Source organism: Aerococcus sp. 150760013-2 (assembly GCF_053627715.1).
On record NZ_JBSEYI010000008.1, the window covers coordinates 1 to 111,374 of the forward strand.

The window sequence follows — 111,374 nt, forward strand, 5'->3', positions numbered from 1 at the left end:
TTTATAGTAGTTCTCACTACTTTTAATTGTTGGAATCAAATGATTCCATACACAATTTTTGGTTTGTCTTCTTTGTTCAGTTTTCAAAGGTCTATTTCGTCGCCCTTGTGACAACTATTTAATAGTATCACGAGTTTAACTGGAAGTCAACAACTCTTTAAAAGTTATTTAAAATGTTGTTTTCTCGGTTGTTGTTACGTTGTAACGCAACTATTAGATATTACCATGTTCAGCTGGTTGAAGTCAACAATTTTTTCAAAATATTTTCTTCAATGTTTCAACAGAAACAATAATAACATCTGAAAAATATAGTATCATCTTTCACAATTCTTGTAAACCTATTTTTCGTATTTCTTCAAAAAATAAAAGACCCTAGATAATATACCCAGGATCTTCTTATTTCGATTAGTAGGAATCAGCGATTAAGCTTCTTCCCAACTATCTTTGATGAATGTTTTACGACCAGATAATTCACTATAACGTTTATAGTGGGCTGGATTCTTTTTGTAGAATTGTTGATGGTAATCTTCCGCTGGCCAGAAAGTTGTTGCTTTCGTGATTTGTGTTAGAACTGGTTTGTTAAAACGACCACTCGCATCTAAAGCTGCTTTAGATGCCATTGCTGCTTTAGCCTGTTCTTCGCTGTTCACAAAGATTTCAGGTCGATAAGAATCACCACGATCAACAAATTGCCCCATTGCATCTGTTGGGTCTGTTTGTTGCCAATAAATATCTAGTAATTCTGAATAGCTTATTTTTTCATTATCAAATTCAATCTCAACTGCTTCTGTATGACCGGTTGTGCCCGAGCAAACTTCTTCATATGTAGGATTTTCTTTGTGGCCGCCAGTGTATCCTGATGTAACTTTTTCAATACCATCCATTTCTTCGAATGGTTGAACCATACACCAAAAACATCCGCCGGCAAATACTGCTGTTTCTTTAGACATCCTAATTGCTCCTTTCGTTAAATTTAAAAAATTAATCCACCTCTATTGTATTACATTATTTTAATTTTGAAACGCCAGAAGCATTTTCTTTTGTGATTTCTGTAATACCACCCATGTAAGGTACTAACGCTTCAGGGATTGTTACTGAACCATCTGCGTTTTGATAGTTTTCTAAAATAGCTGTTACTGTACGCCCAACAGCTAAACCAGAACCATTTAATGTATGCACATATTCAGGTTTACCGTTTGCGTTACGGAAACGGATTAAAGCACGACGCGCTTGGAAGGCTTCAGTGTTTGAACATGAAGAAATTTCACGGTATGTTTCTTGCGCTGGTACCCATACTTCTAAGTCATAAGTTTTAGCAGCTGAGAACCCCATATCACCAGTAGATAATGTCATTACACGATATGGTAAGTTTAATTTTTGTAGGATATTTTCGGCATTATTCACCATTTTTTCTAATTCGTCATATGAATCTTCAGGTCGGGCAAACTTCACCATCTCTACTTTTTGGAATTGGTGTAGACGAATTAAACCACGTGTATCGCGACCAGCAGATCCTGCTTCTGAACGGAAACTTGGTGACATGGCGGTGAAATAGATAGGTAAATCTTCTCCAGGAATAATTTCATTTGCAAAATAATTGGTTAATGGTACTTCTGCTGTTGGGATTAATGTTAGGTGGCGATCTTCATTCGTTGTAGAGAAAACATCTTCAGTAAATTTAGGGAATTGACCAGTACCATACATAGCTTTGTCGTTCACTAAGTAAGGAGGAATGATTTCCTCGTAACCTTCTTCTTGGTGTTGATCCAACATAAAGTTATAAACAGCACGCTCTAAACGGGCACCTAAACCACGATAGTATAAGAATCTCGCACCTGAAACTTTAGCCCCACGTTCAAAGTCTAAAATACCTAATTCTTCACCAATTTCGTAGTGCGCTTTTGGTTCAAAATCAAACTCAGGGGCTTGGCTCCATCGTCGCACTTCAACGTTGTCATCTTCATCGGCACCAACTGGTACTGAATCATGTGGTAAGTTTGGTAAACGGTCCATAATGTAAGTCACTTGCTCATCCAATTTAGCAAGTTTTTTGTCTAAAACAAGGATTTCTTCGCCTACTTCTTTCATGCGGGCAATTTTATCATCCGCATTTTCTTTGTTGCGGCGTAATAAGCCAATTTCATCAGAAACGGCATTACGTTCCGCTTTTAAAGTTTCTGTTTGAGAAATCACCTCACGGCGTTGGCCGTCTAAATCAATTAATTTCTCTAATTCATCTTTTGCAACCCCACGGCTAGCGTATTTTTCCGCAGTCGCATCAAAGTTGTCTCTTAATAATTTAATATCAATCATTTCGTTTTCCTCCTATATATAAATAAGTAAATAAAAAAGCTATTCCGGTCTTCCAAAAAATTGGAAGGGACGAAATAGCTTGAAGCTCATATATTATTGCGCGGTGCCACCCTACTTTAAGACACAGAAATACCATGTCTTACGCTTATTAGATAACGGCTAACCCGGCTCTACTTAATTAGGATTAAATCCTCATATTCGTAGTCAGTGATTGTGTGGATTCATATCGCTTAATTACCTGCTTTCACCTACCGCAAGCTCTCTAGAAATCAGCCTATATTACTATTCACAATCGATACTTTTCTTATATTGCCTCCATTATATATTTGAGGCAATTAAAAGTCAATTGCGCCAAATTAGGTGCTCATAAATTCGTTTAGACTTGTGCAGAGCTAGAAAAAAAGCCATTTATAGATAGTTGGAACTTTCCCCTGTGCTTACCACTTCACCTATGCAAAATTAAGCAACAATCAAATCTACGTTGCTTGGCACAACACACCCCTATAAAGTCACAAATACGCTTCTACAGACACGTATAAAAGCCATGACAAGACATCATGACTTTAGCGAAAAAATATTTATAAAACTTGTATTTATCTTAATCAACATATCAGAAGCATCATTATATTAGCATTCCAACCCCTAACAGTCACACATTCAAAACATCGTACTCATGAGATTTGTTTAGTTTTGTAATACCAGTACTTTTAGACTACAAATCAGATCGTTATCTTACCTAAATACAAACGATAGTTTTGTTAATTACGGCACTCGCAAACGTGTATCTTGTCTAGAGCTTTTACAAACAGTGTTGTTCAAGCCTGTATAAAAAACGAAGTGTGTCCGTCTCTAGATAAATTTATAAATCATTTGAGCAATACGATGTATTTCATTTCTTGAAAATCTATACGGTTGTTAACTAAAAACGCCTTGGATATCTTCCATCCAGCCTTTAAACAGATCTTCCATGATGCGTGCCACTTGTACAACAATGCTGACCTTGTCGACATCTTCTGCTGGTACAATGGCATTTGACATATCCAATTGGTTAAAGAGACTTTCATCAAAGTTCACCGTCGTATTGAAAGTATTAATTGATTGGTCCACTGACAATGGCGCTGTCAGCGCTAAGTTCCCTACAGCGTCATATTGGAAGGCTGCATCATAAGTTGTAGTCGAATTATTTTCTAAATCATAATTATAAGGTAAGAACAGGGCATTCGTTTCGGCATAGTTCAGATCTACGCCACTAACGACACCTTGGTAAATAGCTACGTTATCAGCAGGCAACCAAGGGGCACCTTCTTCATAAAGGGTAGTATAAGCAAGGTTTTCTTGTAGGGCAGTCAGTAATGTGCCTGTATTTACATACCGTTCATCTTCTGTTTCAGCACCTAAGGTCACAAGCACGATGTCGCGGCCATCGATTTGACTCATGATGATGATACAACGACCGGCAATAGATTCAGTTCCAGTTTTAAGACCAGACACGTCGTCACGTTCGTAGGCATTGCCTGGTAAAAACAGGTTGGTGCTCTCTAAAGTATAAGTCTCCGTATCCGATACTTGGAATTCTTTTGAAGTGACATTAGACCGTTCTAAAACATCCGGATATTCATTGACGATTTCACGGGCCACGAACAAGATATCTCGGGCCTGCATCATATTTTCTTGGTCAATTGAGTACGGTGACGCTGAACCATCAGTTGTGGTTAACCATGAACCGGCTAAACCTGAAGCGGTATATAATTCGAAGTCTTTGATGCCTAATTCGGTTAATTTGTCATCCATCATTTCAACAAAAGATTGCTCTGAGCCGGCAATATATTCTGCCAAGGCAACTACGGCTGCATTCCCTGACCCAATCACAGCAGCATCAATTAAAGCATCCACTGTATAATAATCAGTTGATTCTTCTAATGGTACATTAGATAAACCAGCCGCTACGGAAAGCTCTGAAACTGCCTCTGAGACAGGCACTTTAGTGTCAAAAGACAAATTTCCTGCTGCAATTTCATCATAGACAACAAACAAGGCAATTAACTTAGTCAATGAAGCAATCCCGTGTAAATCGGCCCCATTTTGGTCATATAAAATTTGGCCAGATTCACTATCAATGACCATCGCGGCATCGATATTCAACCCGTAATTTGTCGCAATTTCTTCTGAAAATTCTGCTACCGTACCACTTGTTGCCTCACTCGCTTGACTAGTGTCTACAGTCGTATTTTCAGTTGCTAACACAGCCATCGGCACTTGGGCCAAATTGAGACCTAACAAGGCAACCAATGCTGTGGTCAAAACTTTTGTCAACTTATTCTTCACTTATATTCCCTCCATTTCTACATGATCCTCTAAATCTTCAAAGCGATTAGGAATAGTGAAAATGAACCGTGTCCCTCTATGGTCCGACTCCGCGTGAATTTCACCACGGTGCAGTTCAATAATCGATTGCGTAATCGCTAACCCCAAACCACTACCCGTCTGCGGCTCAGTTCGAGATTTATCCCCCCGATAAAATCTCTGGAATAGGTCCTTCAGTTGCCCCTTAGGAATCTTAGCGCCGTCATTTTCAACGACAAACTTGGTCTTTTCTTGGTCTTGATAGATTGAAATCCTGATATACTTACCCTTTCCACCATATTTAAAGGCATTGGTAAATAAATTGGAAAAAATACGTACAAATTTTTCTGGGTCAATATCGACTAGGATATTGTCATCCGGTTCGGCCACAATTTGAAATTCACGGCCGACTTTATTGGCCTCTAATTCAAACTCTACCGTAATTTGTTCTACCATACGTACCACATTGATCCGGTTAATAGCCAACTTAGTATCCACTTGTTTGACCTTAGTATATTCAAACAAATCTTCAGTCATCCGTTGCATTTGAACGGCCTTATCGTAAGCAATATTGATATACTTCATAGCCTTTTCTGGGTCTTTCAACCCTTCCTGCTTCAATAAGGTCAAGTAACCAATCACGGAAGTAAGCGGCGTCCGAATGTCATGACTCATATTGGTTATCAAGTCATCCTTAGACTGTTCAATCCGCCGCTCTTCTTCCCGCGCTTTAACAGTGGAGTCGACCAAACGATTAATCGAATCTACAACCGGCTGCATCCCATTCAACTCGGAAGTAGAAATCTTATGATGGTAGTTTCCTTGCGAAATATAGTGCAGTTCTTCAAGCACATAGCCCAATTGAACCGCCCGTAGCCGCCGATAAATCCGCCAGCCAACAAAGGAAACACTCATCACCAAGTAAACCACGGTTAGAGACAGAAAGAAATTTTGTTGAAATTGTGGGTGGACAAAAAAAGAGCCAGGATATGTCCGTAACAAGACTGAATAATTGGTTTCATAGACCGTGATCAACACGAACATTAACCCAAAATACAGTATGACCAATATCGCTAGCCACACAATCGCTTCAAAAAAAAGCTCTGTATGCATTCTACTTTTCTTTTTTTGCAAGAGCGCACCTTCTAACTATTACTGTCATTGAACTATTAACTACCTAACCGACTAACTGGCTACTATAAAAATGTAAAAAAGACTAGGTGCGTTGATACCAATATCGCATTCCCCAGTCTTACAGAACATTCGCCGTGATACCAGACGCTTTCTATACTTAGCGCTTAGGCTGTAATTTTATAACCTACACCCCAAACAGTTGAGATTACCTTGTCCCCACCTGTAGCTTCACCGATCTTATCACGCAAATGGCTCACGTGGACCATAACAGTCTTCGCTGATACCACAGACTCTTGCTGCCATACACGTTCAAAAATCTCGTCAGCAGAGAATACGTTATTTGGATTACTAGCTAGTAAGTATAATATACCAAATTCTAGCGCAGTTAGTTGAATTTGTTGACCATCTGTTGTCTTTACCTCATGAGAATTTTTGTTAATTACAAGCGGGCCAACTTCAATCGTTGCTGAATCATCGCCAGCTGTAGAAGCACGACGCAATAAAGACTTGATACGAGCCATCACTTCAAGCGGGTTAAAGGGTTTTGTCACATAATCATCCGCACCAGTCGTTAAACCAGAAATCTTGTCCATATCAGACGATTTAGCAGATAATAGTAAAATTGGCATATCCACATCACGTTTCCGTAACTCCTTAATCACCGTAATCCCATCCTTACCAGGCATCATAATATCCAACACCATCATCGCAATATCAGGATTCTCAGCAATTTTCTTCAAGGCCTCATCCCCATCAAAAGCCTGGATTACCTCGTAGTCTTCATTTGTAGCATATATAGTTAATAATTCAACGATTTCCTTATCGTCATCAGTAATTAAAATTTTCATTAGGTTATCCTCCGAACTCTATAATCTCTCTATCTTATTTTAACAAACCCCAACCACATAAGTCCTATATTTCTATTTAAAAGTAGTTAAGAATGCCTTAAGACTTGATATCACAAGCTTTTCCGACCTATATTAAAGATTTTTCCATTGAAAAAGGACAAGCGCAGTCATGCTGACCCACTTGCCCTCGGAATATTTTCGTCTTTAATCGATTAGCCTCTTGAATAGTTTGGCGCTTCTTTAGTGATTTGTACATCATGCGGATGCGATTCAATTAAACCAGCACCTGTCATGCGAATAAATTGTGCATGTTGACGTAAGTCTTCAACTGTTGCAGCACCGCAATAGCCCATACCTGATTCAATACCACCAAGTAATTGGAAGATAATACCTGAAACAGAGCCCTTATAAGCAACGCGTCCTTCGATTCCTTCAGGCACTAATTTGTTGGCTTCGTTGACTTCACCTTGGAAGTAACGGTCCGCAGAACCTTTTTTCATAGCCCCTAAAGAACCCATACCACGGTAAGTTTTAAATTGACGCCCTTGGAAGATTTCTAATTCCCCTGGTGCTTCGTCAGTACCCGCTAACATTGAACCTAACATGACTGCATGGCCACCAGCCGCTAAAGCTTTGACAATATCACCTGAGAATTTGATCCCACCATCCGCAATAATGGTCTTGCCGTATTCGTTGGCTACACTAGCTGCGTCATACACCGCTGTAATTTGTGGTACCCCAACACCAGCAACCACACGTGTTGTACAAATTGATCCAGGTCCAATCCCTACTTTAACCACGTCAACACCTGCTTCATATAAAGCACGTGTACCTTCAGCTGTCGCTACATTTCCAGCGATTAAAGTAGCTTCTGGGAACTCTTGGCGAATTTGTGTAATTTTACGTAAAACCCCTGCAGAGTGACCATGTGCAGTATCGATTACAATCGCATCTGCACCTGCTTCAAGTAAAGCACCCACACGCTCAAATGTATCTGAAGTAACGCCAACTGCAGCACCCGCAATTAAACGACCTTTTGCGTCTTTAGCAGAATTTGGATAGTCTGTAACGCGTTCAATATCTTTAATAGTAACTAAACCTGTTAAACGACCTTCATCATCAACTAATAATAATTTTTCAATACGATTCTCATATAAAATGTGACTCGCTTCTTCTAAAGAAGTTCCTTGTGGTGCAACAACTAAGTTGTCTTTGGTCATCACATTTTCAATCGGTTGGTCATGGTTTTCTAAGAAACGGATATCACGGTTTGTTAGGATACCCACTAATTTATGGTCTGCTTCATTGTCGATGATCGGTACACCAGAAATACGGTAACGATCCATCAAGGATTCTGCTTCGTGAACTGGTGAGTCTGGGAATAGATAGAATGGGTCTGAAATGACACCTGACTCTGAACGTTTAACCTTACGGACTTCATCCGCTTGTTGGGCAATCGTCATATTTTTATGAATAATACCAAGTCCACCTTGGCGTGCCATAGCGATGGCCATGCTTGCATCCGTTACAGTATCCATTGAAGCTGAAAGGATTGGAATATTTAATTTCAAGTTGGGCGCCAACTCTACGCCTAAATCTACCTCATTTGGCAACACCTCTGAATGTGCTGGCAATAGTAAGACGTCATCGAATGTTAATCCCTCTTTAGCGAATTTGTTTTCCCATGCAGTAGTCATTTTTCATTCATTCCCCTTTTCTGTATAAAATTGATTTTTACTATCCTACCACCATACACCAACAAGGTCAACCTTATATTTCGTAAATAAATGGATTATTTTTATATATTAAAGATATTGTTCGTTTTTTATTTGTTTGAAAAAGATATATACGCTTTTGGAAACTTGGATCAAATGTTATAGTTCGGAAATTGGTTAAAGAAATCATCTCTTCTTTTACCTATATATATTTACCTTATGCCTATAGCAAAATCCAGTCTTAACAAGGCCCACATAAAAATAAGACTAAACGACATACTTTTCAAATTACAAATCCAAAATTTATACGACACAAAAAGCCGTGACATTAAGCCACGACCTTTGAGTGATTATTCGTATAAGTTTGCCGAGAAAAATCCAAATACTTAGATTCTTTCCATTATGGCTTGTTTGAAGGCTTCTGGGTCTACTGTTTCAACGAAGGCTTGGTCTTCGATGAAAACCGTTGGCACCGCGCCGACACCAACTGCTTGTGCTTCTCCAAATACGCGGGCTGCTAGTTCGCTATTGTCTTGTTGCACACGTCCTTGTTGGGTTAAATAGGCTTCAACTTTGTCTAGATCTAAACGCGCCCAGTCATTTTGTGACCGAAGGTATTGGTCTGCCACAGTATAGGCCGCTTCTTGGTTGTCGTAATCGATGTAATCATGGACAAGGTTACCTTTTTGTAGGCGCGGACTGGTTTTATCATAATGCTTCAAAATCCGTTGCACCTGCCCAGTTTGAATTAAAGGATCTAGGAAGAAGGCGAATTGCTCCTGGTAATTTAAGGCATCCGGACAAGCAAGGTTGTAGTATTCAACTACTTTAACCTTGGCTGTATCTTTTCCAAGTTTAATCGCATCTTGATAGGTGATTTTATCTGTTTGAAAGGTCATCTAAATGCCTCCTTATTATTTTTTCCTTACTGGGCAATTTGTTCGTCTAAGTAATCGATTAAGTCAGCTGCTGCATTTGGCCCCACAAAAGCTTTGTCATTATTTACGACGATTGTTGGGGTTGCTGTACCGCCAAGCGCTTCAAATTCAGCTTTAACGACATCGTTTTGCAGGCGGTTGCCTTGGTATTGATAAGATAGCGTTTCAATAGCAAAGTCTACGATGCCACCAAAGTCTGTCGTTATCCATTCACCATGACGGGCGAAGATTTCTTTGAATTGTTTGTAGGCTTTTTCTTGGTCCTTGTAGTCTACAAAGCGGTTAATAACTTCCCCTTTAGCTAAGCCAGCCTTATCGATATCAACGTGTTTAATAATCCGTTGAATCTTCCCTTCATCCGCTAGGCTCTCTAATTTTTCAGACACAGCGTCTTCAAAGTTTTTAGACCCTTGGCAACGGAAGTTGATGTATTCAGTCACCTTAATCGGTGCATCATCTTGGCCGTATTTAATAGCCCGTTTATCCGTAACCTTGTCTAAATCTAATTTGTCGGCCCCGAAATCATAGTCTTCTGTTGCAGTAGCTGTTTGGTAAGCAGCGTTAAACCATTCGCGGATAGTCTTGTTGTCTTCGTGCTCGTCAAAGGCTTGGCCAAATACATAGGCAGTTGGCACTGTTTTAGCGCCTACTTCAACCGCTTCAGCTTTAATGGCTTCTTGGATATCATCGTTGTCTTGTTTAGCGTAACCTAATTGGTTTTCAGCATATGCTGCTACACCCGCTTCGTCTAATTCCGTCCATTCTTGACGAGTCGCAAACATCTCTGTTAGCTGTTTGAAGGCATTTTCCGGGTCATCGTAAGTCAGGTAACTATGCATCACATTCCCTTTACGCAAATGACCAGTTGGGCGGTTTATGGGCTTCACAATATATTGTACTTTGCCCGCTTCAACGAATTCTTGAATAATCGCCGTATTCTGTTGTTCGAATTTCCTTGAAAAAGGACATTCTACGTTTAAGTAGGCATATAGTTTTACCGGTGCGTCTGCTTTCCCGTAACGAAATCCTAGGTCATCTGAAACTGTTGAGAAATCAATATTTGTTGCATCCATTTTATTACACGTCCTTTGTACTTTTAATACCCTTATCTTAACGAAGTTTTCTCGTCATGCCAAAAATAACAACTCGAAGCTATCAAAAAAGCCTGCCAGAATAACTGACAGACTCATGTTTTTAGAACAAGGTATTTTGTACTTTAAATTCGCGTTTAAACCACCATCTGGCAGCTAAACCTAGGACTGCTAGAGCTAGGTAAGCGAATAATGGTAATTCTGGGTTTATACTTGTTGGTAGGAATTCTGTTAGAGAAATGAGTAGGATCCAAGCTAATAAAACAGCTACTGAAATCAAGATGTAGCGCATAGTGCCACGTTCTTTCTTCGGTTTAGACATATCAGGTTGGTTAGTCGTCAACACAGCCATAGCTAATCCCCCAATAATAAAGTTTAAGATTAGCGTGAATAAACCAGCTGGGCCTGAGCTCGCATTTTCAGAACCAATTAATAAGGTCAATCCAGAAATACCCGCGAATACACCACCAATCAATAAGCCACCTTCAACCCAGTAGTGCCAGAACGGGCTGTCGCCTGCTTGAACTGCCCCATTACCGTCGTTAGGGTTTTGGTGTAGTTCTTGGGCGTAAGTTGTTGGTGTACCGTATAATTGTTTGGCAGTAACCCCTTTGTCTTGCTCTTCAATAAGGGTATGTAACATTTGATTTTCTTTTAAGTCGATATCGCCATCGTAACCTAAAGCATTGATTTCATTCATAAATTTGATCATAAATTCTTGGTTACGTTTGGTTAAACCTGCGTATAGGCCTTCGCGTTCGTCTTTGATGCGTTGGTGGGCTGCTTTTTCAGCCGCTTCACGTTCAGCTTGAATTTCAGCTCTCGATTTTTTCTCATTTCCTAATGCCATTGTTGGTCAAATCTCCTTTTTCCTGAATGATCTTAAACGTTAAATCTAAATAGTAAGATATCGCCGTCTTTCACAACGTAGTCCTTACCTTCAGAACGGTAGCGACCTGCTTCTTTGGCAGCTTTTTCACTACCATAAGTCAGTAAATCTTCATAAGATAAAGTTTCTGCACGGATAAAGCCTTTTTCAAAGTCTGAGTGAATTACACCCGCTGCTTGTGGGGCTTTCATGCCCTTCTTGAAGGTCCAAGCACGTACTTCTTGTTCACCAGCAGTAAAGTAAGTTTCAAGACCTAATAGAGTGTAAGCGCGTTGGATTAAACGATCTAATCCAGACACTTCCATCCCCAAGTCTTCCATGAACATTTCACGGTCTTCATCGTCCAATGATGCCAACTCTTCTTCGATTTGCGCTGAAACAATTACCACTTCAGCATCCTCTTCATTAGCAATGCCGCGTACGATTTCAACATAGTCATTACCAGTTGCTGCATCATCCTCGCTTACGTTCGCTACGTATAAGATTGGTTTTGTTGTCAAAAGGAACATGCGGTCAATAAATGGCTGTTCTTCTTCAGTAAAAGTCACTGTTCGAGCTGATTTACCAGCTTCAAGCACTTCTTTTACCTTAGCTAAAGCGTTGGCTTCAACGATTGCATCATGGTCTTTTGATTTAGCCATTTTAACTGCTTTTTCGTAGCGTTTATTGACTGTTTCTAAGTCAGATAAGATTAACTCTAGGTTAATTGTTTCAATATCGTCAGCTGGATCTACTTTTCCAGAAACGTGGGTGATATTCCCATCTTCAAAGCAACGAACCACGTGGACAATCGCATCTACTTCACGAATGTTGGCTAAGAATTTGTTTCCTAAACCTTCACCCTTACTTGCCCCTTTAACAATTCCGGCAATATCCGTAAATTCAAAAGTTGTTGGGACAGTTTTCTTTGGTACGTAGAATTCAGTAAGTGTTTGTAGACGGCTATCTGGTACTTCTACAACTCCCACATTCGGGTCGATCGTTGCAAAGGGATAGTTTGCAGCTTCTACTTGAGATTTTGTGATTGCATTAAATAAGGTAGATTTTCCAACATTTGGTAATCCTACGATTCCGGCAGTTAAGGCCATTTCTTCACGCTACTTTCTTTATTAAGGATATTTTTTCTTTATTTCTATCATTTAAGTCATTTTGATGATTGAAAACTCGAACACATTAGACCAATATCGGCAAAACGGGTATTAACCCCTAGTTATTGTCTGCTGGTTTAATGATTTTCTTCATTTTCTTTTCAAATTCACGGCGTGGCATCATGACTGATTGGCCACAACCTTGGCATTTGATGCGGATATCCGCACCTAAACGAATGATTTTCCAAGCATTTTCACCACACGGGTGTTGTTTTTTCATTTGCACGATATCGTGCATGCCATATTCTTTGTCTCCCAAGACATACACCTCTAATCCTCAAATTTAATATTCAAAAGATCTAGAATACGGGTTAAATCTTCTTCAGAAAGGTATTCGATTTCGATTTTACCGCGTTTTCCGCGACTATTGATTTGAACATTCGTCCCAAATTTATCCATTAACCGGTCTTCGCTTTCGCGGATATAAGGTGGCACGACTTCTTTCTTGCCGTCGTCTTTTTTAATATCCTTGTCCGCCGGCTCGTTTAAGGCTTGTACCATTTTCTCCAATTGGCGAACGGTAATGCCTTCTGCAACAACCTTCTTAGCTAGACTTGATTGGTCTTTTTTCGATTTTAAACCTAAAATAGTCCGGGCCTGACCTGCGGATAAGGCACCTGATTGCACTAGGGCTTTGATATCGTCACTCAAACCTAGTAAACGTAAATGGTTGGTGATATAAGTTCTGGATTTCCCCAGGCGTTTAGCTGCTTCATCTTGCGTAATTGCTAAAACATCAATCAATTGTTGATAAGCCATAGCTTCTTCTAGGGCTGTTAGGTCTTCACGTTGTAAATTTTCGATGATAGACGCTTCGATCATCTGTTCATCAGAAAATTCACGTACAATGGCTGGGACAGTCGTTAAACCGGCGATTTTAGACGCACGAAAACGTCGTTCACCAGCAATAATTTCATACCCTTTCACCGAAGATTTACGTAGGGTGATCGGCTGAAAAATGCCTTGCTCTTGAATAGATTTAGCCAAGTCGTTCAAGGCATCTTCATCGAATTGGTGCCGGGGTTGGTAAGGGTTTGGACGAATATCTTCAACACTGATTTCCTGCACCATTTTGTCAGTCGCAGGGGCTTCAACAGTCGCTTCGTTTGCAGTTTGCTTACTTGTTTCAGCTGTATCTTTTACGTCAACTTGCTCTTGGTCTGTCTCATCTTGGGTAAAAAGTGCTTCGCCACCAAAAAAGGCATCAATCCCACGGCCAAGTCCCTTATTATGCTTATTTGTTTGTTTCGCCATTATTTTCTAGCACTTCCTTTGCCAATTCCAGATACACTTCAGCGCCACGAGAACGAATATCATAATCAATGATGGATTGTCCATATGATGGTGCTTCAGACAAGCGCACATTTCGCGGAATCAAGGTCGTATACACTGCTTGACCAAAGTACTTCCGGACTTCTTCTACAACTTCATTCGATAAGTTTGTTCTTGCATCATACATTGTCATTAAAACACCTTCAATTTTTAGCCCTGCATTGAAGTGTTTTTGAACTAATTGGATTGTGTTCAATAATTGACTTAATCCTTCTAGGGCATAGTATTCACTTTGTACTGGAATCAGTACGGAATCTGCACTAGTGAAGGCATTGATTGTCAAGTGACCTAGTGAAGGCGGACAGTCAATGAAGATATAGTCATAGTCATTTCTAATCGGTTGAATGGCTTCTTTCATCTTTTGTTCACGGTGGGCGATACTGGTAAGTTCGACCTCAGCCCCTGCCAATGAAATTGTTGCCGGTACAACAGAAAGGTTCTCGCGTGATGAAGATACTACCGCATCTTTTACGGCAACTTCGTTGATCAACACGTCATAGATGCTATTTTCAACAGAACCCTTAGCAATACCTAATCCACTCGTCGCATTCCCTTGCGCATCACTATCGATTAATAAAATTTTCTTTCCTTGATAGGCAAGTGCGGATGCTAAGTTGACAGTTGTTGTTGTCTTCCCGACACCACCTTTTTGATTGGCGACTGCGATTACTTTACCCATTTTCTAACCCCCTGCGTTGTATACATCATTTTCAATAAAAAAGGAACGGAATGCGTTTCCGTTCCTTTCGCATTCATTCAAAATAGTTTGGCCTATTTTTCGCAATATTATGCTTCTCATGTCATTTATTCTTTACCATTGTACCAAAAAAGCCTATATATTGTTTAAATAATTCTATTATCACATAAAATACTTTTAATCACTTTATTTATAGCGGACTTTTCGCTGGCTTTCCTGGTTTACGCGGATACTTATTTGGTGTTTCTTTTGGCTTTTCAATCCGTAAAATATGACGCTCCCCAGCTTCAGCTGGTAAGTCAAATTGAATGTCTTCGGCAAATTTACCACCTAAGACAGCAATAGCATGTTTTGCTTCCTCAATTTCATCATCAGATTGCTGTGCTTTCATCGCTAAGAATTGGCCATCTTTTTTCACTAGGGGTAAACAAAATTCTGCTAATAAGTTTAATCTAGCCACCGCTCTAGCAGTAGCAAAATCAAACTGACCACGGAATTGTGGGTTTTGACCAAAAGTTTCAGCGCGATCGTGGTAGGCATGCACTCCTTCTAAACCAAGTTCATTCACCACTTCATTGATAAAGTTGATACGTTTATTCAATGAGTCAACAATAGTGATGTCTAAGTTTGGAAAGGCAATTTTTAGTGGAATGCTGGGGAACCCAGCGCCTGAACCCACATCTACCAAGCGATATCCCTGGTCAGCCATCTCTACATGCATTGCTACAGTCAGTGAATCATAGAAGTGTTTCAAATACACTTCTTCAAGTTCTGTAATGGCGGTTAAATTAATTTTTTCATTCCATTCAACCAATAATTCGAAATAACGGTTGAATTGTGTCATTTGTTGGTCATTTAAGTGGATACCTGCATCCGCTAAGCTATTTTTAAATAATTCTGGATTCATGATTGTCTACTTTCTATATTAGATTCTGGTTGGATTGATAAAGTAAAGTCATTAATTAAGCACGAATATAGGCGTAACCATCATGTTGGCGGTTAATTAATTCGGCAATGCCTGATACAACCGAGGTAAATAAGCGACTATTCACCATTTCTGGATCAAATCCTTGCGCTTGTAGCGAATGTTGGCATAACTCAACCGTCACACCTTGTTTCACGAGTTTTTCTAAGCTTTGGTGATATTCTTCACGCACAGCAACCCGGACAGCACGACCATTGGCTAGGACAATCACTTGTAAATCTTCCACATCATTTAGCGCATTTTGAATAGTTGGTAAGATGGTTTCCCAATCTTTCATCTCATGTACATGAAAAATAACACGTTTTAACATTAGATTACTCCTTTTTATTCATTTACCTTGGCATTTGTTTTCGTATAGCTTACAAATTTACTAGGACCATACAGCTATTATCTTGCTTTAAACGATCTTGTAATCAATCGTTTCATTCCCTTAAATTATAGCATATGCCTTAAGTCTATTATAGCCGTTTACGATTAGATTCATCATACGTTAAAAAGCTATCCCAGAATTGTAGGATAGCTTTTCATATCTTCTGACTTAAACACGTGCGACGTGACCACCTTGCAGGTAAACCATGATAATGGATACATCTGCAGGGTTTACACCTGATACACGACTAGCTTGTGCTAAGGTGCGTGGGCCGATTTCTTTCAAGCGCTGGCGCGCTTCAGTGGCTAAACTGTCGATGGCATCCCAATCGATGTCAGCTGGAATCTCTTTTTGCTCTAAACGGTGTAATTTTTCTACTTTACGTTGTTCTTTAACAATATAACCAGCATATTTGATTTGGATTTCAACTTGTTCTGTTACTTGACGTGATAAATCCTTGTCGCTTGGGGCGAATTTAAGGATATCGTCAATTTTAAGCTCTGGACGACGTAGTAAGTCGCTCGCCATAATCCCATCTTTTAAGGCTGCGGAATTTTTCTCTGCTAGGTAGTCTTGTAATTCTTGAGTTGGTTTCAAGCGAACATTGGCTAAACGGTCTAATTCTTCAGCAACCTCTGCTTGGTTTGATTTGTATAAGCTGTATTGTTCTCCAGATACTAAACCAAATTCATAACCTTTTTCAGTTAAACGAGTATCAGCGTTGTCATGACGTAATAATAAACGGTATTCAGCGCGTGATGTTAATAATCGATACGGTTCAGTTGTCCCTTTTGTGACTAAGTCATCAATCATTACCCCAATATAGCCTTGGTCACGGCCGATAACAAATGGCTCTTCGCCACGGATTTTAAGGACGGCGTTGATCCCTGCGTATAAACCTTGACCAGCAGCTTCTTCATAACCAGAAGTACCGTTTGTTTGACCGGCTGTAAATAAGTTGGCCACTTGTTTAGTTTCTAAGTTTACTTTCAATTGGTTTGGTTTCACCACATCATACTCAATGGCGTATCCGTTACGCATGATACGTGCGTTTTCCAAGCCTTTAACTGAATGAATCATGTCATTTTGAACGTCTTCTGGTAGTGAAGTTGAAAGTCCTTGGACATAGATTTCTTCGTTATCTAACCCTTCAGGCTCAAGGAAGATTTGGTGTTTTGGTTTATCTGCAAAACGCACAATCTTATCTTCAATTGACGGACAGTAACGGGCACCTACACCCTCAACGATACCTGTAAACATTGGTGCACGATGTAAGTTTTCACGAATCGTTTCATGGGTTGCTTCATTGGTATAAGTCAAGAAACATGGGACTTGGTCTACTAATGGTAAGTAATCCGCGTCTTTAGACATGAATGAAAAATGATTTGGTGCATCATCACCCGGTTGGATTTCCGTTGCATCATAGTTGATCGTACGTTTGTCCACGCGTGGCGGTGTACCAGTTTTAAAGCGGGCAATATCAAAGCCGTATTTTTCCGCCATATTCCCAGTCAATTTCTCAGCTGGTTGCGAGTTGTTTGGACCTGAAGAATATTTTAATTCCCCAATAATAATTTCACCACGGGCTGCCGTACCAGTTGTCAAAATAACAGCATCTGCACGGTAAATAGCACCTGTGTTGGTGATAATCCCTTTAACCGTATCATCTTCAATAATTAAGTCGTCTACTAACCCTTGACGTAGGGTTAAGTGGTCTTGGTTTTCGATAGTTCTACGCATTTCTTTGGCGTATTCATCTTTATCTGCTTGCGCACGTAAGGCACGGACAGCTGGTCCCTTACCTGTATTCAGCATACGCATTTGGATATATGTTTTATCAATATTGCGGCCCATTTCACCACCAAGGGCATCGATCTCTCTTACAACTACCCCTTTAGCTGGTCCCCCAATTGACGGGTTACATGGCATAAAGGCAACCATATCAATATTAATCGTGATCAACATGGTTTCAGCGCCCATACGCGCTGCGGCTAAAGCTGCTTCACTACCTGCATGCCCAGCACCAACTACAATGACATCATATTTGCCTGCTTCATAAGTTTGCATCATCTCATCCTTTCTACGCTTCTTTTATTTACCTAAACAGAATTGACTGAATAGTTGTGTTAATAGTTCATCCGGCGCATTTTCACCAATAATTTCACCTAAAATTTCCCAAGCACGGGTAAAGTCGATTTGAATCAAGTCAACTGGCATGCCCATATCAATCCCGTTTTTCACTTCGTCTAATGATTGACTCGCTTTTTGTAAAAGGTCTATATGACGGGCGTTAGAAACATAAGTCGCGTCTTTTTCCCCTGATTGACCTGAGAAGAAGTAGTCTGCAATTTTCTCCTCTAAAGCGTCAATACCTTCTTGAGTCATCATAGACGTGGCAATGATTTCGTCCTCTTCAACCCACTCTAATAGGGATTCTTTTAAAAGTTGGTTTGGTAAATCAATTTTATTCATGATAATAATTCGTTTATGGTCTTGGGTTAAGGCTAAAAGCTCACGGTCACCAGCTGTTAAGGCTTCAGATTGGTTGAGTAATAATAACACCAATTCTGCTTCCTTTAGGGCCTTCTTCGACCGTTCCACACCGATACGTTCCACCACATCTTCTGTGTCACGAATACCCGCTGTATCCACTAATTTCAAGGGTACCCCGCGGATATTGATATATTCTTCAACCGTGTCACGCGTTGTGCCTTCAATATCCGTTACAATGGCCTTTTCTTCTCTTAATAAGGCATTCAGTAAGGAAGATTTCCCTACATTTGGACGACCCACAATGGCAGTTGAAATCCCGTCACGCAAGATTTTTCCTTGTTTAGCGGTCGATAATAAGCCATCGATTCGGTTCTTGATAATAGTTGTTTTCTCGCCCAATAATTTAAGGGTCATTTCTTCCACATCATCGTATTCCGGGTAGTCAATGTTTACTTCAACTTGCGCCAAGGTATTTAAAATGTCTTGACGTAAATTTTCGATTAAATTGGATAATTTTCCGTCCAACTGCTTAACAGCTAAATCCATTGACCGGTCCGTTTTAGCACGGATTAAATCCATCACAGCTTCTGCTTGGGTTAAGTCAATTCGTCCGTTGATAAAGGCACGTTTGGTGAATTCACCTGGTTCTGCTAGGGTAGCCCCTTCACGCAAAACGAGTTCCAGCACGCGATTTGTCGCCACAATCCCACCATGGGTATTAATCTCAACAATATCTTCACGCGTAAATGTTTTTGGTTCACGCATAACAGACACCATCACTTCGTCAATCTCTTGCCCATCTTTTGGATCTACAATATGTCCATAATGAATGGTATGACTATCTTGCGTACTCAATTTTTTCTGACCTAAATTATAAACCTTATCTGCAATCGCTAGTGCGTCATCACCTGAAAGACGGACAATCCCAATCGCACCCTCGCCCGGTGCCGATGAAATAGCTGCAATTGTATCAAAACCACGAGTAATCATGAATATGTTCCTTTCTATCTAAATTTATCTACTATAGTTTATATTTGTGCAAATAAAAAAGCGCCCAATCTACCCCTCCCATGGCCTGGTCGGACTAGAAAGACACTTTGACTGTCAAACTACTTTTTTATACATTCGGTATTATACGCAATCTCAATTTAAAAGTAAACAATTTCAATTCAGAAATTGCGACTTTTTCATCCTAGTTTACTACTGTTTGGAAAAAGGGCAAGCAGCTTTTGTTGGGCACCCATTATAAAGCGCCCAACTAGATTCAGGCTGAGCGTTCATTTTGTCATCTTTATCTGTCGATTTACCTGTCATTTAAGGCTGAATATTTTCAGGGACTTCGTATAATGGATAAGCTGGGGTTAATTCAACAACACCATCAATGACCATATAGTCGCCTTCAATAGTAGGTTGAATGTAGTCGGCATTATAATACTGGACCATCGTTGCCATCATGGCATCCAACTTAGCCTTCCCTTGTGGATCATCCGCCAATTCACTGATATTTTCGCTAAAGTCAACATAGACATTCTTGCCCGCCCTTGGGTCCTGACCGTCAACACTGATGCTATTGATATCAACACTTTTAGTCATCATTTGTTGGTCCGCGCTGTTGCCTCCCTGGAAAATCTGCGTGAATTTCAGCGCCATATCATCATTAGTCGTCATCGCCACCGTTTCATTTGCTTGTTCAAATTCACCTTCGCCATTTGGATAGTAGAAAGTAACCTCCTCACCCCAACCTTCAAAAGATAACTGACTCAAAATTTGAGTGACGGAATAATACGCTTCAGGGTCAGTACTTTCATCTTCTGCGTAAACCAATCCCACATCTGGGGCATAATACTCTCTGCGAACACTATTTTCACTGTATTCACTGACCTCTAGAGTCTCGTAACTGCCAGTCTTCGTTTCAACAGGCACATCGATACCAGTAATTTCACGTCGCCGTCCGTCACTATCCCAAGTATGACCCACTTCAATCGGCCCCTCAATCAAGACTCTCGTTGGCTCATCTATTTGGGTAATCATATCGCGGGTCAATTCTTCATGGCTATAAGTTTCTGGCTTGGTCACGATCACTTCAGCCTTATCTGCTGTAATCGCCATTAACTCTAGTGTTGTTGTTCCTGCAGTTGCCGTCCGCATAGTTAAAAACTCATCATTAATAAAATCATAGGTCCGGGTAAAGCCCGCAAACTCATTCCCATCACCCTCAAAAACTGCCTGATACCCTTCAATCATTGGAAAATAGTCAGTCACTGTTAAAGCTGGCGCCACTTCTGAGGAAGAACTTTCACTTGCTTCATCATCTGTGTCACTTTCTGCTGTTGAACTCAACTGACTGGATTGTGAATCTTCTGATGTTTCATCACTAGCACTTGAGGACACTTGTTCAGACGAGGATGTCTCACTTTCATCATAAATATCTTCTGCATTATTAAACCAAGAACATGAACCTAACAGTAATGACGTACTCAATAGTAAAAACCAAGTTGCTTTCTGTTTCATTTTTGACACCTCCCAGAATCAATCATGAATACTTTTATCACTTTTATTGTATCTGTTTTCATAATATAGTTAAAGCGTTACGGTAAAGCCTAAGCCGTCTTAAAGACTTCATGCAGTTGAATAGCACAAAGAAAAACCCCCAGCAAACAGCCAGGGGTAAGATCTTATCTTTCATTGATGATTAGAATTGGTCGTTTTTGTAGTTTTGACCAGATTCTTCTTCAATTTTTTTGTCTAATTTTTCTAGTTGTTTTTTCGCGAAGTCGCGTCCACCTAAACCAAATGATAAGGCAAAGGCAACTGATAAACCACCAATGATAAATAGGAAGGCCATGTTCACAATATTGTTAGCAAAGTTCAATTGATCTAATGCCATAAATACTGAGAAGACTACGAATACGCCTTTAATGATTGCACCAACCCATTTGCTTTGAGTTGCTTTATTCACTAAGTCGCCAACGAAACGGCCACCAAAGATACCAAGCCCTAAGATAATTAAGGCAATTAATACGTTCGGTAGGTAAGCAATGATTGCTGCACCAACAGTGTTTAAGATCGCTAAGTTTAATACGTTTAAGGCTTCAACCGTAAAGAATAAACCAATGACTACTGCAACTACTTGACCAATGATTTCTGAAACATTGATGTTTTTAGTTGTTGCACCAGTTTCACGGTTGAATAAGTTGTTTAAACCAGTACCCGCAAGTAAGTTTTGTACTAACTCACCAATGACTTTAGCAATCGCAAATCCAACACCTAATAAGATTACTGCTACTAAGATATTTGGAATTGCAGCAGCTACGCTATTTAACACACCGATGATTGGTGTTACAATTGAAGAAATCCCTAATGTTTCAAGGGCTACAACTGCAATTGGAATGAAAACAACAATGTAAGCTACATAAGAAAGTACGTTAGCAATTGTATCTACTGTTTGTCCGTCTGCTGTTTTGTTACCAGTAAATTTAGCCACATACTTGTCGATGTTAACTGTTTTAACTAGTGAGTAAACTAATTGTTTCACTAAACGCGCTACCACTTCCGCTACAATCATAATAATGATTGCACCAACGATTGATGGTAAGAAGCCTAAAGCATTTGCTGTCATATCATGAATTGGTGTCGCAATAGAAGCTAAACCAAATGTATCGAAGATGCCTGGTAAGAATAGCACCCAAACAATGTAGTATAGAATTTGCGCGATAGTATCAATCGTTGTTTCCGCTTGATCCTCAGTCTCTGCAATATTCCATTTCACGAAGCGACCTGGTAATCCCACCGCTCGTAAACCTTTTGAAACTGCCTTTTTAACTAATACTGCCACGATCCACGCAATAAGAATTAATAATATACCACCAATGATGGCTGGTATGCTAGCAGCTAAGCTAGCCCATAAACCTGCTAAATCCATTTTTTCCATCTCCTTTTATCTAAAAATTTATTTGGAAAACTTCAAAAATAAAGAATTCCTTAAGACTATTTCTAGTTTACCATATTTATAAGTGATATTCACGCGATATACTTTGGGTTGTTTTATAACCTTTAGCATAATGGGTTTTTGCATTTTTTATTTATATATAAAATACATTATGAATACAATTTTAGAGATTTTTGTATTTTTACCCCTTGAAAAATGATTATTTCAACCACACACTAAATAAAAAAAGAGCTAACTTTACCCCTAAAGATAAGCTAACTCCTTATATATTCATTTAATTTTCTATATTAGGCTGCTTCAACGCTATCCAATAAAGTTATAATTTCTGCTTCATTTTCAGCATTTACCAATTTCACCACGTTATCAAGGATTGAACAGAAAATAGCGATTTTAGACAGTAAATCCAGGTGTTCATTGTTAACCCCGGCAATCCCAAAGACAACCATGGCCATCTTTTCTTCATTGGGGTCGTCAGAAAAATCTACCCCAAACGGGATTTGTAGAACCGAAATGCCTATAGAGAGGGTCTGAAGAGATATTACCTAGTGTAGATGGCAAATTTGAAGCCAATAGAGACTTCAATAAGGCTTGTGTGATTGAACGTCACGGTCATTCGGGTGGTATCGGTGTGAGCGCGATTAAGGGCTATAATATTGAAAATGGCGCGATTGCGACTAGTGTGTCCCATGATGCGCATAATATTACGGCTGTGGGCGATAATGACGCTGATATTCTACTGGCTGTGAAAGAATTGGACCGTATTCAAGGGGGCTATGTGATTGCTTCTAAAGGGGAAATTGTTGCAGCCCTACCACTAGAATTGGCTGGTATTATCAGTATCCAGTCAGGCAAAACGGTACAAGCGCAATTAAATAAGATGGTGGCGCATGCTAAAGCACTCGGTGTACCTGAATCTATCGATCCGTTTATGACCCTATCTTTCATTGCATTAACGGTCATTCCAGAATTACGGCTAACAGATAATGGTCTACATGATGTGAATCTGGGGCAATTTGTATAAGAAAATGTAATATTATAAAGCGATAATAACCAGAAAAAACGACCCTCAATATCCAGTGATAATGGGGGTCGTTTGCTGTTAATATTTTTATTATTTTTAGTCTTTGTAAGATACAACTAGATATCTATGCGGTTCTTTCCCTTCAGAATGGGTCGCAATATATGAATATCTAGCCAATTGCGCGTGGATAATTTTACGTTCCGCAGCAGGTAGTGGGTCCAAGAAAACAGGTTGTTTTGAATTGGCCACTTGGTCCGCTGTTTTACGTGCTAATCTCGCTAAGGTTTCTTGACGTCTTTCCCGATAATTGCCAACATTTACAATCACTTTGACATGTGGGCGCACATATTGGTGGGTCATCACTTGGGCAAGTGTTTCTAATGAATTAATGATTTTCCCGTGTTTACCAATAACCAACCCTTTTTTCTCAGTTTGGATATTGTAAATAATAGTACGACCACGGTCTTCAACCTCAATATTGGCGTCTACTAGGTAGGATGCCAACACGTCTATCAGGTATTCAGCAACATGTTCCACATCTTTGAAGTCTTCATCTACCAATTCCAAGTCCTGGTCCGCTTGAACAGGCTTTTCAGCCTCTTCAGCTGCCACTTCTTCTGATTGAACTTCTACTTCAGTAATAGTTGCTTCTTTAGTAAAAGTTTCTTCATTAATTGATGATTCAGACTTTTCAGTAGTCACTTCATCAGAGGCAGGTTCTTCTTCAACGTCTTGCTCCGATTCAAACTCAGTGCCTTGGGCCTCTGGCTCTTCCTCAGAACTTGTTGATTCAACAACGTCTTCTTCGGTTTCATCTGTTACTGAATTGATTGCTGTATCTGTATTTTCAGACGGTTGATCCTCTAAATCCTTAGATGGCACCACTGCTGATGTGTTTTCTTGACCTAAATCAGAGAAGGAAAATAAGTCATCTGTTGTAGCATCAATTTCGGACACTTCTCGTTCAGGGTAATGGATGGCTATAATCGCATCCTTTGCCCCTAAACCGAGAAATCCTTTTTTGGCTTCTTGAATTACTTGAACTTCAACATCTTCTCGCGCCAACCGAAGTTGTTGCAAGCCTTTGGCAATAGCAGCATCGACTGAAGTCGCTTCAAATCTTTCAGTTTTCAATACAAGAACCTCCTGTTATTTCTTCTTACCATTAGGATTACGTTTTGCTTTTTCTAAACGACGTTCTAGCTCTTTCTCTTTACGAATTTGATCTTCGCGTGCATCACGCTTCTTAAAAGGATTATTCATCACTAATGTTTGAAGAATTGTAAATCCAGTGGACGCCACCCAGTAAAGTGAAATTGCTGATGGTAAGGTTACACCCATGAATAAAATCATTACTGGCATTGTCCATTGCATCATCGCCATTGATGGATTGCTATTTGGTGTACCAATCGTTGTCAAACGTGTGTTATACCATGTTAGAATAGCTGCAATAATTGGGATTACAAATAGTTGGTCAGGAACTCCTAATTCTAACCATAAGAAGTGACCTTGGCTTAGAATTTCTGTTCTGGAAATAGATTGGTATAAGGCCATCAAGATTGGCAATTGAATTAACATTGGTAAACAACCAGACCACATGCTATAGTCATATTTTTCATTTAACTTGGCTGTTTCTTCTTGTAATTTTTGCTGAGTCTCTGGATCCTTAGATGCATATTTTTCTTGCAAGGCTTTTAGCTCAGGCTGCATCATTTGCATTTTTTCAGTACTTTGTGTTTGGTACTTGGTTAATGGAATCAAGATGATACGAATGATCAAGGTAAAGGCAATAATCCCTACACCATAGTTACCAAAGATATCTGATAACCACACAATAATACGTGAAAAGTTATAGACGATGTAACGGTCCCACAAACCTGTCGAATTCTCATCGATTGGACTTGTCCCACAAGCCGCTAGAAAGATAACAGCCATCATGGTGATTGCTAAAATCTTCCACATTTTTTTACTTCGAATATTCAATTTTTACAAATCCTCCACGAATTCTACTATTCATGTGGTAATGACTTTGCTTTTGTATCCTCTTTTATCGGATGATAAATTTTTGCCAAAGATAGCACATGAATCAAACTTTTTTTCACTTCAGCTGTTGTCATATCTGCAGCTGGCTTACGAGCAATCACGATAAAATCATTAGACGGATCAATGCCTGCCTTAAGTTCGGTAATGCTTTGACGAATTTTTCGCTTCACTGCATTACGGGTAACAGCGTTTCCAATTTTCTTACCGACAGAGATACCAATCCGGAAATGGGGTTGGTCCTTCTCCAATCGATAAATAACAAATTGGCGATTCGCAGTACTATGACCGTGATGAAATACCTGGCCAAAATCTTTCTCAGATTTGACTCTATAAGATTTCCGCACGTAAGTTCGCCTCCTTAATAAAAAAAGACCACATATTAATGTGATCTTATGCAGAAATAACTTTTCTTCCTTTTCTACGACGAGCTGCTAAAACGTGACGACCGTTTTTAGTACTCATACGTTTACGGAAACCGTGAACTTTTTGACGATGACGTTTTTTAGGTTGGTATGTTCTTTTCATTACTTGCACCTCCTGTTGCGATTAAGTCTTTCGTTTTTTATTAATATAAAACGACTGTAATATTATATACAATAAAAAGTCGAAATTCAATTTCAGGTGCGAAATTTCGCACTCGTAATCAAGATTTTACCACATCATACCCCATATCACAATACTTTTTGTACAAATATTGGTTTTTTTCAAGGTTTTCGACCGGTAAAACTCGTCTATATTATAACAGATATTTCTAAAAAAAAGAAAAATCCTCCCTAAATTGACGCCCTCTTTTTCACAAACTCGCTTTTAAAATTTCACAAACTATGTGAAGAAAAAAATGGTAAACTCTTATTCACAAAGTGTGTACGAAATTTGCACAAGCCTGTGGTTAGTTGTTGCAAGTTTTGATTTATCCCAAAAGTTTTTAAAAGACTTTTCAACAAATCCACAGTTTTGCAAAACTTTTCCCCACCTGTTGATAACTCACCAAAATCCCTTATAAATTGACCTTTAAACAAGCATAATTATACACAAGACTTTAAATTTGGTAAATAGCTAACAGGTTTATGCACATCCTGTGGAAAACGTTTATCAAAAGTTGGGATTATTTTTATTCACATCCAAATTTTTCTGTGGAAAACTGTTTTTTTTCATGATATTATGAATGAGCTTAACGAATTTAAAGTTTCGTCGTACTAACATATTTCAATATGTTTGATATAAAAATTTTGTACACTAAGGAGCTAGGAAATATATGAGTGAATTAAACCGATTATGGGATTACGTCACCCAATACTTCAAAGAAGAGTTGCCTAAAACAAGTTTCGATACTTGGATTAAAGACCTAGATCCTGTTGCCTTTGAGAATGATACCTTGTATTTAAAAGCCATTTCAGTGCTACACAAGGACCATATTGAGAAACATTATTCGATACAGATTCGACAAGTTTTATTTGAATACTTGAACCATGACGTGAATCTAGTCGTGAGTTTAAAAGATGATCGGTCACAATCAGCCAATCAAATTCAAGTAAACAACTATAATGACAATATTGAAGACAACGGATCAGATCTATTAAATCCAAAATATACCTTTGATAACTTCGTCGTCGGTGAAGGTAATAAAATGGCTCACGCTGCAGCTTTAGCTGTTGCAGAGGGCCCCGGCCGCGACTACAATCCCCTATTCTTCTTCGGTGGTGTAGGGTTAGGTAAAACCCACTTGATGCAAGCAATTGGTCATGAAGTATTACGGACAAACCCTAATGCCAAAATAAAATACGTCTCTAGTGAAACCTTTACGAATGACTTTATTAATGCCATTCGTAAGAACACTACAGACGCCTTCCACCAAGAGTACCGAACAGTCGATATGTTATTAGTGGATGATATTCAATTTATTGGGAATAAACAGTCTACCCAGGAAGAATTCTTCCATACATTTAACGTGCTCTATAATAATAATAAACACATCGTATTAACCAGTGACCGTGACGCCAGTCAGATCCCAGAGTTAGAAGACCGGTTAGTTTCCCGCTTTAAGCAAGGCTTATCAACGGATATTACACCGCCAGATTTAGAGACACGGATTGCCATTTTGCGTAATAAGGCCAACGTCAATGGCTTACAAATTCCTGACGATACCCTTTCATATATTGCTGGACAAATTGACTCCAACATTCGTGAATTGGAAGGTGCTTTAACTAGTGTACAGGCCTTTGCGGTCATGAACCAAGAGGACTTAACGCCAAATACTGCAGCTAAAGCGCTCAGAAATTACAAGAGCAATGTGAAAAGTAATTCACCGACCATTCCAAATATCCTTGAGACAGTGGCCCAATACTTTAATTTGCAGGTTTCTGATCTTAAAGGGAAGAAACGGGTACGCCAAATCGTGGTTCCACGCCAAATTGCCATGTATTTAAGTAGAGAATTAACAGATGCTTCCCTACCAAAAATTGGGCAGGAATTCGGCGGTAAAGACCATACGACAGTTCTTCACGCTTATGACAAGATTAAAAAGGATATCGATGAAAAAAGTGAGTTAGAACGTGATGTTGACAGTATTCGTCGTTTATTAGAAAAATAATGACTTATCTACATCATCTGAGTCTGAGTTTGAAATGACTTATGCTAAAATATAGGTAAGAAAAGGAGGTTGTGGATAATTGTTCATAACCTCTCTGTTTTTTTCACAAGTTATACACATGTGGAAAAGTGTATTTTGACAAGCTTTCTAAAAGTTATCAACAAGATTAACAGGGCCTATTACTATTACTATCTTTTTATCTATAATTAAAATATATATACAAGGAGTGCACACATGAAATTTTCTATTAATCAGTCTGTTTTTATTCAAAATTTGACGGACGTTCAAAGAGCAATTAGTTCAAGAACAACGATACCTGTTTTGACAGGTGTTAAAATCTCAGTTAAAGAAGAAGGACTTTATTTAACTGGATCTGATGCAACAATTTCCATTGAAGCGTTTATTGATGCTAAAGATGATGACAATAAATTAAAAATTGAAGCCACTGGTGATATTGTCTTACCATCTCGTTTCTTAGGTGAAATAGTGAAGAAATTACCATCAGATATGATGAATTTAGAAGTTGTTGAAAACTTCCAAACAGAAATCACTTCTGACCGTGCATCATTTACATTAAATGGGATTAATGGTAGTGAATACCCACGTTTACCTGAAATCGATGCAAAACAAACTTACGCATTACCAACAGATACCTTTAAACAAGTGGTCAACCAAACCATTATTTCTGTATCTAACCAAGAAATTCGCCCTATTTTCACTGGGATTCATTTTGAAATTGGGAATGGTGAGTTAAAAGCAGTTGCAACTGACTCTCATCGTTTAAGTCAACGCATTATGCCGTTAACAATGCCAGAAGTAGCTGGTGATACAGTGTTAGATATCAATATTCCAGGTCGTTCATTACAAGAATTAATCCGTATTGTGGATAGTAATGAAGACATTGAGATGATGGTGACAGACAATCAAGTATTGTTTAAAGCTCGTAATATTTACCTATACTCTCGTTTACTAGAAGGTAACTACCCGAATACAGACCGTTTATTACCTAATGACCACTCAACAATTATTGAAGTGGCAGCGAGTGAATTAGTGAATGCTGTTGAACGTGCTTTGATTTTAAGTCACGAAGGTAAAAATAATGTGGTTCGTTTGAATATTTCAGACCAAGATATTATTTTATCTAGTCAATCTGCTGAAGTTGGGAATGTAGAAGAAGAAATCAATGTAGTGAAAGCTGAAGGGGAAGCTTTAGAAATTTCCTTCAACCCTGATTACTTACGTGAAGCATTGAAATCATTTGGTCAACAAAATGTACAAATTGGCTTCCAGTCATCTTCACACCCCTTCACCCTATTACCAAGTGACCAAACTGATAACTTCAATTTCGTTCAATTGATTACCCCAATTCGTACACCAAGAGGTTAATTGAAGCTAATTGGAGAAATGACAAAAGCCGCTAAAAATTGATGTCGAAGGTCAAATCATTTTCATATGGTTAGCCAAATGGATAAGGATCAAAATCATTTACTGGTTTTGGTCCTTTTTTTCGGTCTACATATAAAAATGTGCCAATTTTTGACTTTTAAGCCCTTTAAGTAAGATTCTAGGTATTTCCCTATCTAAAATGCCAACTTTTAATACAGGGCCTTTATTTGCTAAATACGGTAAATTAGCGTATAATTAAGGGTGTATAAATAAAAGCGAAATCGTTGAATCTGCTAAGGACCACTAGCTGTGTCCGGTGATGGCAAGAAGAGACGATTTATTTTATGTGAAGAGCGAATTTGGAAGATGAATGTGGGGTGAAATGATGGCTGAAATCGTAAAAATTAAAACAGCATATATTACATTGAGTCAGTTATTAAAAATGTCTGGTGCGATAGGTACTGGCGGAGAAGCGAAATGGTATCTACAAGAAAATGATGTCGTTGTAGACGGTGAAATTGATAACCGACGTGGACGTAAATTGTATCCAGGTATGGTTATTGCAATACCGAATGAAGGTGAATTTATCATCGAAAGCCATGAAGCGCATGGTGATGGACATGCAGCTGAATAACATTAAGTTAAAGGACTTCAGAAATTATGAAGATCTAACAGTCACATTTTCTCCTGGGGTGAACGTCTTTATTGGCGAGAATGCCCAGGGGAAAACATCTTTATTAGAGGCTATTTATATGATGTCACTGGCAAGAAGTCACCGTACGGCCAATGAAAAAGATACCATCCGTTGGCAACAAGACTTTGCGCGTATTGAAGGTAGTATATCAACGAGAACGAATCCAGATTTACCACTAGCGCTAACCATCACGAAATCGGGTAAACGCGCAAAAGTGAACCATTTAAACCAAAACCGGATGAGTGATTATATTGGCAAATTGAATGTGGTCCTTTTTGCCCCGGAAGATTTAGAACTGATTAAAGGTGCCCCGCAACTTAGACGAAAGTTTATTGATATGGAGCTTGGGCAAATGAGCCCGAAATACCTGTATGAGTCGGTTCAATATAATCGATTATTAAAACAACGAAATGCCTACCTCAAGCAATTATTATATAAAGAAACCCAAGATCAAATTTATTTAGATATTCTCACTGAACAGTTAGCGGCGTCTGCTACCCATGTTATTTACCAACGGCTACGTTTTGTAGACCAACTGGAATCATGGGCTAAACCCATCCATTCAACCATTTCACATGGGCTTGAAGAGTTGACTTTAGCTTATCGTGGTCCAATTGAGTTGACTTTAGATATGACTGAAGATGCCATTTACCAGCAGTTGATGACGAAATTTAAAGAGAAGAAAGACCATGAATTTGCCAGAGGGGTTACTTTGGTTGGTCCACATCGGGATGATTTGACCTTTAAGGTGAATGGCCGTGATGTGCAGAAATTTGGTTCCCAAGGACAGCAACGGACGACTGTATTGAGTATGAAATTAGCAGAAATCGAATGCATGCATGAAGTTTTAGGGGAATACCCTATTTTACTATTGGATGACGTACTCAGTGAATTAGATGATGAGCGGCAAACCCACTTATTGAAGTCTATACAGTCGAAAGTCCAAACCTTTTTAACAACAACAAGTTTAGATGGTATTCAAAGAGAATTAATTGAAGAACCAAGGGTTTTCAATATTGATGCAGGCGCGATAGCGGAATAAGTAAGCGTGCGGGTTAGGCGTGGCCTAAAATCCCATGGCGCTATTGAGATTGAATAATTCACGTAATAGGAGTGGGAAAATGGCAAACAATGCTAATGAAAACAACAACAATGAAAATGAAATGTTGACCAATGAAGAAGCACTCGTCCAACCAGAGGACCTTGTTTCTGAAGAAGAAAAAATGGCCAAGAAACGCGAATTGGCGAAAGACTATGATGCTAGCCAAATTCAAGTATTGGAAGGTCTAGAAGCTGTACGTAAGCGTCCAGGGATGTATATCGGGTCAACTTCAGCTAGTGGTTTACACCATTTAGTATGGGAGATTGTCGATAACTCAATTGATGAGGCCCTAGCAGGATTTGCGGGTCACATCCAAGTCACCATTGAAAAAGATAATTCTATAACAGTTGTCGATGATGGTCGCGGGATTCCCGTTGATATCCAGTCAAATACCGGTCGTCCAGCGGTAGAAACAGTCTTTACTGTCCTACATGCCGGTGGTAAATTCGGCGGTGGCGGGTATAAAGTATCCGGTGGTCTTCACGGGGTTGGGGCCTCTGTTGTAAACGCCCTTTCTGAATGGTTGCATGTATATGTCCATAAAAATGGCCGCATCTACCACCAAGAATTCCGCCAAGGCGCTATTGTGTCGGATGTTGAACAAACTGGTGATACAGATACCCATGGTACGGTTGTGCATTTTAAACCGGATGCAGAGATTTTTACCGATACAACCACCTTTGAATTTGAAGTTTTAAACCGACGTGTCCGTGAGTTAGCCTTCTTGAATAAGGGCTTACGGATTTCTTTAATGGATGCTAGATCAGAAAACCAAGAAACAGCTTCTTACCACTATGAAGGTGGGATTAAAGAATATATTGAGTACATGAATAAAGATAAAGATGTTCTATTTGAACAACCGATTTATCTTGAAGATGAGCAAGATGGGATTGAAGTAGAGGTAGCTTTACAATACACGGATGGCTTCCACTCAAATATCTTAAGCTTTGCGAATAATATCCATACTTTTGAAGGTGGTATGCATGAATCAGGAGCAAAGACTGCTCTTACACGTGTGATTAACAACTATGCTCGCTCGCAAAAGTTAATTAAAGAAAATGAAGATAATTTAACTGGGGAAGATGTGCGTGAAGGGATCACCTTAATTGTATCTATTCGCCATCCGGATCCTCAATTTGAAGGTCAAACCAAAATGAAATTAGGGAACTCGGAAGTTCGAACGATTACCGATAATTTATTTGCGACGCATTTTGAAAAGTTCCTACTAGAGAATCCGCAAATTGCCCGTCGTATTGTCGATAAAGGTACTGTAGCCTCTAAAGCCCGTTTAGCAGCTAAGCGAGCTCGTGAAATGACCCGTAAAAAATCAGGCCTAGAGATTTCCAACCTACCTGGTAAATTAGCCGACTGCTCAAGCCGTAATCCAGAAGAATCTGAATTATTCATCGTTGAGGGGAACTCGGCCGGTGGATCAGCGAAACAAGGCCGTTCACGTCACTTCCAAGCTATTTTGCCGATTCGAGGTAAAATCTTGAACGTTGAAAAAGCATCGATGGACAGAATTTTAGCCAACGAAGAAATCCGTTCATTATTTACCGCAATGGGTACAGGTTGGCAAAATGATTTCGACATCACCAAGGCACGTTACCACAAATTGGTTATTATGACCGATGCCGATGTCGATGGTGCCCACATCCGTGCCTTATTATTAACCTTAATTTACCGTTATATGCGCCCTATCTTGGACGCTGGCTATGTTTATATCGCAGTGCCACCTTTATACCAAGTCCGTCAAGGTAAAAAGATTGTCTACCTAGATACTGACAAGCAATTAGAAGAATACCTACAAACTATCCCAGCGACACCAAAACCAGCTATCCAACGTTATAAAGGTTTGGGTGAAATGGACGCTGAACAACTTTGGGAAACCACAATGGACCCAACCAACAGAACATTATTACAAGTAAACGTAGACGATGCAGTAGAAGCAGACAAAATCATCAATATGTTGATGGGTGACCACGTTGAACCAAGACGTGACTTCATCGAAGAGAATGCTACCTACGCCAACATCGATTTATAGTAAGGAGGGAAAAGTTTCATGAGTGAAGAAATTAAAGAACAATTCCCACAACGTGAGATATCGCAAGAAATGCGGACGTCATTTCTTGACTACGCCATGTCAGTTATTGTGGCTCGTGCCCTGCCGGATGTCCGTGATGGCTTAAAACCCGTTCACCGTCGTATCCTTTATGGAATGAATGAATTAGGGGTTACCTCAGATAAACCCTATAAAAAATCCGCCCGTATCGTTGGGGACGTAATGGGTAAATACCATCCGCATGGGGATTCAGCTATCTATGAATCAATGGTGCGTATGGCCCAAGACTTCTCTTACCGCTATATGCTAGTGGATGGTCACGGGAACTTCGGTTCAGTCGATGGCGACCAAGCCGCAGCTATGCGTTATACCGAAGCACGTATGAGTAAGATTGCCCACGAAATGGTTCGTGACATGAATAAAGATACCGTTGATTTTATCCCTAACTATGACGGTGAAGAGCGTGAGCCAGAAGTATTACCAGCTCGCTTTCCTAACCTATTAGTAAACGGGACAACCGGTATCGCAGTTGGGATGACCACCAATATCCCAACCCATAACCTAAGCGAAGTCATCGGCGCTATTAAAATTTTAATGCAGAACGCTGACGCAACAACCACCGAATTGATGGAGGCTTTACCAGGACCAGACTTCCCAACCGGTGGTATTGTCATCGGAAAATCAGGTATCCGTAAGGCTTATGAGACTGGAAAAGGGACAATCATTGTCCGTGCTAAATTAGACATTGAAACCTTGTCTTCAGGTAAAGAACGGATTATCGTTCATGAAATTCCTTACATGGTGAACAAGGCTAAATTAGTCGAACGTATCGCTGAACTAGCTCGCGACAAACGGGTAGAAGGGATCACCGCTGTACGTGACGAATCTGGTCGTGAAGGTATGCGTGTCGTTATTGAATGCCGTAAAGATGCCAGCGCATCTGTAATCGTCAATAACCTTTACAAATACACGCAATTACAAACAAACTTTGGTATTAACATGGTAGCGATTGTAAATGGTGTACCACGTACCCTAAGCTTGAAAGAAATCCTACAAAACTACCTACTTCACCAAGAAGAAGTTATCCGTCGTCGTTCGATTTTCGAGAAAAACAAGGCTGAAGCGCGTGCCCACATCCTAGAAGGGTTGCAAATTGCCTTAGACCATATCGACGAAATTGTGAATATCTTACGTACATCACGTTCAGGTGACGAAGCGAAAGCCCGTTTTATCGAGGACTACAAGCTATCAGATAAACAATCGCAAGCTATCTTAGACATGCGTCTAGTTCGTCTAACTGGTTTAGAACGTGAGAAAATTGATAAAGAACACGCCGAATTAATGGCGCAAATCGACTACTTAAACCAAGTATTAGGATCTGAAACAATGCGTTACCAAATCATTTACGATGAATTAATTGAAATCGAAAGTAAATTCGGTGATGACCGTCGTACAGAGTTAATGGTTGGTGAAATCCACAATATCGATGATGAAGACCTGATTGAAGAAAGTAACGTGATTGTTACCTTAACGCAAAATGGGTATATCAAACGTATTGATGATGTAGAGTTTAGAGCTCAAAATCGTGGAGGTACGGGTGTTAAGGGGATGAGTATGAACGACGATGACTTCGTTGAAACCATGTTATCTACCTCAACCCACGACTCAGTCCTATTCTTCACCAACACTGGTCGCGTATTCCACTCTAAAGGTTATGAAATTCCAGAGTTTGGTCGTGCTGCAAAAGGGATCCCAGTTGTTAACCTGCTAAATCTACAACAAGACGAAACTGTTCAAGCAATGATCAACGTGACCCCAATTGAAGACGCAGAAGTAAAAGAACACTTATTATTCGTAACGAAAAACGGTACTGTAAAACGTACCAATGCAAGTGACTACTTCAATATCCGTAACAATGGGTTAATCGCCTTGAAACTAGCTGAAGGCGATGAATTAGTGAAAGTTGTCTTAACTAGTGGTGATGACAACATTATTATCGCGTCCCAAGATGGTTATGCCGTAAGTTTCCAAGAAACAAACGTCCGTAGCATGGGGCGTACCGCTACAGGTGTTCGCGGTATTCGTTTAAATGACGGCGATCAAGTGGTTGGTATGTCCGTACTTGGACCAGATGATAATGTACTAGTGGTTACTGAAAAAGGTTACGGTAAACAAACGCCAGCCAGCGAATATGGTATTAAAAACCGTGGCGGTAAAGGGGTTAAAACCATTAATGTTACCGAGAAAAATGGTATCTTAGTTGGTTTAACAACCGTTTCAGGAGAAGAAGACATCATGTTAATGACCAATCAAGGTATAGCTATTCGTTTCCATGCGAAAAATATTTCGCAAACTGGTCGTGCAACACAAGGTGTGCGTTTAATCCGTCTAGCTGAAGATTCATATGTATCAGCAATTGCTAAAGTAGAAGCAATTGAAGAAGCATTAGCAGCAACACCTCTAGAAAATAAAACTGCTATTGATGCCCAATTAGCAGATGAACCCTCTGATGAAATGATTTCTCGTATGCAAGAATTCGCAGATGATGCATTACCAGATTATGAAGAATCAGAAGAATAATATTGTAATAAACTATATATAAAAAATATCTATTTCAAATTATAGATATTACTTGATTTATATTGAATGTTTTGCTAAAATATTTTATTGTGAGTATTATATACTCTCCTTGCTCTCAGGGATGTTGAGAGCCAATAGACCAAAAGGAGGTGCAAAAGTCTGATGAGTGAAAACACTACTAAATACGAAGTTTTATACATTATTCGTCCTGATATGGAAGAAGCGTCTAAAAAAGCTTTGGTTGAACAATTCGATCAAATCTTAACTTCAAACGGTGTAACAATTAATGAATCTAAAGACTGGGCAAAACGTCGTCTTGCATACGAAATCAACGATTACAAAGAGGGTATCTACCACTTAGTTGATATGGAAGCTGACGATGCGGAAGGAATCAACGAATTCGACCGTCTTGCCAAAATCAATGACAATATTTTACGTCATATGATTACTAAAATCGAAGACTAATTAACAATACATATTTCGTGAGAGAGGAGTTATTTCATGATTAATAATGTTGTACTGGTCGGCCGTTTAACTCGTGACGTTGATGTGCGTTATACGCAAAGTGGCGTTGCTGTTGGATCTTTCAGCGTTGCCGTTGAAAGAAACTTTAAAAATGCCCAAGGTGAACGTGAGACAGATTTTATTAACTGTGTTATCTGGCGTAAAGCAGCAGAGAATTTTGCGCGTTTTACCCGTAAAGGTTCATTAGTAGGTGTTGAAGGCAGCATCCAAACTCGAAACTACGAGAATAACCAAGGACAACGTGTATACGTTACTGAGATTTTGGTTGATAACTTTAGTTTATTAGAATCAAAATCAGTTACTGAAAGCCGCCCTGCCTCTGATAATAATAACAGTGGTTTTGGTGGATTTAATAACAATAACGCAAACAACAACAGCTATAACAATCAAAATGCTGATCCATTTGATGGAAACAGCTTTAATCAAAACTCCTCTTCATTTAACAATGGTAACGATAACCCATTCCCATCATCTAATGATGGTTCTGGTTCAATCAATGTTACCGATGATGACTTACCATTCTAATGGTATAAGTAAGGGAGGTAAAAAATATGGCAGCACAACGCCGCGGTGGTCGTAGACGTAAAAAAGTATGTTTCTTCTGCGCTAACCACATTGATCATGTAGATTACAAAGACACAGATTTATTAAAACGTTATATTTCTGAAAAAGGTAAAATCTTACCTCGTCGTGTAACTGGTACATGTGCAAAACACCAACGTACTTTAACAGCTGGTATTAAACGCGCTCGTATTATGGCTTTAATTCCATTTACTACAGCAGACTAATACTAATCAAAAAACCATTTCGCCTTCTGGTGAAATGGTTTTTTTCTACGTTTAAACTAACTTAATTTGTCGTAATTTCGACCAGATTGCCCTCTGGGTCTTGGACTACAGATTCATAGTAACCATCACCGGTTGTTCGTGGACCAGATAAAAGTGGGAACCCATCTGCGACTAATTGGGCTGTTTTTGCGTCTACAGCCTCTTTATCACCTACTGCTAGGGCAATGTGTCCGTAACCTAAAGCATCGGCAATACGGGGGCTTAAATGCTTTTTATTCGTTAATTCTAGTCGACTGCCCTCATCAAAGTTTAAAAAGTATGATGAAAAACGCGTTTTAGGATTGTGGTAGCGGTCACCTGCCTTGGCTTCAAAGTATTTTTCATAAAATGCTTTGACAAGTTCTAAGTCAGTCACCCATAAAGCAACGTGTTCAATTTTCATATATAAACTCCCTTAGTGTGTAATTTAGAATACGCTTACATATTATATGATAAAGCAAAACGAGCTGTGACACTAGTCACAACTCGTTCTTAGGAGAATTCCTATGTTAAGTATGTTGATTACTTGTTTAATCTCATGTTCTAAGGAGGAAAATCTGATTAGTCTAAAGCTTCAACATCTCTAATTGCTTGTTCAAATTTTTCACGGGTAATGGTATATGGAGAGAATGTTAAATCGTCCATAGTCATCGCTTTATCAACTAATTTGTCGATATCTTCTTGCGTTGTTACCCCTTGAGCTGCCAATTTAGTTGGCAATTTAATTGATTCCATGAATGCTTTCATGCGATCACGGTATTCAAATTGTTGGTCCATTGTTAGTAATAACAAGATACCATATGATACTACCTCACCGTGTAAGTGTTCATGAGCTTGTGGCAGAACAGTATAGCCATAGTAGTAGGCATGTGCCATGTTTGAGTTGATGTCATTTTCCACTAATACAGACGCATAAGCTGATGCACCAATAATTTCAAGAACAACATCTTCTAAAGCCTGGTTTGCTTCTTGGTTACGTACAGCTTCTAAAGCTTCAGCACCAACAGCCATCAATTTATCATTCGTACCTTTGACAATATTTACACCTAAACGATTTTCAAAGCTTAGGTCTCTGCCACGTGAAGAAAAACTAGTCTCTACTTCTTTAGACATACAATCACCAATACCAGCCCATAAGTATTCAACAGGCGCCTCAGCGATGATTTGTGTATCGATGAAGGTATGGTCAGCTGGTGCTTTACGATAAGCTAAACCAGCCATCTCATGGTTATCATGGTACATAACACATACTGACGAAGTTGGCGCTGAAACTGAAGCTAGAGTTGGGAAAGTGAATAATGGTTTGTCTAAGTCACGAGCTACTACCTTAATTGTATCAATCGCGCGTCCCCCACCAACTGCAAAGATCATATCCGCATCTTGCACTTCTTTGATCGCTTTCATTTTCTCAACGTTGGTATATGAAGCTTCCTTACCGTAGACTTGTACGGTTGCCACTTCTAATGATGATTTTTCTAGGGCAGCAGTTAAACGTTCCTTACTGGCTGCCAAGGCTTTTTCACCACCTAGAATCGCGACGGTTGTACCAAATTGACTACAATATTCATCAATTGCATCAAAGGCATCAACACCAATTGTTAAATTTGGTAGGTTTACTGATAGAGACATATTTATCTTCCTTCTTTCTTCATAATCAGCCTTTTAAACTAATTTATGCCTGGTTTAAAAGGCATTTGGCAAAATGATTAATCTTCATCAACGTCTACGATCCATCCTTCAGGTGCTTCTAATTCACCAAATTGGATACCCGTTAATTCTTTGTATAATTTTTGTGATACTGGACCAACCTCAGTTTCTGAGAAGAATACGTGACGGTTGTCTTTGTATGTTACAGAACCAGCTGGAGAAATAACAGCCGCGTTACCCATAGCTCCTGCTTCAGAATATTTGTCAAAGTCATCTACTTTAATATCGCCCTCTTCAACTTCTAAGCCCAAACGATGTTCCGCTAACCATAACAATGATTTTTTAGTGATTGAAGGTAATACCGTGTCTGATTTAGGTGTTACAAATTTGTTTGTATCTTTCTCGATAGCAAAGAAGTTTGCTGATGAGAATTCATCTACTTTAGTATGTGTTGCTGGGTCTAAGTATAATACGTCATCGTAACCAGATTCTTGGATACGTTTAGCTGTTGCTAATGTTGATGCGTAGTTAGCTGTTGCTTTGATGTTACCAGTACCATCAGCTGCTACACGGTCATGTTCGTGGTCGATGATGTAGTTATGTGGTGCTAATCCACCTTTATATAAAGGACCAACTGGTGTTACGTAGATTGTAAATAAGTATTCTTCGGCTGCTGATACTTGTACGTGGTCACCGATACCTAATAACATAGGACGGATGAACATTGCAGCACCATTGTGGCCATATGGTGGCACATAGTCACGGTTAGCTTTAATAACTTCCTTACAGGCACGGACAAATTCTTCAACTGGTACTTCTGGCATCGCCATACGACGAGCACCACGGTTTAAACGTTCACCAAATTCATCTGGACGGAATAAAACGATCTTGCCATCTTTTGTACCATAAGCTTTATTACCTTCGAATACCCCTTGGCCGTAGTTGACGATTGGAGCAGCTTCACGAATTGGTAATTGAGGATCTGTTTCTAATCCTGCTTTATACCATTCGCCATCTTTCCAGTATGCACGCCAGCGGTATGGTACTTCCGTATAAGAAAAATCTAATTCATCCCAGTTTAATTTGTCAGTCATATTGAGCAACTCCTTTAAGTTTAATTTCTAAGTAACAATATCAGCAATTTATTAGCAAAAGAAAAGGCCCCCCACGCGCTGGTGGGAGGCCTAAGTCCCATTCAGCGTCAACAAGCACGAATAGGACTTACGATTTGTTATTAGTGAAACTCACTAATTCGTAAAGTCCTGTTTATTAATAATAATGACCACTTGTGCTGTCTTTTTCATGAGACTACCTCTTTCGTTTTCTAATGTGAATTTAATATAACGCAAAATCATAATGATTGCAATAGGTAAAATGAAAAAAATCTAATAAATACGCAAATAAATTAAAATTATCTAATAAAAAGGCGTATATGGCCACGCCACATACGCCTAATCACTATCTAAAAATGGTTGTAATATCTAGTTTAAATCACTTTATTCTGATACTGGTGCATCAGCTGTTACTTCAACTGTGTGCCATCCAAAGTCATCCGCTGGGTTATTAGCATAGTCATAGTGTTTTACGCGGTTGTTAACAGGCATAACTTCTTGACGGAATAATGTTGGAATAACTGGTGCTTCTTCAGAGAAGTATTTTTGCCATTCAACAAAGGTGTTACGTTGGAATTCTTCGTCAAAGGCTTCTGCACTTATAAAGTCAGCCATGAATTGATCATTTTCTTCAGTCGCCCAACGCGTAAAGTTAAAGGCAGAATTACGCGCGTATAAGCCATTTGGTGCTGGGTCAGTACCAGTACCCCAAGCTGCTTGATAGATATCGATATTTTCATCATCTGCTTCAATACGGTCATAGAAACTATTGAATTCTAGTAAACGACCATCTGTTAATTGAACATCCAAACCAACTTCATTCCAAGCTTGGATATAGTATTGTGCAATTGGCTCAGCCGTTTCTCCACCTTCCATAGAGGCGAAGTTAATTTGTAATGGTTCACCATCTGGATCTTCACGAATACCATCGTTATCAGTATCTACATAGCCAGCATCATCTAATAATTGGTTGGCTTTATCTGCATCATAGTAGTAACCAGGTACTTCTTCGGTTGTTGCCCCAAAACTACCAAATACTGGTGGGATAACGGTGTTGGCATTTGAACGTAAGCCGTTGTAGAAACGTTGTGCTACAGCGTCGTTATCAATGGCATATCCCATAGCTTGACGAAGGGATTTATCCGCCATTTTGGCATCTTCATCATAAACAACTTCACCGGCTTCAGCGTCCCATTTACCCAACTTAAATCCAATATATGTATAAGATAATTCTTCACGACCGAGTAATGTATAGCCAGGCAGTTCAGCGTAACTTGCATATAAATCAGTTGGCATACTTAAAGCAACATCATATTTACCATTTTCTAAGGCAGGGACAATTGAACTTGAAGGCACTACTTCAACGACAACGTTATCTAACTTAGGTTCACCTTGCCAGTAGTATTCATTGGCTTCATATTCAACGGACTCTCCTGGTGTTACTTTAGTAATACGGAAAGGACCGTCACCAACTGGTGTTGAACGGATTTTCTCAGATGAAGCTAATTCAGCTACTGGAACATCTTCTAAATAATGTTTAGGCATTGCGTATGACCAAACACCCCCACCTGCTTGAAGCATTGAAGGGCTTACTTCTTGGAATTCGATTTCAACAGTGACATCATCAACTTGTGTGATACCAGAAATCGTATCAGCTTCCCCACTATGGTATTCTTCCATACCGACTACGTTTTGGAAGGTACCATCATAACGAATACCAGTGTAGTCTGGGTGACCGATTACCTCGTAAGGATAGATAACATCTTCAGCCGTTAATGGTTCACCATCAGACCATTTCAAACCTTCTTTTAAGGTAATTGTTGCTTTATTATTTTCTTGATCTAATGCCAACGTGGCTTTACCGGAGTCGTCAATTTTGAAGTCATCGTCAGTGCCAAATAATGAATCGAACCCAAACTGCATAATTTTTGCATCATAAGCATCTTCATAAAACTCCCAAGAGAAAATACCTTGGAAAGGTGAGTCCGTTACTAAACCAACTTGTAAAGTACCACCATCAATTGCATCACCCTCGTTATCAACTGTAGTCGCTAGTTCAGGTGCAACTACCTCACCACTTTCGCTACTAGAAGATGAATCTGCAGTTTCACTGTCACTATCACTGTTACCACACGCCACTAAAGCCAAGCTGGCTGCAGCTGTTAAACCCAATAACTTATACCATTTCTTCATACACTTTCCTCCTAAACTAAATTGTGATGTTGTAATTTTTAAAAATATAATTACCCTAAACGTTGTTTTGCATCTGCAGATCGTTTTAATGCTTGACCCACATAGTTAATGCAAAGCATCAATACTAAAATCAGTAGTGATGCAGGTAGCCATACCCAAGTCTTATTTTCCAGAATATCTGGTGACTGAGCGTAGCTGACCAATGTCCCTAAACTAGGTGTGGAAGTAGGTAACCCAAATCCTAAATAACTTAACCCAGTTTCAATACCGATATTTGCGGCAAAGCTCAAAGTGACATTTACGATGATCAGAGAGCTTAAATTTGGGAGAATTTCCCTAAATAATATCTTGTAAGTTGGTGTCCCCATCGTTCTTGATGCTGAGATATAATCTCTTCGACTCTCAGATAAGGCTTTACTGCGGATTAACCGCGCTTGCCCTACCCAATAGAAGGCACTCATGATGAGGATGAATGTCCACACATTATAGTCTGAAACCAGTGTGATAAATACGATGATCAACATGGTGGTTGGAAGTAACATGATAAAATCAATGATCCGCATCAAGAAATTATCAATAATACCGCCATAGTAACCAGCAACCAAACCAATCGTAATCCCAACGATACTGGTCAGTGCCGTAATGGTAAAACCAATCGTAATGGAGTTTCTAGCACCTATAATTAGTTGGCCAAAAATAGAACGACCACCGGAATCAGTTCCTAAGATAAAATCATCATTAGGTGGCATATAGGAATCTAATAGAGAAATTCGCAATACTTCATCTTGGTCGATGACAATTGCCCCAATGAATACCCCAAGAATAATAAGGATAAAGAAGATTAAGCTAAATAGTGCTAGTTTATCTTTTAAAAATTCACGCCAAATTACGCGCAAACCAGTTGGCGGTGCACTAGCTAATTCTTGTGCAATCGCATCTTGGTCAGTTGTTTTTTTATAATTTTCCATTCGTCATCACCCCTTCCCTAATCAATCCGAATACGAGGATCTACAATCGTCATAATAATGTCAGAAAGTAGCGTACCTAGAATTGTTGAGATACCAAATATCAATACCAGGGCAGTAATGACCGAATAGTCACGACTATTAATCGATTGAATGAATAGTTGACCCATACCAGGATAAGCGAAGATTTGTTCAATAAATACTGAACCCCCGATTAAACCCGTAATTTCATAACCAAATGTTGAAGCCACTGGTAATAGCGAGTTTCTAAAAATGTGACGGTTGTACACCACATTCTCAGGTACCCCTTTAGACCGAGCCGTCTTCACATAGTCTTGCTGTTTTGCATCAATTACCTCACTCCGCAAATACTGGATGATTCCTGTTGTACCAAGCAAGGCGAAGGTAATTGCTGGTAGTAACATATGGTAGAATCGGTCCCAATAATAAGCAGGTGTGCCAGCACTTAATCCAGTAGATACCGACCCATTTGTTGGGAACCACTGCAACTCATACCCGAACAGCCAAACCATTAGTAAGGCAAGTACGAAAGTTGGAATTGCATAGGAAATGAAGTTGTATAATACGACCCCTTTATCAAAAGAAGAATTATTATAACGACCTGATAAAATCCCAAGTGGTAAGGCTATTAAGTAGGTAAAAATCAAAGTGAGCAGTGACAGGAAGATCGTGTTAACCGCCCGTCCACCAATTAAAGTGGATACTGGCACTTTATAGGTATAAGACATCCCAAAGTCACCCTGGAAAGCATTCTTCAACCAATTAAAATACTGGACGATAATCGGTTCATTCAAACCAGCCCGTTCACGCAAGGCTTCAATCGTTGAAGGATCAGTTTCTGGTGTGATAAGCCCTGTAAAAGGGTCACCAGGCATCAATCTAGCTACCGCGAATACTAAGATACTCAAAATTAAAATTTGCGGGAGCATCAGCAGAACTCTTCTAAATATTGTCTTCCACATATTAATTGCCCCCTTTCAATGATTGATCAAAGGCAACATCATGATTGTCTGAGAATGGATATAGATTATAAACACGATTATTTTCATCATAATAAATGTTAGACGTCTTTTGATACTCAGCATCAATTTGCTGACGTCGTGCTTTAATCTCAGCACGTTTATTCGGATCCATTTCAGGAATTGCAGCCAATAACCGTTTGGTATAAATATGTTGCGGGTTATTGAAAATTTCTTTCTTGGAACCACGCTCAACAAATCGTCCTTTATGCATAATGGCAATTTCATCTGCCATGTGTTCCACAACCCCTAAGTCATGGGAAATGAACAAGTAACTCAAGTTATATTCACTTTGAATTTGCTTCATAAAGTTTAAAACCTGCGCTTGAACCGATAAATCCAAGGCTGAAGTAGGTTCATCGGCAATAATCAGTTTAGGGTTACTGGCTACAGCCCGCGCAACCCCTAAACGTTGCCGTTGACCACCCGAGAATTCATGCGGATACTTATAGATTGTATCTTCATTCAAACCAACAATCTCTAACAGCTCGATTACCCGATGCTTCACTTCTTTTTCGGAATATTGATAATAATTGCGAATTGGTTCAGCGATCACATCTAAAATCCGTTTCTTCGGATTTAAGGACATAGTCGAATCTTGAAAGATCATCTGAACATTACGGTTATACTCGCCGTATTTACCAGACCGCTTCCGCGCTTTATTGGTGACATCGGTTCCTTCATATAAAATCTGTCCAGCAGTCGCCTTCTCCAAACCGATAATGGCACGGCCGATAGTCGTCTTGCCAGAACCTGATTCACCAACTAGGCCGTAAGTTTTACCACTTTCAATTTCTAAATCAACACCATCCACGGCAAATACATTGTCTTGTACCGTATTAAAGAATCCGCCGCGAATAGGATAATGTACTTTCAAATCTTTTACTTCAATAAATCCCATTACTCGACCCCTTCCTTCAAGTCCGCAACATCCGCTTCCTCAGGGAAATGGAAATGCTGCCAACAAGTACATTTCACGAAATGATTTGGGGCCAGCTCATGCATGGTCGGATTTTCTTCATGCTCACTATCATCAATCCATGGAATACGACTAGCAAAACGGCAACCCCTTCTTGGCAGGTTTTGCAGTGAAGGCACAGTCCCTTGAATAACATGAAGCTCATCTTCCTCACTCTCAAGCTCGTGTGGCACTGAATTCAGTAGTGATCGCGTATAAGGATGTTTTGGATTATTAAATAGTTCAAACACATCAGCAATTTCAACTACCTCACCGGCATACATCACGGCTACCTTATCTGCCGTTTGTGCAACTACCCCTAAATCATGGGTAATTAATAGGATGCCAGATCCCGTCTCATCTTGAATATCATTCATTAAATCTAAGATTTGCGCCTGCACAGTCACATCTAAGGCAGTAGTCGGCTCATCAGCAATAATAATGGCTGGCTTGTTTGCTAAAGCAATTGCAATCACTACACGTTGGCGCATACCACCAGATAATTCATGCGGATATTGTTTCATCACACGTTTTGGATGAGGGATTTGAACCTGTGTTAATAGTTCCTCCACCCTTGCAAGACGTTGAGATTTGGATAAACCAGAATGATACAATAAAGTTTCTTCAATTTGATCTTGTATTGTCATTAAGGGGTTTAAAGAACCTAAAGGATCCTGGAAAATCATCCCAATATCATTTCCCCTAATTTTGTTAAACTGCGCTTCACTATTTTCTAACAGATTATTCCCTCTATAGAGAATTTCTCCTTGAATTTGCGTATTATTTCGATTATGTAAACCAACAATCGAGGTAGCTAAAGTACTTTTACCAGACCCTGACTCCCCTACAATGGCAAGGACCTCATTCTCATTCAAAGTCAAAGTAACATCATCGACAGCATTAAAGTACTCATCGCCAAAACGAAATCCTGTATGTAAATGATTAATTTCTAATAATACCTGGTTAGAGGACATGGTTTCAGCTCCTTTAAAAATGATATTCCAATAAATTTTATAATTTAATTCTAATCATTTAGATTTTAAGATACTTTACATGAACTAGAATAAAATTTCAAGGAAAAATAGCATTTTCTTCATAATTTATTAATATTTCTCTTAATCGTTTTTAATACTATCTCTTATTGTTTTAATAATAGGAAGAGAAATGAATTAAGCAGCTTGAAAATCATAATCAAAATAGGAAACATGTGTTTGTGGATAAGCCTGTGACTAAGTCGAAACTTCATTCGGATTCCCCTGTTGCTGTAGGCAATTGCCTTGTGGATAGAAACAAAAATTTTGAGTAGATTCCTGTGTATAGATGATTTATTCACATGTGGAAACTAGATTCTAAGCGACTATTTTTAATGAAGTGCATGTTTCACATGAAACCTGTTATCAAAAATAGCTGCATGATGATGTGGATAAATTGACGGTATATTAGTGTTTGAAAATTAAATAAAAAGCAAAAATAGTCTATATCATGTAAGGATATATAACATATACGAAAACTAATTGTTGTAGTACAGTGAAGGGGATTTAGATGAAAAGATTGCAATTTTTAAAAAGAGGCTGTGGGTTGAAAGCGGCTTTAAGTAAAAAAATAGGGTAAGAGAGGTAAAATTAGATAAAAGATAAGCAATTAAAAGATGGTGATTATTCGTATAATAGTAAAGAGATATATTCATTTGGCAGCAAAAGTAGAAAAGAATGGGTGGAGTATCTCTCTTCAAGTGAATATAGATGTGAAATTTCACAAGCAAATGAGGTTGCATAAAGGAGAAGAAAGTAAAGTATTGATATATTTTAAGCATGAATATAACAATCTAATAGGGGAAGTTAAGTAGAATTTAGAATGGGTACAATATTAGTTACACTTGAAATAAGTGAATAACGGAGAGAAGTATAAATATAACCTAGAAAAGTAGAATAAGAAGAATTATCTGTTGCTTGGTTTTAATGACATTTCACGTGGAACTATATTAATAAGCGCGCCCTTCTTACTTGCTTATCTTATTCCAATCCTTACTTAATGGGTAATTTTTAGTAGCAGGCAAGAGTTAATAAGGATCTATTTATTGAATTTCTCTTATATATTATGATTGACCAAGGTCTTGTTCAATAAAGGGTTAATGCATGTGTTTTTCACTGTATTTTTTGGCTAATATCATATTAATAAGGCTTATTTTAGACAGTTTGTAGGGTACAGGTTTCTAAAATCAATCACCATTCACCATTTCCTTCACCTGTTAAAAGTAAAATCGATGCTTTACTACAATTAGTTACAAAAGTTTCTGTGATTATAGAATGACTTATGTTTTTTTAGATGCTGACACCTTTAATTAGGATTTTTCATAAATATAGAGAAATGTTTCACGTGAAACGTTCAAAAATCCCTCTATGTGTGTTAACTGTTAAATGCCTAAGGTTTATAAAACCCTTATACAATCTGATTAACTCTGGGTGATCTTTCCAAATCAATATTTAAAGAGAGAAAAGCAATAGACACCCGCCACATTTGGATAACATTCGATATATTAGGAATAATTATTAGCCGCTCATGGTTGCTGCTATATAGATGGATGTCTTAGTTACTAACTTACATTGATAAAAAATTTTTTACTTTCTTTCTTTTACAAAAAAAATTTTTTATAAACATAGAAAAAAAGCGTGATTAATTATGTTTCACGTGAAACAAACCTCTCCATAAAAGAAGACCCGGTTAGTATTACTCTGGTGTAAATAGAAGGTTGTAAGATTAATAGGATTTATATGTTGCAGGTAAAGGCAAAATACTAGTGGTAAGAGATTTTAATGGCGTATATTGAGTTTTCCGTGACATAAATATTTATTTTTAGCACACTGTGCACTCACTATGATATGACTTACACTAAAATATTTTATAGCAGTAAACCAAAAAACTCCCTTAAAGTCTAAGTGTAGTAGATAATGTGATGTATTGATGTATTGATGTATTGATGTATTGATGTATTGATGTATTGATGTATTGATGTATTGATGTATTGATGTATTGATGTATTGATGTATTTGTAGCTATTCAATAGGTGGTAAGTTAAATTTCTAATTAATATAGATAAGACTAACCGTATGAGTTCTGCTGATTTAAGATTATACAGGAGCTACTTCATAACTCCAATAAACCGGAAGTCAATTTGATCTTCGATGATGTTTCACGTGAAACATTATTAATTGTCGACTTATTTTCAATATCGACTCGTGGTAAGGAGAGAGGTAATGTAGCATTCCATTCTATTGTCATTAAGGCTGTTAGTTAATCATAGCTAGTTCATTGTATCGGTGGTTATCATATAAAGATATGTGACTAATGATTAAACAATTACGACGGTACTAATTAAGCTATCGGCAAAATTCTTGGGATTATCAATCAGAGATTTACGGAAGTTGTATCCATTCTTATCCTAATAAAAATCATAGTTGGTATAGAGCTAGTAATGATAAAAAGAAATTTTGGACAAAATCCATTCTAATTGTAGCTAGCAGCTAGCTATTGGATAATTGCTTTCATTCATCAATTTGAGGTACGGTGAATAAATAGCTTCTAGTGGATATTGATATTGATAGGCCTGTTTAATAATCAGTTGCTTTTAGGATTAACTTGCTAGATGGATAAGATTAATACAAAGGTTAATTGATAGAATGAAATATGACTTCGTTAGAAGCATTTGTTAGTGAGTGGACTGTGGGAATATTCCTGTATCGGAGAGTATACACTTTATAAAACTTGTAATCTTGAAGACCCGCTATCATTAATACGAATGTTTCACGTGAAACATTGATATCAGATATTTCTTAAAGAAGTTTTTGACTTTGATATTTTTGATAAGAAATGAACGATACCGATTTAAAGAATCCTATATCTATTTTCTGCTTACTTAAAAACGTTTAAAAATATTTATATTTCCTTCCCAAAGGCAAAGATAAGGCTATAGCAACTGTAGGAGCTTATCTATTTTTTAAAATGCTTATATAATAATAAGGTTTTAATTATTTTTACAATAGATATACGTTTTATGTCTAGAAATCAACAGTCCCATTACGATTAGATACTATTAGATTGTTTCACGTGAAACAATCTAATAAGAACATTTGTTCGATAAAATCTTAAATTGTATAAAAATGATTGTTTTTTAAGATTGTGTTAAAATGGTATATGTTAAAGTGTCGAATTTTGACCTAGAGGAGATTATTATGAAAAGAGAGAATTGGCAGTCTAAAATTCCTTCTTTCTTATTGAAGTCGGCAATTATATGGCCACTTATTATTGCGCTATTATTATTAATTATCGTGATTGGTATTAGTGCAACAGTTAGTATACAAATGGGTTTTGTAATTGTTGGTTTGATTGTTGTTGTAATAGGTTTACTTGGTTTTGCTTTGGTCCAGATGTTAACCGCCTTGAGTGAATATATCTTAGGATTAGGTAACCAGATTAAATCTGTACAAAGTGAAATTCTATTGAAGATGCCTATTGGTATTATTGTCTTCGATGAAGATGACCCAACAATTGAATGGGTAAACCCCTTTTTACAAAAGTACTTCTACCAGAAGGAAATCATTGGATTAGATATTAATGATTTAGATGAAGAAATTTTTGAATTGTACAAGGAATTCCGTGAAGACCCGTCACTGAAAGCTAAACGATTCCAGTGGAAGAATGCGCATTTCGAGGTAACTTATTTAAGAGATGAGCATGCTATGTACTTTATTGATGCAACCAAGTACGGCATTATTGCTAAGAATGCTGACCTTGGCCGTATTGTAATTGGTCATATTGTGATCGATAATTATGATGAAACGGTATCTTCAATGAATGATAGAAGAAAATCTATGATTGACAACTTGGTAACGAGTGATTTATCTAAGTGGGCTAAGAACTATGATTCTTATATTAAACGTTTGGATGATGACCATTTCTTGCTGGTATCAACCTATGGCCAGTTGTCTCGAATGGAAGAGAACAAGTTTGGGGTCGTTGACAGCCTTCGTGAGAAAACATCAAAGGCCAATACACCATTAACGATTTCTATGGGGATTTCATACCAGGAGAAAGATGACGTTATTGATGTGGATGATATTTCTGAACAAGGACAGTCTAACTTAGATCTTGCGCAAAGTCGTGGTGGTGACCAAGTCGTTGTCCGTACTAAAAATCAAAAAGCGCGTTATTATGGTGGTAAGACAAACCCCATGGAAAAACGTACACGTGTACGTTCACGTCAAATCGCCAATACTATTTCAACAATGATTCAAAACACGTCTTCAGTATTCGTTATGGGGCATGATTACCCAGATATGGATGCTGTTGGTGCTTGCTTGGGTATTCGTCGTATTGCTCAAATGAATAACCAAATTTGTTATGTGATTATTGATGAAAGTCGTATTAATGATGATATTGAACGTTTATTGGTGGAGTTACGTAAGGATGAATCAATTGCGGAATCAATTATCTCGCCTGAACAAGCAGAAGAGTTGATGGCACAGGATTCACTATTATTCTTGGTGGACGTGCATCGTCCGTCAATTACCATTGCACCAGACTTGATTACACCGAATAGACCTGTTATTATTATTGACCACCACCGTAAGGGGGAAGAAGTGCCGGATAATGTATTGTTAGAATATATTGAGCCTTATGCTTCTTCTGCAAGTGAGTTAATTACAGAGTTCTTCGAGTATCAAAATCAAGAAAGTGAACCAATCAAACGAATTGAAGCAACTGCTATGTTAGCGGGTATGATTGTGGATACACGTAATTTCTCTCTACGTACAGGGTCAAGAACCTTTGATGCGGCTAGTTACTTAAAATCTGTAGGTGCTGATTCATTTATGATTCAAAACCTACTGAAAGAGGACTTAACGGACTATATTAAACGTAATCAATTAATTGAAAATGTGGAATTGATTTCTGGCAATCTGGGTATTGCTAGTGGTGGAGATAAGGATGTCTATGACTCAGTTACGGCTGCCCAAGCAGCGGATACTTTGCTATCTATGCGTAACGTGGATGCTTCTTTTGTGGTTTATTTAAGAGAAGACGGTCGTGTGGGTATTTCTGCACGTAGTCTTGGAACGATTAATGTTCAACGTACAATGGAAGAGTTAGGTGGCGGTGGTCATTTATCGAATGCTGCTACACAAATTTCAGGTGTGACTGTCTCTGAAGCAGTAGAAATGTTAAAATCTGTTATTATGGATAAAGATGAGGAGGATGAATAATCATGAAGGTTATTTTTCTACAAGATGTTAAAAATCAAGGTAAAAAGGGTCAAGTAAAAGAAGTCCCTAATGGCTATGCACAAAACTTCTTATTGAAAAAGGGTTTAGCCAAAGAAGCTACATCAAGTGCTGTTTCTGCGCAACGTGGTAAAGAAAAAGCCAACGAGAAACAAGCGCAAGAAGAATTACAAGAAGCAAAAGACTTAAAAGCTAAAATCGAAGACGAGAAAACAGTCGTAACGATTAAAGCTAAGGGTGGAGAAGACGGCCGTTTGTTTGGTTCAGTCCCATCTAAACAAATTGCTACTGGTATGTTGAAACAATACGGTATTAAATTAGATAAACGTAAAATGGACTTGGACGAACCAATCCGTTCATTTGGTTACACAAATGTACCTGTAAAATTACATCATGAGGTTGAAGCTACTATTCGCGTACATATCGTCGAAGAATAGGGCTAGTCTATCTATATATTGGAGGCTAGGATGTATTCCTGGCCTCCTATTTTATTCAATTTTTATATCAATGTGCTTATGTTTTTTAGTATAATAGTTAGGTGATGGAGGTGCTGACTTGGCAGAGAATTTAGATCATACAACACCGCCTCAAAGTATAGAGGCTGAGCAAGCTGTGCTCGGTGCCATCTTACTTGATTCCGATGTGTTCATTTCAGTGCTGGAGTATGTTTCTGCCGATGATTTTTATAGTCGTGCAAACCAACTTATTTTTGAAGCGATGGAAGAACTGAACCGGGATGATGAGGCAATTGATGCGTTAACGGTTCAACAAAAATTAAATAACATGCATATGCTTGAAAATGTTGGTGGCTATGAGTACATTTTCCAATTGGCAAATGATACGCCGACTGCAGCGAATGCGGAATACTATGCCCGCATAGTTGAAGAGAAATCTTTATTGAGAAAGCTGATTCAAGCTTCTAATAAGATTGCCCGCGAGAGTTTTGAGCAAGAAGAGTCAGTATCTGTCATTTTAGATGAGGCTGAGAAGTCTATTTTAAATGTAGCAGAGAATCGAAATCGAAATGGGTTTATCCATATTCGAGATGTCGTGTTCGAGTCTATGCAAAATTTAGATGATTTATCTAAAAATGGTCAGGACGTAACAGGGATTCCAACTGGTTATCCTGATCTAGATGCGATGACAGCCGGGCTGCAACCAGAAGAGTTGATTATTCTGGCAGCACGTCCAGCCGTTGGTAAGACAGCCTTTGCTTTGAATATCGCACAGAATGTGGCTACTAAGCAAGATGGTGTTGTCGCGGTCTTTTCTTTGGAGATGGGGGCTGGTTCTCTGGTAAATCGTATGATTTGTGCGGAAGGTAGTATAAATGCTGGTCATTTAAGGACTGGACAGTTAACAGAAGATGAATGGTCAGATTTGATCGTTGCTTCAGGGGCGCTATCGGAAGCAGATATTTATATCGATGATACACCAGGTATCAGAGTAACCGAAATTCGTTCTAAGAGTAGACGCCTACTTAAAGAGCGTGGGCGGCTGGACTTAATTGTGATAGACTACCTTCAATTAATTGAAGGGTCTGGTAAACGAAATGAAAACAGACAACAAGAAGTGTCTGATATTTCGCGACAATTAAAGAAAATTGCCAAAGAATTACACGTGCCTGTAATCGCGTTATCTCAGTTATCACGTGGTGTGGAACAGCGACAGGATAAACGTCCCGTTCTTTCTGACATTCGTGAGTCGGGATCAATCGAGCAGGATGCGGATATCGTTGCCTTCCTATATCGTGATGATTATTACGAACGTGGCGAGGGCGAAGAAGATGATGGTGGTGGCGAACCGAGATTGGAAGATAATATCGTAGAGGTTATTATCGAGAAAAACCGGTCCGGTGCGCGTGGAACAGTAAAACTTATTTTTACAAAAGAATTTAACAAATTTTCATCAGTGAGCTTTAGAACTGATGATGAAATGTTTGCATAACAGAGAGGAAAATCATTTATGTCAGGGATTGTCGTAGTAGGTACACAGTGGGGAGACGAAGGTAAAGGTAAAATTACCGATTTTCTAGCGAAAGATGCATCTGTGATCGTACGTTACCAAGGTGGGGACAACGCAGGTCACACGATTCAATTTGACGGCACAAAGTACGCATTACACTTAATTCCATCAGGTATCTTTTCATCTGAGAAGTTATCTGTCATCGGAAACGGCGTTGTTGTAAATCCGAAAGCATTGATTAAAGAATTGAACTACCTAAAGGACCATGGCATTGATGTGAGCGGCTTGCGTATTTCAGACCGTGCCCATGTGATTTTACCTTATCATATTGAGTTGGACCGTCTTCAAGAAGAAGCTAAGGGCGACGACAAAATTGGTACAACAATTAAAGGTATTGGCCCAGCTTATACTGACAAAGCTAGCCGTAGCGGTATTCGTGTGTGTGACTTATTGGAAAAAGATACTTTCGCTGCTAAGCTAAAGGCGAATCTAGAATTCAATAACCAAATCATTACGAAAATCTATGGTGGTCAAGCCTTGAACTTTGAAGAAGTTTATGAAGAATACTACGCTTATGGCCAAGAAATCAAAGGCTATGTTGCGGACACTTCAGTGATTATTAATGACTTCTTAGACCGTGGCGAAAATGTCTTATTTGAAGGTGCTCAAGGAAACATGTTGGATATTGACCAAGGAACATATCCTTACGTGACTTCATCTAACCCAGTTTCTGGAGGTGCAACAGTAGGTACTGGTGTAGGTCCAACCCGCTTTAATAAAGTAGTAGGGGTTGCTAAAGCATATACTTCTCGTGTTGGTGAAGGTGCCTTCCCAACTGAATTGTTTGATGCAGTAGGAGATCAAATTAGAGAAGTTGGTCGTGAATACGGAACAACTACAGGCCGTCCGCGTCGTGTGGGTTGGTTCGACTCTGTTGTAATGCGTCATTCTAAACGTATTTCTGGATTAACTGATTTATCATTGAATTCAATTGATGTATTGTCAGGATTAGAAACAGTAAAAATTTGCGTAGCCTATGAAACAGCAGATGGTACACGTATTGAACATTATCCAGCTAGTCTGCAACAATTAGCTGAATGTACACCAGTTTATGAAGAGTTACCAGGTTGGTCTGAAGATATTACTGCTTGTAAGACTTTAGAAGAATTACCAGCAAATGCACGCCAATACGTTGAACGTGTATCGGAATTAGTTGGCGTGAACATCGCAACATTCTCTGTAGGTCCAGACCGTACGCAAACAAACATTTTAGAAGATATTTGGAATAGCTAATTAGATACAAGATTTATAAGATATTTATAAGCGGGACTTCGATAGTCCTGCTTTTTTTGATTCAAGAAATGAATATTGGGATTTCTAGTGTGTTAACGGACTATAGTACGTTATTAAAAAAGGCCTCTGAATTAACACAAGACGGTAGTTTAAACCAGATTAGTCAGGACATTACTGAATACAAAGTCATCTATATTTATGGAATTGGTCATTCAGGTCTAATTGCAAAGGAAATAGAACTACGATTTAACCGGATAGGTATTCCTTGTCGTGTGTAACGGATAGGGAACAAATTCTAGTGAATAATCCTATTATGGACAATGATAGTGAATCCAGTTATTGATGAGGATGAATTCACCATATGAGCTATTTAGCCTTCATTTTTTAGGAAATTGAAAAAATGGCGACTTTATCGTTGACAAGTGTAATCAGTCAAGGTATATTAAGTTTATTAAGATTACAAATGTAAACAGTATAAAAACACATACATAAATAAGGAGCGATTTAATATGAATACGAAAACTTACTTAATCCCAGATATGTCGTGTGCCCACTGCAAGGCGCATATTGAAAAGGAAGTAACTGGCTTAAATGGCGTTGAAGCAGCGGATGTACCGGTTGAAAGTAAAGTTTTAACGGTCCGATTTGATGATCAAGTAGTAGATAGTGTGGCCATTGTGGCTGCTGTTGCGGAAGCGGGCTATACAGCCAATCCGCAATAATTTTCGTCTAAAGGAGAATGTATAATGAAAGATACTTATACAATTGAAGGCATGACCTGCGCATCCTGTGCGCAAGCGGTCGAGAAATCGGTCGCCAAGTTAACGGGCATGGATGCTGCGAATGTGAACTTGGCAACTGAAAAGTTAACGGTTACTTATGATAACAAACAAGTTTCAGAGGCTGATATCACTCAGGCAGTTGAGAATGCAGGTTATAAGGCGGTGAAGAATTTATCGGCGACTAGCTTTGAAATTGAAGGGATGACCTGCGCGTCTTGTGCCCAAGCGATTGAGAAATCGGTAGGTAAATTAGCCACTGTTTCATCGGTGAATGTGAATTTAGCCACTGAAAAAATGACAGTGACCTTTGATGAGGCGGCCTTAAATGTTTCTGATATTGTCCGTACAGTTGAAGATACGGGCTACCAAGCCAAATTAGAAACCAGTGAACAGGAAGGGCCTAGTCAAGCTGATCGTCAAAGTGCCCATATCCAATCTTTATGGCGCCGCTTTTTGTGGTCTACTATTTATACTGTGCCTTTACTTTATATAGCCATGGGTCCCATGCTACCTTTTGGCGGTTTACCCTTACCTGAATTCTTGAATCCAATGACCAATGCCATGAATTTTGCGGTCATCCAGTTGTTGCTGACCTTACCAGTTGTCTATTTGGGACGCGACTTCTACAAAGTGGGTTTTAAAGCCCTCTTTAAAGGACATCCCAATATGGACTCTTTGATTGCTATTGGGACAGGGGCAGCGCTTGTTCAAGGGATTGTGATGACAGGTCTATTGGTATCTGGCCAGCTGCATGTAGGCCACGGTCATCCTGACTTATACTTTGAGTCAGCGGCGGTTATTTTGTCATTAATTACTTTAGGGAAATATTTGGAGGTTGTGTCTAAAGGCAAGACGTCTGAAGCCATTAAAAAATTGATGGGCTTGGCACCGAAAACGGCTCGAGTAATGCGCAACGGTCAAGAGGTTGAAGTGGCAATTGACCAGGTGGTGGCGGGCGATATTTTGGTCGTTCGCCCTGGCGAGAAAATTCCAGTTGATGGCGAGATCGTTGAGGGCAGCTCAGCGGTTGACGAAGCCATGATTACTGGGGAGAGTATCCCAATTGAAAAAAGGGTAGGCGACCAGGTTGTTGGCGCGTCTATCAACAAGAACGGGTCATTCCAATTCAAGGCCACAAAGGTCGGCAAGGACACAACCCTTGCGCAAATTATCCAACTTGTTGAAGAAGCACAAGGGTCTAAAGCGCCAATAGCCAAGTTAGCGGACAAGGTATCCGGTATTTTCGTCCCCATTGTGATGGGCTTAGCAGCGATTTCTGGACTTGCCTGGTATTTCCTAGGGCAAGAATCATGGATATTTGCCTTGTCAATTACCATTTCCGTTCTAGTGATTGCTTGTCCATGTGCCTTAGGTTTGGCGACGCCAACAGCGATTATGGTGGGGACTGGTAAGGGTGCTGAGAATGGCGTCTTGATTAAGAGTGGCGATGCCTTAGAGGAAACCCATAAAGTTCAAACTATTGTTTTTGACAAAACAGGTACCATTACCGAAGGCAAACCGGTGGTGACAGATATTAAAGCTTTCAATGGCGCGGATGCGGATGATATCTTGCAAGTTGCAGCGTCTGCAGAAGTGGGGTCAGAACACCCACTAGGTGAAGCGATTGTAGCTGAAGCCAAGGACCGCAAGTTGACTTTAACGGCCAGCCAAGATTTCCAAGCGATTCCTGGACACGGATTACAAGTTAGCTTGAATGACCAAATCGTTTTGCTAGGCAATAGTAAATTAATGGCTAATCACAATATAGATTTATCGGATGCAAGAGCTGAGGCTGACCAATTGGCTACTGAGGGTAAAACACCCATGTTTGTTGGGATTGACGGCCAATTATTAGGGATTATTGCAGTAGCGGATACGGTCAAAGAAAACTCTGTAGCAGCTATCCAAAAATTACACCGAATGGGCATTGAAGTGGCCATGATCACGGGTGACAACAAGGGGACTGCTGAGGCGATTGCCAAGCAAGTGGGCATCGACCGGGTCTTTAGTGAGGTCTTGCCGGAAGACAAGGCCAATGAAGTGAAGAAATTACAAGATGAAGGCTTACACGTGGCCATGGTTGGTGACGGGATCAATGATGCGCCAGCGCTTGCCCAAGCCAATATCGGAATTGCCATTGGTTCAGGGACTGATGTAGCCATTGAATCAGCGGATATTGTCTTGATGCGTAGCGACTTAATGGACGTGCCAACAGCGGTTGAATTGAGTCGGGCAACCATTACTAATATTAAGCAAAACCTATTTTGGGCTTTCGCCTATAATACGGTTGGGATCCCAGTTGCCATGGGTATCCTCTACCCATTTGGTGGCCCATTATTAAGTCCTATGTTTGCTGGTGCAGCCATGAGTTTATCGTCTGTTTCAGTATTACTGAATGCGCTGAGATTGAAGGGCTTTAAAGCTAAAGCTTAAGTGACGATTATAATAGATAAATTATAACCATCTTATTTTTTGGGGCCAGGGGGATATCTTAGGATGAACCTTGGTCTTTTTATTATATAAAAAAACCAAATGCGATTTTTGAGTTCAAACCCTTGATTTTTCCCAAAAATGGGCGTAAACTTTCACTATTGCAGATAAAATTTACATTTGGATTGGTAGCTCAGTTGGTAGAGCAACTGACTCTTAATCAGTGGGTCCAGGGTTCGAGCCCCTGCCAGTCCATTAAAAAAAGGCACTAAATCAATGTTTTGATAATATTGATTTAGCGCCTTTTTGGATTGAATTTGAAAAGTAGCGAAAATACTTTATATAAAGTTTGAGAAATATTGAGTAATTTAAAATCTAAACACATATCCTGAATGATTCATAGTTTTTCCATCAATAGCAGCAAACAATGATTTTACAACCTTTGGTTTCAGTCCCTTCATCACCCATTGGGTGATGAAAAAAGAACCCCTTTCTGATATGGTTAATTCACTACAACCAACCAAAAGAAAGGGGCTCTCAATGGTTACTTTACAAGAAAATGTAGCGAAATTCAATAATAATTTAATTGTTACTTATGACGGTGGTCAATTATCGAGTGATTCTGGCTTAGTGCTGGTTGATGAACTGATGGATGCTCTTCAATTTACGCAACTCTCTGAAAAAGTCGTGAAATTTAAGGATAACCGCAAATATTGGACACACACGAACCCCAAGGTTCTAAAGCAATTGATCCTTCAGATTATAGCGGGTTATCCTACGGATTCTTCTGCAAACATTTTGCGCCATGATCCAGTTTTACAGACACTTTCACCCGACGAGCCATTGGCTTCTCTGTCGTCTATTTCACGTTTCTTTGATCGCGTCACCTTAGACACAATCAGTACATTGCAGTGACTCAATCAATCTTTAATCGACAAAGCTCGTCTGGTGCGAAACGATACGAACTTGATTATTGATTTGGATTCCACTCATTCAGATACATTCGGCAGTCAAGAACAAACCGCCTACAACGCTCATTATGGAACGAATGGCTATCATCCTTTAGTCGCCTTCGATGGGCTAACCGGTGATTTTTTAAAAGCAAAACTTCGTTCAGGTAATCAATACACCTCCAACGGAGTGAAGGGATTTCTTGAACCATTATGGGAACATTATAACCAAGCCATTCCAACCACCGATATTTTTGTCCGTGGAGACAGTGGATTCGCAACACCAGCTATTTATGACTTATGTGATACCTTCAAAAATCATTACGTCATCCGGCTTAAAGCCAATCGAAACTTATACCGCTTAGCGGAAGAATTTGTATATTATGATAATAATCATCCATGGGATGAGAAAGAAGTCTATTATCATTCGGTTTCCTATCAAGCAAACTCTTGGACGAAGCCTCGGCGCGTCTGCATACGTTCAACGCGAGAGGTAGACGAGTTACTGTTTAATCACGCTTTCATTGTCACAAATTTCTCTGAAAATATCTCAGCGAAGAGAGTGTTTGAAACGTACAATAAAAGAGGGACCATGGAAAACTATATAAAAGAAGCCAAAAACAACTTCTTTTTCGATAAAACGGACAGTCCCCACTTCCTTGAAAACGAAGCAGGCATGATGATTAGTTTACTGGCGTATAATCTGGTGAACTTCTTGCGGACCATCTGCTTTGATTCAAAATGGAAAGGACTCCAAGTGAATACGATCCGGCTTCGGTTATTCAAAATGGCGGGGGAGCTCGTCCGTACGGCGAGACAACTGTACTTGAAACTTTCCAGTTCCCATGTTTACCAAGCCGAGTTCTATCATACATTCAGGCGAATCCAATGGATTCGACAATATATCTAATCAGTCATCATTTTTAAAAATCTGAATTGTGCCCAGGGGGAAGTGTGTCCAAATTCCAGTTTATAGACTGGAAAAGCTCAAAATTTCGTTTGGAATCTAAAAAATTAAAACGAACAATATGTAAAATAGAAAAAACTACGAAAATTATAGAACTTAAAAACTAAAAATCGCCTCAAAAATTAGAGGTATGAATTATTCAGGAGTGATATAATAGTTTAATTGTTTCAAATGATATTGATGTTCTTCACTTTTTAAAGTGATGGAATAGGTTTTTTCTTTCGCGTTGTTGTAACAGCCGTTTCGTAAGGGGCATTGTTTACATTTTTCTACATCAAAGTAATAAGTCATGCTCTGATTCCTGTCTTTATTTTTCTTTTTATCAAATTAAGCTAGATATAATTTCATCCAAAATAGCTAATAAATAAAAGGATTATTACTATAAGCATGCTCTTAATAATATCCTTTTTAGAAGTCCTATCAATTGACAGCGCTTTCATATTACATTAAAATATGAATAGTGGAAGGAAGTGCTTTAACACTTTCTATTGGTTAAAAGATAAGAGGAGGAAGTTAAAATGGAAAGAGATTCATATACGGTTATAGGTAAGTACCGTGATCCGGCAGAAGTAAGAGTGACATTAAAAAGATTAGAACGTGAAGGCTATGCTAGAAATGACATTGCACTCTATTCTAATCGTGCGAATTTTAATCAATTCGAAGATACATTGGGCGTAGATATGCGAACTGCAGATGAAGTTTCCTCAACAAGAGGTGATGAAGACCGTTCATTCTGGGATGAAATAAAAGATATGTTTACAATGGACGATGATTATGGTGTAGAGACGACACAAGACGACTTTATAACTCCTTATAGAGAAGACATTCAAGATGGTTATACTGTAATTGCTGTTCGTAACTATCGTGGAGATACTGAAATACACAGTGAAATGGCCGATACGAATGTTACACCATTAGAGAGTGATTTACCTGAAGTGGACACCACCGTTGGAATGGATCGAGAAGTTCAAGACACCACTGAGATGACAGAAAACGAAACGATTCAATTAAAAGAAGAACGTCTACATGTCGGTAAAGAGGAAGTCCAAACCGGTGAAGTACATGTGACGAAAAAGACCGTCCATGATACGGAAACAATTGAAGTGCCTGTCGAGCGTGAAGAAGTGGTGATTGAAAGAAGAGCTGTTCACGATGGTGAAGTAGACATAACGGATACAACTTTTGACGATGAAACAGAATCTATCACTATCCCAGTTCATGAGGAAAAAGTAGTCGTCGATAAAGACACGGTTGTAACAGAAGAAATTGAAATCAAAAAAGAACATGAAGAAGATGTCGAACATGTCTCTGAAGATATTCGTAGAGAAGAAATTGATATTGAATCAAGTGGCAATGTACGAAGAACAGATACCACTTTGGACGATGAGACAATCGATTTGGAAGATCCAGATAGACCAGATCGTATCTAATAAATGTGCTGTAATTAAGAAACACACCCTTTCAACTTCTTAAAGTTGAGAGGGTGTGTTTCTTTAGCACCATCACCAAAACATTCTTAGCTTTTAATTTCAATACTTTATTTTATGGTCTACGCACGTATTTCTTCTGCAGAATGTTTCGTTAATCTAGCACCCATCCGGCCACCCAGTGATGAAACAATCGCCATGGGAATATGAGCAATGAATAATCCAAAACATATCTAAATACATTTTAAATGCTATCTACGTTCCAAACGAAGTGAATATCATTCCCAGCTAATGGCTTACAGGCTAATGGCTTTTAGTTTGGGTAAAATAAACATCTTCTAAACATAGTAGGTATTTATTTTAAATTAATTTTTTTAGAAGCTTTCTAGGATCATCAACAATTGTAAAGTTACCACCTTTAGAGGAACCATCCAAAGGTCTAGGATTATTGAAATCATAAATATAATCTTCTTCGCTAGCATCTACTATCGTTAGCGTGCCAAACTCATCTCTAACAACATTATATTTTTGACCTTTTGTAAGTGAATCTACACCAAATGATTCACCGGTGTACAGAACTCGACCAATATACTCTAAGGGAATAGTCTTATTGAGTTCGCTCTGAAATAAATCAATCTTCTTAATCTCTTTCGCTCCTTCGTCATACTGTATCTAAGTTCTATTATATCCAAATTGATAGACGGATATATCCGCTACTTTTACTTCCTTGATATTTCTAATAAAGTAAGAAAATCATAAAAAATGATGCATGGTTATATGCATTATACTGCTATTTTCTGTTGTAATTGAAAAACATTATATAAATTGCCACTTTCATTTTCTAGATCGATGTGTTAGTATCGGAGATACATTCATATAGTAGTGACATTTGGGGTGCCGAAAGCTGAGATTATACCCATTGAACCTGACACAGTTAATACTGGCGAAGGGAAATGTAAAAATGTTTATGATACGGAAACTATCGGACCAAGTGTGTCTGGATAGTTTATTAAAGTGTTTAAAACAAGAAGCGAATTCGCCTTTGCTCACCCCTTATGCCTCTATTTTTAAAAATATAGGAAAAGGGGTTTTTTTGATGGAAAAATTTAAATGGGCATTGCCCGACGTCATCTTTTTAGCATTTCTAGCTTTCTTATTTGGAGCTGTATTTATGGGGGCAGGTGTCCTATATGCCGTTTTAGTGTCCCTATTAACACCGTTTGGTTTAACGCCATTTGCCAATGAAATCTTATTTGGTATGTGGACGATTGCGGCGCCAGTGGCGGGTATGTTGATTCCGAAAGTAGGCAGTGCCTTGTTAGGTGAGGTCTTTGCCGCCCTTGCCGAGATGCTATATGGGTCATATTTTGGGGCTGGTGTTTTACTTTCTGGCTTAATTCAAGGACTGGGTACTGAAGCGGGCTTCCTTGTTACCAAATACGAACGCTATGATACGACTACTTTAGTTTATGGTGCCATTGGGACAACGGTATTTAGTTTTGCCTTTGAATTCTTCAAATTTGGCTACGCGACTTATGGCCTTGGTTTGGTCGTGGCTTTATTCTTAGTTCGTCTGATTTCAGTGACATTTTTCGGTGTCTTTCTAACAAAACAAATCGTTAGCTTATTCAACAGAGTACAAGCCAAAGGAATTGCCCAATGAGCGCCTTAGTACAAATCAGTGACTTGACCGTCCGGAAAAATGAGACCGTCATCCTAGACAGGATTTCTTGTGATTGGCAGCTAGGCGATTTTATCTTACTGACAGGTGATAGTGGTAGCGGGAAAAGCACCTTCATCCATACCATAGCTGGCTTCAATGGTGCAAGTTTTCAAGGGAATGTTGTAATGGATGGCCAGCGGATGTCAGACTATACTATTCCAGAAAAAGCTCAGAAAATCGGGTTGATGTTTCAAAATCCGGGTCAACAATTTACCATGCGAACCCTGGAACGAGAATGCTTCTTTGCCTTAGAAAATTGCGGTCTACCTTATGATCAGGCCAAAGTACGCTTAAATCAAGCGGTTGACGATTTGGGTATCAGACATTTATTAGAGCAAGACTTGATGACCCTGTCAGGTGGGGAGAAGCAGCGGGCGGCCTTGGCCATCTTGATTGCAGTCAATCCACCAGTTTTCTTTTTAGACGAACCCTTTGCATCAATTGACCCAGCCTCTAGACTTTTCTTGATTAACATGTTGGCGAAATTAAGACAGCAAGGCAAGTTGATTATGGTGGTAGACCATGAGTTGACTGACTATAAGGGGCTAATCAACCGATTCTTTATCATGCGAGACGGCCAACTTTCTGAAGCAGATGTAGCCACCTTGCCGGAAAAAGCGCCTATTCCATTGTTGACTAGTGGTCAAGCTAGCAGGGAATCAGCTTTCACCCTGGATAATATTGCTATCAAACAAGGCGATAGAACCTTGCTTCACCAAGAAAAATTTACTTTTCAAAAGGGTGTATCCACCCTAACTGGCGATAATGGGGCGGGGAAATCGACTTTATTAAAGGCCATGGCGCAGTTACACCCTTACAAGGGCAAGATGCGGTTTCAGGACCGGATACTTTCAAGGTTTTGGGGCAAGAAAAGCTTATACGAATCACTCACCTTGGCTGTTCAAGATGCAGCCCAACAATTTGTGACGTTGGAAGTAGCGAGTGAGTTACGGTTTCCAAATGAAGATGCTGGTGAAATTCGTGACCGACAGATGCAGGCACTTGAAGACTTGCATATCAGCCACGTTTTAGACCGAAGTTTATATCATTTAAGCGAGGGGCAGAAGAAGATGGTGCAATTAATCGCCTTGTTGAGTCTAGACCACCAGTTTTTAATGCTGGATGAGCCTTTTGCGGGTTTGGACCTGAAAGCCAGTGATTACTTTGCGGATTGGATTGAAGACAAGAAAAGAGATACGGATTTCTTGATTGTGTCTCATCGCCTTGGTCCGCTGGAAAGTGTAAGTGATCATCATATTCACTTGTCCAATCAAGTGCTGAAGGAGGTTTGATAATTGATGGAAGAGAAGAAAACAGCGATTCCAGCTATTCTGGCCTTGGTATTCTTGTTCACGATTGAAATATCTTTTACCTATTCGGTTTGGCTGAATATTTATGTCTTATTGATGGTTGTGACCTACTTAGCTGTTAAAAAACGGTTTGGCGTACTGGTATTTTTGTTAGCCCTACCTTTTATTCCTGCCATCACCACTTTTTGGTCGGTCTATATCCAAGGAAGTGGCCTAGATGACGCTTGGGTATTATTCACTAGAACCTATGCCTTTGCGGCTTTAGGAATAGGATTTATGGTTGCCGTTGATTTACAAGACTGCTTACTAATTTTTGAACAGTATAAAGTACCGGCTATTTTTATCTATGGATTGTTGGTTGTGATACATGCTGTGCCTGAAATTCAAAGGGAAATCAAGAGTATGCATGATGCCAGTTTATTAAGGGGGAAGAAATTATATCCATGGTCATCTCTCTATTATGTGAAAGTGATCTTTCTAGCCCTCAATTGGCGGGATCGGTACGCAGAAGCCATGTATTCTAGAGGTTTCTCTGAAGACCAGCCTCGCCACCAGTACCGTCATTGGAAAATGTCTACACCAGCTATTGTTTTATGCATGAGTTTAATTATCGTCGGCAATATGATTATGAGATTGGAGAATATGATTTAATGGAAAAAACTTTTACAGAAATCGCCCGCAGTCAAACGAGACCCTTTTGGGAGGGGAGTTTCAACCATCCTTTTATTTTGCAGCTACAAGATGGGACGTTACCTATTGAAAACTTCCGTTACTATTTGATCCAAGATGCTTATTATTTGCGTCACTTTTCAGCACTGTATAAGAAAGTCGCGGAAATTACTGAAGAGCCTGCATTAAAGACGCAGATGCTTGAAAATGCCGGCCATTTAGCGGAAGGTGAATTAGCGATTCGTGCCAACTTTTTTGAAGAATTGGCGGTAACGGATGACGAATTAAAAGGAACAGGCGTTGCGCCAACTGCTTACCACTATGTGTCACATATGTACCGGCAGTTAGTGGAAAATAATGATGCGATTGCGGCGGCTAGTTTATTGCCATGTTCTTGGCTGTATTTTGAAATTGGTCAACGGTTAAGACAATTAAATGTGACGTCACCTGTCCCAATCTACCAAAGATGGATTGAGACATACGGTGGGGAAGAAGCAAGTGAGGCTATCGAAAAGGAATGTGCCCTATTGAACCGTCTGTACGCTGAGTCTAGTCAGGAAGAAAAGGATAGTATGGTTTCCGCATTTGTCATAAGTGCTAGAATGGAATTTAATTTCTGGGAAATGGCTTTTAATTTTGAAACTTGGCCGGAGGGTATCCAACATGATGACAAATAATAAAGTACAAAAAATGACGATCTTAGCCATGATGATAGCCATGGATGTTGTCCTTTCACCACTATTTCGGGTGGAAGGGATTGCCCCAATGTCTAGTGTCATGAATGTGATTGCTGCTGTGTTGATGGGTCCCATATATGGGACAGTGATGGCACTCGCATGTGGGATTCTCCGGATGATCTTGTTTGGGATTCCACCGCTAGCACTTACTGGTGCCGTATTTGGGGCCTTTTTGGCTGGTGTGGGTTATAAATGGATGAATACATATCTTGGTGCCATAATAGGCGAATTTATTGGAACAGGCTTGATTGGGTCCTTACTCTCTTACCCAATCATGGTCTGGTTTACAGGGTCTGCCCAAGGTATGTATTGGTTTGTCTATACACCGCGGTTTATCTTAGGGGCATTATCAGGGTCATTAATTGCCTACCTAGTCCTGGTCAGAATAGACAAAGTGCCTTATATTCAACGGGTCAAGAAAACATTTGACTAATAAGTTGAAGGCACAAAAAACTACCTTTAGCGAGGTAGTTTTTTTCTATAAAAAGTGTTATAAAAAAAGCGCTACACCTGTTCAGATGTAACGCTTGCTTTTAGCTATTTTAGAATTTATTTCAATGCATCGACAATTGCTTGATTAAATGCAGGTAAGTCTTCAGGCGTACGGCTTGAAATTAATTTACCAGCTTCATCGATTACAACTTCTTTGTCATAGAAATTGGCACCAGCATTTTTTACATCAATTGCCACTTGTTTGACTGCGGTAATGTCTTTACCTTTTAAGGTTTCGGCATTGACCAATAATTGAGGACCATGACAGATGGTGAAGATCCATTTGTTATCATTATCGAAATGACGCACAAAGTCTAACATACGCTCATCTGCGCGCAATTCATCAGGAGAGTAACCACCTGGAATGAACAGTGCATCATATTCTTCAGCTTTCACTTCATCAATAGCTTTTTCAATGGTTACTTCTGTTCCATCTGTTTTACCTTGAACAGTTTCGCCAGCCTTAATACCAATAGTTACTACATCATGTCCTGCTGCTTCTAAAGCTTTCTTTGGTTGAATATATTCAGAGTCTTCAAATAAGTTTGCTAATACAGTTGCAATTTTTGCCATAATTTATAGCCTCCTTAAAGTTTTGATAAATATATCATAAAGGATATATTTATTGCATGCAAAGGATATGCATTATATGATATTTAACTGATCAATATTAAAGAACAATTTCCATTATATTGGTTAACAAGCTAATATTGGCATGTTAACCATATATTCTAAGGTAAGTTCATATATTATTTACCGCACCACAACTCCCGTGGCTATTAGAATTTATATGGAAGTGATTTAACAAAGTAAAAAAAGCTCAAGTGGTAATAATTATAATGATCAATTCTTTTGGAGTGTTGCCCACTTATCTTGAATTTTTTTCGCAACGATTTCTTGATCCTTATTTGATAAAATGTCAAATTTGCTAACATCAATGGCCATTTTAGCTGAATGGTCATAGTTTGCGTACCATTCATCATATAGGGTGTGTAGTTGCTTATAGTAGGCTAGTAAATCTGGTCGACCTTCTACTTGTTCGTATGGGCGCCCACGACGCTTGATTTTCTCAAGGACTAAATCGAAAGGTGCATGTAAGTAGACAAGTAATTCTGGTGATTGGTTGGTTGATTCTGAAATAATACGAACATCGTCCATCATATTAGCCAATAAATCTTGGTACAATTGCCACTCTACATCTGATATATTGCCGTTAATATTATTTACCTGAGTGAATAAAGCATCTTCATAAATTGACCGATCTAATATTGCACGGTCAAATTTCATCCCGCGTTTAATGCTTTTAACGCGTTGGTTTAGAAAGTAAATTTGCAGTGAAAAAGCATATTTCGTTGGTTCGCTGTAGTATGCATCCAAAATTGGATTTTCTGATACCTCTTCAAAAAGTGGTTCTGCTTGAAACATGTTTGCCATATGTTGGGTATAAGTAGTCTTACCAACACCGATCATGCCTGCCATGGTAATCATAATTAATTGCTCCTTCATCTAATTAGTCGGGGCAATTATAGCATAAATATGACCTGACTTGGGTTAGAAGACAGGTTGAAATAGGATACATTTACATGGAAGGTAGCATCTTTATTCTTTGATGACCTATGGTACAATAGCCGTGGATTATGAGAAAGGGTGGGTCAAAATGGTAGATTTAAATAAGAAAATTTTAGAAACTGCCCTGTTAGCCGGGCAAATAATGACAGAAAGCAACGCAGAATCATATCGTGTTGAAGATACGATGAACCGTATTTTAACAACATCAAATGCAGCATATGCAGTGGCAATCTCTCTTTCAACAGGTCTTTATATGACCCTTGATGACCCATCTTTTGAAGGTTCTGGGTTTACTGGTATTAAGAGAATTACACGCCGTTCTAACAATTTAAATAAAATTACCCAAGTGAATCATATTTCACGTGAATTGACTTCAGGTAATATTTCAATTGACGAAGCTTATGAGCGGTTACAGGTTATTCGGTTCCAGAAGCCTCAATATTCAAAATTGCAAGTATCAATCGGGGTAGTTGGTTTAGCTGTAGCCTTCTCTTTCCTTTTTGGGGGAGGTATTAACGAGTTGATCATGTCTTCAGTTAATGGTTTAATTTTAGCCTTATTATACCGTCTAATGGATAAATACTATATTAGTGAAGGTTTTTCAAATATTATTCAAGCACTTGTTGTAACAGTTACTGCTTATTTAATGCAAGCCTACGTATTATCGAACACAGATATCAATATTGTAATTATTTCTACATTGATGCCAATGGTTCCAGGAACGGCCTTAACTAACTCCTTACGTGATATTTTCCATGAGGACTATATTGCGGGCGTTTCTAGAGCAACAGAAGCCTTTTTGAACGCCTTAATGATTGCCTTAGGCGCAGCACTGGGTCTTGCCTTGATTGGAGGTTTATATTAATGAAGGTAATGGATATAATTTTACAATTAATAGGTGCTTATGGGGTAGGTTTATTCGCAATTTTAACGATTGAAGGACCACGAAAAGTTCTATTTTGGACACCACTCATTAATATTGCTGGTTGGGGTAGTTATCTGATAAGTATACATCTTGGTGGTTTTTCAGAAATAATGGCTACTTATTTTGGTTCCTTGGTTATTGCCTTAATTTCCCAGATGTATGCGCGTATTTTTCGAGAGCCAGTAACAGTTTTCTTTATTCCAGCCTTCTTTCTCTTTGTGCCAGGAGGTGGCATGTACCGGACGGCATTAGCCTTTATTCAAGGGGACACGGCCCAAGGCTTTACTGAACTAGGAGGTACGCTATTTACTGCCTTGGCTATTGCGCTTGCGGTTTATACATCTGATACTTTTGTGCAAATTATTAATAAACAAAAATTTCCAAAATTTATCCGGAAAAACTACCGTGTTATACCTAAAGTAGCGAAGAAAACTGAAAAGAAAATCGAGAAAAAACTTAAATAGATTAGGCTCACTTCTCCTAATAACTAGAAAAAAGCTGATAATTGATTACTATTTCATTTTAAGGGCGTATGTGATTTGTCACTGCGTTTTTTTCTATATAATGATAGAAAAGAGGGGGAGATAGTATGAAAAACTGGCTTGTGTTGTTGGTAACCAGTGTTGTACTTACTGGTTGTGGGTTAAATTACCAGGATAAAAGTGTAGATTTGAATACGCTGAATGTGGATGAGGAGGTTGCTAGCTTGGATGAAGAACCATCCCTTTTCACGGAAGATTTTGAGGCTAATGGAGAAGAGGCATTGAGTCAATTTAATGCAAAACTGGCGGATTTGCCTGCAGTTGAGCTAAGAGATTCTGGCATTCAAGAGAGTCATTTTCTGCGTTTGAATGGCCTAGACCAGTATGTGTATGAGGTAGGTCAGGGTGAAGGCTTACCGGTGGCGATTTTCCTCCATGGGGGACCTGGCTTTTCTTATACAAACCAAGCAGATACTTTGGTTGGTTTATCTGATCAGGTGAATGTACTTTTTTGGGATCAGATTGGTGCGGGTCAAACTTATGAAGCCAATTCAAATGCAGAACCCAGTATGGGCGATTTACAGGCTTCCTTAACAGATTTAGTTGCATATACCAAGGTACGTTATGGGGTTGATCAAGTGGGCATTATTGGTCATTCATGGGGGTCGGCGTTAGGGGCCTCCTATGTGCTTGACCATCCGGATGATGTGGCTTTTTATGTGGGCATTGGGCAAGTGGTCACACCAGTTGAGGATGAGGCAGTGGCTCTAAGTCAGACGCGAGAATTGGCGACAAGTTTAGGGCATCAAGATTTACTTGATCAATTAAGTGAGATTTCAACTGATTATCCTAACACGGAAAATTTTTTGACTTTAGCTTATGAGGCGGCGATTTTACGGTCAGTTCAGCGTGAATTAGGGTTTGGAACAGCTGATTTTGTCCAATATTTGCCTTTATTGTTAACCAATCAGGTGGATAAATTATCGGCAGGTGACCGGGAAATGCTTGACCGTATGTTACTCAACCAGCGCTTGTATCGAGAGTTATTAGCGACAGACATATATGCAAGGGACCTCGAATTCAGTATGCCTGTTTACCTGATTTCTGGGGAAAATGATATCCAAGTACCAAGAAGTCAGTCAGAAAAAATGATTGAAAGAGTTCAAGCACCGACAAAAGAAATGATCATTATACCGGATGCTGGGCATACCCCAATGATTGATCAGGAAACTGATTTTATACAAACGCTAACAACCATTATAAACCGTACATTTTCGGCAAATGGATGATTATTTTTTGCCGATTTTTATGCTAAAATGAATACAGACAAATCTATTCAACAACAACATTTGATCTACAACAATATGCGGAGGATAAATATGACCAAGCAATTGATTCCAAACGGCGGTAATTGTTTAGCTTCGGTAGCACTACTTGAAGGTAAGCAACCATTATTATGGGCCTTCCGTGAAAAGAGCTTGATGCCAAGTGATAGTGGTTGGCGTTTTTTTGCTGCGACGGATACGCAAACTGAAATTATGGACGGAAAGAGCGTACTTCTTGTCGATATTAATAAAATTGCAGAATTGGAACCAACTGTAGCGGGTATTTATTGGTATCCAGAAGGAGCTGATTTTCAGCTAGCCAGTAAAGATGGCAGCAAGTATTTCGTGTACAACGATACTTTCGAAAGAGTAGTACCGGCAACCAACTATAAAGACTTACCACTTTCGTCAAAAGCCTTCGTACAACATTTTAATGAGGCCACGGCAACATTAACCCAGAATGCCATGGCTGAAAGCTTACAATTATCTGCTGAAAAAGTGGATATGCTAAAACTATTAGATTTAATGCATACAAGCGATGCAGAGGAGCTATCGGATACGGAAATCTTCCTCAATACAGGCTTATTACTTGGCTTCGTAGAAATGCGGAATAAAACCTTACATACGAAGTTATCTGATGGGCAATTGGATGATATCGTGGGAACTATGATGGATTACTTTGATCTAGGTAGGGAAAAAGCTAGTGCCTACGTTTACTATTACACTAACTTAAAGCATGATGGGACAGCGGTTGCTGAACAACAATTGACGATGTATGGTGGTAAAATGTATGAGTGGTTAAAAGTTGACGACTTTCATGCAATCAAAAATGAGTATGCTAACCTCGTGATGCATCATCGCAAAGCCAAAATGGTTTAACGAATTTTACCGAAACTAAACAGAATGGAGCGTTAAAAAAGTGAAGTATTTTAAGCAAGCCTTTATTATAATTGTGATTACTTTAATCGCTGAAGTATTATCACACGTATTACCTTTACCCTTGTCAGCCTCGATTTACGGCATGGTTATATTATTTATCTGCTTAATGACTGGTGTGATTGAGTTGGAACAAGTTGAAAATGTAGGTGAATGGTTAATTGCCGTGATGCCTGCTATGTTCGTAGTGCCTGGTGCTGGTTTTATTACTTCTTGGGCAAGTTTACAGCCGCATTTATTATCTTGGTCAGTGATTATTTCGGTGACAACTATCCTTGTAATGGCAGTTGCTGGTCTTATAGCGCAATCGCTACAAAAACGTCAGAATGCTAAGCATGGAGGAGAAAATAATGAATAGTTTATTTGATTTGTTCCCCTCATTTGGTTTATTTCTAACCTTAGGGGTATACATGATTGCCATGTGGATAAACAAGAAATTAAAAACACCTATTGCCAATCCATTGTTAATTGCAGTTATTTTAATTATTGCTATCTTAGTTGTTGGCAAGGTAAATGTCCCTGTTTACCAAGAGAGTGCCAGCTTTGTGTCTTATCTTTTAACACCAGCGACTATTTCTTTAGCCATTCCAGTATATAAACAACGCCATATTTTAAAAGAAAACTTCTGGACAATTATCATTACTGTTGTTTCAGCAATGATTACAGCAATTGTGAGTATTTTGATTGTCGCTGTTATCTTTAATATGGACGAAGAAATTTTACGTTCAGTATTAGCTAAATCAGTAACCACAGCGATTGCTATTGATATTACGAAGATTATTGGTGGTGTTACACCGATTATTGTTGGTTCAGTTGTTTTGACGGGTATCTTTGGTGTTGTGGTGAACGAATGGGTCTTCAAACTTCTAAAGATTGATTCATATTTTGCGCGTGGTTTAGCTATGGGTACTTCAAGTCACGCTATGGGTACTGCAGAATCGATGAAAACTAATGAGTTACAAGGGGCAATGTCAAGTATTGCCATGGTAGTATCTGGTATTGTGATTGCTATTTTAGTACCAATCGTTGCAGGTTTCCTATAAGAATTGTTAAGCGCTAGTTACTAAATATATTTCAAAAAGTGTTGTCTATTTTGGACAACACTTTTTATTTATAAAAAAGCAAAAAACAGTAAAATGAGATTTAATCTCATTTTTATTAGAAATAAACTACCCTTTTTCTAATAAATAGTGTTAAACTATAGTATATTAATGAATCGTGAGAGGCGTTTATTTGCTTAGATGGATGATATCCAAACCAACACGAAGTTCATATAAACACACGATTTGAAAGGATGAGTAGCATGACTGTAGATATCAATTGGGAAGAATTAGGTTTTGAATATATAAACTTACCATACCGTTGGCGTGCCTATTGGAAAGATGGCGAATGGTATAAGAGTGGTTTGGAAACTGAAAATACGATCCAGATTGAAGAAGGGGCACCAATTTTACATTACGGACAAGGTGCTTTTGAAGGATTGAAGGCATTTAAAACAAAAGAGGGCGATATCCAAATTTTTCGTCCTGACCAAAATGCGAAACGTTTAAGTGCATCAGCAGCTCGTTTAGTGATGCCTGAAGTACCAGAAGAAGACTTTATTCATGCGGTTAAAGAAGTGATTAAAGCAAATGCTGAATATGTGCCACCATATGGTACAGGTGCATCATTCTACCTACGTCCAACATTAATTGGCGTAGGGGATAATATTGGTGTGCATGCAGCAAAAGAATATATCTTCACAGTATTTGCCATGCCTGTGGGCCGTTACTTCAAAGGTGGCATGGTTCCAACAGCCTTTACAACATCTGAATTTGACCGTGCCGCACCTCATGGTACAGGAGCAGCAAAGGTTGGTGGAAACTATGCGGGTAGTTTACAGCCAGGAATTGAAGCCAAAAAACAAGGATACTCTGACGTTGTATATTTAGATCCGGCTACACATACGAAAATTGAAGAAGTAGGTTCCGCAAATTTCTTTGGTATTGAAAAAGATACCAATAAATTTGTGACTCCTAAGTCACCTTCAATCTTACCGTCAATCACTAAATACTCATTACTTTGGTTAGCTGAACATCGTTTAGGCTTAGAAGTTGAAGAGGGCGATGTGTATATTGATGATTTAGACCGCTTTAGTGAAGCAGGAGCATGTGGTACAGCGGCTGTTATTTCACCCGTATCATTTATTACCCACAATGACCATAAACATGTATTCTATTCAGAAACTGAAGTAGGCCCAATCACTAAAAAATTGTATGATGAGTTAGTGGGCATCCAAAATGGTGACGTTGAAGCACCGGAAGGCTGGATTGTTAAAGTTTAAAATAAAAACATAACGACCAAAAGTGATTAACCTGATAAAAAACGAATAGTTTGTTTGATCTTTGATGAAAATATTAAAAGCATGAAAGGGTAGTAAAATTCCTTTCATGCCTTTTTTTGGTATGCAAAAAGCACCAGGCTAACCTGATGCTTTTTCATTTTTTTTTTAGATAACATCCATGTCTGGAAGTGGGTTTGTTGGGAAGTGATTGAAGTCATAGGTTGCTAATTCATTGATATCAGTCATGAAGTAAGTACCACCACGCGCAATCATCAAGTTTAATTCTTTATTTTCTAAACCATTTTCACTTAATAAGACAACGATAGCTGGTTTGTGCATTGCGCGCATAAAACCTAACTCAAAGGCTGTACCGTCATCAACGTTTTCAACGTCATATAAGAAAACACCAGCGTCTGCAGTATTCATAGCAGATAGGTCGTTTTGGTAAGTCGCTACTTGCCATTCGAATGAACCAAAAATACCTTCTGGATCACGGTCAAAAGATGTGTCTTTGTATTGGTGATCAAATGGGAAATGAACAACACCAACAGTTGGGTTCGCGTTTAAGGCTTTTGTCGCTTCCTCTACACGGCGAACTTGGTCAGGATTGAAAAAAGGTGTTGCTAGATATAGCTTAGTGCTTGCTGAAGTATCTTTACGTTTATCCAATGATATAACCTCTTTCTTAAATTCAAAATGACTTGCTAATTATATTCTACAATAAATAATACGAATTGTTTAAATATTTCCTTGCCACTCAGCCATAAATTGGTCAAGAAATTGTCGCATAAAAAGTGTCCGCTCATGCGCAATCTCTTTGCCAGCTTCTGTATTCATAGAATGTTCTAGTTTAAGTAGCTTTTCATAAAAATGGTTAATTGCAGTTGAAGGATGGTTGCGGTAATCGTCCTTATTTTTCACATCAATCACAGGGATTTTTGGATTATAGATTTCGTTATTAGCGTGACCGCCGTAGGCAAAAGTGCGAGCAATACCAATTGCACCAAGGGCATCAATTCGGTCTGCATCCTGAACGTATTGGCCTTCAACAGACAAATCATATTGGGTGGTTAAGTTTTTTGAGTAGGACATATGTTGAATAGTATAAAGAATATTTTCTCGACTAGCTGGCGAAAGATATAACTCATCTAAAAGTTGTTCAACTTCCATTTGACTAAAAATAATATCCGAAACTAGCTTGTCATCAATTGTATCATGTAAATACGCAGCGGCTTCAATGATGATCAAAGCCTCAGTATTACTTTCACCATAATCTGCTATATACAGGGTTTTAGCAAGTTTAGCAACTCGATCTGCATGCCAGTAATCATGACCAGTGGGGTCAAACGCCATGCGTTCTCTTGCAAAATCTTGAATTTTTTTAAGTCGTATTACCATTTCCATTTGCCCATCTCCTTAACCAAACAGTATTTTATTCAAATGTGTCAGCAGTCACAATATCATTTTCAATCATAAAGTCTTTAATATCTTGAATTAAGACATTTTGATGGTGGGGGTACTTGACCAAGTCGTATTTTTCCATATCAATGAACATCACTTTGGATTGATTATAGTGATTTTCCACCCAATCATCATAACCAGACCATAAGAGGTGGTAATAGTTGGTGAGTTCCTCTCCTTGTTCAAAATCACGTCCACGGTTTTCGATGCGAGTCATCACTGTTTCAAAAGAGCCATGCAGATACAACATTAAATCAGGATGCTTGCGCGGGATTTCAGCTAATTCTTCCATCATATTATGGGATAAGTTTTCATAAATTGAAAACTCTTCTTCACTAATACGGCCAATGTCTGTATTCACTCTGGCAAAGTACCAGTCTTCAAAAATAGATCGGTCTAAAACTGACTTATCTTCTTTTGAAGCTTGTTTGATCGTTTTAAATCTTGAATTCAAAAAATCCAATTGTGTTAAAAATGGATAGCGCTTCAACAGTTGCTCTTCTGGACTAGCTTTATAAAAATAAGGCAACATAATGTTATCCTCTACCGATTCGTAGAAGGGTTTAAAGTCTAGTTCGTCTCTGATTAAATTTGTGATGGTGGTTTTACCTAAGCCAATCATCCCACCAACGGTTATCATTGTCATTGTGTAACTCCTAACTTTTTTAAAAATGGTAAATTTTTAAATGAAATGGTTTGTCTAAAAATTCATTCTATACCTATCTCAGAATAAAAGGTCATTTGATATTTGTAAACCGATAAAATGATTACTTATATGCAATCTATCATTATTTATCAAAAGTACAAGCTCAATTTTTTGAAACTTGCTGGTTTCCACTCCCTATAAACTTTAAAGTTAAATTCATTTGATTTTGTAGGAAACGGTCGTCAACTAATACATCGTTAAAGGTATCTTAATGTAATAGTTCATGAACTACTTTTACCAAGAATACTGCCTTATTACTATAACATGAAAAAATTCATTTAAACACAATATATAGTATTATTATAATAACAATATATCATATATAGTGGTTTGTACAAGAATAATCTAAATCTCGGTAGTTTTGAATATCTTAACCTAGAAAAAAGTATCCTGGATGTATGCATGATTATTTGCATTTTCAAAATAAGACAATTATACTTAAATCAAATATAGTTTACAAACGTAAACAAATATAATTATTATGCAGTAGGAGGCAGGAAATAATGAATAAAGAAAATAAGACAAGACATCATCAGGATATGCACCATGATCACGACCATGAACATATGAATCATGGAGAGCATAACCATGACCACCATGATCATAGTGGCCACGATGGTCATCATGGACATGACGGACACGGCGCGCATATGATGGCTGATTTTAAGCAACGTTTCTGGGTAGTTTTGGTATTATCTATCCCGTTAGCGATTATTGCACCTATGTTAATGCACTTGCTTGGTTATCATATTGATTTTCCGGGCCAAGGGCTTTTAGAGTTTGGTCTTGCTACTATTGTATTCTTTTACGGAGGTAAACCCTTCTTAAGTCATGCTTGGCATGAATTGAAATCAGGGGTTCCGGGTATGATGATGCTGATTTCTCTAGCGATTGTCGCAGCTTATGTCTATTCGGTTTTAACCACCTTCTTCATTAGTGGAATGAATTATTATTTTGAACTTGCTAGCTTGATATTGATTATGTTGGCGGGACATTATATTGAGATGAGGGCACAAATGTCAGCGGGTAATGCTGTTGAATCGCTAGCCAAACTCTTACCATCAGATGCTGAAGTGATTCATGAAGACGGATCAACAAGTGAAGTAAAAGTCGACCAATTAAAAATGGGTGACCGCATCTTCATTCGACCAGGTGCGAAGATTCCAATTGACGCTACAGTTTATGAAGGGCACTCTGAAGTAGATGAATCGATGTTAACTGGTGAATCTGTTCCCGTATTAAAAGAAGCGGATGCACAGATTGTTGGGGGTGCTATTAACGGTGACGGTATCCTAAAAGCTATTGTAACGAAAACGGGTACGGATACTTATTTAGCGCAGATTATTAACTTAGTTACTGACGCACAAGCACAAAAATCTAAGGCGCAATCCATTGCTGATGTCTGGGCTAAATACCTATTTTATATCGCTTTAGTTGTAGGGATTATCGCCTTTGTCGCTTGGACTGCTATCGACGGCTATCTAATGGGGCTACAGTTTATGGTAGCAACATTTGTTATCGCATGTCCGCATGCACTTGGGCTGGCAGTTCCCTTGGTAAATGCTGAATCTACTTCCTTAGCTGCTGAATCTGGCTTATTTATTCAAAACCGTATCGCATTTGAAGACGCTCATAAGATAGATAAAATCGTTTTTGATAAGACTGGAACCCTTACTCAAGGTGAGTTTGGGGTAGATGAGATTACAGTTATGGATGGCAAATTTAGTGAAACTTCTCTTTTACAAATCGTCTACGCAATTGAAAGTCAATCTGAGCATCCAATTGCTCGAGGTATTGTGAAAGAAGCTGAAAGTAGAAAGATTGAAAAATTACCGGTTGCTGATTATCACAATTTGACCGGTAAAGGACTTGAAGGGACTGTAAATGGGAAGAATATTCAAATACTAAGTCCAAAAGCTACTAGACAAGCAGGTTATACATTTGATGAAGAAGCTTTTAAGGCCTCTGCTTCTAAAGGGCGAACTGTTGTCTTTGTTATCTACAATCAGGTGTTAGTGGGTGCTATTGCAGTATCCGATATTGTTCGTGAAGAAGCTAAGGTAGTGGTAGCTGAACTGCAAAATAAAGGGATCCAAGTGCTGATGTTAACGGGTGATAACCAACAAGTGGCAGATTCAGTAGGTCAAGCGCTTCATTTAGATGGTGTCTTCGCAGAAGTTTTATCTGATGAAAAAGCCGACAAAATCAAATCACTACAAGCTGACGGTGGACGTGTTGCCATGGTTGGTGATGGGGTCAACGATGCGCCAGCTCTCGCGCAAGCTGATTTAGGAATTGCTATTGGTGCAGGGACAGATGTTGCGAGAGAAACAGGAGATATCATCTTGGTTGATTCAAATATCCATGATGTCTTAAATATTCTTAACCTATCGAAAGCAACCAAACAAAAGATCAATCAAAACCTCATGTGGGGTGCGGGTTATAATGTGGTGGCTATTCCACTAGCGGCTGGTGTTTTTGCTGGACTAGGTATTGTCCTTGGACCAGCTTTGTCAGCTATCATTATGTCCTTGTCTACCGTTGTCTGTGCAGTGAACGCGCGGATGTTACGCCGTGCTTATAAGAAATTACAAGCCAATTAATTCAAAATAAAAAGTATCCATGTATAGTTTATTGATATCTAACATGAACCGCAACAGTCCGATAATTCAATTAACTGGGAAGAGGATAGCATTCATATGATAGAGAAGACTACTAGGATGTTTCTTATGAAAGAGGAGTCTGTTGATATGAGAATAGTAAGATTAGGACAAACAATATGCCTAAATAGTAATTTCCTTTCTCCCCCCGTGTGATGCCTAAAATAACAGCGTGAGGGTATGTTTATATAGACATAGCAAAATATCAAGCATAATTCTTTTCAACAGCAGATTTGAGTGACCTTTGTTCGGTGAAGAACGCCTCTCTGAGAATAAGGCAAATTAAATGAAGCCCCCTTTTTGACAAGAAAAGGGGGCTTCATTTAAATTTATGCTTGTGCCTTGATTAATGCTTCAAATAAGTATTTACTAGATTCAGCTCCTGGATCAGGTTCACCAATAGACCGTTCCCCATAGTAGGAAGCACGACCTTTCGTCGCTTTAAGTTCAGCCGTTTTAGCGCTAGCCTCATCCAATACTTCTTGGCTTAAATTATTGGCTTTTAGAGCTTCAACAGCCGGATGCCACATATCAACCATCGTTTTTTCACCAGGTTCTGCTTTACCTCTTTGTTGAATTTTATCTAAACCAGCTGCAAAAATATCCGCGAGATTTTCTGAATTTTTAGCCGTTGTTGCCATGGCTAGGAAGGCAGAACCATATAAAGGACCGGATGCTCCACCAATCTTACTCATGAGGGTTTGCGCAACAGTCATAAACAGCGCTGATACATCTGCTGGTTGTTTGCTTTCCAAGGCTTCCTTAGTAGCAACTGCACCGCGCGCCATGTTATTACCGTGATCTCCATCACCTATTTTTTGGTCTAATTCAGATAAATAAGCTTTTTCTTCTATTAAGCGGTCAAACCATTGGTCTAACCAAGTTATTGTTTCATTTACATCCATACATGACATCCTCTCTTAACTAAACTATCCCCAAGCTGCAGTGTTTACCGGACCTTGTAGGGCACTTACCCAGTCTGGGTCCTCAAGTTTCAGTAAGGTTAATGACGCCCCCTGCATTTCCAGTGAAGTCATCAGGTCTCCTACCTTAACAAAATCAACTTCTAGCCCTTCATCTGCCAACTGTCCTTGAATATCATTCCAGAATAGGTAAAGTTCCATTAACGGTGTACCGCCCATCCCATTGACCAATACGGCAAAACGATCTCCAGTTGTCCAGTTGAATTCTTCTTTTAGCCTACCAATTAATTCCGCAGCCATTTCTTTTGCAGGCTTGATTTTCTCACGACGGTAACCAGGTTCCCCGTGGATCCCAATACCATATTCAAATTCATCATCTGCAATATCAAAACCAGGTTTACCTACTTCAGGGACGGTTGCGGCTGTTAAAGCAAGGCCGATAGATTTAAGATTGTCGTTAACCTTTTCCGCAATAGCTTTTAAATCATTTAAAGATTTCCCTTGGTCTGCGTAGTAGCCGATGATTTTATGCATAAAGACTGTACCGGCAATGCCACGTCGGCCTGCGGTATAGGTAGAATCTTCCATGGCAATATCATCATCAACGATGATTGCAGCTGTTTCAATTCCTTCTGCTTCCGCAAATTCCTGGGCGATTTCAAAGTTCATCACATCTCCGGTATAATTTTTGATGACTAAGAAGACGCCAACCCCGTTATCAGCAGCTTTAATCCCTTCTAAAATTTGGTCTGGCGTTGGAGAAGTAAAGACTTCCCCAGAAACGGCTGCTGACAGCATCCCTTTACCGACGAATCCTGCATGACTTGGTTCGTGTCCAGATCCCCCACCAGAAACAATCCCAACGATATTTGGGGTTTCTGCTGTACGGTAGAGGACTTGAGTATCTGGCACTTGAGCAAGAATATCCGCGTGCGCACTGGCTAAACCCTTGACCATTTGGCTGACAATATCACCGGGTTGGTTGATAATTTTTTTCATGAAAAAACCTCCTTAGGCATGGATAACACGGTTACAATCAACGACTTTAAATAAGATAAGCATGCGTTAGGACACTTAGCTTTGTTCTTTAATGGCTTCTAAAATTTGGTCTGGTGTACGGTTAATGGTTGATTGAACAGCACCCACATAGGCCCCTTCAACCAGCGGCCCTTCAACAAGGTGGATATGGGCTTTTATCTCGTGCTCCACGAAGTCTAGGGCCGTCTCAGCAGATAAGACGGCTGATCCCATATCCGTGAAGATAAAAATTTCCTTGTCCGTATTAGCAAAGAGGGCCTCCGTGATCTTGCTGACGGATGTACCGATTTCACCGTCATCGGTCCCACCTGCAGCAATGACTGAAAAGGCATTGTGGTCATTGGGTACCATGGTTTCTAATAATTCTTTTAGACCCTCTGTGATGGTTTGGCTATGAGACACTAATATTAGTAGATTTGTCATATATGAAAAGCCTCCGTATCTAAGTTTTCTAATTTTTTATGTACACGCTTACATTCTATCAAGAAAATGTTAAGACAACAAGCAACAGCCATTTGGACTTAAATGAGATGTCATTATTATTGAGTAAGACTTCGGACTATACTTTCCTAGCATTGCGCTGAAGAGCTGGACTAGCGGAGGACTAGAATTATTCAAGGTTTTGATAGATTAAAACGATTACCTTTAAGCGATTGTCCCTTGAATCAAAGTCCTATTAGGTATGATAGAATGAGAATATCAAGACAAGGGTAGACAAATTATAGGAGGCACAAGTATGATAGATATTTTAAAAGACTATAGCCCAGACCGTTCAAATACAAAAGCAATGAAATGGCATGATTTAGAGACAGTTTTTGGGGACAAAGACTTATTGCCGATTTGGATTGCGGATATGGATTTTGCGCCAGCCAAAGAAGTGACGGCAGCCATTCAATCTTTTGTGGATGACCAATACTTTGGCTATTATTCAGTGCCAGATTCTTATTACCAATCAATGATTGATTGGTCAAATGACCATTTCCAATATGAAACAAAGGCTGAATGGTACCGGTTTGCACCAGGTGTATGTACGGGTATTGCCTTTGCCTTACATGCGTATACCAATGAAGGGGACAACATTTTAATTCAAAACCCCGTTTACAATCCCTTCCGTACGGTTATTGAAGAAGCTAACCGGACTTTAGTGATGCAAGATTTATTGGGCAATGAACAAGAAGGGTACACAATTGATTTTGACGCTTTGGAGAGTGCCTTCAAAGATGACGATATCAAGGTTTTCTTATTCTGTTCACCGCAAAACCCAACTGGCCGCGTTTGGTATCGTGATGAATTGGCTAAAGTAGTGGCTTTATGTAAGCAATACGATGTCTTATTATTCTCTGATGAAATCCACCGTGATTTGATTATGCCAGGACATGAGCATATTGCTATTGGAAATATTGACCCAGATTTTGACAATTATGTCCTTTTCGCCTCGCCATCAAAAACCTTTAACTTAGCTGGTTTTAACCATTCATTTATGGTGGTGCCACGGGCTGATTTAAGAGAAAAATTGGATAAGTTCTTACATGCGATTCATGTGACTGGCGGGCAACCTGCTGGTTATATCGCGTCAGAAGCGGCTTATACCTACGGGGCGGAATGGGTTGAGAACGTCAACCAAGTGATTTGGGACAATTACCAATTACTTAAAACAACAGTCCAAACAGCCTTGCCGCAAGTTCAATTCTCAGACTTACAAGGGACTTACCTTGCTTGGCTTGATCTAGGGGCTTATGTGAAAAATGCTGACCTAAAAGAAGTGGTTCAAGACCGTGCCCGTTTAGGTGTCAATTATGGGACTACTTACTGGCCAACTAGACCAGAAGATACCCATATCCGGATTAATCTAGCGACTAAGACAGAAATCATTGAAACAGCTGCAAATAATTTAGTTAAAGCTATTCAAGAGTGGCAATAGTCAGTCGTAGAAATAGTCGATATTCATAAAAAGACCTGCTTCTCATATTGAGCGTGGCAGGTCTTTGTTGTAAGTATATTTAATGGATTAGTTTTCTTGGTAGGGTTCGACATGGACGTCGATGGCGGTGACATCTTCTGTTTTTTGTAGGGCGGACTCTACTTTTTCAGTGATATGATGACCCGCTTGGACAGAAATTTCTGGGTCTACTAAGATGGTGATGTCGATATAGACATTGGCCCCGTAATTACGGCCGCGGATATCAGAAACTGCGCGCACGCCAGGCACCATGAGGACTATTTTTCGGTAGTTATCTAAGCCTTCTTGGGGGAAGCCGTCTGATAGGGAAAAGGCGGATTCTTTGAAGATGTCATATCCTGATTTGATAATGATTAATCCAACGACAATAGCCATAGCGCCATCTAGCCAAAGGATGCCGGTACGACTTAGGAAGACCGACAAGGCAGTTGCGAAAGAGGTCAGGGCATCGGATAAATTATCCTTTGCAGAAGCTTTAAGACTTGGACTATTGAGTTTATTGCCAAGACGGTTGTTGTACCAGTAAACACCGGACATAATGACCCCAGAAGACAAGCCGACAACCGCATTAATGGGTGTTGGAGCTGCGTATGCTTGGTTGATTAAGGCCGTAGTTGAATCAATGGTCACCGTAATCCCGATATAGAAAATCACGAAGGACATAATCAGAGTAGTAATGGTTTCAATTTTATAATGACCATAACGGTGGTTTTGATCAGCTGGGCGTTGGGATAGGATCATGCCCACTAGTAGGGCGATTGACGCAAATGAATCGGTAAAGTTATTCAAACCATCCGCAAAGACCGCATCTGAGTCAAAGCTGTAGCCGACAAGGAGTTTGGCGGTCGAGATGATGACGTAAGTGACGATACTGAGATAAATTCCGCGGCGGGCTATTTGTTGGTTGGTGTTGCTTGGTGTCATGTTAGGTTCATTTTCCATGTGAAAACCGCTCCTTTAAATTGAATTGATAAAGGGTAAAACTTGCCAATCTAGAAAAAAGCAATTCTTTCCATTATAGCGACAGGCCAAACGCTTTTCAAGGCATTTTACCTAGAAATGACATGTCTTTATTACAAAAAATTGTCTGAATTTCCACAGAATTTCGATAAAATATGATTGACTTAATATGTCAAGTAATATAACATGAGATTAAAATACAATTAAAAAAGAATGAAGGTGAGTTGGCATGAAGGAAAAAGAGCTACGACGTACGCTAGCTGTTTTCCCAATTGGGACAGTTGTACAGCTAACAGATTTGACACCGAGACAGGTGCGTTATTACGAAGAACAGAAGCTAATTAAACCAAAACGTTCAGAAACAAATCGCCGCATGTACTCTTTAAATGATGTCGATCGATTATTAGAAATCAAAGACTATTTAAATGAGGGTATGAGCATCCAAGCGATTTATAATACATATAACCGTCAACATACGCAGCCTAAAGTGGCAGATACCAAGCAGCTGACCGACGAAGATGTTCGCCGCATTCTATATAATGAAATCTTGAACCAAGGTGGTTTCAGAAACGCTGGCGCTGACCAAGACTATCCATTGCGCTAGATGCGACAAAATTCGTTACGGCTCTCATACCTTAAAAAATGAAAGTGACTAAAAAGTAGCATATATGATATAGAGGAGATTTTTTATGAACCAAATTAATAAAGATTACCAACGATTACCAGGCTCTTATTTATTCGCAGAAGTAAAACGTCGCCAAGAGGCCTATGAAACAGCACATCCAGACCAAAACGTGATTCGATTAGGTGTTGGGGACGTTACTTTACCTTTAGCACCAGCGGTCATCGAAGCCTTACATAAGGCCGTAGACGAACAAGCAGATGCCGCTACTTTTAAAGGTTATGCGCCAGACCATGGTTACGACTTCTTACGTGAAGCCATCCAAAAAAATGACTTTGCAGCGCGTGGTGCAGATGTTAAAGTGGATGAAATCGTTATTTCTGACGGTGCCAAATCAGATTCTTCAAACATTCAAGAAATTTTTGGCCCAGACATCAAAATCGCTGTTGGTGACCCTGTTTACCCAGTTTACATCGATTCAAACATCATGGCTGGTCGCGGTGGTGACTACAACGAAGAAACTGGTAAATGGTCGGACTTGGTTTACTTATCAGCTACTGCGGAAAATGACTTTAAACCCGCGCTACCTGAGGAGCCAGTTGACTTGGTATACCTTTGCTACCCTAACAACCCTACAGGGACAACTTTAAACACCGCTGACCTGCAAAAATGGGTAGACTGGGCTAACGAAAATGATGCGATCTTAATCTTCGACTCAGCTTACGAGTCATTCATCACTGAAGAAGACGTGCCACATTCAATCTTTGAATTACCAGGTTCACGTACTTGCGCTATTGAAATCCGTTCATTCTCAAAACGTGCCGGCTTTACTGGTGTGCGTTTAGGGGCTACGATTATCCCTCAAGAGTTAGAAATCGATGGCGTATCCCTATTAGACTTATGGAAACGTCGTATTTCAACGAAATTCAACGGTGCACCTTACATCGTACAACGTGCTGGAGAAGCAAGTTACTCTGAAGAAGGTAAAGCGCAAATCGAAGAAATGTTAGCTTACTACCGCCGCAATGCCATCCTGATTAAAGAAGGTTTGGAAGAGGCTGGCTATGAAGTTTTCGGTGGTGTGAACGCGCCTTACGTTTGGTTGAAAACACCAGCAGGAATGGACTCATGGGACTTCTTTGACTTCCTATTAGAAAATGCACAAATCGTTGGGACACCAGGTGTTGGTTTCGGTCCTTCAGGTGCCGGCTACTTCCGTTTAACAGCCTTCAATACCTATGAAAAAACAGCAGAAGCTGTTGAACGTATCAAGGCTTTAAACAAATAGTTAAACGATCGAAAAGGGTAGGACCTCGGTTCTGCTCTTTTTGTTTGCACAAATTTAATCGAAATTAAGCTGTTTTTTTCTCAAAGCAAGTGCGCAATCTATTATCGCTTTTTCCGATTATTCTTGAGTGATTACTCCTCCAGACGATACCTTACATGTCTTGTTAAAACGGAATACTAAATACACTTGATTGGGAGGAATATGATGAAGAAATCTTTGTGGTTATTAACGGGGCAGCCATTTCCCTAGAGGCATGTGTCAATAGTGGTTCAGGTGAATTGGCGCAAGTCTCCGTGGCTTCGCGTGGGACGGATGTTGAAATCTTGGACTTCATCGCAGAGTCAGATGTCTTAGCTGAAACGTTTGATGAAACAAAGTTAGGTGTAGAACTGCCTATTGAAGAAGTGTAGTCAGCAAACAAGTCATAGATATGTCAAGATCAGTGTCATATTTCCTGTCATCACTGAAGGGCAAAACGACTTTTCTGGTTAAATGTCATATTATTTTATACAAACAATTGATTATATGCAAAGTACAGAATCTATACAAAATCTGATTTTACGCGTTTTTTTATGTATATGAGAAAACTTTAATCTTTCGATTAAAGATAATTTTGCAATCTTAATAACTTATATAACATGTTAGGCGAAGCATTGATTTAACAGTATTTAAAACCATTTTGTTAGCGAAAGGGTATATTTAATAATTTTAAAGTCTAGTCATGCGCAAACTTTTGCAAAAAAATGACGGATTTTGGCAAATTTACTGATTTTCTCCAATATTTTATGATTGTATTTGGTAGATTTTACTTATATACTTGAAAACGGATACAAGTGTCCAAATTTATTTAGGGAGGTTTAATAAGATGATAGGAATTATTTTAGCGAGTCACGGTAAGTTCGCTGAAGGTATTAAACAATCTGCTGAGATGATTTTCGGAGAACAAGAAAATCTGCAGGCAGTAACCTTTATGCCTGAAGAAGGACCAGATGATTTACGTGCCCATCTTTTAGAAGCAGTCGAATCTTTCGATGATACGTTACAAATTCTATTTTTAGTTGATTTGTGGGGAGGTTCACCATTCAACCAGGCTAATGCAATTCACGAAGAAATGCCAGAACGCACAGCAATAGTAAGTGGGTTAAATCTACCAATGCTCTTAGAAGCTTTGGGTCAACGATTTGGTTCTGATCAAGTGGCAGATGTTGCTAAACACATTTTGACAAGAGACGTGTCAGGTATTCGTGTAAAACCTGAAGCACTTGGGGAAGGCATTGACGCCCCAGTAGCTGCAGCTAGCGAAGGTAGTCAAGAAGAGGAACAAGTTGGTACCTTAAAACCTGGTACTGTATTAGGTGATGGGAAGATTAAGTATGTCCTAGCACGCGTGGATACCCGTTTATTACACGGTCAAGTAGCCACTGGTTGGGTGAAATCAGTTAACCCTAACCGTATTATCGTTGTATCGGACAAGGTAGCCCAAGATGACATGCGTAAATCATTGATTCAACAAGCGGCGCCAACAGGTGTTCGTGCCAACACAATTCCAGTATCTAAATTAGCGGAAGTTGATAAAGACCCACGTTTTGGTAAGACAAAGGCATTATTATTATTTGAAACTCCACAAGACGTATTAGCAGCAATCGAAGCTGGTGTAGATATAAAGGAAGTAAACTTAGGTTCAATGGCGCATTCTAAAGGGAAAACAATGATTTCAAGATCATTGTCAGTAGACGAGGAAGATGTAGCTACTTTACAAAAATTAAAAGACCTTGGGGTTAAATTTGACGTACGTAAAGTCCCTGCAGACTCAGACGAAAACTTAGATAAACTGTTGAAAAATCATAACTTGATTTAAAAGGGAGGTCGACAGAAAAATGGATATTTCAATTTTTGCAGCTATAGCTATTTGTGTTATTGCATTATTCGCTGGTTTTGAAAGTGTGTTGGACTCATTCCAATTACACCAACCAATTATTGTTTGTACATTAATTGGTCTTGCAACAGGAAACTTAACTGAAGGGCTACTATTAGGTGGTCAATTACAATTAATCGCTTTAGGTTGGATGAACATCGGGGCAGCGCAAGCACCAGATGCTGCCTTAGCAGGTGTAATCGCTGGTATCTTAGTATTAACTAAAGGTGCTTCTGTAAACGAAGGTATCGCCATTGCAGTGCCTTTAGCAATCGCTGGTCAAGTATTAACAATCTTCGTTCGTACAATGACAGTAGGTTTGGCACATTATGCTGATGGCCAAGCGGAAAAAGGCTCTATTCGTGGAGTTGAATCTGCCAATATGATGGCTTTAGGTCTTCAAGGTTTACGTGTAATGATTCCAGCAATCGCTACATTAGCTTTACCAGCTTCAGCTGTACAAGGCGCTTTAGCAGCCATTCCAGACTGGATCACAGGTGGTTTAGCTGTTGGTGGTGGTATGATCGTTGCTGTAGGTTACGCAATGGTTATCAATATGATGGCAACCAAAACAACATGGCCATTCTTCTTTATCGGTTTTGCTTTAGCAGCCGTTACAGAATTGAACTTAGTGGCAATGGGTATTATCGGTTTGGCCTTAGCACTTATCTACATTGAACTGTCTCCACAATTTAATGGCGGTGGCGGTTCAGGATCTGGTGGTTCAGGTTCAGTTGATGCTCAGTTAGACGCCATTTTAGAAGACTATTAAGGAGGGGTAGACATGACTGAAGAAGTAACAAACCGCGTAACATTATCAAAACGAGACCGGATGGTTGCAAACTGGCGATTAACTTTCGTTCAAGCTTCATGGAACTACGAGCGTATGCATAACGTTGGTTGGGCTTATGTACTAGCCCCAGCAATCAAAAAATTATATACAAGTAAAGAAGACCGTACGGCAGCTTTACAACGTCACTTGGAATTCATCAACTCTCACCCATACGTTGAGGCACCAATTTTAGGGGTAACCTTAGCCATGGAAGAAGAGAAAGCAAATGGTACAGTCATTGAAGACCAAGCTATCCAAGGGGTTAAAGTTGGTATGATGGGTCCACTTGCTGGTGTGGGTGACCCAATCTTCTGGGGTACTTTACGTCCAGTAATCGGTGCATTTGCTGCATCGCTTGCTTTAAGCCAATCAATCATTGGACCAATCTTATTCTTCGTACTTTGGAACTTAATCCGTGTAGCCTTCACTTGGTACACACAAGAATTAGGTTACCGTGCAGGTTCTGAAATCACAAAAGACTTGTCTGGTGGTATCATTCAAAAAATCACTGTTGGGGCATCTATTCTAGGGATGTTCGTTATGGGGGTATTGGTACCTCGTTGGACAACAATGAATTTCCCAAAAGTAATCTCTGAAGTAACTAACCAAGAAGATGCTATTGTAAACTTTGATGGTTTAGTTGAAGCAGCTAACAACAGCAATGTAACAGCTGACAGCTTCCGTGATGTGATTAACCAAATTTCATCAGGTCAATTAGTAAATACAACAACAGCCACATCATTAGGTGATGTATTCAACCAATTATTACCAGGTATGATGCCATTACTATTAACATTAGCATGTATGTACCTATTAAAACGTAAAGTGAGCGCAACTACCTTGATTTTCTCTATCTTTGTGATCGGTATCGTGCTTTATGTATTAGGTATCATGGGTTAAGATGACAGCTCAATTAAATACTGAAGTAACGTTCGTCTCCAAAGCGAATGCGATGGTCAACCCTATCGACCCTAAGTCAGGCTTACTGATGGTGGGCGATAAGGGTGTCGAATTTCGCGAGGAGAACGGACCAGGCTTCATTCAAATTCCATGGGTTAACATTACACGCATCCGCGTGCAAATGTTCTTCAAAGGACGTTACGTCCGCGGCTTCTACTTTGAAACCGATGAAGGCCAACTCCTGGAATTTGTTGTCGAAGAAGCTAAAGATAGTCTTCGGGCAATGCGCAAGTACCTGCCCCGAGAAAAATTCGTCGCACAACAAAGTAACCTAGCCAACTTATTCAAAAACCCCTTTAAACGAGGAAAGAAAGACAAGGAGTAGTGACGATGCAAGAACCCATATTCTTAAAAGCCTACCTAGAAGAAAAAATCTGGGGTGGACAAAAATTACGCAGTCAATTTAATCTAGACATCCCTTCAGACCAGACGGGAGAAGCGTGGGTCATTTCAGGACATGAACATGGGCAATCTATCGTGACGTCACCTGAATCCCTTGCCGGCTTAAGTCTATCTGACTTGTACCAAAAACACCCAGAAATCTTCTTGGGAGAAGCGGCTGACCGTTTTCCATTATTAATCAAAATTATTGATGCCAAGGAAGACTTGTCCGTCCAAGTGCACCCGGATGACACCTATGGACTAGCCCATGAAAATGACCTTGGGAAGACGGAGTGTTGGTATATTATGGACGCTGATCCAGGTGCCTATCTGATTTACGGCCACAATGCCCAGAATAAAGAACAGTTCTTAGAAATGGTCGAAGAGAACGAGTGGGACCAACTGTTACGTAAAGTGCCCGTTCATGCCGGTGATTTCTTCGCCGTGCCAGCAGGGACCATCCATGCTATCGGTGGCGGCGTATTAATCCTCGAAACCCAACAAAGTTCTAACACCACCTACCGGGTTTATGACTACGGACGAAAGGACGCCGATGGCAAGGAACGTGATCTACACATCCAACAATCGGCGGATGTCACCATGTTCCCCCACAAGGACGCCCTAGCAACCGGTCATACAACTGAACTACCGGGTGGCTCAATCCAAGAATATTGGACCAATGAATACTTCTCCGTGGCAAAATGGACAATCGAGGATAACTTGCATATCAACTTATCCGACAAGTACCAATTGTGTACAGTCCTTGACGGCCAAGGACAAGTAACGGTTGGCGACAAGGCTTGGGACGTAAAAGCAGCAGACGCCTTTATCCTACCAAGTGACCTTAGAGAAATCACACTCACTGGGCAATTTAGTTTGATGGTAGCAGAAGAAGCATAAATGGCTAGCGGGTGTTCAACCTGTTGAACGAATAAGAACCATAAAAATAGACCAAGGGGACATCAAAGCAGATGCAACCCCTTGGTCTATTATTTTTTTAGGATGTTCTATGTAAATCGCGCGGCATTCTTTATACTTTTCTGGATACCGCATCATCTGGACTTAGTCGAGATATCCTGCCTCTACACTATTTAGGAAGCTATACCCTTGCCCCATGATAACACCGCCACCTACTAGATTGCCCATAAAGGCGAAGATCCAATTAATCAACACGGCCATCATATCCATGTCATTACCTGAGAAGAAAGCGATACTCATTAGCGAGAAATTCGCAATAATATGTTCTAACCCACCATAAACAAATAGGAAAATAACGGCGATGATAAATAGTAGGCGGCCAATATCATCTTTCATTTTCATCTGCCCCATAATGGTGATATTGACGAAGATATTTGCGAGAATCCCGTCTATGAATAAGGTCCAAATGTCTTTATCCAATTTCGCATTAATCATGGTCATGATCGCAGAATCAGCATTAAAATAATGTGCGATACTAGAATGCCCAATGAGTATACCAACAATAGCAGCCCCTAGTAGGTTCATGCATGTGCAAATAAAGATAATGGTTAATGCTTTTGACCAAGATAATTTCCGGCGATGCGCACCTGCGAAAAGGTACATCATATTTGAAGTAGCCAACTCACCGTTCAAATAAATAATCATGGCTAAACCTATCGGAAATATCAAAGCGTAGCTTATTTTACCTAAAGACGGGTAGTCTACAGCAATGGCATCCCAAACCAAGACACCAATAGCGGTTGGCAGGGTTAAGAATATACCCGCGTAAATAGCCCGCAACAAATATCGGACTTTTGATTGGTCAAAAAGGGCATCCTTCTTGGCAACTGCACCGTCGATTTTACTCATGAAACTCGAAATATTCATATCGCTCATAGCTTGTCTCCTTACAATCATTTTTTGATATTATGGACAAATTTTTCATAATGGTAGCCTAGCACAAACGTGAAGCGATTGTTTTAAAAACAAGACATTAAATAGTTATAAGTTATCAAAAGAGCGGTAGTTTGATAATATTTTCACAATATCGACAAATCATGTACGCGATTGTATTTATTGGATTAGTAATAATGTGGGCGCAAATGGCATAAAAAAATCGTGCAAAATACTGGGAGAATAGATACTATTGAAGGTGAAAAGCAAATATTTTGGAGGCGAAATATATGAAAGACAAATCAATTTGGATCGACCACTACAAGATGGCAGGACATGAAGAAGGCGGCTTTTTCTATCAAGTATTGAAATCAGACCAAACCATCCAGCTAGAAGGCCAAAAACCACGTGCCCTATATACCAGCATCTACTTTCTCCTAACAAGCAACAATCCATCAAGATTCCACCGTTTAACAGCCGATGAAGTGTGGTACTACCACTACGGCAGCCCACTAACTGTCCACATGATTACAGCAGAGGGTGGCTATCAACAAGTCACTTTAGGCACAGACGTTGAACAAGGGCAAGTTCTACAAGCAGTCGTACCAAAGGGAACTATTTTTGGCTCAACAGTTGAAGACTCAGATAGCTATTCACTAGTCTCATGCATGGTTAGCCCAGGCTTTGAATACGATGACTTTGAACTATTCAAACGAGCAGATTTACTCAACCAATACCCAGATTATGCAGATATCATTCACTGTCTAACCCTAGCGGACTAGGCATATCACCTGCCTTAATATATTTCTAAAGAATCCATCACAGATTGACCACAATTTTGAGTCGGATTTTCATCATATCTTCACAAGTATCGTCTACTATATAAGCATACCCAATAAAGAACCAAACTTTTTCTTCATAAATCTTTCTCCTCCCAAAAACGAAAGATTACAGTCAACCAGTCGTCCTCCCAACGGCTGGTTTTCTATTGCAAACTTGAAAAATGGCTTTAATAACCTATAACCTTAAAATCATAGAAACAACACAAATTTTGACGAAATCTTCACAATATCTTCAAAGCTATCGCCTATTATATAAGCATACCCAATAAAGGAACCAAACTTTTCTTCATAAATCTTTCTCCTCCCAAAACGAAAGATGACAAAAAACCAGCTGCCTCCGAACAGCTGGTTTTTTAATGCCTAAATATAGTTTAAGCGCTCCTTAGTGCCCCTTCTTTTCGTAGTATATCCCCCAAATCAAGTTCAGTATAAATAAGATTAAAAATATACGGTTGTATTTGTAGGATTCTTGGAAGGTAAAGGTGACAAAAGCAAATATGACGAGTAATAGAATGGTTATATTTCTAGGGATTAAGACTTTTTTCATATGAACACCAATCTGTTGTTGGCGAGTTATCTATTTTATAGAGAAACTTTATAAGTATTTAGCAGTTGTACTTAGATGGTTAATCCATTATTCAAAAATACGAACCGAGGACACTCTTTAAACTTTCCCATCTATTCGATCCAATAGGTACGAGATATTGTCTTTACTAATTTGGTCCTAGCAGAATTACTATATACTTTTGTAATTGTGTTTTGGCCAATTAGAACTTCTGTACCTCTAGGAGATGTTGCGATAATATTTTGCATATTGACTGTTGGATAAACATAAGCTTCGGGTGACTTCATCAAAGAAATTATATCATAAAGTCCAATGGCTGCTTTTATTTGCCAACCAGGGATTAAATTGAGCAGGTTTGTAATTCCATATTTTGCAAAAGCCTTAGCTCTGGAACTTGCTACTATTTTATATCCTGTCCAAGAGGAGTAACGAATATTTTTATATCCTAGTTTTTTGTAGTCATTAATACTACTTCTATCCCTTTCTAGTAATAAAATTGAAATGACGTCCTGGGGTTTTATCTAGGCGGTAAGAAAAACCATCGGTCATCTTTAATGTATCCTGGTCTGATAATTGAATATTTTCTGGCAAGAAGCCCACTCGTTTCAACTGCTCAGCAACGGTTGCTTGATTATCAATCAAGTATTTCTCTCGACGGGCATCCCATTGAATAAAATCATCCGCATAACCAAGTGCCTTGAATTGGTCAGCAACATCTTTGTCCACTTCAAAAGAATCTTGTGCGATAGATGGTCCGAAAATAGCTTTCATTTTACCCATAAAAAGGTCTGGATCTTGACCTTTAATTTGTGCAAAAGTCCAAGAAACGATGTCTTGAACGGTCCCTTTCCAGCCTGAATGGATGGCACCAATTAAACCAGTATCTTCGTCATAAAAAATCACAGGTACACAATCTGCCGTAAAGACGCCAACAACCACATCGCTTTCGTAAGTGTACAAGGCGTCCACATCATCCACCGCATCTTCAGCCGACAGACTACCGCGTCCCCGGTCCCCAGATTTGACATGGTAAGCTTTTTTGGAATGGGTCTGGTTAGCAAATGCAAATTGAGCGACATCAACCTGTAATGCCTCCGCTAAAACTTGTCGATTTGCGATAACCAGTGATGCATCTTCCCCAGTATGTAGGGCTAAATTGCCGTTAAGGGCTTGGTTGGGATCTTTTAAAGTCGTACCAGCAATTAAATTTTCTGGTGTGTCATAGAATTGGATCGTCATAAGGTTCATCCTTTCTGCTTTCAGTTACGCTTATTATAGCAAACAAGCGGTCTGACTAATAAAGTCCTGCAAAAACTGTTAAAATAGAAGGAAACAAGAAAATGACCGATAAGGAGATAATTGTATGACAACCAACTTGAACAAAGGGGACCAAAAACATGGTTTCACCCTTGTAGACAGTCAATTTATTCAAGATGCCAACGCCCAAGTCCACACCTTTGCCCATGAACAATCAGGCGGCCAAGTGATTTGGGTTGAAAATGATGACCAAAACCGTTCGTTTGGGATTGGTTTTAAAACACCACCCAAAGATTCGACTGGTGTAGCCCACATTGTGGAACATTCAGTCCTTTCTGGATCACGTAAATATCCAGCGAAAGATCCATTTATGACCATGTTGAAAACGTCAATGAACACCTTCCTAAATGCTATGACCTTTTCAGATATGACCATTTATCCAGTATCATCGATGAATGAAGAAGATTTCCATAACTTAACGGATGTCTATTTAGACGCCGTTTTCTTCCCTAAAATGACCAGCGAAGAAAATATTTTCCGACAAGAAGGATGGCATAAAGAGTTATTCGACAAGGACGAGCCAATAATCTATAACGGGGTCGTTTACAATGAAATGCGTGGGGCTTATTCAGACGCAGAACGCATTATTATGCAAGATGTTACGGCAAATATGCACCCAGGGTCAACCTATGCCCACGAATCAGGCGGTTATCCATACGAAATTCCTGATTTAACATTTGACAATTTCAAACAATTCCACGCCGACCACTACCGTCCAGATAACGCCCTTGCCTATGTTTACGGTGACATCGATATCGACCGAACATTAGGTCAAATCAACGGCGATTTCTTCAGTGAATTCTTGAAAAAAGACCAGCAAGTTCAATTTGACTTGCCAGAAACAAAGGATGGCCACATCGAATACCAGGCCTTTTATGACGCTGATGAACGCAAGACAGCCGAAGATGATTCTTACCTTACCTACATGACTCATGTAGGTGCATCTACAGACTTGACTAATAATTATGTGGCCAATATTTTAAGTGATGCCTTAATTGAATCTGAAGCTGCGCCAATACGACAGGCCCTTATCGAAGCTGGGCTAGCGGAAGAAGTTGAAGCCATTGGGTCAGACGGTTACTACCTAGATTTCGGTCTAGTTCTGAAACAATTCAATCCAGCTAATAAGGACAAGGCCCTTGCTGTAATTAAAGAAACCCTAACTGACCTTGTAGCCAACGGGATTAACCGCGATCTACTTGAAGGGGTGATCAACACCCGCGAATTCGCAGCCCGTCAAGCCGGCGGTGCCATGAAGGGGATTACCTATGAAATCCAAATGACCATGGCATGGCGGTATGGCATGTCTCCGACCGAAGTCCTTCATTTTTCGAAATATTTCGACGATTTAAGAGCGAAATTAGCCACTGACTTCTATGAAGAATGGCTTCAAGACAACTTGCTGGCGGCAGATGCCAGCTTAGTCGGTATTTACCAACCGAGAGTTGGCTTATTCAAAGAACAGGACGACCAACTAGAAGCCAAGTTAGCTGCTGAAAAAGCCGCAATGACTGACCAAGACATTCAAGCATTAATTGAGGAAAACCAAGCTCTGCGGGTCTACCAAGACACACCGGATACCGAAGAAGCCCGTCAAGCCCTACCGAAATTAGATATTTCTGACGTACCGCGGACAACCCAAGCGATTGCTGAAGAAACATTAACCGGCCAACAAGGGGTGCCTGTCCTTTTCCATGAACAAGACGCATCAGGAATCCGTTATGTACAATTGGCTTATCGGTTAGACCATATTACAGCGGAAGACTTGCCATACGTGAATTATCTAACGATTTTATTAGGGTTATTGGACACGGAAAATTATGATTATCGTCAAATGGACATTGAAATGATGAAGGCGACTGCTGGCATTTCTATGCGACCTAAAGTCTTTATTCGTGAAGGTTCGCAAGATGATTATGTGCCAGTTTTAGTGTCATCATTTGCGGCGATTGGTGACCATTCTGCTCGTGGTTTTGAACTATTACAAGATACGATGAAATTTACTGATTTTTCTGATAAGGCACGGATTTTAAATGTCTTACAACGGGTGAAATTCAATATGAGTCAGTCATACGAAGGGGCTGGCCATCGCGTAGCCATTTCTAGACTGCGGTCATTCTACTCACAAGCAGCCAAGTATGAAGACGTTATTTCAGGCCTATCATTCTATGACCACATGACCGACTTAATCGAAAACTTCTCGACCAAGGCAGATGACTTTATTGCTAAATTGATTGAAGTGAATGGCAAAATGTGGGATCCTCGCATGTTGACAGTTAGTTTAACAGCAGATGCAGCGGATAAAGCCACATTACTTGAACAAGTTGATCATTTTATCGATCAAGCTGACCAGACGGATAACGTTGAACCCGTATCTGTTGAGTTTGATTTAGCGGGCAACAACTATCACGAAGCCATTCAAACCAATGGTAACGTCCAATACGTATCCGTAGGTGGTCGCGTGCCAATTGAAGACTACAATGGGCGTTATGTTGTCTTCGCCAATATCTTATCTAAAGACTACTTACACGAAAATATTCGTGCCAAAGGTGGTGCCTATGGTGCGGGCATCAGTCTAACATCATCCGGTGACGTTACAACCTATTCATACCGGGACCCGAACGTAGATAAGACAGTAGATGTATATCGTAAGCTACCGGATTTCTTAGCCAATCCAGGACTTAGCCAAGACGACCTTGATCAACTTATTATTGGTTCAATGACTGCCTTCCATTATCCATTAACACCAGCCAGTGTGAATAACTTGATGGTGACACGTCACTTTAGAGGCATGACCAAAGATATGTTAGATGCACGATTAAGCCAGGCATTAGATACCAAAGTTGCGGATCTAGTTGCCTTTAAAGATCAAATCCAAATCGCACTAGACGCAGACAACCTAGTCGTCTTTGGTAATAAGCAAAAAATCGACGACTCAACGCAAACATTCAACAACAAACGTACGATTTAAGCAAAAAAATTAAAAGAGAGAAAAAAGATTTCACTTCGAAATCTTTTTTCTCTCTTTATTTAGTTAACTGCGATTTGTATTGTCCCAGTCTCATCTCAATATTTAAAAGATAATATTCCACGGCATACAATAAGAATAACAAATAAATAGTTTATTTAGAAAATGTTATTCATTTTGCTTATTGAAGCCCTAGTGCTTCACCAAATGTGAGTGCAACAAAGGCCAAGAGTAATAAGACCCCGCCAACAACCTTCAAACGGGCTTGTTGGGCAGCAGTCATACCTTCAGGGGTTTGCCCCTTCCAGATGATATAAACATTGACTAAAATACATAAAATGGCAAAAATGGTTCCGACTAAATAACGGCTCATATAGGCTCCTTTAATTATAATTGTGACAATTTCACTTCGACGGAAGTTGTCACAGCTTGATTGTTGATACGACTAGTCCCAGAAACGGTCCACTCGATGGATTTAATTTCATTCGTATAACGGTCAGTAACCAATTGAATTTGGTGGACAGCGTCGTTGTTGTAAGACTCACTCACAATACTATTCAATAAATTGTTTAATTGCTGATTTTCCCCAGAGAAAGAAACGGTTTGATCACTTAAAGAACCGGTCCATTCACCGATCGTATCAAGCGTCGTTAATATACTGTGGATTTGACTAAGAGATAGGACATTTAAACGGTCCAAGTGAGAGTCATTGGTTAAACTTTGTTGCCATTCGCTGCCATTTTCCTTGTAGGTAGATTGGGCGTCGTTCGTTTCAACTTGTAAGATGGCATCATCACTGCCAGAAGCAAGATTTTTTTGAATAAGTGTTCCAGAAAAGTTATCAGCATTATCATAAGAAAGGGTCGACATAACTGTTTCAGTATTTGCGGGTTCAGTAGTTACCTGTTCGATGGTCGTAGATTGCTTGTAGGATTGGGTTTCAGTTAAAGTTTCATTGACCGCATTACCTAATTCTGTTGACGATTCACGCGCTTCAACGTGGTTACCAACTAGTAACATGATGCTCGCCAATAAAACCCATTTAAATAGTTTTCGCATTTCAGGCACCCTTTATATTTATATTTTAAGTAGTTCGAAGATTGGGAATGTTTATGACGCTATACGTCAAAGGTGATTTCACCTAATATCTCTATTCTATAGAACTTTTGTGAAGATTTAAAGACCAATCGTTTAAAATATCACATTAATTTCCCTTGATTTCAACCACTTGAAAGGGGTCACAGATTTTGAAAAATTATTTGCAGTATTTTGCTGATTTATGACTTATAAACTAGTAAGGGCTTTAAAAAAATGCTAATACGATAGCTTGGCGAAGCTAAAATTATCTCATTGAAGAAACTTTCGGTATAATAACTGTAATGTGATATTGAATCTAATCAATCCACAAAGCAAGAAACTGAAATAAAGTCGTGAAAAAATAGGGATAGACATTAAGATTAGGCGAAAGCGGGGGCTAATGATATGGTGATGAACGGTGTATTAATGCAGTATTTTGAGTGGGACTTACCTGATGATGGTAGCTTATGGAAAAAGTTAGCGGAAGATGCAGAACACTTGGCATCAATTGGGATTTCTCATGTGTGGATGCCACCAGCAACTAAAGGTCAATCGAGTGACGACGTTGGTTACGGGACTTACGACTTATTTGATATTGGGGAATTTGATCAAAAAGGGACGGTTCGTACCAAATACGGGACCCGCGCAGAATACCAAGCGGCAATTGATGCCTTACATGAACAGGATATTTGGGTGCTAGCGGATGCCGTTTTAAACCATAAGGGTGGGGCTGATGAAACGGAAGTATTCCAAGCCTACCCAATGAACCCAACAAATCGACAAGAAAAGCTTGGTGAAGCTCGAGATATTGAAGGTTGGACCAAATTTACTTTTCCAGGTCGTAACGGGGAATATTCTGATTTTATTTGGGATTTTAACTGCTTCTCTGGGACTGATTTTGACCAAAGAACAGGTGAAAGTGGCATCTTTATGATTAAAGGTGAGAATAAAGGTTGGGCAGATGATGAAGCAGTGGACGGAGAGAATGGTAACTTCGACTACTTGATGTTTGCAGATATTGATTATGGTAATCCTTATGTTCAAGAAGAAGTCTTAAAATGGGCGCGTTGGTATTTAGATTCTTTTAATTTAAATGGCTTTAGAATGGATGCCTTAAAACATATCGATTTTGCTTTTATCGACCAGCTAATATCTGCTTTACGAGAAAATAATCCAGATATCTATGTTGTAGGGGAATACTGGCAAAGTAATACCGGTGTACTTTTCGATTATTTAGCGGAAACGGATTATCAAATTGACCTATTTGATGTGGCCTTACATCAACGTTTTAAACAAGCAGCTGCATCTTGGGATCAATTTGATATGGGATCCCTGCTTGAGGGATCACTCTTAAAAGATCGACCGGATTTAGCTGTGCCTTTTGTCGACAACCACGACTCACAACCAGGGCAATCCCTTGAATCTTGGGTGGACGAATGGTTTAAACCCATTGCTTACGGGGTGATTTTGCTGCACCAATCCGGCCTACCAGCTATTTTCTACGGAGATTATTATGGTATTGAAAGTATCGACTACAAAGGTTTCCAAGAGACCTTAGATAAGCTTTTAGCCTTAAGACGTGAAAATGCCTACGGTGATCAACATGATTATTTTGACCATAGAAATTGTATTGGTTATACCCGAACTGGCGATGATGAACATCCAGATGGACTCGCTTTTATCGCAACCAATGGTGAACAGGCGAAGAAGCGTATGTATGTAGGAGAACTTCATGTAGGAGAAGAGTGGGTAGACGCGATGGGTGAAATTGAAGGATCGGTAACCATTGAAGAGGATGGTACTGGTGTATTTAAAGTACATGCTGGGTCAATGTCCGTTTGGGTCAACAAGTTTGACGCAGAGCATATTGACGGTGAAGCAGATGAAGATTTTGAAGATACTAGCTATCTTGGAGAAACCCCTACTGAAGAACTGGCTGATCCGGATGTAGAAGCAGCACAAGTGGAAGATGGGGAAGTGGCTGCTGCTGACCAGAGCGAGTAAGTAACACTGAATCCACATGGTCTAACATTTAGAAATCTGCTAATCAATGGTACAATAGGTCAGTAAAATTCAAGTATGCGTAGTAAAGGATGGAATTTGTTTATGACAGTAGAAAATACACGAGGATTTGAGAAAATCTCGGCCTATGCTAATGATGAGGCAATTACATTACCAAGACGTTCAACAACCCTATCGGCTGGCTACGATATCGCAGCGGCTGAAGATATTGTTATACCGGCAATGTGGAAGACTGGTGTGAAGCATGTGCTAAAAGACCTCGCTCATTTAAATGTAGCAGGTGAAGTAGACGAAAGTGCTATGAAACCAGTGCTAGTGCCAACAGGTTTGAAGGCTTATATGGGCGAGAATGAATACTTACAATTAGCTTGTCGGTCTTCAAATCCTCTTAAACGTGGGCTTTCATTACCTAATGGGATAGGTATTGTTGATGCAGATTACTACAATAATGAAAATAATGAAGGTCATTTATTTGTTCAATTAGTAAACTTTGGTTTACGTGACGTTCAAATTAAAAAAGGTGAGCGTATTGCGCAAGGGATTTTCCTTTCTTTCTTAACGACTGCTGATGACCAGCCAAGTGATCAAGTGCGTGCAGGTGGTTTTGGCTCTTCCGGTCAATAATAGTCAGTTGCCATTTTTCAAATAAATAGAAAGGAGTGAAGTCCAATATGGCGAAGAAAACGACAACGAGATATGTGTGTCAGGCTTGTGGTTATGAGAGTGTTCAGTTCTATGGCAAGTGTCCGAATTGTGGGGCCTGGAACCAAATGGAAGAGGAACGCTTATATGGGAAGACTATTGCTCATCCAGAACCCCGCGTTGGACAAGCCAATTCAAGCCGGATGAAGCCACAAAAATTAGCGGCGGTTAAAGGGGAAGAAACCCCGCGTATCCAAACCCAATTAGGCGAATTAAATCGCGTCTTAGGTGGCGGTGTGGTGCAAGGTTCGCTGGTTTTAATTGGTGGTGACCCAGGGATTGGGAAGTCAACCTTAATGCTACAGGTATCAGCTGAATTGCATCAGAGTGCTGGGCCAGTTTTATATGTGTCCGGAGAGGAATCGATGCATCAAATCAAGCTACGAGCGGAGCGACTAGGATTTGAAGGTGCAGATTTCTATGTTTATGCAGAAACTGATATGGCGGCTATTCAAGATGCCATTTATGACTTACAACCGCGCTTTGTAGTGATTGACTCTATTCAAACTATGACCCACGAGGATGCGACATCAACGGCTGGATCAGTTGGCCAAGTCCGCCAAACGACAGCAGAGTTAATGAAATTAGCGAAGTCACAAAATATCGGTATTTTTATCGTTGGCCATGTGACGAAAGAAGGAAACATTGCTGGACCGCGTATTCTAGAACACATGGTGGATACTGTACTGTATTTTGAAGGTGAGAAGCATGATACTTTCAGGATTTTACGGGCAGTGAAGAACCGGTTTGGGTCAACCAATGAAATAGGTGTCTTTGACATGCAACAAGACGGCCTGCATGAAGTCGCTAACCCTTCCGAACTCTTCTTAGAAGAAAGACTAGCTGGTACTAATGGATCAGCGGTTGTTGCTTCGATGGAAGGAACACGACCGATTTTAACGGAAATTCAAGCGCTACTTACACCTACCTCATTTGGGAATGCCCGTAGAACAGCTTCTGGCTTAGATTATTCACGGGTATCACTAATTATGGCTGTACTTGAGAAGAGAGCCGGTTTAATGCTTCAAAATCAAGATGCCTACCTCAAATCAACTGGTGGCGTCCGTTTAGATGAACCAGCGATTGACCTGGCTATCGCTGTAGCTGTGGCTTCTTCATACCGAGAAAAAGAAACCAAACCAACTGATTGTTTCATTGGAGAAATTGGTTTGACTGGTGAAATTAGACGGGTAACAAGAATTGCGGAACGTGTTCAAGAAGCTGAAAAACTAGGTTTTGAGCGGATTTTTATCCCAAAAAATGCGATATCAGGTTTAACTGGCAAACAAAAAATACAAGTAGTTGGTGTAACTACTGTAAGAGAAGTATTGAATGCGATTTTTCCAAAATAGATAAATACTGGAGAGTTTGGACTGAATGGTAGCCAAGCTCTCTTTTTATCTCCAATATGAGTCATATGTTAATTTCAGGTTAAGATTATAAATACTAGACTGTATTTTAAGTAAGCTTATTGTGTAAATGTAAACAAAAAGTTATACTATAAAAAGCGGTAGTATAGCAAAGAAACCGCTTCATAATTTATTTTTTTAGAATTAGAAAAGGAGGTGAATAAAATGAACGAGAGATTTTGGAAAATTTTGTCTCGCGTGCTCATTGTGATATTAGGATCTTCAATAGGTTATTATGTATTACCGTTACTTTGGGACATGGTCAATATCAATATTAGCTTTTTCTATTCTCCATTGTTTAACATCGTACTTGGTGCAATTATTCTTTTTCTTATTTACGGATTAACACAGCCTTTATTGATGCGTTTTATTCGCAATATCGAACGTGACATGCGTCAGTTATCGATCGAAAAGGTTTTAGTTTCTGCAATAGGTGTTATTATTGGACTAGTTTTAGCTTGGTTAATCAACATTCCTTTAGTGGCGATTGGTTGGCCATTCATTTCAAATATCTTGCCAATTGTCTTAACCATTGTCTTAGGTGTATTAGGTTTCTATATCTTCTCTAATAAGAGCGCAGAGATTATGGAAATGCTTACCCGTTTTCCGCAGGTGAGACGTAGTGAATCAACGGATACGGCTATTACTGAAGATATGCAATCAGATAAGGAAGCACATGAAAGTGACTTATCAACTCACTCAGAAGGCCTTGATATGTATACAGATGCCTTACTATCACTTAGACAAGCTGCGGATGAGGCTTACCAACCCTATAAGATTTTAGATACATCAGTGATTATCGATGGACGGATTTTAGATGTCTTAAAAGCTGGATTTATCGAAGGCGTGATAGTGGTACCCAACTTTGTCTTGAAAGAATTACAATACATTGCAGATTCAGCAGACTCATTGAAGCGAGTTCGTGGCCGACGCGGTTTGGATATTTTAAATCAAATCCAAGCGCTAGATGATGTGATTGTAGATTTCTACGCTGGCGATTTCGATGATGAATCGGAAGTAGACTTAAAATTATTGCGTCTAGCCAAATTAGTTGATGGTGTTGTGGTAACCAATGATTATAACTTGAATAAAGTGAGTCAATTCCACAAGATTAAAGTATTAAACATTAATGAGTTGGCTAATTCATTGAAATCTGTTGTGATTCCTGGCGAAACGATTTCTGTACATATTGTAAAAGCTGGTACAGAGCGCCAACAAGGGGTTGCCTACATGGACGACGGTACGATGATTGTTGTTGAAGAAGGGAAACATCATATTGATGAGACCCTTTCAGTAGAGATTACCTCAGCTATTCAAACCAATGCAGGACGCATGATCTTTGCCAAAATAGCTGACTAGATATATAATTATAATGATGGAAAATTAGGTTGGTATTTTTACCAGCCTATTTTGATTGAAAGTACAAGATAAAAGGAGAAATCAACATGTCAGATAAAGTACGCGTACGCTATGCGCCAAGTCCAACTGGCCATTTACATATCGGGAATGCTCGTACCGCCTTGTTCAACTATTTATTCGCTCGTCACAACGGCGGGGAATTTATTATTCGTATTGAAGATACCGATACAAAACGAAACCTTGAGGACGGAGAAAGATCTCAACTAGAAAACCTACAGTGGTTGGGTATTGAGTGGGATGAAGGTCCAGATAAGCCAGGTGAATTTGGACCTTACCGTCAATCTGAACGTAAGGAAATCTACGACCGTTACCTAACAGAATTACTAGATAAAGGCTTAGCTTACTATGCATTTGATACATCTGAGGAAATCGAAGCAGAACATGAAGCCCAAGTCGCAAACGGTGAAACACCACGTTATATCGGTAAATGGCGCGATAAATCACAAGAAGAAATTGACGCAGCACGTGCAGAAGGTCGTCCAGAAACAATCCGTTTCCGCGTACCTGAAAACACCACTTATACGTTTGATGACATGGTAAAAGGGGACATCTCTTTTGAGTCAGCAGCCATTTCAGGTGACTTCGTTATCCGTAAACAAGACGGCATGCCAACTTACAACTTCGCCGTTGTTGTTGACGACCACTTGATGGAAATCACTCACGTATTACGTGGTGACGACCATATTGCGAACACACCTAAACAATTAATGATTTATGACGCGTTAGGATTTGAACGTCCAACATTTGGTCATATGACATTAATCGTTAACGCTGAAACAGGTAAAAAATTATCTAAACGTGACGGGTCAATCTTACAATTTATCGAACAATACCGTGACTTAGGTTACCTACCGGATGCAATGTTCAACTTCATTACATTATTAGGTTGGTCTCCAAAAGGCGAAGAAGAAATCTTCTCACACGATGAATTGATTGAGATCTTTGATACAGACCGTTTAAGTAAATCACCAGCAGCCTTTGATAACAAAAAACTAGAATGGATCAATAACCGTTACATGAAAGCTGCAGAAGCTGAAGATGTAGCGAAATTAGCGATTGAACATCTACAAAGAGCTGGCCGTGTATCTGAAACTTCTACAGCAGAAGAACGCGCTTGGACTGAAAAATTAGTTTCATTATACAAAGATGAAATGTCATATGCAGCTGAAATCGTTGATTTATCAGATATGTTCTTCCAAGATGAACTACACATCACAGATGATGCTAAAGAAGTATTAGCTGGCGAAGGTGTAGCGGATGTTTTAAAAGCCTTCCAAGCGAAATTAGCGGAAATTCCAGCTGATGACTTCAAAGAGGAAAACATTATGGCAGCCATCAAAGCCGTTCAAAAAGAAACTGGCGTAAAAGGTAAAAACTTATATATGCCAATCCGTGTAGCCACTTCAGGTGAACAACATGGTCCTTCAATTGGTTTAACAATTGAAGTATTGGGTAAAGAAAAAGTAGCCCACCACTTAGACCAAGCACTAGCAAGTTTATAATCAAACATTTAATACCCCCTATCTAAGCGTAAAAACTTGGATAGGGGTTTTTTTATATTTAAACGCTACAAAAAGACGTGTATAACTTAATAGTTTAAAAAAAGCTATAAGTAAATACAAAAATCGCTTCCGTGCTATCTAAATTTATCATCGTATTTATGTATAAAAAATATAAAACGTTTGAAAACCCCTAATTTATCATATTCTATAAAAATTAGAAGATACAATTTGTTATTTCTTTTATGGAACTTGTGAATAAGGATTGATAATAGTTCATCTCCACCCCTATACTATGACTAGATTAAACACAATATATAGGGTTAAAAAATAAACAAAGCACAATTTATTGTGTTTTTTAATAAAAAGCGAGGAGTAATGACCATGACAATCACAGTTTATGCAAAGAGTGGCTGCCCACAATGTGTATTTGCTAAGAAATACCTTGAAGCTAAAGAGATTCCTTTTGAAGAGAAACGGGTAGATCTAGAGGACATGTATCTAGATGAAGTAAAAGAATTAGGTTATTTGTCTTTACCAGTAATTGCAGACTCAACAGGAAACCATTTCAATGGTTATGTACCTGAAAAGATGGAAGCTTTGGTGGAAGCATGGCAAGCATAGTTTATTATTCATTGACGGGTCAAACTAGACGTTTTATCAATAAAGTTCAAGGCTTCGATACTTATGAAATTTCATCAGCAATAGCACCAGTGACAATGACTGAGCCTTTTATTATGGTGATTCCATCATATGAAAGTCATGTGTATGGTGACGTGATTGAAACGGCTGAAGAATTTTTAGAATGGGCGGATAATGCTAAGTTATGCAAGGGCTTTTTTGGTGGGGGCAACCGTAACTTTGCCCAACTATTCTGTGTAACGGTAAAGGAACTATCTGCTGAGTTTGATATTCCTGTCTTACATGGATTTGAGTTCCAAGGATCTGCTTATGATGTGGCTAAGTTAACAGAGGAGTTAGAGAAAATTGACAGATACCAAGAAATTAAAAATTGAAAATACGAAAGACATTACTTATTTTAAGCTTAACAATATGGTAAATATCCCAACTGCTGACAAGCAAATCCAATTAAATAAGGACCGTGAAGCGGTTAGGGCTTATTTCTTAGAATATGTGAACCCGAATACGGTTTTCTTCCATACATTAGAAGAAAAATTACAGTATTTAGTAGACAACGATTATATTGAAGAAGGCTTCTTAAATAAGTATTCTTTCGATTTCATCCAATCCTTATTTGATCATTTGTATAGCCATAAATTCCGTTTCAAGAGCTTTATGGGTGCTTATAAGTTTTACACGCAATATGCGCTAAAAACCAATGACAACAAACGATTTTTAGAAAGATATGAAGATCGAATTGCTTTTACTGCTTTGTATTTAGCAGATGGCGATGAAGATTTAGCTTGGCATATTGCTGAAGAGCATATTGAACACCGTCTACAAATGGCTACACCTACCTTCCTAAACGCTGGTAAGAAGCGTCGTGGTGAGATGGTTTCTTGTTTCTTAATTGATGTCCAAGATAATATGGAGTCAATTGGACGAGCATTGAATTCCTCTCTACAACTCTCTAAACGTGGTGGTGGTGTAGGTGTAAACTTGTCTAACCTTCGTGAAGCCGGTGCCGCAATTAAGGGTATTGAGAATGCTGGTTCAGGTGTTGTGCCAGTAATGAAACTGTTAGAAGATGCCTTTTCTTATGCTAACCAATTGGGTCAACGAAATGGTGCTGGGGTTGTTTATTTAAACGCCTTCCACCCGGATGTGTATGAGTTCTTATCTACTAAGAAAGAAAATGCAGATGAGAAAATTCGTGTGAAGACCCTGTCTTTAGGACTGGTTGTGCCGGATAAGTATTACGAACTATTGAAAACAAATGAACCCATGTACTTGTTTAGTCCATATGACGTGGAAAGAATCTACGGCGAGCCATTTGGTTACGTGGATATCACTGAACACTACGAGGATATGGTCGCCAACAAAGAAATCAAGAAATATAAAATCAATGCCCGGGAACTAGAACAAGAGATTTCTCGTCTGCAACAAGAGTCTGGTTATCCTTACATCATGAATGTGGATACGGCCAACCGTGAAAATCCAGTCAACGGGACCATTACCATGTCTAACTTATGTTCTGAAATCATGCAGGTCCAAAAACCGTCTATTTTAAACGAGGACCTCACTTACGAGGAAGTCGGACTAGATATTTCATGTAACTTGGCTTCAACTAATATCACGGAAATGTTGAAGATGAATGACTTTGAAAAAGCTGTGGATACTGCTGTACGGGCTTTAACTGCTGTTTCTGATATGACATCAATCCAGGCTGTGCCAAGTGTTGAACGTGGTAACTCAGCTTATAACTCGATTGGATTAGGCGCGATGGGACTACATACAGCACTGGCGACTAATCAAATCCACTACGGTTCGCCAGAAGCGTTAGAGCTAACGGATGCTTACTTTATGGCCTTGCGTTACTATGCTTTGAAGACCTCAAACCAAATTGCTAAGGAACGTGGAGAAAGCTTCTTTGAATTTGACCAATCAGCTTATGCCGATGGTTCTTACATTCGTGAGCGTTACATTGATCACCAAGAACCGTTCGTTTTCCAATCTGAGAAGGTAGCTGAGCTATTCGACCATATTCACATCCCAACACCGGATGATTGGGCGACATTAAACCAAGCAATTATGGCGGACGGACTATATAATGCTTACCTATTAACAGTTGCACCAACTGGATCGATTTCATATATCAACGAAGCATCATCATCGATTCATCCAATTGTGCATTTAATTGAAAACCGTCAAGAAACGAATATTGGGTCAATGTTTTATCCAGCACCATACTTGGATGATGATACTATCCAGTATTACAAATCTGCTTACGAAACGGATATGCGTCAAGTAATCGATACTTATGCAACAGCACAAAAACATATTGACCAAGGGATGTCCTTGACCCTGTTTATGCAATCAACTATTCCACAAGGTTTATATGAATGGAAAAATGGTAATACGGACAAAATGACTACCCGTGACCTTAACCGCTTGCGTAATTATGCTTGGGCACAAGGGATCAAATCGATTTACTATGTGCGGACTTATACAGATGACTCCGATAAAGAAATCGGTGTTGACCAATGTGAATCATGTGTGATTTAAATCGTAAACGAGAGGAAAATTAATAATGACACAAGAAAATAAAAAATACTTTAACCAGATTTTGAACGGTGAACCAACCAACCACAACGTTTTATACTACAAATCAATTGATTGGGACCGCGTAGAAGATGCGATTGATAAATCAACTTGGGAAAAATTGACCTCACAATTTTGGTTGGATACACGTATTCCAGTATCTAATGACCGTGATGATTGGCGAATCCTAACAAAAGAAGAACGTGATGTAGTCAACAAAGCCTTTGCTGGCTTAACAGCTTTAGATACTTTACAGTCTGAAGAAGGGGCAAACGTTATGCGTGATGCTGTTCGGACACAACACGAAGAAGCGGTATTGAACAATATCCTATTTATGGAGTCGGTACATGCTAAATCTTATTCAACAATTTTTATTTCATTGAATACGACTCGTGAAATTGATGAGATCTTTGACTGGGCTAATAACAACGAATACCTCCAATATAAAGCACGTCGCATCAACGAAATTTATCAAAATGGAACCGGATTACAGCAAAAGGTTGCTAGCGTATTTCTAGAAACTTACCTATTCTATTCAGGTTTCTATGCACCATTATGGTATTTAGGCAACAATAAATTAGAGAATGTCGCTGAAATTATCAAATTGATTATTCGTGATGAGTCTGTACACGGTACTTACCTGGGCTACAAATTCCAATTAGGTTACAATCAACTATCAATTGATGAACAAAATGAATTAAAAGACTGGATGTACGCGCTGCTATTTGACTTAATGGAAAATGAAGAGAAATATACCGAAGAAATCTATACACAAGTAGGTTGGACGAAAGAAGTTAATACCTTTGTACATTATAATGCCAACAAAGCCTTACAAAACTTAGGATTTGAACCCTTCTATCCAGATGGCACAGCAGAAAATGTCAACCCAATTGTGATGAATGGTATCTCAACAGATTCAAGTAACCATGACTTCTTCTCACAAGTAGGAAATTCATACTTAATGGGTGAATCAGAAGCGATGGGCGACGATGATTACGACTTTTAAATTTCCAATCAATACAAGTAAAAAAAACTGGCTCTCAAGCTAGTTTTTTTGTGGTTGGATAAGCTTTTTATTCAGATTTACCGATACCCATTAGAAATTGTTCGTCGTTTCGCCGAACAATCCCTTGCAATTGGGGTATATTGTTCGTACAATGGAGGTAACAAAAATAAAGGGGCTATTTATCATGAACTACTTACAAAAACGTATTTTAAAAGACGGTCAAGTCATCGATGAAAAGATTTTGAAAATTGACTCATTCCTAAACCACCAAATCGACCCGAAAGTGATGCATGACATCCAAAGTAACTTCTTTGATTACTTTAAATCACGTGAAATTACCAAAGTATTAACCATCGAAGCAAGTGGTATTGCACCTGCTATCATGGTAGCTGCACACTTCCAAGTACCGATGTTATTTGCCAAAAAATCTGAACCATCAACACTTGCTGGACAAGATAAATTCTCAACATTAGTACATTCATTTACTAAGAATAAAACAAGCGAAATTATCATCTCTAAGGAATATTTAAATGAGAATGATAAAGTACTGATCATTGACGATTTCTTAGCGAATGGTGAAGCGAGTCTAGGTTTAATTGACTTAGTGAAACAAGCTGGTGCAGAAGTTGTTGGTGTGGGTATTTGTGTAGAAAAATCATTCCAACCAGGACGTCAACGCCTTATTGATGCGGGTGTAGATGTTTACTCAGTTTGCCGTATTGCTTCATTAGCAGGTAATAAAGTGACTTTTGTAGATGAAGAAGATGAAAAGTTAGCATAGCGGGTGGCCAATTTGAAGAATATAAATTTTAAAGATGTTTTCTCAGCTAAAACTACATTTCTTTCACTACAACATTTACTAGCCATGTATGCCGGTGCTATTGTGGTACCGTTAATTATCTCAAGTTCTCTAAACTTCACAACCCAACAGACGCTATACCTTGTCTCAGCAGATATTGTTATCTCAGGGATTGCAACATTCCTACAACTTTACCGGGGTAAATTTATCGGTATGGGCTTACCCGTTGTAATGGCTTGTTCCTTTACAGCTATTGGGCCAATGGTTCAAGTGGGTGGTCAATATGGCTTAGGCACCATGTTTGGTTCAGTCCTAGTAGCTGGTGTCATCATCCTACTATTGGCGCCAATCTTTGCTAAACTATCTCACCTGTTTCCGCCGTTAGTGACAGGGACTATCGTGACCCTAATTGGTGCAACCTTGATTCCTGTTGCAATTAATAATCTAGCAGGTGGCGAGGGTAGTGCAGACTACGGTAATATGGATAATTTAATCTTGGGGTTAATGACTTTCTTGATTATTCTCTTACTATATCGCTTTACTAAAGGCTTTCTTCAATCTATCTCTATTTTGATTGGACTAGTTGCTGGTATGATTATTGCTATCTTTATGGGTAAAATGGACATGCAGCCTATTTTAGAGGCATCTTGGGTACAACTACCGGTGCCTTTTGCAATTGAGTCGCCATCATTTCATCCAGCAGCGATTTTATCGCTAACAGTGGTTGGTATTATTTCTATGATTGAAGTAACAGGTATCAACTATGCCTTGGCTGGTATGTATGATAAAGACATCGATGAAGCAGATCTTCGTCGTTCATATTTCTCAGTAGGGATTGGGTATTTACTTGCTGGTATCTTCAATACATCACCACAAACTGCTTTCTCCCAAAACGTGGGCGTAGTACAAATGTCAGGTGAAAAGCGAAAAACCATTTTCATCAACTTGATTATCTTAATGCTACTAAGTGGTTTGATTCCAAAAATTGGTGCTATTGCAACTTCTGTACCGTCAGCCGTATTAGGTGGTGCAATGATTTTCTTATTTGGTAATGTCTTATCATACGGAATCAGCGTATTGGGTGCGCAAGATTTAGCAGACAATCGTAACCAATTGATTATTGGTGCTGCAATTACAATCGGTTTAGGTGTGGCTATTGCACCTGCAGCCTTTGCACAACTGCCAGAATGGATCTCTTGGCTCACGTCTTCAGGAATCGTAGCTGGTGGTGTAACAGTTGTCTTACTAAACGCCTTCTTCCATGGCGTAAAGAAATAAATCACTTTAAAATATCTCTTTTAAATAGGACGAATTTACAATTTAAGTGCAACAACAATAATAAAATAAAAAAGATCCATAGTTTTCCTATAAAATAGATGTACCAACCAACTATTAGAAGG

At 39.2% G+C, this 111,374-nt stretch carries 97 protein-coding genes, 1 tRNA gene, 3 pseudogenes, 1 riboswitch and 1 other annotated feature; of the genes and pseudogenes, 55 read left to right on the forward strand and 46 right to left on the reverse strand.

Annotated features, from left to right (window positions below):
• Positions 1-422: 422 nt before the first annotated feature.
• The 20 genes and pseudogenes from msrA to ACUW85_RS05570 form a co-directional block, all read right to left on the reverse strand.
• Positions 423-950 (reverse strand): peptide-methionine (S)-S-oxide reductase MsrA, encoded by a 528-nt coding sequence (gene msrA, locus ACUW85_RS05475; protein WP_003142973.1) that lies wholly within the window; start codon positions 948-950, stop codon positions 423-425.
• Positions 951-1,005: 55 nt separating this feature from the next.
• The gene (gene serS, locus ACUW85_RS05480; RefSeq protein WP_048726880.1) at positions 1,006-2,313 is read right to left on the reverse strand and encodes a serine--tRNA ligase; all 1,308 of its coding nucleotides are present in this window, start codon (positions 2,311-2,313) and stop codon (positions 1,006-1,008) included.
• Between the two features lie 62 nt (positions 2,314-2,375).
• Positions 2,376-2,618, reverse strand: a binding site (T-box leader).
• A 610-nt stretch (positions 2,619-3,228) separates the two neighbouring features.
• Positions 3,229-4,638, reverse strand: a complete 1,410-nt coding sequence (locus ACUW85_RS05485; protein WP_149315325.1) for a D-alanyl-D-alanine carboxypeptidase family protein — start codon at positions 4,636-4,638, stop codon at positions 3,229-3,231.
• Positions 4,639-5,790, reverse strand: coding sequence for a sensor histidine kinase (locus ACUW85_RS05490; protein ID WP_182023596.1), 1,152 nt, complete (start codon positions 5,788-5,790; stop codon positions 4,639-4,641).
• Positions 5,791-5,954: 164 nt separating this feature from the next.
• Positions 5,955-6,638 carry a response regulator transcription factor gene (locus ACUW85_RS05495; RefSeq protein ID WP_003142967.1) on the reverse strand — a complete coding sequence of 228 codons (684 nt, stop codon included), beginning with the start codon at positions 6,636-6,638 and terminating at the stop codon, positions 5,955-5,957.
• A 212-nt stretch (positions 6,639-6,850) separates the two neighbouring features.
• Positions 6,851-8,335 carry an IMP dehydrogenase gene (gene guaB, locus ACUW85_RS05500; protein WP_149315323.1) on the reverse strand — a complete coding sequence of 495 codons (1,485 nt, stop codon included), beginning with the start codon at positions 8,333-8,335 and terminating at the stop codon, positions 6,851-6,853.
• A gap of 404 nt (positions 8,336-8,739) precedes the next feature.
• Positions 8,740-9,252: a thioredoxin domain-containing protein gene (locus ACUW85_RS05505; RefSeq protein WP_149315322.1), complete on the reverse strand. Its 513-nt coding sequence runs from the start codon at positions 9,250-9,252 to the stop codon at positions 8,740-8,742.
• 26 nt (positions 9,253-9,278) lie between these two features.
• On the reverse strand, positions 9,279-10,364 hold the full coding sequence (locus tag ACUW85_RS05510; protein WP_149256107.1) for a thioredoxin domain-containing protein: 1,086 nt from the start codon (positions 10,362-10,364) through the stop codon (positions 9,279-9,281).
• Between the two features lie 121 nt (positions 10,365-10,485).
• Positions 10,486-11,232 (reverse strand): DUF1129 domain-containing protein, encoded by a 747-nt coding sequence (locus ACUW85_RS05515; RefSeq protein ID WP_149256108.1) that lies wholly within the window; start codon positions 11,230-11,232, stop codon positions 10,486-10,488.
• Positions 11,233-11,264: 32 nt separating this feature from the next.
• Positions 11,265-12,359 (reverse strand): redox-regulated ATPase YchF, encoded by a 1,095-nt coding sequence (ychF, locus tag ACUW85_RS05520; protein ID WP_059134986.1) that lies wholly within the window; start codon positions 12,357-12,359, stop codon positions 11,265-11,267.
• 118 nt (positions 12,360-12,477) lie between these two features.
• Positions 12,478-12,657: a DUF951 domain-containing protein gene (locus tag ACUW85_RS05525; protein WP_034252707.1), complete on the reverse strand. Its 180-nt coding sequence runs from the start codon at positions 12,655-12,657 to the stop codon at positions 12,478-12,480.
• Positions 12,658-12,689: 32 nt separating this feature from the next.
• Positions 12,690-13,673, reverse strand: coding sequence for a ParB/RepB/Spo0J family partition protein (locus tag ACUW85_RS05530; protein WP_149256109.1), 984 nt, complete (start codon positions 13,671-13,673; stop codon positions 12,690-12,692).
• Positions 13,654-14,430 (reverse strand): ParA family protein, encoded by a 777-nt coding sequence (locus ACUW85_RS05535; RefSeq protein WP_026465522.1) that lies wholly within the window; start codon positions 14,428-14,430, stop codon positions 13,654-13,656. Before ACUW85_RS05535 ends, ACUW85_RS05530 begins: the two co-directional genes overlap by 20 nt.
• Positions 14,431-14,638: 208 nt before the next feature.
• Entirely contained in the window at positions 14,639-15,355 is a 717-nt protein-coding gene (gene rsmG / locus ACUW85_RS05540; protein WP_048726901.1) for a 16S rRNA (guanine(527)-N(7))-methyltransferase RsmG, read from the reverse strand.
• A gap of 55 nt (positions 15,356-15,410) precedes the next feature.
• Entirely contained in the window at positions 15,411-15,743 is a 333-nt protein-coding gene (locus ACUW85_RS05545) for a DsrE family protein (protein ID WP_048726904.1), read from the reverse strand.
• Positions 15,744-15,971: 228 nt separating this feature from the next.
• Positions 15,972-17,870 carry a tRNA uridine-5-carboxymethylaminomethyl(34) synthesis enzyme MnmG gene (gene mnmG / locus ACUW85_RS05550; protein WP_182023595.1) on the reverse strand — a complete coding sequence of 633 codons (1,899 nt, stop codon included), beginning with the start codon at positions 17,868-17,870 and terminating at the stop codon, positions 15,972-15,974.
• A 24-nt stretch (positions 17,871-17,894) separates the two neighbouring features.
• Positions 17,895-19,286 (reverse strand): tRNA uridine-5-carboxymethylaminomethyl(34) synthesis GTPase MnmE, encoded by a 1,392-nt coding sequence (gene mnmE, locus ACUW85_RS05555; protein ID WP_016897183.1) that lies wholly within the window; start codon positions 19,284-19,286, stop codon positions 17,895-17,897.
• A gap of 324 nt (positions 19,287-19,610) precedes the next feature.
• The gene (locus ACUW85_RS05560; protein WP_182023594.1) at positions 19,611-20,807 is read right to left on the reverse strand and encodes a GerMN domain-containing protein; all 1,197 of its coding nucleotides are present in this window, start codon (positions 20,805-20,807) and stop codon (positions 19,611-19,613) included.
• Positions 20,808-20,988: 181 nt separating this feature from the next.
• Positions 20,989-22,218 carry a mechanosensitive ion channel gene (locus ACUW85_RS05565; RefSeq protein WP_182023593.1) on the reverse strand — a complete coding sequence of 410 codons (1,230 nt, stop codon included), beginning with the start codon at positions 22,216-22,218 and terminating at the stop codon, positions 20,989-20,991.
• A 314-nt stretch (positions 22,219-22,532) separates the two neighbouring features.
• Positions 22,533-22,760, reverse strand: a pseudogene (locus ACUW85_RS05570) (PTS sugar transporter subunit IIA); the annotation flags it as partial.
• 20 nt (positions 22,761-22,780) lie between these two features.
• Here ACUW85_RS05570 and ACUW85_RS05575 point away from each other — a divergent pair.
• Complete coding sequence (locus ACUW85_RS05575) at positions 22,781-23,266, forward strand: adenine deaminase C-terminal domain-containing protein (protein WP_310648934.1); 486 nt, start codon at positions 22,781-22,783, stop codon at positions 23,264-23,266.
• A 96-nt stretch (positions 23,267-23,362) separates the two neighbouring features.
• Here the strand turns inward: ACUW85_RS05575 and jag are convergent, their stop codons facing one another.
• From jag to rpmH, 4 genes are read right to left on the reverse strand one after another with little or no spacing between them, the layout of a single operon-like run.
• Complete coding sequence (jag, locus tag ACUW85_RS05580; RefSeq protein WP_182023592.1) at positions 23,363-24,400, reverse strand: RNA-binding cell elongation regulator Jag/EloR; 1,038 nt, start codon at positions 24,398-24,400, stop codon at positions 23,363-23,365.
• A gap of 15 nt (positions 24,401-24,415) precedes the next feature.
• Positions 24,416-25,243 (reverse strand): membrane protein insertase YidC, encoded by an 828-nt coding sequence (gene yidC, locus ACUW85_RS05585; protein WP_026465534.1) that lies wholly within the window; start codon positions 25,241-25,243, stop codon positions 24,416-24,418.
• 32 nt (positions 25,244-25,275) lie between these two features.
• Positions 25,276-25,653, reverse strand: coding sequence for a ribonuclease P protein component (gene rnpA / locus ACUW85_RS05590; protein ID WP_003142923.1), 378 nt, complete (start codon positions 25,651-25,653; stop codon positions 25,276-25,278).
• Positions 25,654-25,699: 46 nt separating this feature from the next.
• Positions 25,700-25,834, reverse strand: coding sequence for a 50S ribosomal protein L34 (gene rpmH / locus ACUW85_RS05595; protein ID WP_003142921.1), 135 nt, complete (start codon positions 25,832-25,834; stop codon positions 25,700-25,702).
• Between the two features lie 730 nt (positions 25,835-26,564).
• On the opposite strand from rpmH, the gene dnaA reads away from it, so the two are divergent.
• The 9 genes from dnaA to rpsR all read left to right on the forward strand — a co-directional run bounded on the left by dnaA (position 26,565) and on the right by rpsR (position 37,036).
• Positions 26,565-27,899, forward strand: a complete 1,335-nt coding sequence (gene dnaA / locus ACUW85_RS05600; RefSeq protein WP_182023591.1) for a chromosomal replication initiator protein DnaA — start codon at positions 26,565-26,567, stop codon at positions 27,897-27,899.
• Between the two features lie 234 nt (positions 27,900-28,133).
• Positions 28,134-29,285, forward strand: a complete 1,152-nt coding sequence (gene dnaN / locus ACUW85_RS05605; protein ID WP_182023590.1) for a DNA polymerase III subunit beta — start codon at positions 28,134-28,136, stop codon at positions 29,283-29,285.
• Between the two features lie 385 nt (positions 29,286-29,670).
• A complete protein-coding gene (gene yaaA / locus ACUW85_RS05610; RefSeq protein WP_182023589.1) occupies positions 29,671-29,919 on the forward strand; it encodes a S4 domain-containing protein YaaA in 249 nt (82 codons plus the stop codon).
• Entirely contained in the window at positions 29,906-31,021 is a 1,116-nt protein-coding gene (gene recF, locus ACUW85_RS05615) for a DNA replication/repair protein RecF (RefSeq protein WP_182023588.1), read from the forward strand. Before yaaA ends, recF begins: the two co-directional genes overlap by 14 nt.
• A gap of 181 nt (positions 31,022-31,202) precedes the next feature.
• Positions 31,203-33,125, forward strand: coding sequence for a DNA topoisomerase (ATP-hydrolyzing) subunit B (gene gyrB, locus ACUW85_RS05620; RefSeq protein ID WP_182023597.1), 1,923 nt, complete (start codon positions 31,203-31,205; stop codon positions 33,123-33,125).
• Between the two features lie 18 nt (positions 33,126-33,143).
• The gene (gene gyrA / locus ACUW85_RS05625) at positions 33,144-35,723 is read left to right on the forward strand and encodes a DNA gyrase subunit A (protein WP_182023587.1); all 2,580 of its coding nucleotides are present in this window, start codon (positions 33,144-33,146) and stop codon (positions 35,721-35,723) included.
• 162 nt (positions 35,724-35,885) lie between these two features.
• Positions 35,886-36,188, forward strand: coding sequence for a 30S ribosomal protein S6 (rpsF, locus tag ACUW85_RS05630; protein ID WP_003142910.1), 303 nt, complete (start codon positions 35,886-35,888; stop codon positions 36,186-36,188).
• 36 nt (positions 36,189-36,224) lie between these two features.
• The gene (gene ssb / locus ACUW85_RS05635; RefSeq protein WP_026465541.1) at positions 36,225-36,773 is read left to right on the forward strand and encodes a single-stranded DNA-binding protein; all 549 of its coding nucleotides are present in this window, start codon (positions 36,225-36,227) and stop codon (positions 36,771-36,773) included.
• 26 nt (positions 36,774-36,799) lie between these two features.
• A complete protein-coding gene (gene rpsR / locus ACUW85_RS05640; RefSeq protein ID WP_003142905.1) occupies positions 36,800-37,036 on the forward strand; it encodes a 30S ribosomal protein S18 in 237 nt (78 codons plus the stop codon).
• Between the two features lie 61 nt (positions 37,037-37,097).
• On the opposite strand, the gene ACUW85_RS05645 is transcribed toward rpsR, so the two are convergent.
• The 8 genes from ACUW85_RS05645 to ACUW85_RS05680 form a co-directional block, all read right to left on the reverse strand.
• Positions 37,098-37,478, reverse strand: coding sequence for a VOC family protein (locus tag ACUW85_RS05645; RefSeq protein WP_026465543.1), 381 nt, complete (start codon positions 37,476-37,478; stop codon positions 37,098-37,100).
• A gap of 158 nt (positions 37,479-37,636) precedes the next feature.
• Positions 37,637-38,704: an iron-containing alcohol dehydrogenase family protein gene (locus tag ACUW85_RS05650; protein ID WP_026465544.1), complete on the reverse strand. Its 1,068-nt coding sequence runs from the start codon at positions 38,702-38,704 to the stop codon at positions 37,637-37,639.
• Between the two features lie 77 nt (positions 38,705-38,781).
• Positions 38,782-39,816 (reverse strand): branched-chain amino acid aminotransferase, encoded by a 1,035-nt coding sequence (locus ACUW85_RS05655; RefSeq protein WP_003142898.1) that lies wholly within the window; start codon positions 39,814-39,816, stop codon positions 38,782-38,784.
• Between the two features lie 402 nt (positions 39,817-40,218).
• Entirely contained in the window at positions 40,219-42,027 is a 1,809-nt protein-coding gene (opp4A, locus tag ACUW85_RS05660; RefSeq protein WP_149315187.1) for an oligopeptide ABC transporter substrate-binding protein, read from the reverse strand.
• A 50-nt stretch (positions 42,028-42,077) separates the two neighbouring features.
• The gene (locus ACUW85_RS05665; protein WP_149315186.1) at positions 42,078-42,995 is read right to left on the reverse strand and encodes an ABC transporter permease; all 918 of its coding nucleotides are present in this window, start codon (positions 42,993-42,995) and stop codon (positions 42,078-42,080) included.
• Positions 42,996-43,012: 17 nt separating this feature from the next.
• Entirely contained in the window at positions 43,013-43,975 is a 963-nt protein-coding gene (gene opp4B, locus ACUW85_RS05670) for an oligopeptide ABC transporter permease (protein ID WP_149315185.1), read from the reverse strand.
• Between the two features lies 1 nt (position 43,976).
• Entirely contained in the window at positions 43,977-44,933 is a 957-nt protein-coding gene (locus ACUW85_RS05675) for an ATP-binding cassette domain-containing protein (protein WP_149315184.1), read from the reverse strand.
• The gene (locus ACUW85_RS05680) at positions 44,933-45,964 is read right to left on the reverse strand and encodes an ABC transporter ATP-binding protein (RefSeq protein WP_149315183.1); all 1,032 of its coding nucleotides are present in this window, start codon (positions 45,962-45,964) and stop codon (positions 44,933-44,935) included. The genes ACUW85_RS05675 and ACUW85_RS05680 overlap by 1 nt, the downstream gene beginning before the upstream one ends.
• Before the next feature lie 3,255 nt (positions 45,965-49,219).
• On the opposite strand from ACUW85_RS05680, the gene ACUW85_RS05685 reads away from it, so the two are divergent.
• The 9 genes and pseudogenes from ACUW85_RS05685 to ACUW85_RS05725 all read left to right on the forward strand — a co-directional run bounded on the left by ACUW85_RS05685 (position 49,220) and on the right by ACUW85_RS05725 (position 59,595).
• Positions 49,220-51,247 (forward strand): DHH family phosphoesterase, encoded by a 2,028-nt coding sequence (locus ACUW85_RS05685; protein ID WP_149256120.1) that lies wholly within the window; start codon positions 49,220-49,222, stop codon positions 51,245-51,247.
• Positions 51,248-51,249: 2 nt separating this feature from the next.
• Entirely contained in the window at positions 51,250-51,702 is a 453-nt protein-coding gene (gene rplI / locus ACUW85_RS05690; RefSeq protein ID WP_026465550.1) for a 50S ribosomal protein L9, read from the forward strand.
• 118 nt (positions 51,703-51,820) lie between these two features.
• Complete coding sequence (gene dnaB, locus ACUW85_RS05695) at positions 51,821-53,212, forward strand: replicative DNA helicase (RefSeq protein WP_026465551.1); 1,392 nt, start codon at positions 51,821-51,823, stop codon at positions 53,210-53,212.
• An 18-nt stretch (positions 53,213-53,230) separates the two neighbouring features.
• Positions 53,231-54,523, forward strand: coding sequence for an adenylosuccinate synthase (locus ACUW85_RS05700; RefSeq protein ID WP_149256121.1), 1,293 nt, complete (start codon positions 53,231-53,233; stop codon positions 54,521-54,523).
• 89 nt (positions 54,524-54,612) lie between these two features.
• On the forward strand, positions 54,613-54,801 hold the full coding sequence (locus ACUW85_RS05705) for a phosphoheptose isomerase family protein (protein ID WP_182023570.1): 189 nt from the start codon (positions 54,613-54,615) through the stop codon (positions 54,799-54,801).
• Positions 54,802-55,032: 231 nt separating this feature from the next.
• Positions 55,033-55,245, forward strand: a complete 213-nt coding sequence (locus ACUW85_RS05710) for a heavy-metal-associated domain-containing protein (protein WP_149315180.1) — start codon at positions 55,033-55,035, stop codon at positions 55,243-55,245.
• 21 nt (positions 55,246-55,266) lie between these two features.
• Complete coding sequence (locus tag ACUW85_RS05715) at positions 55,267-57,738, forward strand: heavy metal translocating P-type ATPase (protein WP_182023573.1); 2,472 nt, start codon at positions 55,267-55,269, stop codon at positions 57,736-57,738.
• A gap of 179 nt (positions 57,739-57,917) precedes the next feature.
• Positions 57,918-57,990: transfer RNA gene (locus ACUW85_RS05720), tRNA-Lys, on the forward strand.
• Positions 57,991-58,275: 285 nt separating this feature from the next.
• Positions 58,276-59,595, forward strand: a pseudogene (locus ACUW85_RS05725) (IS1380 family transposase).
• A gap of 207 nt (positions 59,596-59,802) precedes the next feature.
• Here ACUW85_RS05725 and ACUW85_RS05730 read toward each other — a convergent pair.
• A pseudogene (locus ACUW85_RS05730) lies at positions 59,803-59,967 on the reverse strand (IS5/IS1182 family transposase); the annotation flags it as partial.
• A gap of 203 nt (positions 59,968-60,170) precedes the next feature.
• Between ACUW85_RS05730 and ACUW85_RS05735 the strand changes: the two are divergent.
• The 6 genes from ACUW85_RS05735 (at position 60,171) to thiW (ending at position 65,951) form a co-directional block, all read left to right on the forward strand.
• Positions 60,171-61,082: a YsnF/AvaK domain-containing protein gene (locus ACUW85_RS05735; protein WP_149315178.1), complete on the forward strand. Its 912-nt coding sequence runs from the start codon at positions 60,171-60,173 to the stop codon at positions 61,080-61,082.
• An 877-nt stretch (positions 61,083-61,959) separates the two neighbouring features.
• Positions 61,960-62,048: riboswitch (TPP riboswitch) on the forward strand.
• A gap of 127 nt (positions 62,049-62,175) precedes the next feature.
• On the forward strand, positions 62,176-62,742 hold the full coding sequence (locus ACUW85_RS05740; protein ID WP_149256123.1) for an ECF transporter S component: 567 nt from the start codon (positions 62,176-62,178) through the stop codon (positions 62,740-62,742).
• Entirely contained in the window at positions 62,739-64,094 is a 1,356-nt protein-coding gene (locus ACUW85_RS05745) for an ABC transporter ATP-binding protein (protein WP_182023569.1), read from the forward strand. The genes ACUW85_RS05740 and ACUW85_RS05745 overlap by 4 nt, the downstream gene beginning before the upstream one ends.
• 6 nt (positions 64,095-64,100) lie before the next feature.
• Entirely contained in the window at positions 64,101-64,763 is a 663-nt protein-coding gene (locus ACUW85_RS05750) for an energy-coupling factor transporter transmembrane component T family protein (protein ID WP_048727687.1), read from the forward strand.
• On the forward strand, positions 64,763-65,458 hold the full coding sequence (gene tenA, locus ACUW85_RS05755) for a thiaminase II (protein WP_069285662.1): 696 nt from the start codon (positions 64,763-64,765) through the stop codon (positions 65,456-65,458). Before ACUW85_RS05750 ends, tenA begins: the two co-directional genes overlap by 1 nt.
• Positions 65,448-65,951, forward strand: a complete 504-nt coding sequence (thiW, locus tag ACUW85_RS05760) for an energy coupling factor transporter S component ThiW (RefSeq protein WP_165703013.1) — start codon at positions 65,448-65,450, stop codon at positions 65,949-65,951. The genes tenA and thiW overlap by 11 nt, the downstream gene beginning before the upstream one ends.
• A gap of 116 nt (positions 65,952-66,067) precedes the next feature.
• Here the strand turns inward: thiW and ACUW85_RS05765 are convergent, their stop codons facing one another.
• Positions 66,068-66,583 carry a type 1 glutamine amidotransferase domain-containing protein gene (locus ACUW85_RS05765; protein ID WP_149315175.1) on the reverse strand — a complete coding sequence of 172 codons (516 nt, stop codon included), beginning with the start codon at positions 66,581-66,583 and terminating at the stop codon, positions 66,068-66,070.
• Between the two features lie 270 nt (positions 66,584-66,853).
• A complete protein-coding gene (locus ACUW85_RS05770) occupies positions 66,854-67,498 on the reverse strand; it encodes a deoxynucleoside kinase (protein ID WP_048727677.1) in 645 nt (214 codons plus the stop codon).
• Positions 67,499-67,667: 169 nt separating this feature from the next.
• Between ACUW85_RS05770 and ACUW85_RS05775 the strand changes: the two genes are divergently transcribed.
• The 7 genes from ACUW85_RS05775 to ACUW85_RS05805 all read left to right on the forward strand — a co-directional run bounded on the left by ACUW85_RS05775 (position 67,668) and on the right by ACUW85_RS05805 (position 73,570).
• The gene (locus ACUW85_RS05775; protein ID WP_016897221.1) at positions 67,668-68,444 is read left to right on the forward strand and encodes a threonine/serine exporter family protein; all 777 of its coding nucleotides are present in this window, start codon (positions 67,668-67,670) and stop codon (positions 68,442-68,444) included.
• A complete protein-coding gene (locus ACUW85_RS05780) occupies positions 68,444-68,968 on the forward strand; it encodes a threonine/serine exporter family protein (protein ID WP_016897222.1) in 525 nt (174 codons plus the stop codon). The genes ACUW85_RS05775 and ACUW85_RS05780 overlap by 1 nt, the downstream gene beginning before the upstream one ends.
• A gap of 125 nt (positions 68,969-69,093) precedes the next feature.
• A complete protein-coding gene (locus ACUW85_RS05785; protein WP_048727670.1) occupies positions 69,094-70,275 on the forward strand; it encodes an alpha/beta fold hydrolase in 1,182 nt (393 codons plus the stop codon).
• Between the two features lie 90 nt (positions 70,276-70,365).
• Positions 70,366-71,190: an immunity protein Imm33 domain-containing protein gene (locus tag ACUW85_RS05790; protein WP_149256127.1), complete on the forward strand. Its 825-nt coding sequence runs from the start codon at positions 70,366-70,368 to the stop codon at positions 71,188-71,190.
• A gap of 40 nt (positions 71,191-71,230) precedes the next feature.
• Positions 71,231-71,605 (forward strand): CidA/LrgA family protein, encoded by a 375-nt coding sequence (locus ACUW85_RS05795; protein ID WP_149315174.1) that lies wholly within the window; start codon positions 71,231-71,233, stop codon positions 71,603-71,605.
• Positions 71,598-72,290, forward strand: coding sequence for an LrgB family protein (locus tag ACUW85_RS05800; protein ID WP_259345413.1), 693 nt, complete (start codon positions 71,598-71,600; stop codon positions 72,288-72,290). The genes ACUW85_RS05795 and ACUW85_RS05800 overlap by 8 nt, the downstream gene beginning before the upstream one ends.
• A 230-nt stretch (positions 72,291-72,520) precedes the next feature.
• Positions 72,521-73,570, forward strand: coding sequence for a branched-chain amino acid aminotransferase (locus tag ACUW85_RS05805; RefSeq protein ID WP_286163262.1), 1,050 nt, complete (start codon positions 72,521-72,523; stop codon positions 73,568-73,570).
• Positions 73,571-73,735: 165 nt separating this feature from the next.
• Here ACUW85_RS05805 and ACUW85_RS05810 read toward each other — a convergent pair whose 3' ends face one another.
• The 3 genes from ACUW85_RS05810 to ACUW85_RS05820 form a co-directional block, all read right to left on the reverse strand.
• Positions 73,736-74,239, reverse strand: a complete 504-nt coding sequence (locus tag ACUW85_RS05810) for a nucleoside 2-deoxyribosyltransferase (RefSeq protein WP_003142845.1) — start codon at positions 74,237-74,239, stop codon at positions 73,736-73,738.
• A gap of 69 nt (positions 74,240-74,308) precedes the next feature.
• Positions 74,309-74,974, reverse strand: coding sequence for an HD domain-containing protein (locus ACUW85_RS05815; protein WP_149315171.1), 666 nt, complete (start codon positions 74,972-74,974; stop codon positions 74,309-74,311).
• A gap of 28 nt (positions 74,975-75,002) precedes the next feature.
• Positions 75,003-75,677 (reverse strand): deoxynucleoside kinase, encoded by a 675-nt coding sequence (locus ACUW85_RS05820; RefSeq protein WP_149315170.1) that lies wholly within the window; start codon positions 75,675-75,677, stop codon positions 75,003-75,005.
• Between the two features lie 563 nt (positions 75,678-76,240).
• On the opposite strand from ACUW85_RS05820, the gene ACUW85_RS05825 reads away from it, so the two are divergent.
• Positions 76,241-78,340 carry a copper-translocating P-type ATPase gene (locus ACUW85_RS05825; protein ID WP_149315169.1) on the forward strand — a complete coding sequence of 700 codons (2,100 nt, stop codon included), beginning with the start codon at positions 76,241-76,243 and terminating at the stop codon, positions 78,338-78,340.
• Between the two features lie 386 nt (positions 78,341-78,726).
• On the opposite strand, the gene dhaL is transcribed toward ACUW85_RS05825, so the two are convergent.
• The 3 genes from dhaL to dhaM all read right to left on the reverse strand — a co-directional run bounded on the left by dhaL (position 78,727) and on the right by dhaM (position 80,781).
• Positions 78,727-79,302, reverse strand: a complete 576-nt coding sequence (gene dhaL, locus ACUW85_RS05830) for a dihydroxyacetone kinase subunit DhaL (RefSeq protein ID WP_149315168.1) — start codon at positions 79,300-79,302, stop codon at positions 78,727-78,729.
• Between the two features lie 24 nt (positions 79,303-79,326).
• Positions 79,327-80,319 carry a dihydroxyacetone kinase subunit DhaK gene (gene dhaK, locus ACUW85_RS05835; RefSeq protein WP_048727638.1) on the reverse strand — a complete coding sequence of 331 codons (993 nt, stop codon included), beginning with the start codon at positions 80,317-80,319 and terminating at the stop codon, positions 79,327-79,329.
• A 75-nt stretch (positions 80,320-80,394) separates the two neighbouring features.
• Positions 80,395-80,781 carry a dihydroxyacetone kinase phosphoryl donor subunit DhaM gene (gene dhaM, locus ACUW85_RS05840; protein WP_149315167.1) on the reverse strand — a complete coding sequence of 129 codons (387 nt, stop codon included), beginning with the start codon at positions 80,779-80,781 and terminating at the stop codon, positions 80,395-80,397.
• Between the two features lie 313 nt (positions 80,782-81,094).
• On the opposite strand from dhaM, the gene ACUW85_RS05845 reads away from it, so the two are divergent.
• Positions 81,095-82,279, forward strand: coding sequence for a MalY/PatB family protein (locus tag ACUW85_RS05845; RefSeq protein ID WP_149315166.1), 1,185 nt, complete (start codon positions 81,095-81,097; stop codon positions 82,277-82,279).
• An 87-nt stretch (positions 82,280-82,366) separates the two neighbouring features.
• Here the strand turns inward: ACUW85_RS05845 and ACUW85_RS05850 are convergent, their stop codons facing one another.
• Positions 82,367-83,260, reverse strand: a complete 894-nt coding sequence (locus tag ACUW85_RS05850; protein ID WP_149315165.1) for a cation diffusion facilitator family transporter — start codon at positions 83,258-83,260, stop codon at positions 82,367-82,369.
• Between the two features lie 247 nt (positions 83,261-83,507).
• On the opposite strand from ACUW85_RS05850, the gene ACUW85_RS05855 reads away from it, so the two are divergent.
• From ACUW85_RS05855 to manA, 8 genes are all read left to right on the forward strand, one after another.
• Complete coding sequence (locus tag ACUW85_RS05855) at positions 83,508-83,882, forward strand: MerR family transcriptional regulator (protein ID WP_003140773.1); 375 nt, start codon at positions 83,508-83,510, stop codon at positions 83,880-83,882.
• A gap of 85 nt (positions 83,883-83,967) precedes the next feature.
• Positions 83,968-85,188 carry an LL-diaminopimelate aminotransferase gene (locus ACUW85_RS05860; RefSeq protein ID WP_026465581.1) on the forward strand — a complete coding sequence of 407 codons (1,221 nt, stop codon included), beginning with the start codon at positions 83,968-83,970 and terminating at the stop codon, positions 85,186-85,188.
• 218 nt (positions 85,189-85,406) lie between these two features.
• Complete coding sequence (locus ACUW85_RS05865; RefSeq protein WP_149315164.1) at positions 85,407-85,598, forward strand: hypothetical protein; 192 nt, start codon at positions 85,407-85,409, stop codon at positions 85,596-85,598.
• A gap of 455 nt (positions 85,599-86,053) precedes the next feature.
• The gene (locus tag ACUW85_RS05870) at positions 86,054-87,046 is read left to right on the forward strand and encodes a mannose/fructose/sorbose PTS transporter subunit IIB (RefSeq protein ID WP_048727618.1); all 993 of its coding nucleotides are present in this window, start codon (positions 86,054-86,056) and stop codon (positions 87,044-87,046) included.
• A 19-nt stretch (positions 87,047-87,065) separates the two neighbouring features.
• Complete coding sequence (locus ACUW85_RS05875; RefSeq protein ID WP_048727615.1) at positions 87,066-87,875, forward strand: mannose/fructose/sorbose family PTS transporter subunit IIC; 810 nt, start codon at positions 87,066-87,068, stop codon at positions 87,873-87,875.
• 12 nt (positions 87,876-87,887) lie between these two features.
• The gene (locus tag ACUW85_RS05880) at positions 87,888-88,835 is read left to right on the forward strand and encodes a PTS system mannose/fructose/sorbose family transporter subunit IID (RefSeq protein ID WP_149256061.1); all 948 of its coding nucleotides are present in this window, start codon (positions 87,888-87,890) and stop codon (positions 88,833-88,835) included.
• Between the two features lies 1 nt (position 88,836).
• Entirely contained in the window at positions 88,837-89,220 is a 384-nt protein-coding gene (locus ACUW85_RS05885; protein ID WP_149256062.1) for a DUF956 family protein, read from the forward strand.
• 5 nt (positions 89,221-89,225) lie between these two features.
• Positions 89,226-90,176, forward strand: a complete 951-nt coding sequence (manA, locus tag ACUW85_RS05890; protein ID WP_149256063.1) for a mannose-6-phosphate isomerase, class I — start codon at positions 89,226-89,228, stop codon at positions 90,174-90,176.
• 162 nt (positions 90,177-90,338) lie between these two features.
• On the opposite strand, the gene ACUW85_RS05895 is transcribed toward manA, so the two are convergent.
• On the reverse strand, positions 90,339-91,130 hold the full coding sequence (locus ACUW85_RS05895) for a formate/nitrite transporter family protein (protein ID WP_149315163.1): 792 nt from the start codon (positions 91,128-91,130) through the stop codon (positions 90,339-90,341).
• A gap of 287 nt (positions 91,131-91,417) precedes the next feature.
• Here ACUW85_RS05895 and ACUW85_RS05900 point away from each other — a divergent pair, with 287 nt between their 5' ends.
• Positions 91,418-91,909, forward strand: coding sequence for a cupin domain-containing protein (locus tag ACUW85_RS05900; protein WP_149256065.1), 492 nt, complete (start codon positions 91,418-91,420; stop codon positions 91,907-91,909).
• 1,099 nt (positions 91,910-93,008) lie between these two features.
• On the opposite strand, the gene pgeF is transcribed toward ACUW85_RS05900, so the two are convergent.
• Complete coding sequence (gene pgeF, locus ACUW85_RS05905) at positions 93,009-93,773, reverse strand: peptidoglycan editing factor PgeF (protein ID WP_182023566.1); 765 nt, start codon at positions 93,771-93,773, stop codon at positions 93,009-93,011.
• 124 nt (positions 93,774-93,897) lie between these two features.
• Here pgeF and ACUW85_RS05910 point away from each other — a divergent pair, with 124 nt between their 5' ends.
• A complete protein-coding gene (locus ACUW85_RS05910) occupies positions 93,898-96,822 on the forward strand; it encodes an insulinase family protein (protein ID WP_182023565.1) in 2,925 nt (974 codons plus the stop codon).
• Positions 96,823-97,000: 178 nt separating this feature from the next.
• On the opposite strand, the gene ACUW85_RS05915 is transcribed toward ACUW85_RS05910, so the two are convergent.
• Entirely contained in the window at positions 97,001-97,192 is a 192-nt protein-coding gene (locus ACUW85_RS05915; RefSeq protein ID WP_016896493.1) for a hypothetical protein, read from the reverse strand.
• A 14-nt stretch (positions 97,193-97,206) separates the two neighbouring features.
• Positions 97,207-97,878 (reverse strand): hypothetical protein, encoded by a 672-nt coding sequence (locus ACUW85_RS05920; RefSeq protein ID WP_182023564.1) that lies wholly within the window; start codon positions 97,876-97,878, stop codon positions 97,207-97,209.
• A 426-nt stretch (positions 97,879-98,304) separates the two neighbouring features.
• Between ACUW85_RS05920 and ACUW85_RS05925 the strand changes: the two genes are divergently transcribed.
• The 11 genes from ACUW85_RS05925 (at position 98,305) to ACUW85_RS05975 (ending at position 111,252) form a co-directional block, all read left to right on the forward strand.
• Positions 98,305-99,900 carry an alpha-amylase gene (locus tag ACUW85_RS05925; RefSeq protein WP_286162709.1) on the forward strand — a complete coding sequence of 532 codons (1,596 nt, stop codon included), beginning with the start codon at positions 98,305-98,307 and terminating at the stop codon, positions 99,898-99,900.
• A 102-nt stretch (positions 99,901-100,002) separates the two neighbouring features.
• Positions 100,003-100,542 carry a dCTP deaminase/dUTPase family protein gene (locus ACUW85_RS05930; protein WP_149256070.1) on the forward strand — a complete coding sequence of 180 codons (540 nt, stop codon included), beginning with the start codon at positions 100,003-100,005 and terminating at the stop codon, positions 100,540-100,542.
• Between the two features lie 47 nt (positions 100,543-100,589).
• On the forward strand, positions 100,590-101,972 hold the full coding sequence (radA, locus tag ACUW85_RS05935) for a DNA repair protein RadA (protein ID WP_149256071.1): 1,383 nt from the start codon (positions 100,590-100,592) through the stop codon (positions 101,970-101,972).
• Positions 101,973-102,194: 222 nt separating this feature from the next.
• On the forward strand, positions 102,195-103,388 hold the full coding sequence (locus ACUW85_RS05940) for a PIN/TRAM domain-containing protein (RefSeq protein WP_182023563.1): 1,194 nt from the start codon (positions 102,195-102,197) through the stop codon (positions 103,386-103,388).
• A gap of 86 nt (positions 103,389-103,474) precedes the next feature.
• On the forward strand, positions 103,475-104,950 hold the full coding sequence (gene gltX / locus ACUW85_RS05945) for a glutamate--tRNA ligase (RefSeq protein ID WP_182023562.1): 1,476 nt from the start codon (positions 103,475-103,477) through the stop codon (positions 104,948-104,950).
• Between the two features lie 381 nt (positions 104,951-105,331).
• Positions 105,332-105,571 carry a glutaredoxin domain-containing protein gene (locus ACUW85_RS05950; RefSeq protein ID WP_016896486.1) on the forward strand — a complete coding sequence of 80 codons (240 nt, stop codon included), beginning with the start codon at positions 105,332-105,334 and terminating at the stop codon, positions 105,569-105,571.
• A complete protein-coding gene (gene nrdI / locus ACUW85_RS05955) occupies positions 105,559-105,963 on the forward strand; it encodes a class Ib ribonucleoside-diphosphate reductase assembly flavoprotein NrdI (RefSeq protein WP_083068297.1) in 405 nt (134 codons plus the stop codon). The genes ACUW85_RS05950 and nrdI overlap by 13 nt, the downstream gene beginning before the upstream one ends.
• Complete coding sequence (gene nrdE / locus ACUW85_RS05960) at positions 105,935-108,133, forward strand: class 1b ribonucleoside-diphosphate reductase subunit alpha (protein WP_182023561.1); 2,199 nt, start codon at positions 105,935-105,937, stop codon at positions 108,131-108,133. Before nrdI ends, nrdE begins: the two co-directional genes overlap by 29 nt.
• A gap of 25 nt (positions 108,134-108,158) precedes the next feature.
• Positions 108,159-109,175 (forward strand): class 1b ribonucleoside-diphosphate reductase subunit beta, encoded by a 1,017-nt coding sequence (gene nrdF, locus ACUW85_RS05965; protein ID WP_003141322.1) that lies wholly within the window; start codon positions 108,159-108,161, stop codon positions 109,173-109,175.
• A 184-nt stretch (positions 109,176-109,359) separates the two neighbouring features.
• The gene (locus ACUW85_RS05970; protein ID WP_016896482.1) at positions 109,360-109,956 is read left to right on the forward strand and encodes a xanthine phosphoribosyltransferase; all 597 of its coding nucleotides are present in this window, start codon (positions 109,360-109,362) and stop codon (positions 109,954-109,956) included.
• 3 nt (positions 109,957-109,959) lie between these two features.
• On the forward strand, positions 109,960-111,252 hold the full coding sequence (locus ACUW85_RS05975) for a nucleobase:cation symporter-2 family protein (protein ID WP_182023560.1): 1,293 nt from the start codon (positions 109,960-109,962) through the stop codon (positions 111,250-111,252).
• Positions 111,253-111,374 lie beyond the last annotated feature (122 nt).

Excerpts from the sequence above, each read along its gene's own strand:
- msrA (WP_003142973.1), bottom strand. The coding sequence starts at position 950 with ATGTCTAAAGAAACAGCAGTATTTGCCGGCGGATGTTTTTGGTGTATG.
- serS (WP_048726880.1), bottom strand. The coding sequence starts at position 2,313 with ATGATTGATATTAAATTATTAAGAGACAACTTTGATGCGACTGCGGAA.
- ACUW85_RS05495 (WP_003142967.1), bottom strand. The coding sequence starts at position 6,638 with ATGAAAATTTTAATTACTGATGACGATAAGGAAATCGTTGAATTATTA.
- guaB (WP_149315323.1), bottom strand. The coding sequence starts at position 8,335 with ATGACTACTGCATGGGAAAACAAATTCGCTAAAGAGGGATTAACATTC.
- ACUW85_RS05505 (WP_149315322.1), bottom strand. The coding sequence starts at position 9,252 with ATGACCTTTCAAACAGATAAAATCACCTATCAAGATGCGATTAAACTT.
- ACUW85_RS05510 (WP_149256107.1), bottom strand. The coding sequence starts at position 10,364 with ATGGATGCAACAAATATTGATTTCTCAACAGTTTCAGATGACCTAGGA.
- ACUW85_RS05515 (WP_149256108.1), bottom strand. The coding sequence starts at position 11,232 with ATGGCATTAGGAAATGAGAAAAAATCGAGAGCTGAAATTCAAGCTGAA.
- ychF (WP_059134986.1), bottom strand. The coding sequence starts at position 12,359 with ATGGCCTTAACTGCCGGAATCGTAGGATTACCAAATGTTGGAAAATCT.
- ACUW85_RS05525 (WP_034252707.1), bottom strand. The coding sequence starts at position 12,657 with ATGCACGATATCGTGCAAATGAAAAAACAACACCCGTGTGGTGAAAAT.
- ACUW85_RS05530 (WP_149256109.1), bottom strand. The coding sequence starts at position 13,673 with ATGGCGAAACAAACAAATAAGCATAATAAGGGACTTGGCCGTGGGATT.
- ACUW85_RS05535 (WP_026465522.1), bottom strand. The coding sequence starts at position 14,430 with ATGGGTAAAGTAATCGCAGTCGCCAATCAAAAAGGTGGTGTCGGGAAG.
- rsmG (WP_048726901.1), bottom strand. The coding sequence starts at position 15,355 with ATGAATCCAGAATTATTTAAAAATAGCTTAGCGGATGCAGGTATCCAC.
- ACUW85_RS05545 (WP_048726904.1), bottom strand. The coding sequence starts at position 15,743 with ATGTTAAAACGTGTTATTTTTCATGTACATGAGATGAAAGATTGGGAA.
- mnmG (WP_182023595.1), bottom strand. The coding sequence starts at position 17,870 with ATGCAAACTTATGAAGCAGGCAAATATGATGTCATTGTAGTTGGTGCT.
- mnmE (WP_016897183.1), bottom strand. The coding sequence starts at position 19,286 with ATGATTACTCGTGGTTTTGATACAATTGCAGCTATTTCATCGGCACCG.
- ACUW85_RS05560 (WP_182023594.1), bottom strand. The coding sequence starts at position 20,807 with ATGAAACAGAAAGCAACTTGGTTTTTACTATTGAGTACGTCATTACTG.
- ACUW85_RS05565 (WP_182023593.1), bottom strand. The coding sequence starts at position 22,218 with ATGGATTTAGCAGGTTTATGGGCTAGCTTAGCTGCTAGCATACCAGCC.
- rpmH (WP_003142921.1), bottom strand. The coding sequence starts at position 25,834 with ATGAAAAGAACATACCAACCTAAAAAACGTCATCGTCAAAAAGTTCAC.
- dnaA (WP_182023591.1), top strand. The coding sequence starts at position 26,565 with ATGAGTGAATTAAACCGATTATGGGATTACGTCACCCAATACTTCAAA.
- dnaN (WP_182023590.1), top strand. The coding sequence starts at position 28,134 with ATGAAATTTTCTATTAATCAGTCTGTTTTTATTCAAAATTTGACGGAC.
- yaaA (WP_182023589.1), top strand. The coding sequence starts at position 29,671 with ATGGCTGAAATCGTAAAAATTAAAACAGCATATATTACATTGAGTCAG.
- recF (WP_182023588.1), top strand. The coding sequence starts at position 29,906 with ATGCAGCTGAATAACATTAAGTTAAAGGACTTCAGAAATTATGAAGAT.
- gyrB (WP_182023597.1), top strand. The coding sequence starts at position 31,203 with ATGGCCAAGAAACGCGAATTGGCGAAAGACTATGATGCTAGCCAAATT.
- gyrA (WP_182023587.1), top strand. The coding sequence starts at position 33,144 with ATGAGTGAAGAAATTAAAGAACAATTCCCACAACGTGAGATATCGCAA.
- rpsF (WP_003142910.1), top strand. The coding sequence starts at position 35,886 with ATGAGTGAAAACACTACTAAATACGAAGTTTTATACATTATTCGTCCT.
- ssb (WP_026465541.1), top strand. The coding sequence starts at position 36,225 with ATGATTAATAATGTTGTACTGGTCGGCCGTTTAACTCGTGACGTTGAT.
- rpsR (WP_003142905.1), top strand. The coding sequence starts at position 36,800 with ATGGCAGCACAACGCCGCGGTGGTCGTAGACGTAAAAAAGTATGTTTC.
- ACUW85_RS05645 (WP_026465543.1), bottom strand. The coding sequence starts at position 37,478 with ATGAAAATTGAACACGTTGCTTTATGGGTGACTGACTTAGAACTTGTC.
- ACUW85_RS05650 (WP_026465544.1), bottom strand. The coding sequence starts at position 38,704 with ATGTCTCTATCAGTAAACCTACCAAATTTAACAATTGGTGTTGATGCC.
- ACUW85_RS05655 (WP_003142898.1), bottom strand. The coding sequence starts at position 39,816 with ATGACTGACAAATTAAACTGGGATGAATTAGATTTTTCTTATACGGAA.
- opp4A (WP_149315187.1), bottom strand. The coding sequence starts at position 42,027 with ATGAAGAAATGGTATAAGTTATTGGGTTTAACAGCTGCAGCCAGCTTG.
- ACUW85_RS05665 (WP_149315186.1), bottom strand. The coding sequence starts at position 42,995 with ATGGAAAATTATAAAAAAACAACTGACCAAGATGCGATTGCACAAGAA.
- opp4B (WP_149315185.1), bottom strand. The coding sequence starts at position 43,975 with ATGTGGAAGACAATATTTAGAAGAGTTCTGCTGATGCTCCCGCAAATT.
- ACUW85_RS05675 (WP_149315184.1), bottom strand. The coding sequence starts at position 44,933 with ATGGGATTTATTGAAGTAAAAGATTTGAAAGTACATTATCCTATTCGC.
- ACUW85_RS05680 (WP_149315183.1), bottom strand. The coding sequence starts at position 45,964 with ATGTCCTCTAACCAGGTATTATTAGAAATTAATCATTTACATACAGGA.
- ACUW85_RS05685 (WP_149256120.1), top strand. The coding sequence starts at position 49,220 with ATGAAAAGAGAGAATTGGCAGTCTAAAATTCCTTCTTTCTTATTGAAG.
- rplI (WP_026465550.1), top strand. The coding sequence starts at position 51,250 with ATGAAGGTTATTTTTCTACAAGATGTTAAAAATCAAGGTAAAAAGGGT.
- ACUW85_RS05700 (WP_149256121.1), top strand. The coding sequence starts at position 53,231 with ATGTCAGGGATTGTCGTAGTAGGTACACAGTGGGGAGACGAAGGTAAA.
- ACUW85_RS05710 (WP_149315180.1), top strand. The coding sequence starts at position 55,033 with ATGAATACGAAAACTTACTTAATCCCAGATATGTCGTGTGCCCACTGC.
- ACUW85_RS05735 (WP_149315178.1), top strand. The coding sequence starts at position 60,171 with ATGGAAAGAGATTCATATACGGTTATAGGTAAGTACCGTGATCCGGCA.
- ACUW85_RS05740 (WP_149256123.1), top strand. The coding sequence starts at position 62,176 with ATGGAAAAATTTAAATGGGCATTGCCCGACGTCATCTTTTTAGCATTT.
- ACUW85_RS05745 (WP_182023569.1), top strand. The coding sequence starts at position 62,739 with ATGAGCGCCTTAGTACAAATCAGTGACTTGACCGTCCGGAAAAATGAG.
- ACUW85_RS05750 (WP_048727687.1), top strand. The coding sequence starts at position 64,101 with ATGGAAGAGAAGAAAACAGCGATTCCAGCTATTCTGGCCTTGGTATTC.
- tenA (WP_069285662.1), top strand. The coding sequence starts at position 64,763 with ATGGAAAAAACTTTTACAGAAATCGCCCGCAGTCAAACGAGACCCTTT.
- thiW (WP_165703013.1), top strand. The coding sequence starts at position 65,448 with ATGACAAATAATAAAGTACAAAAAATGACGATCTTAGCCATGATGATA.
- ACUW85_RS05765 (WP_149315175.1), bottom strand. The coding sequence starts at position 66,583 with ATGGCAAAAATTGCAACTGTATTAGCAAACTTATTTGAAGACTCTGAA.
- ACUW85_RS05770 (WP_048727677.1), bottom strand. The coding sequence starts at position 67,498 with ATGATTACCATGGCAGGCATGATCGGTGTTGGTAAGACTACTTATACC.
- ACUW85_RS05775 (WP_016897221.1), top strand. The coding sequence starts at position 67,668 with ATGGTAGATTTAAATAAGAAAATTTTAGAAACTGCCCTGTTAGCCGGG.
- ACUW85_RS05780 (WP_016897222.1), top strand. The coding sequence starts at position 68,444 with ATGAAGGTAATGGATATAATTTTACAATTAATAGGTGCTTATGGGGTA.
- ACUW85_RS05785 (WP_048727670.1), top strand. The coding sequence starts at position 69,094 with ATGAAAAACTGGCTTGTGTTGTTGGTAACCAGTGTTGTACTTACTGGT.
- ACUW85_RS05790 (WP_149256127.1), top strand. The coding sequence starts at position 70,366 with ATGACCAAGCAATTGATTCCAAACGGCGGTAATTGTTTAGCTTCGGTA.
- ACUW85_RS05800 (WP_259345413.1), top strand. The coding sequence starts at position 71,598 with ATGAATAGTTTATTTGATTTGTTCCCCTCATTTGGTTTATTTCTAACC.
- ACUW85_RS05815 (WP_149315171.1), bottom strand. The coding sequence starts at position 74,974 with ATGGAAATGGTAATACGACTTAAAAAAATTCAAGATTTTGCAAGAGAA.
- ACUW85_RS05820 (WP_149315170.1), bottom strand. The coding sequence starts at position 75,677 with ATGACAATGATAACCGTTGGTGGGATGATTGGCTTAGGTAAAACCACC.
- ACUW85_RS05825 (WP_149315169.1), top strand. The coding sequence starts at position 76,241 with ATGAATAAAGAAAATAAGACAAGACATCATCAGGATATGCACCATGAT.
- dhaL (WP_149315168.1), bottom strand. The coding sequence starts at position 79,302 with ATGGATGTAAATGAAACAATAACTTGGTTAGACCAATGGTTTGACCGC.
- dhaK (WP_048727638.1), bottom strand. The coding sequence starts at position 80,319 with ATGAAAAAAATTATCAACCAACCCGGTGATATTGTCAGCCAAATGGTC.
- dhaM (WP_149315167.1), bottom strand. The coding sequence starts at position 80,781 with ATGACAAATCTACTAATATTAGTGTCTCATAGCCAAACCATCACAGAG.
- ACUW85_RS05845 (WP_149315166.1), top strand. The coding sequence starts at position 81,095 with ATGATAGATATTTTAAAAGACTATAGCCCAGACCGTTCAAATACAAAA.
- ACUW85_RS05850 (WP_149315165.1), bottom strand. The coding sequence starts at position 83,260 with ATGGAAAATGAACCTAACATGACACCAAGCAACACCAACCAACAAATA.
- ACUW85_RS05855 (WP_003140773.1), top strand. The coding sequence starts at position 83,508 with ATGAAGGAAAAAGAGCTACGACGTACGCTAGCTGTTTTCCCAATTGGG.
- ACUW85_RS05860 (WP_026465581.1), top strand. The coding sequence starts at position 83,968 with ATGAACCAAATTAATAAAGATTACCAACGATTACCAGGCTCTTATTTA.
- ACUW85_RS05870 (WP_048727618.1), top strand. The coding sequence starts at position 86,054 with ATGATAGGAATTATTTTAGCGAGTCACGGTAAGTTCGCTGAAGGTATT.
- ACUW85_RS05875 (WP_048727615.1), top strand. The coding sequence starts at position 87,066 with ATGGATATTTCAATTTTTGCAGCTATAGCTATTTGTGTTATTGCATTA.
- ACUW85_RS05880 (WP_149256061.1), top strand. The coding sequence starts at position 87,888 with ATGACTGAAGAAGTAACAAACCGCGTAACATTATCAAAACGAGACCGG.
- ACUW85_RS05885 (WP_149256062.1), top strand. The coding sequence starts at position 88,837 with ATGACAGCTCAATTAAATACTGAAGTAACGTTCGTCTCCAAAGCGAAT.
- manA (WP_149256063.1), top strand. The coding sequence starts at position 89,226 with ATGCAAGAACCCATATTCTTAAAAGCCTACCTAGAAGAAAAAATCTGG.
- ACUW85_RS05895 (WP_149315163.1), bottom strand. The coding sequence starts at position 91,130 with ATGAGCGATATGAATATTTCGAGTTTCATGAGTAAAATCGACGGTGCA.
- ACUW85_RS05900 (WP_149256065.1), top strand. The coding sequence starts at position 91,418 with ATGAAAGACAAATCAATTTGGATCGACCACTACAAGATGGCAGGACAT.
- pgeF (WP_182023566.1), bottom strand. The coding sequence starts at position 93,773 with ATGACGATCCAATTCTATGACACACCAGAAAATTTAATTGCTGGTACG.
- ACUW85_RS05910 (WP_182023565.1), top strand. The coding sequence starts at position 93,898 with ATGACAACCAACTTGAACAAAGGGGACCAAAAACATGGTTTCACCCTT.
- ACUW85_RS05915 (WP_016896493.1), bottom strand. The coding sequence starts at position 97,192 with ATGAGCCGTTATTTAGTCGGAACCATTTTTGCCATTTTATGTATTTTA.
- ACUW85_RS05920 (WP_182023564.1), bottom strand. The coding sequence starts at position 97,878 with ATGCGAAAACTATTTAAATGGGTTTTATTGGCGAGCATCATGTTACTA.
- ACUW85_RS05930 (WP_149256070.1), top strand. The coding sequence starts at position 100,003 with ATGACAGTAGAAAATACACGAGGATTTGAGAAAATCTCGGCCTATGCT.
- radA (WP_149256071.1), top strand. The coding sequence starts at position 100,590 with ATGGCGAAGAAAACGACAACGAGATATGTGTGTCAGGCTTGTGGTTAT.
- ACUW85_RS05940 (WP_182023563.1), top strand. The coding sequence starts at position 102,195 with ATGAACGAGAGATTTTGGAAAATTTTGTCTCGCGTGCTCATTGTGATA.
- gltX (WP_182023562.1), top strand. The coding sequence starts at position 103,475 with ATGTCAGATAAAGTACGCGTACGCTATGCGCCAAGTCCAACTGGCCAT.
- ACUW85_RS05950 (WP_016896486.1), top strand. The coding sequence starts at position 105,332 with ATGACAATCACAGTTTATGCAAAGAGTGGCTGCCCACAATGTGTATTT.
- nrdI (WP_083068297.1), top strand. The coding sequence starts at position 105,559 with ATGGCAAGCATAGTTTATTATTCATTGACGGGTCAAACTAGACGTTTT.
- nrdF (WP_003141322.1), top strand. The coding sequence starts at position 108,159 with ATGACACAAGAAAATAAAAAATACTTTAACCAGATTTTGAACGGTGAA.
- ACUW85_RS05970 (WP_016896482.1), top strand. The coding sequence starts at position 109,360 with ATGAACTACTTACAAAAACGTATTTTAAAAGACGGTCAAGTCATCGAT.